This window comes from Streptomyces sp. NPDC006339 (assembly GCF_040612775.1).
Classification (GTDB): domain Bacteria; phylum Actinomycetota; class Actinomycetes; order Streptomycetales; family Streptomycetaceae; genus Streptomyces.
In genome coordinates, this window is the sequence record NZ_JBEXQW010000013.1 from 56,397 (window position 1) to 168,601 (window position 112,205).

Genomic DNA, 112,205 nt, shown 5'->3' on the forward strand with positions numbered 1-112,205 from the left:
CGAGCACGAGGTGACGTACAGCCGGTTGCTGTCCGCCGCCCGGCGGGTCGCCGGAGGGCTGCGCGCGAGCGGGGTCGCACCGGGCACGTGCGTGCCGCTGGTCGCCGACCGCAGCGATGACTTCCAGGTGATGTTCTGGGGGCTGATCGGTGCCGGTCTGGTCCCGGTGCCGCTCGCGGCGGACGTCCGCCGGGTGCTGCCGGTGTGGGAGCACCTGGGCCGGCCACCGGTCTTCGTGGACGCGGCCGGCGAGGAGCAGGTGCGCCGCCTGCCGGCCGGGGTGACCGTCCTGCGGCTGGACGCGGTGCGCGACGGCGAGGAGCTGTACGGGCCCGACCCGTGCGAGCCCGACGGGCCGGCGTTCGTGCAGTTCTCCTCCGGCAGCACCGGTGTGCCCAAGGGCGTGGAACTCACCCATGCCGCCGTGACCGCCAACCTGCGGCAGATCGTGGCCGCCTCCGGTCTGGGCGCCGACGACGTGGTGGTCAGTTGGATGCCGTACTTCCACGACATGGGCCTGATCGGTACGCATCTCGCACCACTCGCCGCCCGGGCCAGGCAGGTCAAGATCGGGCCTTTGACGTTCGCCCGGCGGCCCGGGGTCTGGTTCGAGGCGGCCACCGCGCACCGGGCCACGCACCTGTCGGCCGCCAACTTCGCCCTCGCGCTGGTCAACCGGCGGCTGTCGGAGGAGGACATGGCCGGCTTCGACCTCTCCCGCGTCCGGCGGGTCGTCGTGGGTGCCGAGCCGATCTCCGCGTCGGTCTGGCGTGACTTCTCCCGTCGCGCGGGTCTCGCGGGACTGGCACCGCATGCTCTGCAACCGGTGTACGGCCTGGCCGAGGCCACGCTCGCCGTGACCTTCCCGCCCCCGGGGGAGGTGGCGGCTCCGGTGGCCGTGGACCGCGCGGCGCTCGGCCGCGGGCTCGCGGTGGACACCCCGGCCCCGGCCGGTTCCCCCGTCGAGCTCATGGACGTGGGGCATCCCGTCCCCGGCTGTGACGTCCGGATCGTCGACGACACCGGGCGCGCGCTCGGCGACCGGCGCGTCGGACACCTACAGGTGCGCGGTCCGCAGCTCGCCCGTGGCTACCACCGGCTGCCCGAGGCCACCGCCGACGCCTTCACCGCCGACGGGTGGCTGCGCACCGGGGACATGGGATTCCTGCGCGACGGGCGGCTGTGCGTGACCGGCCGGCGCAAGGACGTGCTGTTCCTGAACGGGCTGAAGCACCACGCCGCCGACCTCGAGGACGTCGCCGCCGCCACGCCCGGGCTGCCGCCCGGTACCACCGCCGTGGTGGGATCCACCGACCCGGACACCGGCGGCGAGCGGGTCGTGGTGTTCGTCGCCTGGGCCCGCCCGCCGCGCTCGGCCGACGAGGTGCTGCGCCGGGTCGCCGACCGGGTGGGTGAGGCGCTGTTCCACGACGACGTACGGGTCGTCGCCCTGCCACCCGGCCGATTCCCCCGGACCACCAGCGGGAAGGTGCGCCGCCACGTGCTGCGGGAACGGTTCGAGGCGGGCCGTTTCCCCCACGTCGTCGTGCGCCGCGGCGCCGCGGCGGCGACCGCTCCCGCCGGGCCGCGGGCGGCGGCCGGCACGGCTCCTGCACGTTCACGGGCAGCCGTCGAGCGGACGGTCCGCGACGTGTGGGGCGAGGTACTGGGGCTCGACGGCACACGGATCGACGCGCATGAGTCCTTCCGGGCGCTGGGCGGCACCTCGCTGAAGGCGATGGAGGTCCTGGCCGCGCTGGAGGACGCCTTCGGCGTCCCGCTGGAGACGGCGGCACTGCGGGCCGGGACGGACGCGGTGGCCGGGGTCGTGGACCATCTCCTGGCGCGGGCGGGGGACCACGCACCCGCCGGACACCGCGATGCGCCGCAGGGACCACCGGCCGGAGACCGCCATACGCACAACGAAGCGACCACCGCAGACCGCGATACGCCGCGCCACGCGAACCCCTCCGACGACCCGGGGCGGCCGGCACGCGAGGCCCTTGCCGTCATCGGTCTCGCCTGCCGTTTTCCCGGTGCCGACACGCCCGAGGCGTACTGGCGGCTGCTCGCGGAGGGGAAGGACCTCGTCACCCGCGTGCCGCCGCACCGCTGGGACGGCGAGACCGTGCCCGCCGCCGGCTGGGGCGCGTTCCTCAGCGACCCCGACGCCTTCGACGCGGCCCGTTTCGGGATCCGGGAGGAGGAGGCCCGTACCCTCGACCCGCAGGCCCGGCTGCTGCTGGAGCTGGCGCACGAGGCCCTGGAGCGGGCCGGCTACGCCGGTCCACGCCGCCGCCCCCGGCGCATCGGCGTGTTCGTGGCGGCCGGGGACAGCGGCTACCGGGAGTTGCTGGAGCGGGCGGCCCGGGACCGTGCCACGGACCTGGCGCCCTCGGCGCTGACCGGGAACCTGCCCAACCTCCTCGCCGCCCGGATCGCGCAGAGCTTCGACCTGGACGGCCCCGCCCTGGTCGTGGACACCGCCTGCTCGTCCGCCTTGGTCGCCGTACACCTGGCCCGCCGCAGTCTCGCGGCGGGCGAGTGCGACATCGCCCTGGTCGGCGGCGTCAACCTGCACCTCACTCCTGCCGCGCACCGCATGCTGCACGCCGCGCAGGCGCTGTCGCCGACCGGCCGCAGCCGGGCCTTCGCCGCCGACGCCGACGGCTTCGTGCCCGGCGAGGGCGGCGCGGTCCTCGTCCTGCGGCGGGAGGAGGACGCCCGGCGGGCCGACGACGACGTGCTCGCCCTGGTGCGCGGCACCGCCGTCAACAACGACGGCACCTCGCTGAGCCTGATGGCGCCCAATCCCGCCCGTCAGCGCGAGGTCATCACCGCCGCCCATCACGCGGCGGGCATCGACCCGGCCGAGGTGACCTACGTCGAGGCGCACGGCACCGGCACCGCCCTCGGTGACCCGGTGGAGCTGAAGTCCCTCGCCCACGCCTTTCCTCCGGTTCCCGGCGCGATCCCCCGGCTGCTGGGCTCGTCCAAGACCAACATCGGCCATCTGCTGAACGCCGCCGCGCTGCCCGGCCTGGTCAAGGTCGTGCTGGCGCTGCGGCACGGCCAGGTGCCGCCCTCGCTGCACGCCGACCCGGTCTCCCCGCTGGTCGCCCGCCACGGCTTCCAGGTGCCCGACCGGCTGCTGCCCTGGCCGGCGCCGCCCTCCGGGGGCCCGCTGGTCGCGGGTGTCAACGCCTTCGGCTTCGGCGGCACCAACGCGCACGCCGTGCTGGAGCAGGCCACCGGACACCGCCCGCACGCCCCCCGGCCGGACGACCCCGCAGAGGGCCCCCACCTGCTGGCCCTGTCCGCGGCCACCCCGTCGGCTCTGCACGCCTCGGTCCGCGGTCTCGCGGACCACCTGGACGCTCACCCCGGGACCTCCGCGGCCGACGTGTGCCTGACGGCCGCGACCTCCCGGGACGACGGCCGGCACCGGCTCGCCTTCGTCTGCGACGACGGTGCCGACCTCCGCGCGCGGCTGACGGCCCTGGCCGGCGACCGGGCGGCGGCCGTCCCGCCCCCGGCCACGGACGCGTTCACCGGCACCGTCCGCACCCGCCCCCGCCTCGCCTTCCTCTTCCCCGGCCAGGGTGCCCAGCGCCCGGGCATGGCGGCACGGCTGTACGCCACCGCTCCGGCGTTTCGCGCCACCCTCGACGAGGCGGCCGCCGCGCTCGGCCCGCTGCGGGGCCGTTCCCTCATCCACTGGTGCACCGATCCCGCCGCCGATGCCGCCGACCTGGCCCGCACCGAGATCACCCAGCCCGTCCTCGTTGCCTTCGGGGTGGCGCTGGCCCGGCAGTTCGCCGCCTGGGGCGTGACGCCGGACGCGGTCGCCGGCCACAGTGTCGGGGAGCTGACCGCGGCGTGTGCCGCGGGTCTGCTGCCGCTGGCCGACACGGTCCGCTTCGCCGCCGCCCGCGGGCGGGCGATAGCCGAGCTGACCGAGCCGGGTGCCATGGCCTCGGTGCGCGGCGCGGACGATGTCGTGGAGGCGCTGGTCGCCGGATCGGGCGGCACCCTGTCCGTCGCGGCCCGCAACGCGCCCGGCCGGATGGTGCTGTCCGGCACCGTGCCGGCGGTGGAGGAGGCCCTGGCGGAGCTGGCCGCGCGGGGCGTCACCGCGCGCAGGCTGCGGGTCACGCGTGCCTTCCACTCTCCGCTGATGGAGCCGGCCGCCCCGGCGGTGTACGAGGCCGCGCGCGCCCTGTCGCCCGGCACCGGCCGGATCCCGTTGCTGAGCACCCTGACCGCAGGCTGGGACGCCGTGCCCGACGCCGCCCACTGGCGCGAACACCTCCTGCGGCCGGTCCAGTTCGTCTCCGTGGCACGGCGGCTGGCCGAAGACGGATTCGACACCTTCGTCGAGGTCGGCCCGGGCACCGACCTGCCGGGCGCGCTGCGCGCGGCCACCGCCGCCACCGCCGCCGGGTCCGGCTCCCCCGTGACCGTGCTCTCCGCCCTGCCCGCCGCGCACCCGGACGCGGACCACGGACGCGGCGCACACCCGGACGAGGATCACGGACGCGGCGCCGCGCACCCGGACGCGGAACATGGGCGCGGCGCACACCCGGATAGGGATCACGGACGCGGCGCGCTGCTGCGCACCGTCGCCCGGCTGTGGACCCTCGGAGTCGCCGTCGACCACGCCGCCCTCGCACCGACGGGGCGCCGCGTGCCCCTGCCCACGTATCCCTTCCGGCGGCGGTCCTACTGGCCCGGCCCCGACGCCACCCGGCTGCTGCACCGGATCACCTGGACGCCGGCTCCTCCGGCCGGCCCCGCGACAACGGCCCCCGTCACCCTGGTCACCGGGCCCGACGCGGACGCGGTGCGGGAACTGTCCGCGCGGCTGGCCAGGCGCGGTGTTCCGGTGGCGCAGCCGCAGGGGAAGTCCGTCCACACCGTCGTCCACCTCGCGAGTACCACGCGGTGCGGGGACGACGCCGACGCGGCGGCCGCCTTCCGGGACACGGTGCGGCAGTTCGACCGGGTCGGCGCGCGGCGCCTGCTGGTGCTCACCGAGGACGCCCATGGCACCGGCGTCACCGGTGAGGCCCGGCCACGGCCCGGCCAGGCTCTGATCACCGGGCTGGCCCTCGCCTTCCCGTACGAGACCGCGGGCGCCCACCTGGTCTGTGCCGACCTGTCCTCAAGCGACCCGCGCGAGCAGCGACTCGACGCAGTGCTGGCCGAGCTGACCTCCTCTCCGGGCGGTACGGACGTGGCCGCCTGGCGCGGCGGGACCCGACTGCTCCGGAGCGTGGCACCTCTGCCCGGCACCGCCGTGCCGGACGGCGCCGACCCGCTGCCCGCGGACGGCGTCTACCTGATCACCGGCGGCGCGGGCGGTCTCGGCGCGGCGCTCGCCCGCGACCTCGCCGGGCGTGGCCGCCCGACGCTGGTGCTCACCGGTCGCTCCCCGCAGCCGCCCGCCGGGCTGCTCGCCCAGCTCGGCGAACTGGGCGCCGACGCGCGGTACCGGCAGGCCGACGTGACGGACGAGCAGCACCTCGACGCCCTCCTCTCGACGGGTCCCGCGCCGGATGTCGTCCTGCACGCCGCCGGGGTGGCCGTGCCGGGCTCGCTGCGCGGCACCGGTCCGCAGGACACGCGCCCGGCCCTCGCCGCCAAGACCCACGGCACCCGGCTGCTGGCGCGTGCCCTGGACCGCCACGGCCACCGTCCCGCCCTGTGCGTGGCCTTCTCCTCGGTGGCTTCGGTCCTTCCCGGCGCCGCGGGCGCTCTCGGCGACTACGCGGCGGCCAACTCCTTCCTCGACGCCTTCGCCGCGGCGGAACGCGCCGCCGGCCGCCGCTGGTTGTCGCTGAACCTCGGCGCCGTCGCCGGTACCGGGCTCGCCGCCGGGCTGGGACACCGTACGTTCCCGCGAGCCGGCGGCTCACCCCTGACTCCGGCCGAGGCCCTGCGCGCCGTGCGAGCGGCCTGCGCCGTCGACGCGGCGCAGGTGGTCGTCGCCGACCTGACCGCCACGGACGCCTCGGCGAAGGCCGCCGTACGGACGGAGCACGCCGTACGGACGGAGCACGCCGTACGGACGGAGCACGCCGTACGGACGGAGCACGCCGTACGGACGGAGCACGCCGTACGGACGGAGGCCGCCGTACGGACGGAGGAGGCCGTACGCGCCCACGGGCCGGTTCCCACGGACGCCGCCGTACGAACCGGTGGCCCCGCCGCAAGCAATGATCGCGGAGGCACCGGTCACCCCGGGCGGACCGGTGACCCGGAACAGACCGACGAGGCCGCACGCACCGACGACCCTCTACGGAGCGGCGATCCCGTACGCAACGACGATCCCGTACGCGGCGACGCCTCCCTCCGGGTGACCGCTCCGGCGGAAGCCGCGGAACGGCCCGCCGGCCCCGCGGCCGCGCCCGGCGGCATGTCCGAGATCCAGGTCCTGCTGCGATCGCTCCTGGCCGAGGCCCTCGGCCTGCCGCCGGAGGCCGTCGGCCAGGACGAGCCCTTCCTCTCGCTCGGCCTCGACTCGCTCACGGCGGTCGACCTGGTCCGGCGGCTGGAACGCGCACTGGGCCGGGAGTTGCCGGCCACGCTCTTCTTCGAGCACCGCACCGTGCGCGAACTCGCCGCCCACCTCGGCATTCCGCCCGCCGACGAGGGCACGCCGTCGCCAGTGGCACCGCCCGAGGGCACGCGTCCCGGCCCGGTCGCCGTCACCGAGGGGGAACCCTTCGCGCTCACCCCCGTCCAACTGGCCCTGCACACCAGCAGCGTGCTGTATCCGCGGACTCCAGCCCGCGGGTGGGTACGACAGACCGTCCGGGGGCCGCTCGACGCGGGGCTCCTGCGCCTCGCCCTCGCCACGCTGGTCGAACGGCACGGCATGCTGCGGATGCGGATCGGCCACGACGGCGGGATGCCGCACCAGATCGTGGCGCCGGGGGTGGACCCCGGCGTGTGGTTCGAGACCCGGTCGTGCTCCGGGGGCGGGGCGGCGCTCGAAGCGCTGGAGACCGAACTGGCCAATCGGCCGCTGGACCTCACGACGGAACCCCCCGTGCGAGCCCTGCTGGTGACCGAGGCCCCCGGGCTGGCGCATCTGGTCCTCGCCGTGCACCACGTCGCCGCCGACGGCTACAGCCTGAACGTCCTCGGTACGGAACTGTGGACGCTCTACACCTCCTTGGCCCTCGGCCGGGGCACCGCCGAGCTGCCCGCCGCCGCGGACTTCGCCGCCTACGTCGCCGACGCCCGGCGGCCCGCCGCCCGTACCGAGGACATCGCGTACTGGACGACCCGGCTGACGGGCCTCACTCCCCTGCCCCTGCCCTACGACGGCCTGCCCGACGACGACGGCCCCGGCCCCCTCCTCGCCGTACACCGCACCCTGGACGAGGGCCTGGTCACCGCCCTGCGCGAACGGGCCGCCCGATGGAACGTCTCGCTCTTCCATCTCCTGCTCGCCGTCCACGTGCGCTGCCTGGCGCGGTGGAGCGGGCGCCGCGACGTCACCGTCAACGTCGCCCGTGCGGGCCGCGACGCCCGGCTGACGGGACTGGACCGGCTGGTCGGCCCGCTCGCCGACACCCTGCCCCTGCGGGTGGAGACGGAGCCGGACGAGCCACTGCCACGGCTGGCCGAACGGGTGCGCCTGGCCTGGCTGGAGTGCGAGCGGCACGCCACGGTGAGCAGTCTCGACCTCGCCCGGCTGCTGCCGGGCGACACCACAGGGCCGCGTACGGCGAGCCCGGCGAGCTTCAGCTTCGCCCGCTTCCCGGCCTCGCTGGACGCGGACTGTCCCGTCGAGGTACGGCCGACGGCCGCGGGCACCGGCTCGGCCGCCACCCGGCTGAGCCTGCTGGCCTGGGAGGACGGGCCGCGCCTGGGACTGTCCTGGAACGTCCCCGAGTGTCTCTTCACCGCCGCGACGACCGCCCGGCACGCCGACGACTTCGAAGGCGAACTGCGCACCCTCGCCGAAGAACCCGTCGTCCCTCGACCTCGGAACGACCTGCCCGTATCCCTACCCGGAGCCGTTCCCGGCTCCGTTCCCCGCTCCGTTCCGGTTCCCGTGCCCCTTCCCGTGCCCGCTCCCGTTCCCCGGTCGACCGTCGTGGGCCGTCTGACGGACCGGTTCCGCACCGACGCCGGTGCCGTCGCCGTCGACGACGGCCGACTGACCCTCACCTACGGGGACCTGGATCTGGCCACCCGCGACCTCGCCCGCCGTCTGCGGCAACAGGGCGTGCGGCGGGGAGACCTGGTGGGAGTGCTCACCGCGCCGGGTGCCGGCACGGTGACCGCCGTCGTCGGCATCCTGCGGGCGGGAGCCGGATGGGTGCCGCTGGACGCCGAACACCCCACGGCGAGACTGGCGGAACAGACGGCCCGCTGCGGCGTCCGCGTCCTCGTGCACGACGACGCCGGCCGGCCGGTCGTGCGGTCGCTCACCGGTGTGACAGCCGTGCCCGTCGCCGCCGTGACCGTCGCCGCCGGATCCGTCACCGGTCCGACGGGGGACTTCTCCGACGTCGACGAGACGGCCGCGGACGCGGAGGCCACGGCGTACGTCATCTTCACCTCCGGCTCCACCGGCCGACCCAAGGCCGTACCCATCACCTTCCGCGCCATGGAGAACTACCTCGACTGGGCGGTGGCCGCCTTCGCCTACGGGCCCGGCGACCGGCTCGCGAACACCTCCTCGCCCTGCTTCGACGCCTCCGTGCGCCAGTTGCTCGCCCCGCTGCTCGCAGGCGCCACGGTGGTGACCACCGATCGTGACCTCGTGCGTGACCCCGACCTGCTGCTGCGGCACGTGGAGCGGGCACGGATCACCGTGTGGAGCTCGGTCCCCTCCCTGTGGGAGCGACTGCTGGCCGTGGCGGAGGACCGTCTGCGACGCGGTGAGCGCCTGCCGGACCTGTCCGCGCTGCGCCTGGTGCACGTCGGCGGTGAGGTGCTGTGGGCCGACCGGGTGCGGCGCTGGTTCGACCTGTTCGGCCCCCAGCAGCGGATCGTCAACCTCTACGGACCGACCGAGACCACCATCAACGCCACCTATCACGTCGTCGACGCACGTCCCGCCGACGATGTCACGGCGCTGCCGATCGGCAATGCCGTCGCCGGGACCGACCTGCTCGTCATCGGGGCCGACGATGAGCCCGTCGGTGCCGGCGGCACCGGTGAGCTGCTGATCGGCGGCGTCGGTCTGTCCGCCGGCTACCTGGGCGAACCCGAGCTGACACGGGCCGCGTTCGTGCTGCGGGACGGACGCCGCTGGTATCGCAGCGGCGACCGGGTGCACGTACTGCCCGACGGCGCCCTGCGGTTCGCCGGCCGGATCGACGACCAGGTGAAGATACGCGGCCACCGTGTCGAACCCGGCGAGGTGGAGACGGCACTGCGCGCCCATCCCGACATCGCGCAGGCGGCCGTGGTGGCCGAAACCGGCCGCCTGTTCGCCTTCGTCACCCGTACGGCAGCGGGTGGGACGGGGGCCGCCGACGCGGTGGCGCTGCGGCGGTACCTGGCGGAGCTCCTGCCCCCGTACATGGTGCCCGCCCGGATCGCCTTCCTGGACGCCCTGCCCCTGACCGGCACCGGCAAGGTCGACCGGCGGACGCTGCGCGCGCGGGCCCAGGCGGCGACGGACACCGGGCCGGCCACGGGTGACCGGCGGACGCTGCGCACACGCGCCGAGGCGCCGACGGACACCGGGCCGGCCGCGGGCGCGCTGCCCGCGGCGAGCGCCACGGAGGAGCGTCTCAGCCGGATCTGGTGCGAGGTGCTCGGCGTCGACCGGGTCGGTCGCCACGACGACTTCTTCGAGCTGGGCGGTGACTCACTGCTGGCCCTTCAGGTCTTCGACCGCCTCGCCCGGCACGGTGGCGGCCCGCTGCCCCGGCCCACCGCCGTTTACCGGCACCGCACCCTGGCCGCCCTCGCCGAGGCCGTGGACGCCGAGGCGGCCAGGGCAGGCGGCCCGTACGGCGTCTCCGACGGGGCCGGGCGGTCTGCCGACGGCGACGGCCCGGCGAGCGCGGGGTTCCCGGCCTCCTACCCGGTCACGCCCGGCCAGCGCGGCTTCCTGCTCGCCGAAGCGCTCTCCCCCGGCAGCGGCACGTCCTGGCTGGCCCGGCTGCGCCTGACCGGTGCGCTCGACCGGGACCTCTTCCAGCGGGCCGTCGACGTCCTGGTGGAACGGCATCCGATGCTGCGTACGGTCTTCCCCGCGGGGGCGAGGCCGCCGGTGCAACAGGAGCTCCAGGCGGCGCTGCGGCTGCCGGTCGCCTTCGAGACCGTGACCGGACCGAAGCGCCTGGCGCAGCGGGTCGAGGACGAACGCCGCCGCCGCTTCGAACCATGGGCGTGGCCGCTTCTGCGCCTGCGTGTGCTCACCCTCTCCCCGGACGAGCACGTCCTGCTCGTGCACGCCCACCATCTGATCGGCGACGGCTACAGCGCCGCCCTGCTCCTGGACGAACTGACCACGGTCCACGACGCTCTGGCCCGCGGTGCGGCTCCCGGACTGCCCGAGCTGCGCGGCACCTTCCGCGCGTACGCCGAGCGCCTGGCCGGACCGGCCGTGTCGCCCGCGTCGGTCCCGGGGCCGGACGGAGACGACGCCCGGCGACGCAGAACCGAGCTGTGCCGGCCTTACGCCAAGCCGGTCCTGCGAGCCCCTGCCCCGGCCCACGCCGGGCAGGAGGGAGAACCGGGTGGCGCCCCGTCCCCCGCGTTCGTCTCCCACGGCTTCGTCCTGGACACCGCCGTCGTGAGCGCGCTGCGCGAGATCGCCGCCGAGGCCGGCGCCACTCTGTACGCGCCGCTGCTCACCGCCTATCACCAGGCGCTGGCCTCCCTCACCGGCCAGGAGGACCTCGTGATCGGCCTCGCCGTGTCCGGCCGGGACCACCCTCTGCCCGACATCCACCGCGTCTTCGGCCCGTTCGCCACCGCCGTCGCCGTCCGCCCCTTCGGCCCCGGGACCGATGTGCCGCCCGCGGACGACTTCGGTCGGCGCCTGCGCCGGGTCGTCGAGGAGACGGTCCATGCCCGCACGCACGAGGAGATCGTCCCCCGGGACGCCGGAGGGCTGCCGCTGACCTCGCAGTTCTTCCTCACCTTCCTCGACTTCGGTGCGCTGGGGCCACGGGACGGCGAGGTCCTGTCCGTGCGCTGGGACGACGAGGACAGCGACTTCACGCCACCGGTCGCCGGTACCGACGTCTTCCTGGCGGCGCGGCCGGACGGCGACCGACTGCGCGTCACCGTCCGCGGTGCGGCGGCGGCCTTCGACGGGCCCGCGCTCGCCTCGTTCGCCGAGGGACTGCGTGACCTCCTCGTCGTCCGATCGGAGCGGCACCGGCGACGGGCGACCACGCGCCGTACCGGCGGGGCGGACCTCGACGCCGCACTCGTCGGCTACCTGCCGCCGCCGGCCGAGCTGGCCCGGCTCGCGGGACTGCCGGACACGGGACTGCCGGACGCGGGACTGTCGGACGTGGGGCTGCCGGACGCCCGAGCATCACGCGAGGACATCCGGCGCCTGCTGTTCCCGGACGGCGCTCCCCGGCTCCTTGAGACGACCGTCACCCCACTGGGCCGGTCCGGTTTCGTGGCCCTCCCGCTGTTCGCCGACGAACTCGCCGGCGACCGTGAGCTGGCCGCGCACACGGCCCGGGCCGTGGAGACGGCCTCCGCGCTGGGCGCCCGATGCGTCTCCCTGGCCGGCATGATCCCCTCGCTCACCGGCTACGGATTCGACGTGCTGCGCGCGTCCCGCGCTCCGGCGGCCCTCACCACCGGGCACGCGGCCACGGTCGTCTCCGTGGTGCGCACCGTGCACGCCGCCCTGGCCGCCACCGGCCGGGACCTGGCCGACACGGAGCTTGCCGTGGTCGGGCTCGGCTCCATCGGGGCCTCCTCGTTGGAGCTGCTGCTGACGCTGGCCGAGCGCCCGCCCGCCCGGCTCGTCCTGTGCGACGTTCCCGGCAGCGGTCCGCGTCTGCGCGGGCTGGCGCGGACGCTGCGGGATCGCGGCCTGGCCGGGGAGGTCTCCGTACACACCTCGGATGCCGGCCTGCCCGACGCCGTCTACGGCGCCGACGTGATCGTCGCGGCTGTCAGCGGACACAGCGCCCTCATCGACATCGACCGGCTGAAGCCCGGCGCCGTCGTCGTGGACGACAGTTTCCCGCACTGCTTCGACACCGGCAGCGCCCTCGCCCGGATGCGTGAGCGCGCGGACGTCCTCGTCGTGGGCGGTGGGCTCCTGACGGTCGGCGCCACACAGCGCACTCTGGCACACGGGCTGCCCGCCGCCGTCGCGACCGCCGAGGCCACGGCGCGGCACGTCCTCCCCAGCACGCTGGCGTCCTGTCGGGCGGAGTCGCTGCTGCACGCCGCCGACGCGAAAGTGCCTCTCGTACGGGGCCTGGTGGACGCTCCCACGGCCTTGGCCTACTGGCATGCCATGGAACGGACCGGCGTCACGGCCGGTCCGCTTCACCTCCTCGGACACGTCTTGGACCCAGTGCCGGAAGGCGTACGGCCGTCAAGCGGCGCGGTCCCGCCGGGGCCGTGAGGCGGGGCCACGCCCAGGTCTACGGGGCGGGGCCCTCGCCCCACCCCTCGCCGGCGCGCCCCGGGGACGGCGGCGCGCCGGCGAGAGCGCTCGGACGGTGTTGCCGCGAACCTCCGCGAGGAGGCGGCCGGTGCCGTGGCGCGCGTGGGCGGCGGGTGGGCGGCTTCTGTGCGGAGGCGCGGCCCGGGCCGAACCGGGCAGCGTCGAGCCCGCCGACCCGATCCGTGCGGCCTGAAGACCTCAGGGACGCTGGACTCCACACCAGGCATCGACGTCGCACTGCCCGTCGGCGTTGTTCCCCGCGGCCACGACTGTGCCATCGGCACGCAGACCGAGCGTGTGCGTCGAACCGGCCGCCACGGCGACGATGTCGCGCCAGGCGCCGACATCGCACTGCCCGTGTCCGTTGTCTCCCGCTGCGAGGACTCGGCCGGACGCGGTGACACCGACCGTGTGGTGGCTTCCCGCGTCGAGCGCCACCACGTCTCTCCACTCGTCGACGTCGCACGCGCCGGATGCCCGCTCTCCGGTCGCCACCACTCGCCCGTCGGCTCTGAGGCCGACGGTATGGAGACACCCAGCCGAAACGGCGGCCAGGTCACGCCACCCTTCGACGGCACACTGCCCTCGCCTGTTGTTCCCCGCGGCCAGGGCGGTGCCGTCCGACCGGACGCCGACCGAGTGCCAGTCACCGCACGAGAGGGCGACCACCTCGCGCCAGGACCGCACGTCGCACTGTCCTTCCGCACCTCGGCCGACCGCCAGCACACGGCCGTTCGCGAGCAGCCCGAGCGTGCGGCGCCAGCCCGCGGCGATGGCTGTGACGCCCCGCCATCCGGCGACATCACCTTGCCCGTCGGCGTTCCACCCCGTCGCCAGCACGGTGCCGTCCGACCGGAGCGCCACCGTGTGGGACCTGCCCGTGTTCCTCGCGGTGTGGACGTTGCCGGCTGCCACCGCGACGACGTCGTCCCACCGCTCGACACGGCATTCGCCGGCTGAGGTGTGGCCCGCGGCGAGGACGGTTCCATCCCCGCGCCGTCCGACCGAGTGACGCCTTCCGGCCGCCAGCGCCGAGAGGTCGGCGACCATTTCGCCTCCCTGTGATCGGCACGCGTTCGCGACAGGGGCACTTTACTTCCGGCGGGAATCCGAGCGGGGGCCGCTGCCGTCACCGGCGGATGACGGCCCAACCGTGTGGGCCTTCACTCCCTCAGCGTCGGCCGCGCGTCTCAGTGGCCGTCCCTGAGGTGGAAGTCGGCCCAGTCGAATCCCGGTGCGACCACGCAGACGCACAGGGCGGGCTCGGGGCCGGCGCCCCGGGCCGTCTGCCACCGGCCGGCCGGGACGACCGCCCAGAGCGACTCCGGGTCGGCCCCGCCGCCCAGCGTGACGTTCTGGGCGGCGGCCCCGTCGGCTTCGGGGGCGTGGCTGAGACGGAGGGTGCCGCCGCCCTGCCAGAGCCACAGCTCGTCGCTGTCCACCCGGTGCCAGGCGCTGACTTCCCCCGGGAAGAGCAGGTAGTGAATCGCCGTGGCCGCGTGACGCGGCCCGCGGGCCGTCTGGATCCGCTCGGATGCGGCCCACAGGCGCCGGTACCAGCCGCCTTCGGGATGGGGCGACAAGCCTCGGACCGCAGCCGGATCAGGGCGGGTCAATCGGTGGACAGAGCCTCGAGGAGGTCGCCGACCTGGGGGTCGGGCAGCGCGCGGGCGACGTCGGCCTGGGCGACCATGCCGACCAGACGGTGACCGTCGATCACCGGCAGCCGCCGCACCTTGTGCGAGGTCATGGTGCGCAGGATCTCGCCGGCGTCGTCGTCCGCACCGATGGTGACCGCCTCGCCCTGGGCCAGTTCACCGGCCTTCACCTGGGCAGGGTCCTTGCCCGCGCCGAGCACCTTCACGACGATGTCCCGGTCGGTGAGCATGCCCTTCAGCTTGTCGTCGGTGCCGCAGATCGGCAGGGCACCCACGCCCATCTGCGTCATCTTCTTCGCGGCCTCCAGGACCGTCTCCTCGGCACCGATGCACTCCGCGCCCTCGGTCATGATCTCGCGTGCGGTCGTCATCACACTTCCTTCCTGCCGTATGCGTGTCCGTGTCCGTGTCCGCCGCACCGGCTCGATGCACCAGGCGGCAGAGTTCACGTCTGCCCTGCCCGCGGAGCGCATAACGCCCTCCCGTCTTCCTCACCCCGGTGCAGCACTCCCGCCCGGGCTACGAGTCGCCGAGGAACCGTGCCCGGGTGCCCGGCCGGTCTGGGATCCATACAAGTGGATCGCGGGGGTAAGCGCGGGGCGTGAACGAGCAGAAGTCGCCGCGGGCGAAGGCCGAGGATCTCCTGGCAGGGCTCAGCGTGGACGATCGGCGGCCGGAAGAGCCTGTGCTGCTGGACTCCTCCGGCGCTCCGATCCGTACCTGGCAGGAGAACTACCCGTACGACCACAAGATCCGTCGTGCCGAGTACGAGCGGACCAAGCGGATCCTGCAGATCGAGCTGCTGAAGCTGCAGCGCTGGGTTAAGGAGACCGGGGCGCGGCTGGTGGTGATCTGCGAGGGGCGGGACGCGGCGGGCAAGGGCGGCACGATCCAGCGGTTCACGGAACGGCTCAACCCTCGCGGGGCGCGGATCGTGGCCCTGGACAAGCCGACCGAGCGGGAGGCGGGGCAGTGGTACTTCCAGCGGTACGTCGCCCACCTGCCGGCCGCCGGCGAGATCGTGTTCTTCGACCGCTCCTGGTACAACCGGGCCGGCGTCGAGAAGGTCATGGGGTTCTGCACCCCTGAGCAGTACGAGCTGTTCCTGCGACAGTGCCCCGCCTTCGAGGCCATGCTCGTGGAGGACGGGATCCTGCTGGTCAAGTTCTGGTTCTCGGTCTCCCGCTCCGAACAGCGCACCCGCTTCGCGATCCGCCAGGTCGATCCGGTCCGGCAGTGGAAACTCTCCCCCACCGATCTCGCCTCACTGGATCTGTGGGACGCCTACACCGCGGCGAAGGTCGAGATGTTCCGCGCGACCGACACCGACCACGCACCGTGGACCGTCGTCAAGAGCAACGACAAACGACGCGGCCGCCTCGAAGCCATGCGCAGCCTGCTGTGGCGCATCGACTACGACCGCAAGGACGAGACGGCGGTAGGCCGCCCCGACGACCTCATCGTCGGCGCCGCCGACACGCTCCTGGAGGCCGGCGAGGAACCCACCGACCTCTCCCCCACTCCCCTGGCCGGCCCTTCCCTCGGCCCCGGCCTTCACCCCGATCCCGAGAGCCCCGCTCCCTGACGCCTGTCTCGGCCGGATGGAGCAACGGGAAGGCGGCCGCCGGTGAGGCGGCGGATGCTGGGGCGAACCGCATTCACGGGCGCGTGTTCGCCCCGCGTCACATCGAGAAGGAGCCCCTGTGCCGGCACGCTCTGGAATCCGTACGCGCTCACGCTCGCGGGCGCTCGCGCGGCTGTCCGTCACCGCTCTCGCCGCGGCCGCCGCGCTCGGCGGGCTCGTGCAGCCCGTGCAGGCGTCCGGTACGCCCCCGCCCTCCGACAAGGCCCTGCGCAAGCTGCTGGACGATCTCGTCCGGACGCCCGGCGGGCCGCCCGGGGTGATCGCCCTGATGCAGGTGGGTGACCGCACAGCGGTCCACCGGGCCGGTGTGGCCGATACGACGACGGGCCGGCCGCCGCGGGCGACCGATCACATGCGGATCGCGAGCGTCGCGAAGGCGTTCAGCGGGGCGGTCGCCCTGCGTCTGGTGGACCGGCACCGGCTGAGCCTCGACGACACGATCGGCCGGGTCCTTCCCGGACTGCCCAGCGCGTGGCACGAGGTGACGCTGCGCCAGCTTCTGAGTCACACGAGCGGGTTGCCCGACTTCTCGCGGGCCCCGGAGTTCGTCGAGATCGTGGTCGCGGACCCGAGGCATCGTTTCGACTCGCGCAGGCTGCTCGACTTCGTCGCCGACGAGGGGCTGGAGTTCCCGCCGGGGTCCCGTTACGCGTACTCGAATTCCGACAACATCGCCGTCGCGCTGATGGCGGAGGCGGTGACCGGACTGCCGTACGAGCGGCTCCTGGAGCAGCTCGTGTACCGGCCCCTCGACCTGCGGGAGACCACCCTGCCGCAGGGCTTTCGGATGCCGAGGCCGTACCTGCACGGCTACGACGTCACACCGCCCGCGCCGCCCGAGGACGTCAGCGAGGCCCTCAGCGCATCGGGCGTCTGGGCCTCCGGCGGCATCGTGTCCACGCCGAAGGACCTGAACGCGTTCATGCGGGCGTGGGCGGGCGACCATGGCTACCTGTCCGAGGAGACCCGGCGCCAGCAGCGGCGGTTCATCCCCGGCGCGGCCTCCGAGCCCGCCGGGCCGGGGACGAACGCGGGCGGACTGGCCGTCTTCCGCTACACGACGCGTTGCGGCACGGTCTACGGGCACACCGGCAACTTCCCCGGCTACACCCAACTCGCCGCCGCCACGGCGGACGGCCGACGCTCCCTCACCTTCTCGATCAACACCCAGATCAACAAGTCCCTGAAGCCGGACCTGCTGGCGAAGGTGCGCGCCGTGCAGGAGGACTTCGTCTGCGCCCTGCTGCGGCGCTGACGGGCAGGGCGCACGACGGTCATCCGGATGGAGTATGCCCGCGATGATCTCGAAGAGGTCACAAGGATCCGCGAGCGCTGAGTGACGGTCCGCTGCTCCTCGAAGAGATCGGTCGCCGTGGTGCTCACGAAGGTTGCGGACTCCGGGCCGTGCCGTGGGCCAGGTCGGCCAGGCGTTCCGCGTCTGAGGTGCCGGGTTCGGCCGACCAGAGCACGAGTTGCTGTTCTGGTGCGCCGGCGTAGCGGAAGGTGTCCCAGTCGAGGGTGAGTTCGCCTGCGAGGGAGTGGGTGATGCGTTTGCTGCCGAAGTCCTGGTGCGCGACGCGGTGTTCGGCCCACCAGACCCGGAATTGCTGATCGGCCACGGCCAGCTCGCCCACAAGAGCTGTGAGGGCTGGATCGGTCGGATTCGTTCCGGCTTCCATCCGCAGGACTTCGACACATGTGCGGGCCACGTCTTCCCATTCCGGATAGATTTCGCGCATCACCGGGTCGGTGAAGACCATGCGGACGTAGTTGCGCTCGGACTCGGGCACAGCCGCGAAGTCGCACAGCAGCTCCGCTGCCAGTGGGTTCCACGCGAGGATGTCGAGGCGTGGACCGAAAACGATGGCGGGTGTACTGGTGAGCTGGCCGAGCAGCCGGGTCAGGTGCGGGTGCACTTTGGGGCGAGGGGGCCGACGCGGCGTCTTGCGGTGGCCGGCCCGCGCGGCCTGGTCGACCAGTCCTTCCACGTACGTCCGCTGGTCGCCGTCCAGCCGCAGCTCCCGCGCCAGGGACTCGAGCACCGGTGGCGAGGGTGCCAGTCGGCCCTGCTCGATGCGTACGTAGTAGTCGGTACTGATCGCGGCGAGCTCAGCCACTTCCTCACGGCGCAGCCCCCGCACACGGCGCTGGGTGTGCGTGCGCTCGGGAAGCCCGACCTGCGCCGGTGTGAGCTCACCACGGCGATGCCTGAGGAATGCACCGAGCTCACGAAGGTGCGCGGAATCAGCCATTCCTCCAGCATGGCACCGGGGGAAAAGCTCTGCCTGGGAGAGATCCTTCCCAGGAAGGATCTCGTCCTTCCTGGGCACCGCCGTCGGCTGGACAGTGGATACAGGCCCGCAGATCGCCGGCCGCCAGTGATCCCTCAGGAGCAGAAAATGAGGACCGACGTCCGATTCCCGACCAACGGCCTGCAGCTCGCCGGCCACCTCTACCTTCCCGAGAACGGCGACGGCCCGCTCGCCGCCATCGTCATCGGCCACCAGACGACCGGGGTCAAGGAGCAGTCACCGGCGGTGTACGCCTCGCGCCTGGTCGAGGAAGGGTTCGCCGTCCTGACCTTCGACGCCGCCTTCCAGGGCGAGTCCGAGGGCATGCCCCGCGGCCTGGAGGACCCCTTCCAGCGCGCCGAGGACTTCCGCGCGGCGGTCTCCTACCTCACCACGCGACCCGAGATCGATCCGGACCGCATCGGCGTGATGGGCGTGTGCGGCTCGGGCGCCTACGCGCCCTACGCCGCCCAGACGGACCACCGCATGAAGGCCGTGGCAGGCGTCTCCGGAACCGACGTTCCCAGTTTCTTCCGCGGCGCCGACCCCGAGGGCTGGCAGCAGATGGTGGCGAACTCCGGGAACCTGCGCAGCGCCGAGGCCGCCGGCGAGCCCGCGGCGACGTTTGCCGTGCTGCCGGAGAAGGCCGATGCCGAGACGCCCGCCCCGGTCGCCGAGTTCATCGACTACTACAAGACGCCCCGCGGCAGGCACCCGCGCTCCACGGGAGACGTGGTCGTGCGCAGCGCGGATCTCCTCGACCAGTTCGATTCCTTCGCCGACGTCGCCAAGATCGCGCCTCGCCCGCTGCTCATGATCGCCGGCACCGAGGCGGTGACCCGCGGGTTCTCGGAGAAGGCCGTCACCGACAGCCCCGGCAACGCCGAGCTGTTCCTCGTCGACGGCGCCACCCACGTCGATCTGTACGACCGCGACCCGTACGTGACGCCTGCCGTCGCCAAGCTGGTCGAGTTCTTCGGCAAGCACCTCGCCTGAGCCGGCGAGCGTGAGCCGCCCTTCAGCGCCTCAGGGCCGACGGAGCCCGGCGCCCGGCGCCCGGCTGATATTTGTCGGATGACAAGATACTGAGGCAGTGTGGGGGTCGATCACTCGCGGGTCGCGTCGACGAGGCGGGCCCCGTGAGGGGCGTCGCTGGGAGGCGTCCGCTGTGCTGCCTCGGGGCCGCGCTGCCAGTCGGTGATCCGGTGCTCGGTTCGGACCGCGCACATTCACAGAAAGCAGGCACCATGACCGTTCGAGAAGAGAACCTGGACATAGAGGTCGAGGTGTGGGACGCCGTCACGGCCATTCTGACCGTCGGCGGTGAGATGGACGTCGAGACGGCCACGTTCGTGCACCACCACATCGCCAATCAGTTCCTGCACGGGCGCCGTCATCTCGTGCTGGATCTCTCGGCTCTGACCTTCATGGATTCCTCGGGTCTCAACGTGGTGATCAAGGGAGCCCGAGAAGCCCGGGAGAGGGGCGGGGACCTGCACCTGGTGGCGCCGATGCCCGCTGTGCGCCGCCTCCTCGAGATCACGGGGCTCACGGTGACGACCCCGCTCCACGCGGACCTCGACGAAGCGCTCGCCGCCGTACGGAAGATGGATTCCGCCGTGGCGGCTCAGGTTCGGCCGCCCGTGAGCCAGGAGAGCACGCGGGAATAGCCCCGCAGCGGCCGCCTGGAGGTTCCGCCCGGGATCACACCCGCGTGCGGAACTCTCCATATCCGCGTCCACATCCGCGTCCACGTCCGGGGCCCGCGGCGCACGAAGCGTTCCCTGCGCCGCCTCCCCCGTTCACGAGACCTTGATGCCGATGAGGCAGGTGTCGTCGTCGGTGTCCGACTTGCTGTGCAGCAGCAGCCTGTCGAGCCGGCGTTCCAGTGAGGGGGCCGGGTCCTTGGCCGCGGTGAGGAGCTGGGACAGGGAGTCCTGGACCGCTGTGTCCCGGCGTTCCACGAGGCCGTCGGTGTACATCAGGAGGGTGTCACCCAGTTCGAGCTGCACCTCGCCCTCCTCGAACTCCGCCTCGGGAAGGGCGCCCAGGAGGAGCCCTTTGAGCAGCGGGAGGGTGCCGGCTTCCGCGCCGCGGACCAGGACCGGGGGCAGGTGGCCCGCCCGGGCCCAGCGCAGGACGCGGGTGTCGGGGTCGTACACGCCGCACACGGCGGTCGCGGTGACCTGTTCGCTGAGGTGGTGCGCCACGATGTTGAGCCAGGACAGCAACTGGCCGGGGCCGGCGCCGGTGACGGCGAGGCCGCGCATGGCGTTGCGCAGGACGACCATGCCGGTCGCCGCCTCTATGCCGTGGCCGGCGACGTCGCCGACGCACAGCAGGACGCGCTTGGACGGCAGGACGACGGTGTCGTACCAGTCGCCGCCGACGAGGGACTCCGCCTCGGCGGGGCGGTAGCGCACGGCGACGTCCAGGCCCGGGGCGTCGAGAGGGGCGCGGGTCGGGGGCATGATGGCGTGCTGGAGCTGGAGCGCCAGCCGGTTGCGTTCCGCCGACTCCTGCTCGGTCTGGGCGAGCTGGTCGCGGGTGGCGGCGAGGGCGACCTCGGTCCAGTGCTGGGAGGAGATGTCCTGGTAGGCGCCGCGCACGGCGAGGAGCCGGTCGTCGGCGTCGAGGACCGGCTCGGCGATGACCCGGATGTGACGGGTGACCCCGTCGGGCCGCTGCAGGCGGAAGGCCGTCGAGGTGGCGCGGCGGTGGTGCAGCACCGCCCGGAGGAAGCGGCCGATGGCCACGGCGTCGTCGGCGTGCGCGTACTCGGCCAGGTCCTGGAGGGACACGGGGCTGTCGGTGATCGCCCGCCCGTAGAGGGCGAAGAGCTGCCCGTTCCAGGTGATGTCGCCGGTGACGAAGTTCTCTTCGAAGCCGCCGATGCGCCCCAGGCGCTGGGCGTGCTGGAGGAGGCTGGCCAGCCGTGCCGTCTCGTCCTCGATGCGCCAGATGAGCAGGACGCTGTCGGCGTGCCGGCTGATGCTGAGGTCGGCGACGGTGGCCAGCGGCACCTGGTCCACCAGGGCGGTGAGCGTCATGCGCTGGGCGCGGAAGGGCTCTCCGGTGGCGTAGACGCGTTCGATCTTCTCGAAGAGTTCGCTGTCCCCGGCGGCCGTCGGGTACGCCTCCAGGAGCAGAGCGCCGTGGACGGCGCTTCGGGGGCGCCCGGCGGGGTCGAGGAAACGGCTGTTGGCGTGACGGATGCGGAAGTCCGCGAGCCGGCCCTCGCCGTCGAGCTGCGGTGTGAGGACCAGGGCGGGGTCGTACAGGCCGTCGGCGAGGTCGATGAGTTCCGATACGTCGGCCGAATCGCGGGGGCCCGTCAGGAGCCCGGCGTAGGGCAGGTTCTCGAGCGTGTGCGCGCTCAGTTCGGCGAGAGCTTCGATCTGCCGGGTGATCGCCGGGGGGTGCGGTGTGAGCGCCTCGGGCCAGCAGATCTCCAGGACTCCGTGGATACGGCCTCCGGTCCCGGCGGGCACGGCTACGCGGCCGCCGCCCAGGGACTGGGCGCGGCCGATCGTGGGCAGGCCCATCGCGGAGAGGGCCTCGATCCGGACGATGCGCCGCTCGTCGAGGGCCTGCCGGGCGACGGTCGCGACGCCCGGCGGGACGTACCGCCAGCGGTTCGCCTCGTCGTCGCCGAATCCGGCGTGGCCGCACAGGGTGAGGGAGGCGTCCAGGCCCGCCGCCCAGATGGCGACGGCGGTCGCTCCGAGCGGGGCGAGGGCGTGTTCCAGGAGGGATTCGGCGACGGCCTGGGTGTCGCTCGCGGCGAGCGCGGCGCTCTCGGCGGTGCGCAGGCGCACGGCGACGGAGGGTGCCGGCTCGCTCTCCTGTCCGGTCGCGTGCCGGACGAAGTCCTCCGCCACGGAGGCGACCTGGTCGCGAGCGGCCTGGTTGACGATGTCGGCGGCCAGTTCGAGCGAGGACACACCGGCCTGCCGTGCCAGTTCGGTCAACTGGCGCGCGGCGTGCGCCGGGCCGCACCCGAGCCGCTCGATCATCACTCCCTTGGCGAGCTCGATCAGGGCGCGGCCCTCGGCGGCGGCGTGGGCCGCGCGTACTTCCGCGCGCAGTCGTTCCACGGTGGCCGCGAGGCGGCCGACCGTGGACTCGCGCTGCCCGGCCGGCGATGCCTCGGCCTGCGTGGCCACGGCCGTCGTGGCGGCGTCGGGCCGGGCCGCCGTGCGGTCCGCTCCGGGGGCGGGTTCGACGTCGCCGGGGCCCTGCTTCGTCCGCCAGGCCGGCTCTTGGCCCTTGGACGTCTCCAGGTCGGTCATGCCCTCACCCGCGCGTCCTGCTGCGGGTCCAGCCAGCGACGGACACAGGCGATGAGGTCATTGGCGTCGACGGGCTTGGTGACGTAGTCGCTGGCACCCGAGGCGAGGCTCTTCTCGCGGTCCCCCGGCATGGCCTTGGCCGTGACGGTGATGATGGGCAGGTCGGCGTGTTCGGGCATCCGCCGGATCTCGGCGGTGGCGGTGTAGCCGTCCATCTCCGGCATCATCACGTCCATGAGGATCAGGTCGATCTCCGGGTGGGCGGCCAGTGTCTCGATGCCCTGGCGGCCGTTCTCCGCGTGGAGGACCTGGATGCCGTGCATCTCGAGGATCCCGCTGAGCGCGAACAGGTTGCGCGCGTCGTCGTCGACGACGAGGACGGTCCGGCCGTGCAGGGACGCGTCCACGCTCGGCGAGGTCTGCGGGCCGCTTTCCTCCATGCGGACCAGGGGCACGACGTCGCCCGGCTGTTCGGCGGAGAGGTACAGGGCGATCCGTTCGCGCAGTTCGTCCAGGCTGGAGAGCAGTTCGAGGGGCCGCTTGCGGGCCCGCTCCTGCATGGTCGCCTCGAAGGCCGGGTCGAGACGCCGGTTGTTGTGCGCGAGGACGGGGACGGTGCGCAGCGCGGCGTCGCCGTCCATCGCGTCGAGGAAGTGCATGGCGTCGCTGTCCGGCCGGTCGAGTTCGAGTACGACACAGTGGACGGGTGCGGTCGCCAGGGCGCCGGCGGCCTCCTCGGGTCCGACCGCGGCCACGAGTTCGATGGTGTCGCGGTCGTGGCCGCCGGCGAGCTCGGCGACGGCGCTTTCGGCGACGAGGGAGAGCAGTCCGCGTGGGCGCTCCTCGATCACGAGCAGTCTGCGGGGCTTGCGCGGCTCGATCTCCGTACGGCCGGGCCTGCGGCTGCCGGACGACTCCTCCGCCGCTCCGGAGCCCGCCGTCCCGGAGCCGACGATGCCGGTGTCGGCGGCCGTGGTCCGGTCGGTCTCCCGCTGGAAGCCGGGCCGGGTGCAGGGGAGGTAGAGGGTGAAGGTGCTGCCCTGGCCGGGGGTGCTCTCCGCGGTCAGCGCGCCGCCGAGCAGGTGCGCGATCTCGCGGCTGATGGAGAGGCCGAGGCCCGTACCGCCGTATTTGCGGCTGGTGGTGCCGTCCGCCTGCTGGAAGGCGCCGAAGATGGCCTCCAGGTGCTGTTCGGCGATGCCGATGCCGGTGTCCTTGACGCGGAACGCCAGTACGGGGCCGCCGTCGCGGTGGACGGAGGCCGGCAGGGTCGCTTCGGCGGCTCGTTCGATCCGCAGCTCCACGCTGCCCTCTTCGGTGAACTTGACCGCGTTGGAGATCAGGTTCCGCAGGACCTGGCGCAGCCGGGAGTCGTCGGTGACGAGGTCCGTCGGGACGCCCGGGGCGGTGGTGATCGTGAAGTCGAGGCTCTTCTGGGTCGTCATGGGCCGGAAGGTGGCTTCGACGTAGTCCAGGAGCTGCCGCAGGGCGACGCGCTCGGGGTTGATGTCCATCTTGCCGGCCTCGACCTTGGACAGGTCGAGGATGTCGTTGATCAACTGCAGCAGGTCGGATCCCGCCGAGTGGATGATGCCCGCGTACTCGACCTGCTTGGCGGTGAGGTTGCGGGTCGGGTTCTGGGCGAGCAACTGGGCGAGGATCAGGAGGCTGTTGAGCGGGGTGCGGAGTTCGTGGCTCATGTTGGCGAGGAACTCGGACTTGTACTTCGAGGCCAGCGAGAGCTGCTGGGCGCGGTCCTCGAGTTCCTGGCGGGCCTGCTCGATCTCCAGGTTCTTGCCCTCGATGTCGCTGTTCTGGGCGGCCAGCAGCGCCGCCTTCTCCTCCAGCTCGGCGTTGGAGCGCTGCAGTTCCTGCTTCTGGACCTGCAGTTCCTCGGAGCGTGCCTGGAGTTCGAGGGCGAGCCGCTGGGACTCGTCGAGCAGTTCGTCGGTGCGGGCGTTGGCCACGATGGTGTTGACGTTGACCCCGACCGTCTCCATGAGCTGTTCGAGGAAGTCGCGGTGGATGGGCGTGAAGGCGGTGAAGGAGCCCAGCTCGATGACGCCGAGGACCTGGTCGTCCACCACGATGGGCAGCACGATCAGGCTGCCGGGCTCGATGCGGCCGAGCCCGCAGGAGATGCCGATGTAGTCGGCGGGGACTCCGTCGACGGCGATGGTGCGGCGGCTGCGGGCGGCCTGGCCGACCAGGGACTCCCCCAGCTTGAAGCGGTCATGGCCCGCGATGTCGGTGGGGCGGCCGTAGGAGCCGATGAGTCGCAGTTCCGTGCCGTCGGGAGCCTCTTCGGCCAGGTAGAACGCCCCGTACTGGGCCGACACGAGCGGGGTGAGCCGGTCCATGACGAGGTCGGCGACGACGGCCAGATCACGGTGGCCCTGCATGAGGCCGGAGATCAGGGCGAGGCTGGACTTGAGCCAGTCCTGTTCCTCGTTGGCCCGGGTCGTCTCCCGCAGGGATCCGACCATCGCGTTGATGTTGTCCTTGAGCTCGGCCACCTCCCCGGAGGCGTCGACGGTGATCGAGCGGGTCAGGTCGCCCTCGGCGACCGCGCTCGCGACCTCCGCGATGGCACGGACCTGGCGGGTCAGGTTGCCGGCCAGCTCGTTGACGTTCTCGGTCAGGCGCTTCCAGGTGCCGGAGACGCCCTCGACCTCGGCCTGGCCGCCGAGCCGGCCCTCGCTGCCGACCTCCCGGGCCACGCGCGTGACCTCGGCGGCGAACGAGGAGAGCTGGTCCACCATCGTGTTGATGGTGGTCTTCAGCTCCAGGATCTCGCCCCGGGCGTCGACGTCGATCTTCTTCGAGAGGTCGCCGTTGGCGACGGCGGTGGTGACGAGGGCGATGTTGCGGACCTGACCGGTCAGGTTGTTCGCCATGGAGTTGACGTTGTCGGTGAGGTCCTTCCAGGTGCCGGCCACGTTGGGCACGCGCGCCTGGCCGCCGAGGCGGCCCTCCGTGCCGACCTCTCGGGCCACGCGGGTCACCTCGTCCGCGAACGCGGAGAGGGTGTCCACCATGGTGTTGATCACGGCGGCGAGTGCCGCGACCTCGCCCTTGGCCTCGACCGTGATCTTCCGTGACAGGTCGCCGCGCGCCACCGCCGTGGCGACCTGGGCGATGGAGCGCACCTGCCCGGTCAGGTTGGACGCCATCACGTTGACGTTGTCGGTGAGGTCCTTCCACGTGCCGGAGGCGCCTCGTACGGTGGCCTGGCCGCCGAGATTGCCTTCGGTGCCGACCTCGCGAGCGACCCGGGTAACCTCGTCGGCGAACGCGGAGAGCTGGTCGACCATCGTGTTGATGGTCTCCTTCAGCTCCAGGATCTCGCCCCGCGCGGTCACCGTGATCTTCTGCGACAGGTCTCCCTGCGCCACCGCCGTGGCGACCTGCGCGATGGAGCGGACCTGGGCGGTCAGATTCCCGGCCATGAAGTTCACGGAGTCGGTCAGGTCCCGCCAGGTGCCCGAGACACCCTTCACATCGGCCTGGCCGCCGAGGATGCCCTCGGTGCCGACCTCGCGGGCCATACGGGTCACCTCGTCGGCGAACGACGAGAGCTGGTCGACCATCGTGTTGATGGTCTCCTTCAGCTCCAGGATCTCGCCCCGCGCGGTCACCGTGATCTTCTGCGACAGGTCTCCCTGCGCCACCGCCGTGGTGACCTGCGCGATGTTGCGGACCTGGGCGGTCAGATTCCCGGCCATGAAGTTGACCGAGTCGGTCAGGTCCCGCCAGGTGCCCGAGACGCCCTTCACATCGGCCTGGCCGCCGAGATTGCCCTCGGTACCCACTTCGCGGGCGACGCGGGTGACCTCGTCGGCGAACGCGGAGAGCTGGTCGACCATCGTGTTGATGGTCTTCTTCAGCTCCAGGATCTCGCCGCGGGCGTCCACGTCGATCTTCTGCGACAGGTCTCCCCTGGCGACCGCGGTGGCGACCTGGGCAATGTCGCGGACCTGCGTGGTGAGGTTGCCCGCCATGGCGTTCACCGAGTCGGTCAGATCGGCCCAGGTGCCGGAGACGCCGGGCACCACGGCCTGTCCGCCCAGGGTGCCTTCCGTGCCGACCTCACGGGCGACGCGGGTCACCTCGGAGGTGAAGAGGGCGAGCTGGTCGACCATGCCGTTGAAGACCGTGGCGATCTCGCCGAGCAGGCCGTCCGCGTCGTCCGGCAGGCGGGTGCCGAAGTCACCGTCGCGTACCGCCGTCAGCCCGGCCAGCAACTGCCGCAGCTCCGGCTCGCCCACCTTGCCCGCACCGCGCGCGCGTGTCCGGGGAGCACGCGCGTTGTCGACCGTCGTCTCAACCATGACCATTCCTCGTTGAACGCTGCCAGGAGCCCCGCCGGTGAGCCGGACACCGCCACGGCCTGGACAGGCCGCCCCCCTCGTTCGGCATTTACTTGCCGTACGACAAATACGAGGCAGCCTACCCCGTCGGAGTGAGAGCGGAAAGCCGCGGTCCGGCCACCGCTTCCCGGTCACGGGGATCTGTGTCGCCGTACGCCGCAGGACACCGCCGCACGCCGCAGGGCGTTTCCGCCGCCGGTGCGGCGGGAGAAGGGACAGGACGCCTGCGCGGACTTCATCACAACGGAGGACCCGGCCGTGCAGACAATACGGTGTGTAACCGATCCCAGCGGGCAAACGTGATGAATACGACCAGGTACAGCCGATCCGGAGGTTCACCTATGAAGACGGATGAAACGACCACCATCCGGGAGGAGAACCGGAAGGGGAACCGGGAGCAGAGGCGTGAGGTGACGGCGGCGGCAGCGCGCGAGGAGGTGCGCAGGGCCCTTGACGAGCGTTTTCGTCGCGAGCGGACGACGATGAACGAGGACCTGGTCCTCGCCGACGCGCTTCTGGTCGCCACGGAACTGGTCACCAACGCGGTCCGGCACGGCGGCGGCGTACGCGCCTTCAGACTGTCCCTCGCCGACGAGGGCCTGTGGATCGCGGTCACGGACCGCAATCGGGCCTGGCCCACCGAGGCCGGTGCCGACTCCGGCGCGAGAATCCCGCGTCCCGGCCGGCTCGGCTTGGTCCTCGTCCGGCGCCTCAGCCAGGAGGTCACCATCACGCCCGCGCCCGGGGGCAAGACCATCCACGCACTGGTGCCGCTGAGGTGAGGTGAACGCATTCATCGCCGACTCGCGGGCACACGGGCGGGGACAACTCGCTGGAACGGCAACAGAGATGAGTGTGACGGCATGTCCTTCCCCGACCACCCCACGAGGCCGAACGACTCCGCGCAGACCGGCGCCGCGCACACCGGCTCCGTGCCCACCGGCTCCGCGCACACCGCCCCGGCCACGGGCGGGAAGCCGAGCAGCGGTCTGGCGATCGCCGCGCTCGTCCTCGGCATCCTGGCGGTCCTCCTCTTCTGGACCGTCTTCGGTGGCATCGTGCTCGGCCTCCTCGCCCTGATCCTCGGCATCATCGGCGTACGCAAGGCTCGTCGCGGCGACGGCGGGCGCAACGGGATGTCCCTCACCGGGGCGATTCTCGGTGGACTGGGCCTGCTCGCCTCGGCCGCGATCCTCGCCCTCGGCGCCTCGGTCCTCGGTTCGGACGAGTTCAAGAACTTCGACGACTGTGTCGAGCGCGCCCAGACCCAGGCGGAGCGGGACGCGTGCGCGAAGGACTTCGGCAAGGAGCTGGACGACTGATCGTGTCGAGGTCCGTCGTGGCGCCGCGGTGGTTCGGCCGGCCCGGGTGAGGCCGCCCGGACCGGTCCCGGCGCCCGACGGGCTCGCGGCCGGCTCTTGCCCGAGGCACGTCCGGTCCGCCAGTGTCTGACTCCCGCGATCGGGGGTAGGCGGGGCTGAAGAGGTAGGGACACGGGTGCGGGGCGGGCCGGATGGAACAGACAGCAGGTGGCGAGAGCGGACTCTCGCTGTGCGAGAGTGTCGTATCGGTGACAGCGGCGTTGGAGGACGGCGGCGGCATCGCCGTCGCCCGCGATCTGGCCCGTGATTTCCTCACCGATGTGCAGGCCGTGCACGGGCTGCCGGTGTCAGGGCGCGCCATGAGCGTCGTCCAGCTTGTGGTCAGCGAGCTGGTGACCAACGCCCGCAAGTACGCGCCCGGCCCGTGCCTGCTGAATCTGGAGGTCCAAGGCGGCGCGGTCGAGGTGACCGTGTGGGACAGCAATCCGACGCCGCCGGTGATCCTCGCGCCCGATCCGAACCGGATCGGGCGGCACGGGCTGGAGATCGTCATGGCTGTCTGCCAGAGCTTCGCCATCCACCGCGAGCCGGTGGGCAAGCGCATCAGCACGACGATCACGCTGGCCGACGATCCGGGGGGAGATCCCGTGGGCCACCGGCTCTGACGAGGCCGATCTCTGGTCGAGCGAGGTGGAGAGGCTCTGCCCCGTTTCGCCGTGTCGGTCGCGTCGTGTCGGTAATGCGCTGCGGTGATCGCCCCGAGTTCCTACGATGGCTCGACTGGCCGTGCGTGCCCGGCGACTCATCGGGTACCGCGTTTGAATGAGGGTGCTATCCCGTTTGTGCAGGCGATTGCTGAAAGCGATGGGTTCGTGACTCGTCTCAGCGGCTCCGGGGACGACCAGGCGAGGGGACCGGACGATCCGTTGTCCCTCGCGCTGGAGATCGCCGATGCCGTGGACGGGCTGACGCACCTGTGGTCCACGGCGAGTCAGCGAGCGGCTCTGCGACTGTCGCAGCACCAGTTGCGGGCCCTGCGGATCCTGCGGTCGGAGCCGGGGCTGAATCTCACCGCTCTGGCCGAGGGCATGGACATAGCTCTGCCGACCGCCAGCCGGCTGTGCGACCGGCTGGCGGCCGCGGGACTTCTGGAGCGCGTGCTCTCCCCCCACAGGCGCCGGGAGCTTCAACTGAACCTCACGGCGTACGGCCGTCAGGTGCTGGAGGAGGTCGCCTCGCACAGGTCGCGGGAGCTCGCCGAGGTGGTGGCGGCCATGGAGTCGGCCGAGCGGGAGGCGCTGAGCCGGGGCCTGCGCGCGTTCCTGGCCGCTCAGGACGGCGTGGGGCGGGGCGGGGACCCGAGCGAGGGCCGGGACAAGGGGCGCCCTTGACGGCGGCGCCCTGGACGGCGTCGGGTCAGCCGGACCGGCCGTTCCAGTCGAGGCAGACCACCGCCGCGTCGGACATCAGGTCGCTGCTGCCGTAGTGCTCGATCAGCCCCGAGACGACGGCGCGGGCGGTCTCATGGGGAGGCACGGGCCGGGTGGCGCCGAGGATCTGACGCAGGACGCGCTCGCCGAAGAGGTCGCCGGTGGCGGAGCGGGTGCCGTGCACACCGGTGCTGACCACGATGAGGCGATCGCCCGGCTCGACCTGGAACGTCTGTTCCGCGTAGGGAGTCTCCTCGAACATGCCGAGCGGCAGTTGCGCCTCCAGTTCGATGCGCGCGGTGCGGCCGTCGCGCTGGTGGAAGAGCTGGGGCGAGCCGGCGTCCACGGCGCTCACGGCGCCGGTGGCCAGGTCGAACCGCAACAGGAGCGTGGAGGCGTGGACCTTGCCCCGGTACTGGGCGTAGACGGCCTGGTCGGCGAGCGACGCCTGGTCGGCCAGGCCGATGCCGGCGCGGCGGGCGTTGCGCAGGGCACCGACCGTGAGGCCGGTCAGCAGGGACGCCTCGATGCCCTGGCCCATGCCGTCGGTGACGGTGAGGACGAGATGGTCGGCGCTGGTCGACCAGTCGAAGTTGTCGCCGCCGACGGAGTAGGCGGGTTCGAGGTGCGCTCCGATGACGTACTCCTCGCGGACGCAGCCGCGGCCGGGGAGGAGTTGCCATTGCATCTCGGCGGCGAGGGTGAGCCGCCGGGTACGGCGGGCCTGCAGGTAGAGGTCGGTGTCGCGGTCGGCGGTGAGGATCTCGTGGCCGAGTGCGGTGGCGAAGGAGCCGAGCTTCAGTACGGTGTCGGGGTCGGCGGTGTGGGCGGGCAGCCGGATGGTGAGGACACCGAGGCGGTCACCGCGCACCGTGATGGGCAGGTGCACCACGTGGCCGGCCGGGTCGCGGAGGACTTCGACGACGGGGCTCTGCTGGACGAAGGCGCTGCCCGCCGGGCCGTCGTGGGCCGAGACGGGTGCCGCGGTGTGGGGCAGGTGGCTGACCGGTTGGAGGACGGCCAGGCCGTAGTCGGCGAGGAGGAGGGTCACCTCGTGGGCCCCCGCCTGCTCGGTCAGGATGCTGCGGGCGGTGGCGAGCAGCTCGTGGGGCGCGGCGGCGCGCAGTCGGGCCTCGGCGGACGGAAGAAGGTCAAAGGTTTTCACTACGCACACCCTCTCGCCTTATGGCTTCCACGCTACCGCGCGAGGGCGTGCGCCACGCGGACCGCTCCCAGGGGAGGGTGGGGCCGCCCGGCCGGACCGGTGGTCCCGAGGGGGCGGGCGTGTGGCAGAGGAGGACGCAGACGTCGTCGTCCCGTTCGGAGTCGTGGAGCAGCCGTTCCAGGAGGGCGTCGGCCGCGGCGTCCAGGTCGTGGTCGAGGTCCGTGGTGTCGAACGCGGCCATGACCTGGCTGAGGTGGGCGATGCCCGGGTCGATGCCGCGCGCGCGGCGTTCGACCAGGCCGTCGGTGTAGAGCACCAGGGAGGATCCGGCGGGCAGCGTGGTGGTGTGGTTGTCGTAGGTGAAGGGCACCGGGAGGCCCAGCATGACGCCGGGCTTGGCGTCCAGGACGTGTACGGCGCCGTGGGCGGTCCGGACCACGGCGGGCGGGTGGCCGGCGGACGCCCAGACGACGTCCGGTTCGCCGGGCTGGAAGCGGGCGATCATGGCGGTGGCGTACAGCTCGGGTTGCAGGTGCCCGAGCATGCGGTGCAGCTTGGTGAGGATCTCGGCGGGGCTGCTGTCCTCGACGGCGTAGGCCCGGAGAGCGGTGCGAAGCTGCCCCATGACGACGGCGGCGTGCATCCCGTGGCCGGTGACGTCTCCTATGACGGTGATCAGGCTGCCGTCGGGCAGGTGGAAGGCGTCGTACCAGTCGCCGCCGATGTTCAGGCCCTGGGTGGCCGGCAGGTAGCGGGCGGCCAGGAGCAGGCCGGAGGTGGTGGGCAGCTCGGTGAGCTGGGCACGCTGGAGGGCTTCGGCGGTATCGCGGTACTGCTCGTAGCGGCGGGCGTTGTCCAGGGCGACGGCGACGCGGCGGGCGAGTTCGACGAGCATCACGCAGGTGTCCGCGTCGAAGCGGGGGCCGGGGGCGGTCAGGCTGAGCACGCCGAGCATGCGGCGTGCGACGAGCGGGATGGCCAGGAGGGGCCGGTGCGGGGACAGCGCGGAGGGCGGCAGGTCGTCCGTGCCCGGCAGGCCGCCGGGGTGCGGGGCGGCATGCTGAGGGCGGCCGGTGCGCGCCGCGGCCACCGCGGCCGCCGAATGTCCGCGGGTCCGGCGGGGGTGTCCGGTGTCGGGCTCCTCGTCGCCCTCGTCGAAGATCCAGACGTCGACGTGCTCCGCGTACTCCGGGACGAGCAACTCGCCGAGTCGCCGCAGGACGGCGGTGGGGCTGAGGGAGGTCGTGACGGCGGCGCTGGCGTCACCGAGGAAGGTCAGCAGGCGTCGCGCCCGCTCCGCCTCGTCCCGTGCGATCCGTTCGGCTTCCAGCAGTTCGCGCTGCGCCAGTGCGGCGGCTTCCAGATCGGCGTGCAGGGCCAGCACGCCCTGGTTGGTCTTGTGCAGCTCTTCCCGGTGCAGCCGGAGCAGGCTCTCCTGCTCGTCGAGCAGGCCGAGGACGACCGCGGTGGTCTCGTCGGCGCGCAGCAGTGCCTCCGGCAGCGGGGGGTCGGCGGGGAGGCCGTCCTCTGCCGGGTCGGAGGGCAGGGCGCAGGTGAGGGTGGGCGCGTCGTCGGGGCCGGTCGCGGAGATACCGGTGGGACGCAGCAGGATGTCGATCCGGCCGTCCTGCCCGCTGGTGGTCCGGTGCACGGTGAGCTGGAGCTCCCAGTCGCCGCCCCGGTCGAGGCAGGCCCGCAGACGAGCTGTCAGGGACGTGAGGAACCGGGCCCGTTCGAGCGCCGGTGCCCCGCCGCGTGCGAGGAGCAGGTCGAGTACGGCGCGTGCCTGGGCGGCGTCGGCGGTGGACGCCACCTTCCAGGTGTGCGTGGTCGCGGTCATGGGCTGCCCTCCGATGCGGCGGGGGCCAGGACGGCCACGCTGGTGTCGTCACGCAGGGGACGTGCGGCGCTGCCGGCGTCCCGGAGGACGACCGCGGCCACCACGGCCGGGTCGCGGCTGAGCAGCTCGGGATCCTCCGGTGGCACCCAGCGGCTGGGCAGGCCGTCACTGTGCAGGATGAGGAGGCTGTCCGGCCGCCAGGTCACCTCGCGCACCGGGACGGTGGCGGGGAAGTGCGCTCCGACGATTCCCGGGTGGGAGACGAGGTGCTCCCAGCCAACATCGGCGCGCAGTCGGGCGCCGATGTTGCCGACCCCGGCGTACGACAAGCGGCCGGCGTCCTCGTCGAGCTGTGCCACGCCGACGGCGGCGCCTCGGGTGGAGCGCAGCACGGCGTGCAGGTGCCGCAGGATCTCGGCCGGCGGCCGCTCCGACACGTGGTGCAGCGCTTCCACCGCCGCGGTCGACGCCTCGGCCGCCGGGGACCCGTGTCCGAGGCCGTCCGCGAGCATCAGGGTGACGCGGGAACCGGAGCGCACCGTGGTGTAGGCGTCTCCGGAGTGTTCGGCGTGGGCGAGGGAGGTGTTGATGCCGCCGGTGCGCGCGCCCGGGTGAGGAGAGCCCGGTCTCGCGGGGGACGCGGCGGCGTGGCGCGGGCGTTGCGGGCGGATGCGGGCCACGGCGACCGTGCCCCGGCCGGGCCTGCTGTGCAGGTCGAAGTCGGTGGAGATGCGGAGGCACGTGCCGAGGCCCGCGCCGAGGGAGGCGCGGGCGGTCGTGCTGCCGTCCTTCAGGGCCGCGGCGACGTCGCGGATGCCGGGCCCGTGGTCCACGGAGGTGATCTGGACGCAGGGCACGGCGTCGGGGACGGAGGCGGGCGGGCCGGTGAGATTGATCATGATGCGGCCGCCGCTCGCGTGCTTGACGAGGTTGGTCGCGAGCTCGGTGGCCACCAGGGCGGCGACCGCGGTGGAATGGGGGTCCAGACCTACCCGGGCGGAGGCGGCTTCGGCGGCCACGCGGACGTCACGGACGCGGGTGCTGTCCTGGACGGGGATGTCCCAGACCCTGCTCATGGCGCACCCCTGCGAGGCGTGGGCACGCCGGAGGTCCACTCGGCGATGGTGACGGTGGTGCCCTGGCCGGGGCGGCTGTCGAGGGTGAACTCCGAGACCAGGCGCTTCGCGCCGCTGAGGCCCATGCCGAGACCGTTGCCGGTGGTGTAGCCGTCGGTCATGGCCCGTTCGACGTCGCGGATACCGGGGCCCGCGTCGACGAAGGACAGCCGCAGCCCTCGTCTGTCCTTCCCCTCCAGCGGTGTCATGTCGACGTGTCCACCGCCGCCGTGGACGAGGGTGTTGCGGGCCAGCTCGCTGGCGGCCGTCACCAGCTTCGTCTGCTGGACCAGTCCGAACCCGAGGGCGGTCGCGGCCTGCCGCACTTCCTGGCGCACCCAGGCCAGGTCGGCGTCGGAGCCGATGGGCAGGCGCGTGGCCGAGACGAGGGGGGCATGCATCACGCACCCTCTTCCGGGTGAGTCGGGGCGGCCGTGTACGGCGCGCGGCCCAGCAGGGACAGTGCCCTTTCGACGTCCAGGGCGGTGATCAGGCCGGGCATGGTGAGGCCCAGTTCGACCAGGGTGATGGCCACCGAGGGGCGCATACCGGCCAGCACCGTTCGCGTGGCCAGCAGGCGGGCGCTCGCGGCGATCTCGGCGAGGACGCGGCCGAGGAAGGAGTCGACGATCTCCACTCCGGAGATGTCGATCACGACGCCGCCGACCGGCTCCGGGCTGGTCGCGATGCGGTGGGCGATCTCGTGCTGCAGGTGCTCGGCCGCGCTGTCGTGCAGGTCTCCCTGCAGAGTGACGAGCAGGATGTCTCCCAGGACCAGGACCGGCACCGGCCCTGGCCCCGGCCCCTGCTGGGTGAGGGAACGCCCTGTCACCGTGCGCTCGCTCCCGCGGCCGGTCGTGGCGAGACGACGATGCCCTGCCGGCTCAGCGCGTACGCCAGGGCGTCGGCGAGGCCGGCCCGCGTGGTGATCGTTCCGAGGTCGATGCCGAGCTGGACGATCGTCTGCGCGATGGCGGGCCGGATCCCGGAGACGATGCACTCCGCGCCCATCAGGCGGGCCGCGGCGACGGTCTTCATCAGGTGCTGGGCCACCAGCGAGTCGACGGTGGGGACACCGGTGATATCGAGGATGGCGTAGTGGGCACGCTGCTCCACGATCGCCTCCAGCAGGCTCTCCATCACGACCTGGCTGCGGGCGCTGTCCAGCGTGCCGATCAACGGCACGGCGACGACGCCGTCCCAGAGCCTGATGACCGGCGTGGCCACCTCCAGGAGCTGCTGGCGCTGCCGGGCGATCAGTTCGTCGCCGGCGCTGATGGTGGTCTCCATGACCACCAGACGGAGCGTGCCGATGAGGACGGTCAGCGCGAGCTGACGGGCGTGCGCGTGCTCGTCGGCCGCATCCTCGAACTCGGCCCGCAGGAGCGCGGCGACCGGCTCGCGCAGGCCGGCGACCTCACCGGCGATCTCCGACGGGCTGTACCCGGCCTTGGCCCGCGCGGCGGACATTCTGCCGAGCTGCTCCCTCACGGCGACGAATCCGGGAGCCTGGACGTCCTCCGGCAGCCCGCTGCGGGCCACGTCGGCGAGCGCGTCCACGACGACCTTGCACGCCTCCACCGCCTCGTCACGCGAAACGGTGAACACCGTACGGAACAGAGGAGTATCGGCCCATCTCTGGGCGATCTGCTCCCGTCGGCGCTCCAGAAAGCCGGCGAGCTCCCGCGTCGCCTCGAGGGCCGTGTCCTGCTCCGCCACTTGCATCGTCTCCCTGCTGTGGGCCCGGCGGGCACCGTTCGGCGAGCCATCAGGCAATTGTTGTCGCATGACAACATTAGCGTGGGCCTCGGAGCAGAACAACACGCGATCGTGGTCCCGCGGCGCCGCTCAGTGACCGGAGGGCCGCCCCCTCCAGTCGAGGCACACGATCAGGGCGTCGTCGTCCGCCACGGGCCTGCCGCGGTGCCCGGTGAGCTCCCGCAGGATCGCGCGCGGCACCTCGGCGGCGGGCAGCAGCCGGGTGGACTGGATGGCCCGGGCCAGGGCCACCTCCCCGTACGCCTCTCCCCGGGGAGAGGCGACCGCATGCACGCCGTCGCTGACGAAGACGAGCCGGTCGCCCGGCTCGACCTGGAAGTCCTGCGTGACGTAGTCCGTCTCCTCGAACATGCCGAGGGGAAGCTGGGCCTCGAAGTCGACACGCTCCACCACCCCGTCGCGCAGCCGCAGGAGCTGAGGGGAACCGGCGTCCACGACGCTCGCCCGCCCCGTCGCCAGATCGAAGTCGAACATGAGGACCGACAGATAGCAGCGGCCCTGGTAGTGGGCGTAGACGGCCTGGTCGGCCAGCGCCGCCTGGTCGGCGATGGAGATGCCCGCGCGTCGCGCGTTGCGCAGGGCGTTGATGGCCAGGTTCGTCAGCAGGGCCGCCTCTATCCCCTCCCCCATGCCGTTGGTGACGTAGAGCATCAGGCGGTCGGCGGTGGCCGACCAGTCGAAGTTGTCTCCGAAGATGGCGTACGCCGGTTCCAACTGAGCCCCGAGGTCGTACTCGGGGCGCGAGCAGGAACGGCCGGGCAGCAGTTGCCACTGCATCTCGGCGGCCAGTGTGAGCCGGTCCCTGCGTCTCGCCTGGAGGTAGAGGTCGGTGTCGCGCTCGGCCACCACCACCTCGTGCCCCAGCACACTCGCGATGCCCGCGAGCTCGGTCTCCCACTCGCGGGCGGCTTCACTGCCGGGGAAGGTCACGGACAGCACGCCGAGCCGGTCGCCCCGCACGCTGACCGGCAGGTGCAGCCGGGCGCGACCGTTCGCCATCTCCTCCCGATACGGCTCCTGGGAGCCGAAGGCGCGGCCGGCCGGACTGTTGTGCACCGACACCGGCTCCAGGGTGTGCGGCAGCACCGACACCGGCTGGAGCACGGTCAGGCCGTAGTCGGCCATGAACAGCTCGACGTCCTCGGCGCCGTACTGCTCGACCAGCACGGCACCGACGGCATCGAGCAACTCGTGGGGAGCCGCTGTCCGCAGAGCGCGTTCAGCGGCCACAAATCTGTCCATAAGGGGAATACACCAATCCTTCTCCGCAGAAGTTTGCACCTCGATCACGAGGTCGGCCCCGAACGGGACACGTCGGCTCCACGGGCATCCGAAGCCCGTGCGTGCGCCTAGTACGCTGACAGGCACCCCAGTGCCTGCGAGAGTGTGACCGTGACTGCCTTCCGCCGCCCCGAGCCCGACGAGGTCGCGCGTGTGACCACGACGGCCGTAGAGCTGCTGGAAGTCGTGTGGGGCCGGGCCTCGACCGCGCCCACCTCCGCTTCCCAGCTTCGTGCCCTGCACATCCTGGAGCACCACGACGGCATCAACCTGCGCACCCTCGCCGAGAGCCTCGCGTCCACGCCGCCGTCCACCAGCCGCTTGTGCGACCGCCTCCAGGCCGCCGGCTTCGTGGAGCGCGTGGTGAGCGCGGAGGACCGGCGCGAGGTGCGCCTGCACCTGAGCGGCCACGGCCGCGCCTTCCTCGCCGACCTGCGCGCCCGCCGGGAGAGGGAGCTGCAGACGGTGCTGGAGGGTATGCCCGCCGCCAAGCGCGTCGCGCTGCTGGAAGGACTGGAGGCGTTCTGCTCCACCGCGGCGGCGCAGATACACGGCGACGGCCTGGACGCCGACAGCCGGACAGCCTGAACGACGCCTCGCGGCGCCCGTGCCACCGTCGCCTCGCGGTGAAGGTGACCAGCACACGGAGCGATCTCCGCCCACCGGAGCATTCCTGGTCCTTCCCCGTACGTCCGACCCGGATACTTTGTTGCCTCATGGCCATTGTTGTCAAACGGCAATTATCAGTCGGAGCATCCGTCACGCCGACTCTGACACCTCCTCTCGCACACGGTGCGGTCCTCGGAGAGCTTCTGCCCCGACGGGCGCGGTTAAGGCCCAGCCCGTGCCGCTCACCAGGGACGCTTCCCGTCACTCAGGCGGGTGACCCGCCGACGTGAGGCAGGGGGTGAGGGGGACGGCGGGGGTGAGAGGTACGGCGTGGGGTGAGCGGTACGGCGTGGCCCGGGGCCGCCTGCCTGGGGGTGCCGCGGTGTCGAGGTGGGCGGTCGGCGGCATCGCTCAGGCGCGAGGGCCGGCCGGCCGGCAGCATGAGCGTGCGGGGGTCGCGGCGGGCGGCGAGTGGGCTCCGCCGGCGCCGGGCCCCATGGGGGCCGGCAGCGCCCGGGCGGAGGCCCCCCGAGTAGGGGGCCGGATTTGCTTCGTGACGGACCGGGCGGGCGCGCCGACCGGGCTCAGTTCACCGGCATGCCGATGCCCGGCAGCCACAGCCGGCCGCGGTCGTTGACCGTCAGCTCCCAGGCCACCAGCTCGTCCGGGCAGACCGAACCGCGGCCGCGGACGTCGGCGACCAGGAGCCGGGCCGCCGAACTCGCCGCGGCGGGGTCCTCGTCCGCGAACAGCGCCCGCCACCAGCCGCCCTCGCGCAGCGTCCAGCCCCGCTCCCGCATGGTCTCCTCGAACCCCGGCTCCTCGGCGGTCGTCCGGTGATCCACCATCAGCGACAGCTCCCCGCGGTCCTGGCTGTACCCGACCCGCAGGCGCCGCGGCCAGTCCCGCGAGCACCCGACGACGAAGGACGCCCAGTCGCCGGGCAGTTGCAGCGGCAACTGCTCCATCCACGAGTCCAGGAGCAGGGTGAGGGAGGACTCCAGGTGCTCCCAGGACGCGGCCGTGTGGTGACCGTCCCAGCGGAAGGCCGGCCAGGGGCGCTCCGGCCCTCGGTGCAGCAGCCACAGGTACGGGAGCGTGTCGAAGCCGTGCGGCTGCTCGGGCCGCCACGCGATCGCGGCCGACTCCATGGCGGAGTACTCGCGTCCGTGCAGGTCCGACGCCGTGTGCACCGAGAGCGTGGCGCCCTGTGGGCCGCCCGCCAGGAGCACCACGTGCTGCCCGGTGTGCCAGCGCACGCTGGGGCCGGCGGCCGAACCACCGTACAGGGTGGGCTCGCCGAGCTCGGCCACCACCGCCTCGTACACCGGCCGCAGCGCCTCCCGCCGGGCCGCGCGGCCGAACCCGGGCGGGTACGGGGCGACGAGCTCGGCGGGCGCGTCCACATGGGCGTCGGGGTGGTCGTGCAGGGCGCGTGCGTGCGCGGCGGCGCCGGCGGGACCGGAGAGGGAGGAGGGCGTGCCGATAACCATGGCGCCATCGTGCCAGGCGGCCCCGGCCGACCGGCGCACGCCCTCGCAGAAGAGGAGGGCCCGTGCGCGGGTCCGCCCGGCCGCCCGCGTGCCGACGATCCCGCGAGGGCGCCGACCGGAGGTCAGACGGGGCTCGGGCCGCCTCCGAACGGCCCGCCCGTCCGGTAGTACACGGCGATCTCCTCCCGGTACTGCCGGTCCGCGAGGTGCTTGTCGGAGTGGAACTCCGGCGCGTCCTTGATCTGTTCCTTGGTCAGGCGGACATGGACCGTCTGCTCCTCCAGGTCGACACGGGTCACCGTGCTCGCCGGCAGCAGAACCTCCTTGCCGAAGATCCATACGCCGGTGTCGACGACCAGACAGGCGTCGCCGACCTCTTCGGAGTGCTTGTCGACCTTGCCGATGTGCCCGTCGGTCGCCTCGACCCTCCAGCCGGCCAGGTTCGTGCCCACCGGATAGCCGGACGCCGCCCCGTAAGTCCACGCGTTCTCGGTCATGCGGATGCTCCTTCGTTCCGATCGAGTGGTACGGCGGTGCTTCCCGCCGCCACCTCAGGGAGACCGCCTGCCCCCATGACCGGCCCCCACACTCCCGGAACCACACGGGCGGTTCACGCGAGGCTCGTTCCCGCCCCGCTGGCCCCGGCCCAGCCCCCCGTCTTTCCTGCCTCGGCCTCAGCGTGCTGATCCTCATCCTGATCATCGTGCTCGTGGTCGCCAACACGGGAAGCGACGACGATCCGGACCGCACGCCGACGCGTCCGCCCACGGCGACAGCGGAAAGGGAACGCCCGCAGGACGAGAGCGGGGCCCGCGGGGACGTGCGCATCACGGCGTGCGAGGTCGACTCGACGACCAAGTGGCCCAGCGCGACGCTGCTGATCACGAATCGATCGAGCAAGCCCAGCAACTACATCGTGCAGGTCGAATTCGTCGACGCGTCCGACAAGCGGTTGGACGAGGCAGTGGCGACGTCGAACGTGGTGGCTCCCGGACAGCGGTCGGAGGTCACGGCTCAGGGCCTGTCCCAGGCGACGACAAAGATCACATGCCGGGTCACGGACGTCACCCGGTACGCCTCCTGACGGTCTCGTCCTCGGCGTCGCCGTGGGACGGGAAGACCTCCGATGCGGTGAGGTCCCGGGTCCCGGGTCCTGGGTCCTGGACAGGGCTCACCGCACGGAGGTCTCCAGCATGTTCACGACGTGCCGAGCGTCACGGCACTCGGGATCGATACGGCTAGTACGTGAAGGCCGAGCCGTGCGTCTTGGCGATGCGCTGCGAGGCGTAACCGGTGTGCACCTGCAGGCGGTTGCCGGCGTGGTTCGTCACCTTCAGGGTGGCGCGGACCCGGTCGCACGCGCCGAGTTGGGCGGTGGTGAGGTACAGGACGTTCGTCGCGGTCTGGTGGTGCTTGCGCTCGGTGATGTTCCAGCGCGCCACGGCGCTCTTCAGCGGGACGCCGCAGGTCGAGCCGTCAGCCCTGACGGGCTGTGCCTCGATCCAGGTGGAGGCGTCCGTGTGGTGCGCGGTCGGGTCGGACTCGCCCGCGCACTTGTCGATCCCGTAGTTGGGCGCGATGCCGTCCTTGTCGTTGTTGCAGCTCGTCATGTTGGCGTCCATGACGATGGCGATCCGGTCCGTCCCGCGCGGGGTGTACACGTGATCCAGGAAGCTCTTCGTGGTGCCCGGCGTGAGGGCGGGCGGTTCCACGGCCTCGGCCTGGGTCCACCCGGCCGTGTCGCCGTAGACGGCTCGGGACAGCCCGGCGCCCGCATCGACCTGCATGGCCACCGAGTTCCCCGCGCCGATCCAGGTCGCGTAGCCGAGCACCGAGACGCGGCACCGGTAGCGGTCCGTCGTCGGCGCGACGAAGGTCCACCGCACGGACGGCGCCAGGGCCGTCTCACCGGGCGGCACGAGGTTCGCCGCCCAGTACGCTCCGCCCTCCTTGTCGGCGGGCAGCGCGCGCCCGTCCGCGTACATGCAGCGGATCGCGGTGGTGACACCGATGTTCTTGTGGTCGCCCAGTGCCGCGACGTTGCCGACCGACACGTTGCGGGTCCACAGGTACGACGCCTGCCCCTGCGCGGCGTCGAACTCGAGCTTCGTGCCGGGTACGTCCGCGTAGCGCGACGGATCGGCGTCGTACTCCGCCCCGAAGGCGAAGGAGGGGGACGTCAGGGGGTCCGCGCCGCCCGTGCACACCTTGTCCAGGCGGTGCCAGGGCGAGGTGGGGTCCGAGGCACCGGTGTTGCTGCTGGCTCCGCCGGACCGGATGCTGCCGCGGAGGATGTGGTCGGCGGAGCTGAGGCCCGTCGTGTCGAACTGGTACACCTGCGCGGTGACGGGCAGGTTGTTGACGTACGAGTTGATCCCGGCCGAGCCCTCGCCGAGGCCGTACCGGCCCAGCCAGAAGCAGGTCTGGGTGCTGCCGGCCACGAACTGGAGGCCCTCGAGGCCCGTTCCGGAGTACAGGCAGAGGCGTTCGGCGGGGCACGGTTCCGCCGCGGCGGCCGGTGAGGCCGTCGCCGTGAGGCCGGAGACCAGGAGCCCCACCGCCGACAACAACGTCGCCACTCTTCGGGATATACGCGAAAGGCGCATCAAGACCGCTCTCTTGGGAGGACAGAAGCGGATCATGGTAGTCCGGCGGCCGCTCGGCGCGACAGACCGGTTCGGGACGCGGACATCCGCCTCACCGAGACCACCGACTGCCGCTTCGGCCCCCACCCCACCCTGGCCGACGACTACCGGGGCCGAGGCGTCGGCACGCTCGCCTTCCCGCTGGTGACAGAGCTCGCCTGCTCGGCAGAACGAGAATCATCCCCGGCGCCGGGTCAGGGGCCGGGCCGCCGGGTGAGGAAACCGGGCGCGCGGGCCGCCTCCGCGCCGGGCCGTATACAGGAGCGACCGGCCCGCACAACCCACCTGTGCGGGCCGGTCTCCACCCCGTCGGACCTGCGGAGGGGGAAACCGCAGGACCGTGGTTGAGCGGCCCCATGCGCTCGACACTCATGTGCCCCGGACATGGCCGACCATGCACATGGTTTTACGGATCACCGCCGGACGGCGGCGCCAGGTCCTCCCCACCGCAAGGTCGGGCCGGCCCCGACAACCGCGCCTGCCGGGCCGGGGGCCGGGCGCGACGGGCTCAGTTGGCGTCACCGGTCGTGATGCGCACGCACTCCTGGACCATCTCGCCCAGATCGCATCCGCCGCGGTGGATCTCGCGCTGGCGCTGGGCTCCGCCGCCGTGGGCGAGGAGGTGGGCCAGGGCACGGTGGGCGCTGTCCCGGTCGCCGCTGTCGCGCAGGGCCGCGTCGGTGTGCTCCAGCAGCGCCTCCAGGGCCGCTTCGGCGGGCGTCTCGCGCAGGGTGCGGGCGTCGAGGAGCGGGCCCTGGAGGCCGGAGCGGGCGGCCCGCCAGGACGCCAGCCGCAGCAGTCCGGTCGGGATCCGGGCCGGCGGCTCGCCCTCGCGCCAGGCGCGGGCGGCGGTCTCGACCAGTCCCCGGGCCAGCGTCGCCACCAGCACCGTGGTGTCCGCCTCCAGGCAGACGTCGGCGACGCGGATCTCCACGGTCGGGTAGCTGTGCGAGAGCCGGGCGTCGAAGTAGACCATCCCCGTGTCCCGCAGGACCCCGGTCGCCAGCATGTCGCCGACCCGCTCGTGGTACGCCTCCGCGCTGCCGAACGGCTCGTACGGCCCGGCGGACGGCCACCGGTTCCACACCCGGCTCCGGTAACTGCTGTAACCGCTGTCCTTGCCGTCCCAGAACGGCGAGTTGCCGCTGATCGCGTTCAACAGATACAGCCAGGGCCGGATCCGGTCCAGGACCGCGACACCCTCCTCGTCGGACTTCACCGAGACGTGGACGTGGCAACCGCAGGTGAGCTGTTCCTGGGTGGTGAGCGCGAACTGCTCGGCCATCCACCGGTACCGGCGGCCGAGGTTGCGTGACGGCTCCACCGGCAACGGTGAGGTCGCGAGGGCCGCGACCCTGGCGCCCGCCTTGCTCGCATGGATCGCGGCCTCGCCGCGCAGGCGGACGATCTCCTCCCGCAGTTCACGCATGTCACTCACCGGCCGGGTGGCGAACTCGAGCTGCTCCTGGTGCAGCTCCTTCTCGAACGCACCCTGTGCCTCCCCGTCCCCGCTGACCGCCTCCGCCGCCAGCACCGCCGACGACACCGCCAGCGGCTCGCCCGTCGTGGCGCTGACGAGCAGCAGCTCCTCTTCGACCCCTACAGTGCGCATCAAAGCTCCCGTACGACACGAGACACACCCGACCGGTCCGGACGCGGACCCGGAGTCAGTGTCTCCGCAGGTCATGCATATGCCCCGGTCAGTGCGGGTGACGCCTCCCCGCGCGGGAATCGTCCGCCACGCCGGATCTCCCCCTCCTCCCACAGGCGGAGGAGCCGGCCACCGGCCGCCACGTGGAGCCGCCGGACGCCGACGCGGCCGTGCCGGTCACCGTCCTTCGCCGAGGACGATGACCGGCACGGTCCCTGCGCGGGGGCTCAGCGGTGCCAGCCGCTCCAGCCGCCGCTGGAGGTGCCGGCGCGGTTGTTGTACCACCAGTTGCCGTCCGTGCCGATGACGCTGAGCGTGATCGCCCAGCCGTAGCCCTCGACGTACACCGTGCTCCGCGCCTGGCCGCCCAGGGACGTCCACGAGCTGAGGGTTCCGTTGGTCCGGGACCAACGGGTCCACACGGCGCCGTCCGTGCCGACGCCGAAGACCTGCTCCTCGCCGTTGGGCAGCCCGTACTCGCTGCAGCCGTAGCCGGCGACGATGTTGCCGCCCCAGTTACGGGTCGAGGTGACGCAGGAGGCGAGGGTCCCCGTGGCGCCGCTCTCGGCGGCCACCGCCGTCCCGGTCACGCCCACCGTGGTCAGCAGGGTCAGGCCCGCCACCGCCGTCGCCGCCTTGCGCACCAGACTTCGCTTCATCTGCGGTCCTCCTGGGTTCCGGATCGTTCGGCCGACCGGCCGCCGCGTCGCACCGGGTGGTGCGGCGGGGGCGGAGGCTGGCCGCTCGGCCCGATCCTGGGTGCCGGGTGGGAGCAGGCGGAAGACGCCTCGGGTGTCCCGGACGGAGAGGTGCGCGTCCCGGCAGGTCAGGGCCCTGTCCGGGTCCTGGCCGGGTCCTGTCCGGCGGCGTTGTCCCGTCCCCCGCCCCGCTGTAATCCGGCCCGGTCCGGTCGGGGCCGGTCCCCGTATGAGGCGCTCAGGCGCGGTGCGGTCAGCGGTAGTCGTCCGGGTGTCCCTGCATCCAGGTGTTGATCCGGTCGCGGGTGCCGACCAGCAGGGTCTGGTGCCGCTTCAGGTTCTCGAAGGACCGGTCACCGGCGAGTTCCGCGTCGAGTCGCGCGATCAGCTCGATCGGCCGGGCGAAGTGACCGGCTCCCTTGGGGTCCGCCTTCATCGCCCGGTCGAGCCGGTGCAGCTCGTCGTAGACGCGGCCGAGGAAGTAGGCGCAGTTGCCCGGCGTGCACGCGTCGCCCAGCGTGGCCTGCAGCCCCGCGAACGCGTCGCGGACCCGCTCGGGTGGCGCGACGTCCGGGGCGGTGGGCGGTGGCGTCACACCGGCCGAAGCCTCGGCCGAGGCGGCGTCAGAGGCGGCGTCCGCCGCCGAGGTGGGCACCGTCGCGACGGTGGTGGTGACGGCCTGCGGCCGGTCCGTCGACGGATCCGCACCGCAGGAGACGCACAGCGCGGCCAGAGCAATGACGGCGACGGCGGTGCTCCGCACCGAGGACGTGAACATGGTTTCCCCCCAAGATCGTGAAATCACGGGAGCCTACCGTGGTCTCGTGAGCGCCGGGCCGGTGGGGTCGTGCGCCGTGAGGGAGCCGCCTCCGCGCCTCGACCACGCGGGGCGGCCACGCGGGTGGGCCACGCGGGTCGGCCACGCGGGTCGGCCACGCGACGGCACCCCAGGAGCCGGTGGGGACTGACGCGGGCCGTCATGGGTACGCGAGGGGGCATGCGTACACCACCGAACGACCCCGTTCCCCCCACCCCGACGCCGCCGCCCGGCCCCGGTCCCGGCCCGGCACCAGGGCCTTTGCCGGGCCCGGCTCCCGGCCCCGGCGGACCGGACCCGACTCCGCCGGCTCCACCGGCTCCCCCGGCTCCACCCGCCCCGCCGCAGCCGGACCCGCATCCCCCGCATCCCGGGCCGGAGCCTGGCCCCGAGCCCGGACCGCTTCCCACGCCCGAGCCGGGCCCGGCCGTCACCTGACGACCACCGGCTGGCACCAGAAGGAAGCGGGTGTGGCGGCGGGCATGCGGGCGGCGAGAGTCCGTTCCGCGTGGCTCCCGTACCGTGGCCTCGCATGACCGACGCAGAGATCGAGATCACGGAGCACCTGGTCCGCGGTCTTCTCGAGGACCAGCATCCGGATCTCGCGGACCTGGCCATCCGTGAGGTGGCCGGTGGCTGGGACAACCACATGTGGCGCCTCGGGGACGAGCTGGCCGTGCGCATCCCGCGTACCCCACGCGCCCCCGCTCTCCAGCGCAAGGAGTGCCGATGGCTGCCCGTCCTGGCGCCGCGCCTGCCGCTTCCCGTTCCGCTCCCCGTGCGGGCCGGTGAACCCTCCGTACGCCTGCCCACACCGTGGAACGTCATGACGTGGGTCCCCGGTGAGCCGCTCGACACCGCTTCCATCAGCCGTGGCGAGCACGCGGCCGACACGCTGGCGGGCTTCCTCAAGGCCCTTCATACGGAGGCGCCGCCCGAGGCCCCGGCGAGCTCGGACCGCGGCGCGCATCCCAAGAGGTGCACCGACGGTTTCGACGACCTCCTGCGAGCCGTCGCCGTCGGTGGCCTCACCGCCGACGCCGGGGCGGTCCGGGCCGTCTGGGACGAGGCCGTGACGGCTCCCGAGTGGCAGGGGCCGCCGCTCTGGCTCCACGGGGACCTGCATCCCGCGAACGTCGTCGTCGCGAACGGAACTCTCTCCGGTGTGATCGATTTCGGCGACCTGTTCGCCGGCGATCCCGCATGGGACCTCGCGGCCGCCTGGGTGCTTTTGCCCGCAGGCACGGCCCCCCGCTTCTTCCGGAGGTACGGGCCCACGGACGAGGGGACGATCCGGCGCGCCCGAGGACTGGCCGCTCTGAAGAGCCTCTTCCTCATCCACATGGGCCACAACGGCGACCGCGGCCTTCCTGGCGGCAAACCGACGTGGGGACCGCCGGGCCGCGCGGCGCTCGATCGCGTTCTCGCCTCCGGATAGGACCCCCACCGGTGCGCGGGTGGGGTGTGGGCGGCGGTCCGTGGCCGGGCCGGCGGGTTGCCCGTCCGCTCCCGGACGGGCAACCGGGCGGTGAGGCGCCCCTACTCCTGCTCCTGTATGGCCGCCGCCTGCCGGGCGATGTCCTCCAGGACGACCTTCGGATCGGCGGACGGCGCCACGGCCTTGCCGATGTTCCGCTTGATGGTGTTGCTGACCTGCAGCCAGGACGGATCGTTGACCGGGTAGAGCTGGGCGGTGCGCAAGGCGCTGAGGAACTGCTCGACGCTGGGGTCCGCCGCCGCGTTCTGGGATGCCTGGGTCGCGGTCACCGTCGAAGGCAGCAGGTGGTAACGCTGGGCGAACTCGCCGAGGTTCTTGTCCTCATAGACGAATTCCAGGAAGTCGCCCGCCAGTTCGCGGTTGTCGTCGCGCTTGAAGGCCATCATCCAGTCGGCGACGCCCGCCGCCAGCGGGGCCTCGCCGTCCTTCAGCCTGTCCGCCACCGGCATGCTCAGGGTGCCGACCTTCATGCCCTTGGCCCTGGCCTTGTGGAGGAGCGAGGGATAGCCGTTGACCATGCCGACCTGGCCGCGCAGGAAGGCGTCGAAGGCGTCCTGCCGGTTGAGTTCGGCCGGCGGGATCGGGCCGGTCAGGCCCGGCGAGACCAGGTTGTCCTTGATCCAGCGGAACGTCTGCGTGTTCCGCTCGGAGGCGATGTCGTAGAGACCCCTGCTGTCCGTGTATCCGCCGCCGTTGCTCAGCTCCCAGATCAGGGCTTCGGCGTGGGCCTCCTCCGGGCCGAGCGGCAGCGCGTACGGATAGAGCACGCCCTCCTTCTTCAGCTCTGTGGCCGCGTCCTTCACATCCGACCACGTCTTCGGCGGCTCGGCCCCCGCCTTGTCGAACAGGTCCTGGTTGTAGAAGAGCAGCCGGCTGCTGGCGACGAAAGGAAGCCCGTAGAGGGTGCCGTCGACCGAACCGGCCTCCACCAGCGGCGGCAGGAAATTCGCCTCCGCCCTGATCGACAGCAGTTCACTGGCGGAATACAAGCGGCCTTGGGCGGCGAAGTCGGAGTACGCGCCCATCAGGGCCACGTCCGGGGGATTGTTCTCGTCGACCATGCGGGCCACCTCGCGGTCGACGTCGGCCCAGGGGTAGAGCGTCACCTCGACCTTCTTGCCGGGGTGCGCAGCGGTGAAGGCGGCGGACAGCTTGTCCCAGTACGCCTTGGAGCTGGTCGCCGGGCTGTCGCCGTACTCGGCAGCCACCAGGCGCAGCGTCGTCCCGTCGCTCCCGGACGAGCCGCAGGCGGTGACGAGGGAGCCGAGCAGAGCGAGTGCGGCCACGGAGGCGGTCGCGCCGAAGAGACTTGGTCGCACGGATGTTTCCTCTTGATCTTTATAGGCGGTGCGTCCGGAATTCTCTCCCGGCTCCGACTGTTTTTCGCCCCCTGCACAGAGGTTGTGGCTCTTGCTCCAACCGCGCCGTTTCCGAGTGGTGTTTTCCGATATACCGTCCCCGTCTCCCACGCGCGTAGAACTCCCTCGGGCCGTCCCCTAAATGACCTCTGCGGCGGTATTGGGGTGACTGTTCGCTTTGTTGCGACTTCGGGGACGCCACGCCGGTCGACCGTCGTTTTTCCGCCACGCCACGCCCCGCCACGCCACGCCACGCCACACGGTCCATCGTCCGGCGGTCCTGCCTGGGGGCCTTCGCCGCGCGGCGGCCGGTAGGTTTCGTAGGCTGGCGGCATGCGTATGCGGCCCACTCTGCACTGGACGCCTCCCGAGGATCTGCCGCCGGGCACCACGGATCTCGGGCCGGTCGTCGACGCGCTGCGCAGCGGCGGCGTTCTCGTGCTCAGTGGGGCGGGCATCTCCACCGAGTCGGGGATTCCCGACTACCGGGGCGAGGGCGGCAGCCTGAGCCGGCACACGCCGATGACGTACCAGGACTTCACCGCCAGTGCGCAGGCGAGGCGCCGGTACTGGGCGCGCAGTCACCTCGGCTGGCGGACCTTCGGCCGGGCGCGGCCCAACGCCGGGCACCGGGCCGTGGCCGCGTTCGGGCGGCACGGCCTGCTCACGGGTGTGATCACGCAGAACGTCGACGGCCTGCATCAGGCGGCGGGCAGCGAGGACGTCGTGGAGCTGCACGGGAGTCTCGGCCGGGTCGTCTGCCTGTCCTGCCGCGCCTTGAGTACGCGCCGGGAGCTCGCCGAGCGGCTGGAGGAGGCCAACGCGGGATTCGAGCCGGTGTCGGCCGCGATCAACCCGGACGGGGACGCCGACCTCACCGACGAACAGATCGGGGACTTCCGCGTCCTGCCCTGCACGATCTGCGGGGGCGTCCTCAAACCCGACGTGGTCTTCTTCGGTGAAGCCGTGCCGCCCGAGCGCGTCGCCCACTGCCGGGATCTGATCCAGCGGGCGGCCGCCCTGCTGGTCCTGGGCTCCTCGCTGACCGTGATGTCCGGTCTGCGGTTCGTCCGCCAGGCGGCTCAGGCCGGCAAGCCTGTCTTGATCATCAACCGTGACCCGACCCGCGGTGACGCCCACGCCGTCACCCGCGTCGCCCTCCCCCTCGGCACGGCCCTCACCACCGTCGCCGAACGGCTGGACCTCCCCCTCCCCCACCAGCCGGCGACCTGACGCGGGCATCCGTCGGGCCGCACTGCGCCACGCTCCTCGCATCGGTCGGCGCCGCCGCGGGTGATCCGCGCCACATGTCGTCACAGCGGTCAGTGGCCCGGTGTCCTGTGGCCGGACCGCTTGCAGACGACGGAGGAGAACCCATGATGAACAGCCGGCCGACAAGCACCCCGCGCACCGCTTCGTTCCTGAAGGCGGCGGTCGCGGTGCAGACCCTGAGCCTGTTCTTCCAGGCGGCGACGGCGGGGGCGCTGCTGACGTCGTCCCGCGGGTATCTGCTGCACGACGTCGGCTCGAAGGTCATGTACGGCGCCGCCCTGCTCTACCTGGTCGCCGCGATCCTGGCGTGGCGCCCGGGCGGTGGGCCGGCCCGGCCCGTCCTGTACGCCACCGGCTTCCTCGTCCTCGCCTCGGCCCAGGTCGCCCTCGGCGTCGCCCATGTCGCCTCGCTCCACGTGCCCCTGGGCGTGGTGATGTTCGCCCTCAGCACCCTGGACCTGGCCCGCGTCCTCGCTCCCCGCGCGCCGGCCCGGCGCACCGCCACAGGGGCCTGACCCGGGGCCGTCCCGCGACGACGGGCGCCTTGCCTTCGGCCGGCGGGCGACGGCTCGACGCCGGCCTTCACGCCACGGCCACCACCGGAAAGCCCCCGGCCGGAGCCGGGGGCTTTCTCACGACCTCGATACGGTCGAGCAGTGCGGTGCGCGCCCGAGTACGGGGCCCGCCGCCCCGCCCGATCGCCCCCGTGTCGACGTGACGACGTGACGACGTCGTGTCCTGTGTCAGCCGATGACGCGGTCGGCGTCGACGACGACGCAGCGGGTGTACTCGGAGCCGTCGCCGCCACCGGTGTACGGGGTGGTGGCCTCGGCCTGCTTCGACGCGCCGCCCTCGACCCGCAGGTCCTCGACCTTGGCGAGCGCCAGGTTGGCGGAGCTCGAGCCCTCGGCACCCTTGAACTGCAGGGTGACGTCGTAGAGGTACGCCGACGAGTCGCTGTTCGTGATGGTCACCTTGGCGACCAGGTTCTTGCGGTCGGCGCTGAGCGCGCAGTCGTCGATGCGGACGTCGCGCTGCGCGCGGTCCTTCGACGAGCCGCCGACGCCGCCCGTGGTGACGCCGCCCGAGCTCGAGCTGTTGCTGTCGGAACCGCTGCTGGAGCTGCTGGAATTGCTGGAGCCGTTGCCGCCCCCGCAACTACCACCACTGGAACCGCGGGCGCCGGTCAGGGCGACCAGGGCGATTCCGAAAACGGCGACAGCACGGACATGACGAAGCTTCACGCTTCAACCCCCGTTGAGTGTTTGCAGATACGCGTGTGCAAGAGAAATGCGCCCGCCTTGACGAGCACACGTCACCCTACTGGATCCGGACGACAGCTTCGGCCCACCGGTTGCACCCACCCGACCGCCATCCGACGGCGCCGCGACGACTCCGACCAGCGAAGTCGCACGGGACCGAGCGCACACACTCCCGTCAGTCCACGCCAGCCGCCGCGCGCCGAGGCAGCAGCAGCGGAGTCGCCAGCAGCAGGGCGCCGGCCAGGCCGATGGCCGCACGCGGACCGAGCAGGGCGCCCAGCACGCCCCAGACGGCCGTCAGCAGCGCGGTCGAAGCCTTGGTCGTCACCGCCCAGGCGGTCAGCGTGCGGGCGGCACGGCCCGGGACCGTGCGCTGGAGGCGGTAGGTGGCATGGACCGGGTTGAAGACGCCGCAGCAGAGGATCAGGCCGAACTCGACGCCGATGACCAGCAGCAGCCCTGCGCCGCCCGGCCTCGGCAGGGCCAGACCGACGGGCCAGATCACGCGCAGCGCCCCGGCCGCGACGAGGACCCGGTGCTGTCCGAACCGGGCGACGAGCGGGCCCGCCAGCCGCGCGCCGAGCAACCCGCCGATCGACGGTGCGGCGAAGGCGAGGCCGTACTGCCAGGGCGAGAACCCGAGCGGCCCGAGCATCAGGACCGCCGGCAGCGGCGAGGTGGCCATCACCAGACCGTTGAACAGGGCCGTGTGGAAGAACAGCGCCCGCAGTGTCGCGTCGGCGAGGATGTACCGCCAGCCGTCGAGCAGGTCCCCGGCCCGCATCCGCTGCTGCTCCTCCCGGCGCTCGGGGCGCGGCTCCTGCTCCGGCTGCGGCTCCAGCTCTGGCTCCGGCTTCGTGCCGGCGCCCATCGCCCGGATGCCGAGCGCCGACAGCAGGTAGCTGACGGCATCGGCCACCACCGTCGCCACCGGCCCGAGGAGCCCGATCAGCGCGCCGCCCAGGGGTGGCCCGATGATCGTGGTCGTCCAGGCGGTGGCCTCGAACCGGGCGTTGGCCAGGAGGAGGTCCTCGGCCGGCAGCATCGTCTTCAGGCACGCGCCGGACGCGGCCCGAAAGGTGATGTCGGCCGCCGCGACGACGACCGAGACGAGCAGGAGCTGAAGGAAGGTGAGTACCCCGAGCGCGTACGCGGCGGGGACCGTCAGCAGCGCCCCGAACCGCACCAGATCCGTCGCGATCAACACCGGCCGCTTCGCGCGGCGCTCCATCCACGGACCGAGCGGTATCGCCGCCACCGCGCCCACCGCGACTCCCCCGGCGGCGAGCGCGGCGACCTCGGCCGGACCCGCATGCAGCACCTGCACGGCGATCAGCGGGAAGGCGCCGAAGGCGAGCCACGTCCCCAGCGCGCTGGCCCCGTACGCTCCCCACAGCCACCCGAACCGCCGCCCCAGGCGACGCCCGATTCCCCAGCCCGCTCCCACCCTCGCCCCTCGCCGCTCGCCGCTCGTTACTCGCTGCACGTTCGCGTCGCGGTCTCACATCGCTACAACCGCATCGTGATCGGTGGCATCAAAGCGACAGAGATATCCCGAGATCAAACAACCGAGGAGCACTCTTCACACAACCATTGGTTGTGCGCCTAGGGTGGGGGGCATCGTCCGGACGTTCGTCGTCGCCGCCGACGTGGGTCGGTTCCAGGAGGCGGCCGCCGAGCTGGCGGTCACGCAGCAGGCCGTCTCCAAGCGCATCGCCGCCTTGGACCTGGCCACCTTCATGGGCCGGGACACCCGCCTCGTCTGGCCCGCCGATCCCGGTCTGCGCCGCATCCCGGTGGTCGACCCGACACCCGTCTACCCGCACTCGCTCCTCTGGCACCGCGCCAGCCCACACCCCGCCCTGGCCACCCTGCGGGCCCACCTCGCCGCCACGGCGGCCGGTCACGGCGCCGCCGGCACCTGGACGCCGGGCTGGGCGAACCCTCGCTAAGCACTGCCGAGCACCGGCGGAGTGCAGCCGCGTGCGCCGCTGGGCGCGGCCGCCGGTCGGGCGGGTCAGCCGCCTATGGAGAGGCCCTGCAGGAGGTGGGGGTCGCCGTGCGTGGCGTACGGACCGCCCTGGACGGTGGAGTCCTCACCGTGGGTGACGTAGGGGCCGCCCTGGGGCGCGTACGGGTCGCTGTACGACGTGTACGGGCCCCCGTGGATCAGGTCCGCGCCGGCGGCGTGAGCGGCGCCCGCCGTCACCATGGCGACGGTGACCGCCGCTACGCCCGTGGCCGCGATCCTCTTCAGAGTCGTCGTAGTCGTCATGCCGAAATCCCTCTCCTCCAGAGACAACCGGTCGCGTACGAGTGTGGTCGGCAGCCGTCGCGCACCGGAAAGGGTTCCGGTGCGTGGGCGTGTCGCGGACGGGGCCGCGGTCGCGGTCGCGAGGACGGGCCGCGGTCGCAGGCGCTCAGTGCGCGCCGATCTCCTCCCGGGACGTGACGTCCTGGTCCGTCAGGATGAGGAACTCCCGTTCGTGCTCGGTCAGCACCTTCAGGAATCCCGGCTCCGCGACCATGACGAAGCCCCGCAGCTCCGTGCCGCCACGCAGCTCGATCCGTTCCAGCGGAACCCAGGGCGTCGTGATCGTCGCCGCTCCGAGCAGCATCGCCACGCCGACCAGTGCCATGAGATGCCGGCTGATCCACAGCGCACCCCGCTTCAGGCGTCCGCCGGCCCGAAGACCGTAACCGATCCCGAAGACCAGGCCGCCGGCCGCCAGTACGAGCAGCAGCAGCCACCAGCTATGGAAGGTCCCGATGTAGGCGACGACGGCGACGACCGCGATGAGCAGGAGCAGCGCGCCCGTCAGATCGGGCCCGTGGCGGCGCTGACCCTCGGTCAGCACGCGGTTCCTGGCTTGCCGGGCCGTGCGGAGTCCCACGGTGAGGCGGAGGGCGGCGACGGGCACGAGGAGGGTGAGGAGCACGATCGAGGCGAGGGAGTCGGCCATCACGGTGCCGATGACGAGGCCGATGGTGTCGTCCAGGTCGAGGGTGTGGAGGACCGCGAAGGCGGTGTGCCAGTCGTAGCCGGAGACGGCGAAGAGCCGGAAGACGACGAAGGCAAAGGCGGCGAAGGTCACGGTGAGCCCGGTCCCGTGTCCGTCCGTTCCTGCCTCATGCGTGGTCATGTGCGCCTGAAAACCCTTCCTGCGCGGGTGCGGTAGCGGTACCCGGCCGGCCGTCGAGGAGCGAGCGTCCACCGGACGGGGTCTGCGGTAGCGGATCCGGTGTGGTTCACCACCGTGCCATGGTGCGTGAGGAGACACGGCGGCGCACGTACCACCGGGGCGTGGCGATCGCCGAGACCGGGGCCGGGCGCTCTCCAATACACCCCCTCGGATCCGCACCGCGCTGGGCGCCCTCCGCACGAGGCGCACGGGGCGGGCGTCCAGAGGCATGGCCGCTACAGGTCGAACTCCACGTGCTGGATGTCGGTGAAACGGACCTCTTCCAGGGAGCCGGCGCGGCGGCCGCCGTCCTGGAAGTAGACCTCGCGGAGGGCGTCGGCGGCGATCTGGCGCAATTGTTGTTCGCCGGCTCCGGCGTTCTGGGCTTCGAAGAGGCGGGCGGCGTAGCGCGGGGGCAGGGCGACGGTCAGGTGGCGGATGCGGGATTCGTCCGTCGAGCCGATCGGGGCCTCGTAGCCGAGGCGGGCCCGGGTGTCGATGACGATGCCGTCGGTGGTCGCGGCCTTCTCGCGGGCCCTGGCCCGGACCTGGGGCTGCCACCGCTTCTTGACCTCGTGGTCAAGGCGGGCGGCGAGCTCCGGGCGCGGCTTCTTGATCTGGTCCTTCACGTACCGTTCGACGGTTCGCTGCGAGACGCGCAGCATCTGGGCGACGGCCCTGGTTCCCTTGAGCTGCTTGACGAGGTAGCGCATCTGCGCGCCCGCGCTCTTGGGGGCCGGGCGCGTGAACGCCTTCTGCACCGCCTTGTCGAGGCCGTCCCCGAACAGGCTCATCGTCCGCTCCTATTCTCCGGTGTCGGCATCGGTGACGGTCCCGTCCTTGATGTACCGGGCGAGGTTGAGCTCGGGTGCGTCGAACTGCTCCCTGACCCCCTCGCCCCACAGAACGGACTGGGTGCCTTCCCACTTCACCAGGCCGGGGTTCACGCCGAGCTTGAAACCGCCGGGCAGCGGCTTGCCGTCGCGGTAGGGCAGGAAGTCGAGCGGCGTGGTGCCGTCGACGGCGTAGACGACGCAGTCGGAGAGGACGGCGACCGGGTACTGCCCGGTGAACGCCGCATGCTTGACGATCTTACGGTGGAGGTTGATCCGGGCGCGGGAGATGACCGCCGCGCGGATGTCGGGCCGCCACGTCGGACGGGCCAGCGCTCGCCACGGCTCCCCCGGGCGCCAGCCCTCGCCGCGCGGGCGCTCGCGGAGCTTGCCGATGCCGCCCTTGACGGTGGCCTTGATGGCCGAGACGACGATGGCGAGCTCCGGGTCGCGGTCCCTGTAGCCGTCCATCGCGGCGAGGAAGTCCTCCGGGGAGGTGTCGGCGTGGACGCCGAGGTCGGCCATCGTGGCGAGGTAGGCGTCCCGGAGGCGGTTGTACCAGCCGTCGAGATAGCGGCCGTTGTCGTACCGGACGTACGCCTCGATCGGCCTGACCTCGTAGCCGAGCTCGACCGCGTAGGCGACGGTCGGCGTCGCGTACCAGGCCGGTCCCTGCGGCCGCTCCCCCTTCGGCGTGAACGGGCTCGGCAGCAGCCGGCCGTCGAGTTCCGCCCACTCCTTGCCGACCTTCACCCGCGACAGCTCGACGTGCGAGAGGTCCACCAGCCACGACCCGGGGAGCTTCGGGTCGAACGCGGGCTGTCGGACGTGCGTCGGCGCGCCGAGGCCGACGACGAGGCCGTTCGCGCCGGCGGCGAAGGCCATGTTCACGTCGATGCCGATCAGGTTCCTGCGCAGGCACTCGTCGTCGGTGAGGGGCCGGGCCCAGTCGTACGCCTCCTCGAAAATCTTCTCCGCGGGTCCACGGACGTGGAACCGGGGCAGGTCCTTGAGGAGCGGGTGTCCGTCGGGCGCCTCGCACGGCGCCGGGTCGACCGGCTCCTTGCCCAGGGAGCCGGGGTTGTGCTCGGAGTGCCGCTTGCCGTCGGCGTCGGGCGCGGAGGCGCGGGTCGGCGGGTGCAGCGCGGTCATGAGTTCCAGGCCGGTCACGGCGGCGGAGCCGCGCGGCGTCATCACCCGGGACGCGAACACGCCGAGGACCCGGGCGAGTTCGGCCGGCGGCAGGGAGGCGGCGGCGTCCCAGTGCCGGGCGTCGAGTGCGTTCCAGGACGGGATGCACATCTGGACGCAGGCCCGCTCGGAGCCGGTGGCGGGACGGTAGATCCGCGCCCACGGCCCGAAGCCCCGCTTCGTCAGCCGCCATTCGGCGCGGGTGAGCTGCTTGACGACCTTGTGGTTCTCCGGGATCCGGCCGGCGTTGCGCTCCTCGTCGGTGAGGGTGACGGGCAGGCCGAAGCGCTCCAGCGCGGCCTCGGTGAGCACCAAGAGAGGGTCGGCGTCCTTGCCCGGGCCGGCCAGCCTCGGCTGCCCCAGTTTGGCCTCGGTAAGCGTCCACTCCACCAGGGACGGGAGCGACTTGGCGGGGACGTCCAGGACCAGGCCGCCGGTGCAGTACGCCAGCACCTGGCCCGAGGCGTCGACGTCGACGACCGCGAGCGGGCCGTTGGCGAACCGGGGATCGACGTCACCGGCCGCCCGGGGAGCGGCCGGGGCCGCCTTGCGCGCGGCGGGGCGGCCCGGCGGCGCGGTGGTGGCGGCGCGGGTCGGGGCGGGGCGGGTCTGGGTGGGGCGGTGGGAGGTCTGGGGGGTGTGGTTGGTGTCGGGTGTGGTGCTCGTGGTGCTCGTGGTGCTCGTCGTGCGGGCCGGGTGCGGCTCGGGGGATGCGGCAGGGGCCGGGACGGCTTCGGCGGCTTCGGCGGCGGGCGCCGGCGAGGCTGCCGGTGATGCTGCGCCCATCGGCGCGGGGACCGTGTGCGCGACCGGGGCGGCGTCGGCGGGGAATCGCTCGGCCCAGCCGTCGAGGAGACGCTGGTACGCCTGGCGGCGCGGCGGGCGCGGCTCGGCGCGCCCGGCTTCCCAGTTCTTCACCGTCTGCGTCGTCGTCTGCAGCACCTGCGCGAGCCGTGACTGCGTGATCCCGGCCGCTTCGCGCAACCGGGTCCGCTCGGCGGGCTCGGGCAGCGCGGGCTCTCCTTCGAGCAGCGCGTCCACGGCAGCGAAGAGCTCGTCCTCCGTCGGCATAGGTCACCTCCATCCCGGACCCTAACACCCCTTACCCCTGGATTCCGGGTAGATTTATCTTCCGATTTATCCACCCTCCGTGGGCTCCGCCGACAGGGTGTCCTTGGCCACCAGGACGTCGTCGAACCAGCAGAGCCGGTACAGGTCGACCTGGCCGAACAGGTCCCGGCCCGAACGGTAGAAGTCGCAGTGCGTGGTCGGTGGGCGGGGCGCGGAGCGGACGTGGTCAGGGGGGTACGGGAAGGGGCGGGCGGGAAGCAGGTGGGCGAGCTCAGTGCGGGGCCGGCCGGTCTCCAGCCGGTCGTACCGGGAGGGCGGCAGCACACCGGTCGTCAACTGCCAGGCCAGGTGGACGGCGGCCGGTACGAAGAACGCGGCCGCCACGACCGGTGCCGCGAACGCGACGAGGGAGCGGCGGCGCGCGGCGCGGCGTACCTTGGCGAGCCGTTCGGCGGACTCCGGGGTGGTGCCGGGTTCGCCGTCTTCGTCCCGCGCCCGCGCGGCGAGGCGCGTCGGGGCCTGGTGCGGGAGGACGGCGGTCACCCGGAAGCCGCCCTCGTGCGGGCCGGTCGACAAGGAGCCGCCGAGCACGTACACCCGCTCGCGCAGACCCGTCAGTCCCCGGCGACCGGAGTCGGCGGCCGGCCCGGTTTCGCCCGCCGGGCGGGGCTGTTCGCGGGACCTGCCGACGGCCGGTGGCGCGGTGTTCTCGACCGTCACGCGGGTGCGGTCGGGCTCGTGGACGATGCCCACCCGGACGGCGCTTCCGGGAGCGTGCTTCACGGCGTTGGTCAGGGCCTCCTGCACCACCCGGTACATGCCGCGCTCCACCAGCGGGGACAGGTCGGGGACCGCGCCCCGCCGTTCCCAGCGCACCGGCACCCCGGACGCGACCGCCCGGCCGAGAAGGTCCTCGACCGTGTCCTTCACGGACAGGCCGCCCGTACGCCTGCCCGGGGCCGGGTCCGAAGGGTCCGGGTCCGGGTCCGGATCCGGGGTCGGGGTCGGGGTCGGGGTCGGGCCCGATGGGGCCGGCTCGCGGGGCTCGTGCAGGACCGCCACGGTCTCCCGTAGTTGCTCCACCGCGTCCGCGATGGTCCCGCGCAGTTCGGCGAGGTCGGCGCGGTCGCGGTCGGTGAGATCCGGCGAGAGCTCCAGGGCTCCGGCGCGCAGGGCGACCAGGCTCAGGACGTGGCCGAGGGAGTCGTGCATGTCGGCCGCGATGTCGGCGCGTTCGGTGAGCCGGGCCCGCTCCGCGACGAGGTGCTGCCGCTCCTCCAGGCTCCGGGCCAGTTGCCATCCCTCCCGTACGAGATCGCGCCGGCCGCGCCAGTGCCGTCCGGCCAGCCAGGGCACCAGGAGGGCGGCGGGGAGCACGGTCAGCGCGTAGAACCACCACACGGGCTGTACCCGCAGCACGGCACAGGCCGCCAGGTCGACGGCGAGGCACGTGCCGAGCACCAGCAGCGGTCCCCGGGCCGCGGCGACCCGGGCGCCCAGCAGGCAGCTCAGCGCGGCCAGCGACAGGACATGGGCGTTGCCCGGGGTCGTCGCATCGGCCAGGCCCACCGCGCACAGGCCGTTGACGAGGAGCACCGCCGCCCCGGGCCGACGGCGGGACAACGGCACGGCCACCGCCAGGACGGCCAGCGGCAGCAGCAGGTCCACGACCGGGGAGGCCGCGGTCGCCTCCCCGAACCCGTACGCGGTGATCGCGGCGAGCACCGCCCACAGGGCCACGTCCACCAGCACGTGCCGGGCCGGGGGTATGCGCGGGTTCGGGCGTGGGCGCGGGTGCGAATGCCACATGGTGGGTCAGCGTCCTTTGATCGGTGTCGTCGGCGCGGGGTCGATTCTGCGCGACGTGCCCGGACGCCCGGCGCCGAGGTGCGGGTCGGCGAGGTGCGCGTCGGCGAGGTGCGCGTCCACGACCACCGGCCGGAGGCCGCCGGGGCGGGCCGCGCCGCTGGCGGACGGGTAGGGCTACTGGCCGTCGGGCCGCGTCGCTGGCCGTCGGGTTGGGCCGAGCCACCCGCGGCCCCGAACCCGACTCGCCCCGCCCGACCTGCCGGAGCGTCAGGCGTCCCTGCGGCGCAGCACGTACAGCCCGGTCGCGTGTGCCGCCGCGGCCCACGCCGCCACGATCAGGACCGCCGTCACCGACGTGTACGGGGCGGCGTCGCCGGCCTGCATGAAGTGGTCGCCCGCGCCGTGCGGCAGACGGTCGTTGACGGCCGCGAGCGTCTCGCCGCCGAGCCCGAGGAGGACGCTCGGTAGCCCCCACAGCAGGGTGAAGAGGATCGACAGCGCACCGGCCGGGTGCCGGGTGGCGAAGGCCACGCCGACGGTGAGCACGGCGACCAGCGCCTGGTAGACGCCGACGGCGAGGATCTGCCCGAGGACCGTGCCCACCTGGAACGAGGCCCGGCCGCCGAAGGCCCCCCAGGCCACGGCCGTACCGATCACGGCGAAGACACTGCCGCCGAGGAACGCCACCACGGCCGTCACGAGCGCCTTCGCCGCCTGGACCCGATGCCGTCGCGGCACCCACAGCAGTGCCGCCCGTACGGTCCCGGTCGTGTACTCGGAGGTCACCGCCACCGTGGCCATGACGACCACGGCGAACTGGGAGACGACGGCGGAGGCGGCCGCGGCGTTGCCGACGGGCTGGACCGGAAGGTCGTTGATGCGGGAGATCGACCCGTAGTAGTAGGCGAACACGCCCGTGATGGCGAGCCCCGCCAGAAGGCAGAGGGAGGCGGCTCGGACCGACCACAGTTTGGTCCACTCGGAGGCGACCGCCCCGCCGAAACCGCCGGCGAAACCGCCGGTGCCGCCCCGGCCCGGAGTGTCCGGGCCGGGGATGCCCCGGCCCGGCTCCGGGGCGGCCGTCCGCCCGCTCTGTGCCGTGCTTGTGCTCGTGCTCACTGCCGTCCCCCTTCGGTGGTGGTGCCGCCGGTCGCGTACTCGACGCTGCGCGCGGTCAGGTCCATGTACGCCTGCTCCAGCGACACCCGGAGGTCGCTGAGGCCGTGCAGCCGTACGCCGCGGTGATGGGCCAGGTCGCCCACCTCGGCCGCCGTTCGGCCCTGGACGGTGAGTTCGCCGTCCTCGGAGGTCTCGACGCTCACGCCGTCGAGTTCCATGAGGCCGCGGACGAGCGCCGCCCGCTGCTCCGGGTCGGGCACCGAGACACGGGCCGACGCGGGCGACGCGGCGGCGAGGAACTCCGTCATGCTGGTGTCGCTCAGGAGTCGTCCGCGCCCGATGACGATCAGGTGGTCGGCGGTCAGTTGCATCTCGCTCATCAGGTGGCTGGACAGGAAGACCGTGCGGCCTTCCGCGGCCTGGTCGCGCACGAGCCTGCGGATCCAGCGCACGCCGTCCGGGTCGAGGCCGTTGACGGGCTCGTCGAGGATCAGCACGGGCGGATCGCCGAGCAGGGCGCCGGCGACGCCGAGCCGTCCGCTCATGCCCAGCGAGTACGTGCCGGCCGGCCGGCGGGCCGCCTTGGTCAGGCCCACCGTCTCCAGCACCTCGTCGACACGGCGTACCGGAATGCCGTTGGCCCGGGCCTGCGCGACCAGGTGGGACCGGCCGGAGCGGGCGGGGTGGACGGCCCGGGCGTCGAGCATGGCGCCGACCGCGCACAGCGGCCGGCGCAGGTCGGCGTAGGGGCGGCCGGCGACGAGGGCCCGACCACGGGTGGGGTGGTCGAGGCCCAGGATCATGCGCATGGTGGTGGACTTCCCGGCTCCGTTGGGGCCGAGGAAGCCGGTCACGCGACCGGTCTGGATGTCGAAGGTCAGATCGTCCACGGCGAGCGTGTCGCCGTAGCGTTTCGTCAGTCCTCGGAGGCTGATCACGGGTTTTCCTCGCTGTCGTTCGCGAAGCTCGGCGCACGGGACGCGGAGCACGGCGTACGGGACGGAACACGGCGGGGCCGCCGGGCCTGTGCCGGGCCTTTCCCATGCCCTTTCCGTGCCTTTTCCGTACGACAGCGACGCTAGGAGCGGGCGGGGCCGGCGCCCATGGGTCGAAGGGCAGCGGCATCCTTCCTTTCGTCGGGGGTGCCGCCCGCCCTCGGGCGGATCCGCGGGGCTGACGGCCCGTACGGCGGTGAGCCGGACGTAGGCTCGTCGCGTGGAAGGTGGGAAGCCTGTGGAGCGTGGGGAACGTAGGCAAGGCGTGGAAGGCGTGGACCGCGTGGAAGGCGTGGACCGCGCGGCGGACAGGGCACCGGGCAGTCGGCCGGTCCGGGTCCTGGTCGCCGACGACGAGGCGATGGTACGGGCCGGAGTGCGCGCCATCCTGGCCCGCGACCCGCAGGTCGACGTGGTCGGCGAGGCGGGCGACGGGCACGAGGCCCTCGCGCTGGCCCGCCGTCACCGGCCGGACGTGGTCCTGTTGGACATCCAGATGCCGGGCCTCGACGGGCTGACGGCGGTGGGGCGGTTCCGGCGGGAGCTGACGGCGGTAGGGGTGATCATGCTGACGACCTTCGGGCAGGACGAGTACATCACCCGCGCCCTCGAAGAAGGCGCGGACGGTTTCCTGCTGAAGGCGGACGACCCGAGGGAACTTCTCAACGGTGTACGGGCGGTGGGCGCGGGTGGCGCCTATCTGTCGCCCCGGGTCGCCGGCCGGGTCATCGCCGGAATGCGCGCCCACCGGTCCGCCCATCCCCACCGTCCGCTGGACCGGCTGACGGAGCGGGAACGCGACGTGCTGGCGGCGCTCGGCGCCGGGCTGTCCAACGCGGAGATCGCGGCCCGGCTGCATCTCGTCGAGGGCACGGTGAAGGCGCATGTCAGCGCCGTGCTCACCAAGCTGGGCGCCCGCAACCGCGTGGAGGCGGCCATCGCGGCGCACGAGGCGGGCCTGATGCCGCCGGGCGCGGGCTGACGACGTCAACGGCCGCCGCCACCGTCGGTGAGTTCGGCGTCGACGACGGCGGCGGCCGGGTGGGCGGCGGTCGGGCGCCGGCGGTGCGGTTCCGCTAGCTCCACGCCTCAGGGTTCGCGGCGATCGCGGCCTTCGCCGCTCCCAGGAACATCTCGGTCTGCCGCTGGACCGGGCCGGGCCCCAACGCGTCCGGGTCCCGCCTTCCCATGACCGCGGCGACACGCTCGGCGGCCTCCGCGGAGCTCCTCATACGCCCTTCTTCGAGGGCATCCGCGAACTCCTCGGGTACTTCCCGGACGTCGTGGACGAGCACCATGGCGACGCGCTCTCCCTCGTGCCCCAGTGTCTGGACCCGCCATCCGAGCTGTCGTGCCGCACGCCGCAGGGCGGCCCTGATGAGCGGTACGCCTCCCAGGACGTCGGCGTCCGCGGGGTGCAGGTTGGCCTGCAGCGCCCCGCCGTACCCTCCCGCTCCCTCCGGGCACGTCGCCTGGAGGACCGGCTTCAGCGCCTCGGACAGGGCCACGCATCGGGGGTCCTTGGACGGCGACGGAGCCTTGGTGGACGGAGCCTTGGCTACCGGAGCCTTGGCCGGCGGCGCAGCGGTCACGACCGTGGTCACCGCGGTCTCGGCGGGTTCCGGGTGGTGGGGGCGGGTGCGCGCGGACGCCGGCCCGTCGGGAGTGGCGAGGGCCTGGTGCAGAACGGCCAGGGCCTTCTCCATGCCCTGCCGGTCGAGCCTGGACGGGAGCAGCCCGGCTTCACTGCAGGCGATCACATGGGCCAGGGCCTTCTGGTAGGCCATGGACTGGGCGGTGGCGAAAGCCCGTGCCAGACGGGTGCGGTGCGTACGACCGGACATCGTGATCCTCAACGGGTCTGCGCTCGACGACACATCCCACCGCACCATGCGCCCGGCAGACCCTGTGGACACGAAGGGTCGGTTCAAGGCCGAAGTACATCCACTGTGGTCCTGGCGGCGGCCGGGTTCACCCGAGGCGGTGGCCCTTGGGGGTGGTGTGCGCCCACAGACGCGGGACCCAGTATGCCATCCGGCCGGTCGGCGCGGGCCGGTTCCAGGTCGATTGTCAGTGGGGGGTGAGACGGTGGATTCATCGAGAAGGAACACGAGGGGGAGCTGTCATGTCCGGGAATCAGAACTACATCAATCACGTCGCTCTCGTGCTGGACGCCAGCTCGTCCATGTCGCACCTGAGCCGCAAGGTCGTCGAGGTCGCCGATCAGCAGATCGCGTATCTCGCGCGCCGCTCGCGGGAGTTGGACCAGGAGACGCGGGTCACGGTGTACGTCTTCGCCGACAAGGTGGAGTGCGTCATCTACGACAAGGACGTGCTGCGGATGCCGTCTCTGAAGAAGCTGTACCGGGTCGGCGGGATGACCGCGCTGCTCGCGGCCGCGCTGAAGTCGCAGCGTGAGCTCGCACAGACGGCTCAGCTCTACGGGGACCACAGCTTCCTGACCTTCGTCCTGACCGACGGTCAGGAGAACGCGAGTCACCGCTGCCCGGACGCCCCCGCGCGGGAGCCGCGTCAACTCGTCGAGGCCGTGGCCCGGATGATCGAGACGCAGCAGGACAACTGGACGCTCGCCGTCCTCGTGCCGGACCAGATGGGCAAGCGCGAGGCCATGAACTGCGGTTTCCCGAAGGACAACATCGCCATCTGGGATGCCACGAGCACCGAGGGTCTGGAGGAGGCCGGGCAGGTCATCCAGGAGGCCACCGAGAAGTTCATGGTGGGTCGCAGCAAGGGCATCCGCGGGTCGCGGGCGGTGTTCTCGGCGGGTGCCGACGCGGTCAACGAGGACACCATCAAGGCGGCCGGGCTCACGCCGGTGGACCGGGCGGCCTACGAGTTGATACCGGTGTCCCGTGAGACGGCGATCCGGGAATGGGTTGTCGAGTCCGGGCACACGTACCGGACCGGTGGGGCGTTCTACCAGCTCAGCAAGCCGGAGAAGGTACAGGCGAAGAAGCAGATCGCGGTGCTGGAGAAGAAGACGGACCGGGTCTACACGGGGCCCGAGGCCAGGGCCCTGCTCGGACTGCCGGACGTGGAGGTGCGCGTCAAGCCGGACCACAACGACGACTTCACCATCTTCGTCCAGAGCACCAGCGTGAACCGGAAGCTGGTGCCGCAGACGAGGCTCCTGCTGATGAACTGACCCGCCCGGAGCGTGCGGCGAGAGGGGAGGAGGGGGCGGTCGGCCGACCCCTCCCCCACTGCCGCCTCGGGGGTTACAGGCCCGGGCCGTTGTACGCCCCGCGATGTGGCTTCGTCGTCGTGGACACGGGGTTCGCCCAGTAGTCGCGGCCGCCGTTTCCGCTGATCACGGAGCCGTTGTTCAGGGCGGGTGAGGTGGCGCGCAGCTTGTAGCCGTCGGCGGAGTGGATCGTGTCGCCGCCGGTGCCGGGGTTCACGAAGTGAGGGTCACCGGTGATGCCGTTGGCGGTCGGTCGCGGTACGCCCTGGAAGACGTTCCACAGCCACTGGATGCCGGGGCCGGTGGGCAGTCGGGAGTCGCCGGTGCCGACCCAGATGTTGTTCTCGACGACGCTCTCGTCGGGGAGGGTGATGTCGAGCTTTCTGTCGGTGCAGTAGAAGACGTTGTTGTACAGGTGGAGCGCGGACCGGCCGGCGCTGACGCTGCTCATGCGGCAGTCGTTCTCGGAGATGTTGAAGCGGATGATCTGCTTGGCGCCGCCGATGGTGCCGCAGCCGTCGCAGTCGAGGAAGAAGCCTCCGATGTTGTCGCGGCTGAAGTTGTACTGGATGGTGCAGGTGCCGGTGTTGCCCCAGTCGCAGTCGAATGCCTGGCTGTCGGCCACGGACATCCGGGTGATGCCGTACACGGCGTTCTTCTGGATGGTCGGGTTGTGGTCGCCGAGCACCCAGATGCCGGCGAAGTTGCCGCCGGAGAACGGATAGACGCCGTTCCCCACGCCGGAGGCGTTGTTGTACTGGATCATCGGCGCGTCGGCGTAGCTGGCGATGATGCCGTCGCCGCCGACGTCCTTGATGACGTTGTGTTCGATCAGCACGCCGGAGCCCTTGACCGCCATGGCGCCGACGCGGATCTTCAGTCCTCCGCCGCCGGTGTTGCTGATGTGGTTGTGGTGGACGTGGACGTCGTGGAGCGTCGAGTTGGTGCCGCTCGCCCCGGTGACGATGCCGGCGGACTGGACGAAGTCCTCTGTGGTCGGGCTGTTCTTGTTCGTCTGGCCGGCGACCCGGTCGACGACGAGACGGCCGATGTCGAACCCTCGGTGCGCTCGACCGTCGGTGGCGGAGATCCGAAGGCCCGTACGGCGGGCGAGGGAGGAGGCCGGATTGGTCAGTTTGAGGTTGCTGATCCGCCAGTGGTCCTGGTTGGTGAGGGACACGGCGTCGGCGGCGCCGTTGCCGTCGATCACGGGGAGCGCGCCGGTGCCGTAGGCGGTGAGGGTGATGGGGGCGGAGGCGGTGCCGCTGCCCTTGGGGGCGAGGGAGCCGGTACAGGTCGTGCCGGAGGCGAAGGCGAGGGTGTCACCGGGTGCGTACGTCCTGGCGTTGGCCTGGCTGATGCTGTTGAAGGGCACCGCCTGGCTGCCGTCCCCCGCGGTGGGTCTGGAGCAGTCCACGTACGTGGTGCCGGCGACGGCCGAGGCGGACGCGTCCGCGACGGCGGCGGGGCTCGTGAGAGCGAGGGCGGCGCTGCCGGTGAGGGCGAGAGCGGCGGCGGCCCATGCGCGCCCCGTCCGTCGCCGTTGTCTGCGTACTCCACACGTCATGGCGTCACACCCTTCTGGCGGTCCGGTGTCGCCAGAAGCTAGAGGTGGCCGATGAGCGAGTCAACGCATCTCTGTCGATTGATCGAATTTCGATCAGAAGGAGCGGCGGGTGAAGGAGGCTGCGGAAGCCCCGGGTGGTTCACCTTCCGAAGAGGAAGGACCGGGCGGGCACGAAGATCTCGTGGCCGGTACGGAAACGGACCCGCACCCCCGACTCGCTCCACGTGGTGGACTCGACGCCCTCGGCCCCCAGCACGGGGTCGACCTCCACCCAGTGGCCGTAGGAGGCACCGGGGCTGCGGCCGATCACCATGCGGTACGCGTGCCGCCCGGACAGGGTGTGCTCGTGCACGAGACTCAGGAAGTGCGGCGACTCGTCCGCGTAGACGATCGAGGACGGAGCGGTGTTCCGGTACGTCACCTCCTTCCGCGGCCACCACAGGGCGGTCACGGCGAGCACGGTCGCCAGGACCCCGGCCACGGCGCCCAGCACGAAGACCCCGATTCCCGCTCTGCGGCGGGCCGGCCGAGCAGCCCGGTCGAGCCCGTCGGACGGGTCAGGCCGGTCGGGCCCGTCGAGCCGTTCGGGGGCGGACGTGTCGATGACGCTTCTCCAAAGTCGCTGTTCGTGTTGCGAGCCTGGTGCTCTCGCGGGCCCGATGCTCTTGCGCCCCTGACAGACGGTCAGGCTAGTTCTTCACGCCTTGCTTCCATTCCTCGGCGAGGAGGCCGAGTATCACCTCGTCCAGGAACTCGCCCATCACCCAGGCCGAGGAGCGCAGGACGCCCTCGCGGACGAAGCCGTTGCGCTCGGCGGAGCGCAGCATCGCGGTGTTGTCGGCCAGCGTCTCGATCTGGAGCCGCTGGAGGCCGCGCACGATGAATCCGTAGTGGCACAGCACGGCGACGACGTCGGTGCCATAGCCCTTGCCGCGCGAGGACGGCAGCAGGCCCAACCCGATGTGCGCGGACCGGCTGTGGTTGTCGATCCCCCAGAGCGTCGCCGTGCCGACCAGCGTGCCGCCCGCCAGCTCGATCGCGGAGAACTGGACGAGCCCCTGCGCCTGGTCGTCCACGACCAGGCGCGGGTCCTTCGACCCCGGCGTGATCGGCCGCCACGGACCGCCCTCGGCCCGCGAGGCGTTCACCACGTCGTCGTAGAGCTCGGCGCGCAGGACCGGGATGTCGTCATCGTGCCGGGCCCTCAGCCCGATCTTCTCGCCCTTCAGCATGAAGGCTTCCTATCCGAACGGGCAGACCCACGGCAAACCAATATGCGAGCGCCGTCGCACGGCGTACGTGACCGCGCGGCCGACTCGGGGCGATCCCGTGGGGTGATCCGGTAGGGCGGGCGCCGGGGGCACCCGCACACGGCTCGGCTAGTCTCGGGCGCCACTGACGTCCACTCAGCGATGCGGACACGGCGCACCGGCACCGCATCCCACCCTCGGAGACACCACGGCATGAGCACGCCACCCTCGCCCCTCGGAACGGAGCGGAACGCGGCCACCGATGCGGCCCTGCGGATCGGTGCCCTCGTACCACTGACGCGGCCCGGCTGGGTCGAGGCGGGCCGGCACCTGCTCGCCGGGCTCGAACTGGCCGTACGGGACGTCAACAGGGCCGGTGGGATTGCCGGCAGCCCCCTCGAACTCGTGGTCCGGGACACCGCGGCCGACCCACAGCGGGCCGCGGCGGCCGTGGACGAGCTGGCCCGACTGCGTGTGGCCGCCGTGGCGGGTGAGTACCACAGCGTCGTCGCTCGCACTGCGGCCGGCCGGGCCGACGCGCTGGGCCTGCCGTTCCTCTGTTCCTCGGCGGTTCTCGACGCGCTCACCGACCGTCCCACGGAGTGGGTCGCCCGCCTTCCTCCGCCGCAGTCCCGTGGCTGGCGGGCGTACGCCGACTTCCTGCTCGGTGCGGGCCACCGGCGGATCGCCGTGGCGGCCGATGCCAGTGTCTACTGGGCGTCAGGCACCCGTATCCTGCGGGACCATGTCGCCGCGCGCGGCGGCACCGTCACCGTTCACGACATGGGGGCACTGACGCCCGCGGCCTTGTGCGACGCGCTCGCCGACGACGGTGCGACCGTCCTCCTCCTGCTGGTCGGGCATCCGGAGCCGGCCGTGCCGATCGTCAGGGCGGTTCGTCGCGACCGGCGCCTGGCCGGGATGACACTCGGAGCGCCGGCCGGGCAACCGGAGTTCGCCGAGTGGGCGGCGCTGCTGGGCGACGACGGTGCCGCGATCCCGTTCCTGCGCTATCTGCCCGAGCGCCTCGGCCCGCTCGGTGCGCGCGTCGCGGAGACCCTGCGCGAACAACTCGCCGGGGAACCCTCCTTCGTCGCCTTCGAGGGCTACGACACCATCACGGTCCTCGCCGATGTGCTGCGCTCCCACGGCACGGACAGGGCGCGTACGGCGGCCGCCTGGCCGCACGTGGCCGTGGAGGGCACCCGCGGGCTGATCCGGTTCTCCCGCGTGCCGGGCATCGGCGTGTGGCAGTGGGCCGGAGCGCCGATCCAGGTGGTCGACCGGGATCCGAAGCAGCCCGGGCGTTTCCGGGTGCTCCACACGTCCTGACCGACCACGGGACGCGGCACCCCTCCTCCCGGAGGCCCGTGCGGACCGAGGGCTCGACGAGGAGGACGGAGCGGGGGCGGGCCCGTACGACCTGCGGGGCGGGCGGGCGGAGGGAACGTACGACGGACGGGGGGCCGGCGCGGACGTCACCCGCGTGCGCAGAGGTACGCGCAGAGCCCCGCCGCCCCGGCCAGCATCGCCCGGTCCCGCGCCGACACCCGGCCGTGCCAGTCGCGCAGCGCGGCCTCCAGCGGCTCCAGCCACCGGCCTCGTCGTACCCGCGGTAGCCGGTCCGCTTGTCGCGGCGGGGGCGGACCAGTCCGGCCCGCTCGCCTCTCCGGAGGGTCGCGGACCGGATTGCGCCGTCGTCAGGGATGTCCCGCCGAGGTAAGGGGGCGCCTGCCGTCACCGGACAGAACTCTGGGCGCGGACCGCATCGGTCCGCGCCCAGGGCTGTCGCCTACGGGTCACGTGCCCGTTACGAGTGGCGATGTCGGCCGCCGGCCACCAAGCGGTAGAGGGCCAGCAGGATGAGCGATCCGACGATGGCGGCGATCCATGTCGAGAGTTCGAAGAACCCGTCGATGGAGTCGACGCCGAAGATGACCTTGCCGAGCCAGCCGCCCAGCAGTCCGCCCGCGACGCCGATCAGGATCGTGATGATGATGCCGCCCGGGTCCTTGCCCGGCATCAGAAGCTTCGCGATGATTCCGGCGATCAGGCCCACCAGAATCCAGCCGAGTATGCCCACGGTGCACCCCTTCTCAACGGACACGATTCCTGCTCATCCGTATGCGCCGCAGATCACGTCCCAAACCCCTCTCGTCCCGAATCGTGGCAAATCGGGTGGGACCGTGACGACGGAGGGCAGGGACCGGCTGTCGATTCCCCGCCGACGGTGATCGGTAGCGGGGCCCCGGCGGCCTTCAGGAGGCGGGTCACGGCGCGCGAGGGATTCACCAGGCGGAGACGGCGCCCGCTGCGGGGCCACCAGCGCAGGACGGCGAGAAGGCCGGAGTCGCAGAAGGTGACGCGGTAGGTGTCGAGGACGAGGCCGGTGTATCCCTCCGCGGCCGCCGAGACCAGCAGGGCGCCGAGCGGGGCGGCGCTGAAGCGGTCGATCTCTCCGCTGACGTGGACGACCAGCGTCGTGCCGAGCGTGGTGCAGGCGTCGACCGTTATGACGCCGGGCGCGGGGTCCGCGCCCGAGTCGTGCGGGGAGGGTGCGGCCAGGGGGGCGAGGGCCATGGGCAGTATCGGAGATGTGCTCGAGGTACTCACGCCTCCATCAACGCCTCACGCGCGGTCTCGGGACACGCGGCACGCGGCCACATCACCCCATCTGACCAGCGCGTATCCCCGGCAAGGGGGAAATTCGCGGTTCAGCCGTGCCGGTACCGGCCGTGGTGGCGCCGGTGTCGGTGGCGGCGGCGGTGACGCCAGCGGGCGAGCAGTTCGGCCGGCGTACGGGGCGGGGGCGCCGGCTCGTTCTGCCACTGCTCCCGCCCGGTGAGGGGGGTGAGCGGCATCAGGTACTGCCGGCCCTCGATCACCGCGGCGCACAGCGGTTCGGCGTCGGGCAGGTCGGCGAGGCGGACGGTGAACGGTCGCGGCGCACCGGTCGGGTCGGCGATCTCGCCGCGCAGCTCCGTGGTGGCATGGGGTGCCGTGCGCGCCAGGGCCAGCACTTTGCCGTCGACGAGCAGCTCCGCCCGACGCGACCGCGACTCCCACACGACGGTGATCGAGTGCCCACCCTGGTCCAGATGGAACCGGCACTGACGAGCCCCCATCACGGCAGCCTCCCCGTCCGAGCGGCCTCGCTGTCCGAACCCGCCTCGCAATCCGGGCAGCCTCGAAATCCGAGCGGCGTATCCAGCCTAGCCACTCGCCCGGCTTCGGCACACGGCCGGCGGGGGGTGGTGCGCCACCGGGAAAGACCGCTCCCCCGCGCACGCGCCGCCGCGGCCGGCCGGTTACGGCGTCTCCGAAAGGGACCGTTGCCGGTGCTCCTTCGGAGAGAGGCCGTAGACGGCCCGGAAGGCGCGGGTGAAGTCGGAGGCGCGCGGCATGCCCCAGCGGGCGGCCACCGCGTGGATCGGAGTGCTGCGCAGTGCCGGGTCCGCGAGGTCGCGGTATGCCTTCTCCAGGCGCAGGGTGCGGATCGAGGCGGCCACCGTCTCGCCGCCGGACTGCTGGGTGAAGACGCGGTGCAGATGGCTGAGCGAGATGTGGTGCGCCGCGGCGATGACTCCGGGCGTCAGCTCGGGGTCGTGCAGGTTCTGCCGGATGAACGACCTGATGTGCTGGGCCAGGGCCTGTTGGCGGGATTCGGCCGGCAGCGCGGCTTCCTCGTCCAGGAGCTGGGCGAGCCAGGCCGCCATCAGGTCCCGTACGACCAGGCCGATGCGGGGAGCGTCGGAGGGCTGGAGGAACGCGGCCTGCCGGTCGAGGCTGACGAGGAAGTCCGCGAGCAGCGCGCCCGTGCCCTCGCGGGTCGGGACGGCGCGCCCGAGCAGGTGGCGTACCCGGTGGGGTGACAGGGGCAGCATCGCCTTGGGCAGGTCGACGGCCACTCCCCCGACGGCACGGACGGCCCCCTCGCGCCCGGCGAGCGCGCGCCCGGTGGACTCGACCTCGTACGAGCGGACGTCGTAGGGCTGGGAGCTGTCGATGACGCTGAGGCAGCTCGGGCCGACCATGGCCGTCGGGCCGGCGCCCGGGCTCACGGCGAGTCCCCCGTCGAGCATGAGCGTGAGGTGGTAGAGCTCGGGGTCGTCCCGGCGCACCATCGGCGCGTCCCGCCGGAAGCGGGTGGGCGGGATGGACGTCTTCCACACGGTCACGGGCCCCAGTTCCATGTGGCGCAGCTCCGCCCGGTAGTCGGCGGCGTAGGGAGTGATCGCGTCGCAGTGGCGTGTCCTGCCCACCAGCTCCCGCCAGCAGTCGAACCTGTCCTCCGCGGGCACGTCCTCGCTGCGGAACACCGTCCCGATCATCGTCTTCACTCTCCGTTCCCCTGGCCGGGTGCCGTCCATGGGGCCGACAGGCCCCGGCCCCCGTCTTCTTGACGAAGCGGGAGCGCTTTTCGTGACGCCCGACGTCCTGAGCCTTGTTCGTCCTGAGTCTCGTTCGTCCTGAATCTCGTCCGGGCCGAGTCGTCGACGGGTGGCTTCTGCCGCGCCGTCACCAGCCCGCCGCGCCACCCGGCAGGACGGCGTCGGTCACCATGCGGCGTGGAAAAGGTCGGCGAGCGCGAAGAGCCCCAGCGCAGCCCCTCCGGCGAGGAGCGGGAGCGCGAGCAGGACGAGCACCGCCGCACCGGCGCAGAGTTGGGCGGCGTTGCGCCGCCGCAACTGGGAGATCGCCGGATTCCGCGGATCGTAGACGATCTCCTCTTCGTCGCGGCCTCCGTTCGACCCCCGGTAGGCGCGCGGCACCCCTTCGGCGTCGTCGAACAGGTACACGTACAGGGCGTCGGGGTCGCCCGCGTCGACGGCGCCCGAGTTCTTCCGGCGCCCGTCCACCGTGATGCCGCGTACGGCGAGGATCCAGCCCTCCCGGGCCGGCTTCCAGCCGAGGGATGTGAGCGAGACACCCGCGCCGCCCGCCAGCGGGACGAGCACCCACGCGAAGGCTCCGGCCCACGAAGCGGTGACCACGAGCGCCGCCAGCACCAGGCAGAAGGCGACGGCCGCCACCACGTCCGGCCGGATGCGCCTCGGCCGCACCGGGGCGGGGCGCCGCTCCACGGTCACCAGGCGGGCGCCGCTCGGCCGCGGCTGGTCAGCGTCGCGCACCGGCAGAGCACCGCGTACGGCGTCGGCGAAGAGCCTCGTGGCGGCCGCGCTGTAGGCGTGCAGGGTGTACGTGACGGGGCCGCCGCCGGTCCCCTCCTCGCCACCGTCTCCGCCCTCGCCCTGGCCCTCGCCCTGGTCCTGGTCCTGTTCCCTGCCTTCGGTCAGGACGACGACGAGGGTGCGCCCACCGCGGCCGCGGACCTCCACGCGCGCGACGGCGGCCACCGGTATCCGCCGTACGGCGGCCCTCGTCTCCCACAGCAGCTCCGCCGACCGGAGCCGCACACGTCGTCCGAGAAATCCGCGAAGGACGAGCGGCGACGAAGTTGTTGAGGTCATGGCGAGACTCTACGAGGTGAGGCGCCCGTCGCTCCCGCCCCGTGGAGGGACGTCCGAAGTCGGAGCCCGGGTGTCCGGAGGCATAAACCCGGACGAGATGGGCAGCGGCGCTGTGGCAGCCGGTGGCGCGAGGGCCGAGCCGCCGGTACGTGGTGCGCGCGAGCCGGCCCGGGAGGCGATTGTGAGTTTTCCGCTGCCTGACTCCGTCGACGAGCTGAAGCACCTGATCGGCCAGGAGGTCTCCGCCCTGCGCGGCGCCGTACGGCGCACCGCGGAACGGCCCCCGTCCCCCGTGCCGGGCGAGGAGATCACGACGCCCGTGCAGTTGCTCGCCCCCGCTTCCGCCGGGGGCACGCACGAGGCGGCGCCGCGTTGTCTGTGCAGCACGCACGACCGGGACGCGGCGGGCACGTGCGCGGCGCTCAGCGCGATTCCCGCGTCCGCCGCGCTCCTCGAACCGATCCAGGACGCCGAGACCGGGACCGTACGGGACTTCCGTATCGTCGCCGGCAACCGGACCCGGTCGGCCGACTGGCTGGAGGCCCCGGACCAGCAGGTCGGGCAGCGTTTCCTTGAAGCGCGGCCGGGAGCGGCGAACAGCGGGCTGCTCACGGCGCTCGTCGACGTCGCCGGCGGCGCCGGGCCGATGGAGGGCCGTGTCGTCGACTACACCGAGCAGCGTCTGGGCCGGTTGCACCGCGCTCCCCTGCTGTACACGGCGGCGCTCTGCGGCGAGCAGTTGCTCGTCACCTGGCGGCCGGTGCAGAGCCAGACCGAGCTGCTGACCATCGACGCCCAGTACCTGGCCTCGCTCGGATGGGGCAACTGGGACCTGCTGTCGGGGAAGGTGACCTGGTCCGAGGGGCTCAGCCGGATCTTCCACGCCGACATCCGGATGCCCTGGACGCTGGAGCAGCTCTGCGACGCGCTGCTCCCGGACGATCTGACGGCCTTCGCCGAGTTCCTGACCTCCGTGCTGGCGGGCGAGGAGCCGGCCTGGACCCGGATCCGGTTCCTGGTGCTCGGTGAGGTCAGGACGCTCGACCTGCTGGGCCGGCCGGTCGCCGGCACCGACGGCAGGCCCTGGGCCGTCAATCTGGTGGCCCGCGATCTGACCCCGCAGATCCGCAGCCGCCGCAGGCTGGCGGAGACGGAGCGCGAGTCCGACCGGCTGCGGCGTCAGGCCCAGGCCGAACGCCGGATCGCCGACGTCATGCGCGAAGCGCTGCTGCCCACGCACTCGGAGGCCCTCGCCGCCGTCGGGCTCGCGGTCGCCGCCTCCTACCGGCCCGCCGAACCGGACGCCGCGGTGGGCGGCGACTGGTACAAGTGCCGGCTGCTGCCCGACGGCCGCGTCCTGGTCGCCATCGGCGACGCCTCCGGACACGGCCTGGACGCGGTGGCCCGGATGTCGCAACAGCGCCACGCCCTGGCCGGTCTCGCCCAGACCGGGGCCTCGGCCGGCGAGATCACGACCTGGCTGAACGAACTGGTCTGCAGCGAACCCCTCGGCCAGACCGCCACCGTCATCGCCGGGCACATCGACGAGAACCGGGCCTTCCACTGGGCCGACGCCGGCCACCCGGCGCCCCTCCTGCTCCGGGACGGTCACGCGGCCCCGCTCGGCACGCCGCAACGGGGTCCGCTGCTCGGCGCCCTCCCGGGCTACGACTACGAGACCAGGACGACCGAGCTGCGCGAGGGCGACCTCCTGCTCCTGTACACCGACGGGATCGTCGAGCGTCGCGGAGAGGACGTCACCAAGGGCATCGAGCGCCTCGCCGACCTCATGTCGCGTTCCTCGGGCACCGGGCCGCAGGACCTCATCGACACCGTGCTCGCCTCGCCCGACCAGACCGGTCACGAGGACGACGCGTGCATGCTCGCCATCCGCCTCATCTGACGCAGGGCCGCGTCTGAGAACCGGGAGGACTGCCGGGCCCGTCCGGAGGGGAAGGGAACGCGCGACGGAACGAAGACACGGGCGCGCCCGGACGGTTCCGCCACCGCGTACCCCCTCCAGGAAAGTATGATCAAGCGATGTCTGACATGACTGAGACCACGCCGGGCTGGCTGACCACGGACGAGCTGGACATGGCCAGGGCCCGGATGCCGATCCTGTACGTCGAGGCCGTGCCCGTACGCGTGGACGACAGCGGCGAGGTCACCAGCATCGGACTGCTCCTGCGCATCGGCGCGGACGGAACGATCAACCGGACCCTGGTGTCCGGTCGCGTGATGCACCACGAGCGGGTCCGGGACGCGCTGCTGCGGCACCTGGAGAAGGACCTGGGGCCGGTGGCCCTTCCGCGGATCCCGGCGTCCCTCCAGCCCTTCACGGTCGCCGAGTACTTCCCCACGGCGGGCATCACCCCCTTCCACGACCCGCGCCAGCACGCCGTGTCCCTCGCCTACATCGTGCCGGTCACGGGCGACTGCCGTCCTCGGCAGGACGCCCTGGACCTGGTCTGGTTCAGCCCGCGGGAAGCGGCCTCCCCGGCCGTGCAGAGCGAGATGCCCGGCGGCCACGCGGTCCTCCTCAAGCAGGCGCTCGCGCATGTGGGGCACACGCCGTGAGTCCGGTCCGGCCGCCGGGGTGATCAGCCCCGCTCGGCGGGCGCGGACGGCGGCGCGGGGGCCGGGCGGGCGGCCGCGGTACGGACGCGGCGGGTCCGCCCGTGCTCGGCGAGCAGGCTGAGCGCCGACGACGACACCGGGAAGCGGCCGCTCACGGCCGTGCGCTGGCACCAGTCGGAGGCGGTGGCCAGCGCTTCAGGAGTCCAGCCTTCCCCGAGCGTGATCGCTCGGAGCAGCGTCCACTCGCCCAGACGGCGGAGGACGAAGTCCCGCCCGGCGACGGCGCCGGTCAGGGCGGTGCACCAGGTCACGAAGCCCGGGGCGGTCAGCAGTGCGGCCGCTCGGCGGTCGACGTGGCGAATCACCGCGCTCTGCGCCATGACCGGGTCCTCGTCCCGCAGGACGTGGGCCACCAGGTCCGCCTCGTCCGGCCCGCCCGTAGGGCCGGCCGCCGCGTCCGCCCCGGTGACGGCCTCCAGGGCGGCGAGGTAGGCGGCGTACCGCCGATGCTCGGGCGGTTCGGACGGCGCGGGGGGCTCGGGCTCCGTGTCCGGTCTCACTTGCTGTGGACGATCTGGATCAGGTTGCCGCATGTGTCGTCCAGGACCGCGGTGGTGACCGGGCCCATCTCCAGCGGCTCCTGGGTGAAGAACACCCCGAGCCCGCGCAGCCGCTCGTACTCCGCCCGCACGTCCTCCACGGCGAAGGAGGCGGCCGGGATGCCGTCGTGGACGAGCGCCGTCTTGTACGGCTGGACGGCCGGGTGCCCGGACGGCTCCAGGAGCAGTTCGGTCCCCTCCGGCTCCTCCGGGGACACCACGGTCAGCCACCGGGCCTCCTCTCCCAGGGGGACGTCGTGCTTCTTCACGAAGCCCAGGACGTCGGTGTAGAAGCGCAGGGCCTTCTCCTGGTCGTCGACGAAGACGCTGGTGAGGTGGATCTTCATGAGGGGTTCTCCGCGTGGTCGGTGCTGTCGGTGTTGCCGGTGCTGTCGGTATGGCTGGCGCTGTCGGTGCTGACGGCGTTGTCGGTGCTGCCCGACCTCTGAGGGTCCAGCCACCGGGTCAGGGCGCGCTGCAGGGGTTCGATGTCGAGGTCATGGAACTTGTAGCGGCCCTCGCGCCGCGACACGACGAGACCCGCCGCTTCCAGTACGGCCAGATGCTGGCTGATCGCCTGGCGCGACAGCCCCAGGCCGTGCTTCGTCACCAGCCGTGTGCATATCTCGAACAGACTCTGGCCGTTCCGCTCCGCCAGCTCGTCGAGGATCCGCCGCCGGGTGGGATCGGCCAGCGCCTTGAAGACATCCTCCGCCATGCCCCCACCATAGGCAAGTGAACACTTGCCTATCAAGTCACCCGGTTCGGTCGCCGTCCGCCGGTGTCACATCCGGCGGCGCTGCGCGGTCCACCCTGCGGAAGCCGGAATCCAGTGAAGGGATCGTCCGCATGAAGGCCGTCATCGTGTGCGTCTCGGTGTCGCACGGCAACACCCGTCTCGTCGCCGACGCCATGGCCCCGGCGCTGGGCGCCGAGGTCGTCACCCCCGAGGAGGCCGACCCGGTGGAGCTGGCCGGGGCCGACCTGGTGGGGTTCGGGTCGGGCATCTTCTCCGGCAGGTTCCATCCGCGGCTGACCGAATTCGTCCGGGCGCTGCCCGCCGGGCGGGGCAAGGCGTTCTTGTTCGCCACCAGCGGGCTCCCCGAGCTGCGGCCGAAGCCCTTCACCCGGCCGCTGGTCCGGCTCCTCGAAGCGAAGGGCTTCGAGGTGGAAGGCGGCTTCACCTGCCGGGCGTTCGACACCTGGGCACCCTTCCGGCTCCTCGGCGGCATCAACAAGCAGCGGCCGGACACCGGTGATCTGGCCGCCGCGCGCGCCTTCGCCGAGCGGCTGCGGGACGGAGTGCGGACGGCGCCGTGACGGGCCCCGTCAGATGTGGAGTTCGGGCGGGAAGCCGGTCCAGCGGAGGTCGGCGGGGAGATGGGCGGTGTCGTTGAAGAAGAGGACGGAGGCAGGGCGGCCCGGCGCGTAACGGATGACGGTCAGCGCGGCGTTGGCGTGGTTGATGCCCATCCAGCGCCACGCCGGGGCGTCGAGGGCCGCCCGTACGAGCCAGGCGATCAGGAAGTTGTGCGTGACGACGAGCTCGTGGCGCGGCTCGGCGCCGTCGACGGGGCCCGTGAACCGTGCGACGGCCTCCCGCGCGAGCCCGGGGCCCTGTTCCCGTTCCTCGGCGGGGAACCGGGCCAGGTGCCCGAGCATGGCGTCGGCCGACTCCGGCGGCAGCTCGTGGCGGTGCGGTACGTAGGGGATGTAGTCGCCCGCCGGTTCCGCCGCGACCGGAGCCACACCGCCGAGCTGTTCACCGATCAGCTTCGCCGTCTGTTCCGCCCGTGCGAGGGGGCCGTGGTGGATCGCCGCGAGCGGAGCGCCGCGGAGGCGTTCACCGAGCAGGACGGCCTGGCGGCGGCCCTTGTCGGACAGCCCGCTCTCGTCCGGCGTGGCCTCTCCGTGACGCGTGAGGTAGAGGTAGCGGGCCGCTGTTGCCGTCATCGGTGGTTCCTCCGGCGGGGTTCTCCCCGGGTTCGGGGTCGGGCTCGGGCTCGGGTGCGGGCGTGTGCTCATGTCCGCGATCACGTACGTCGAGCTCGTTCACGCGGCTCGTTCATGCGGCTCGCTCGTGGAGCTCGTTCGTCGAGCTCGTTCGTCGAGCTCGTTCGTGATCTTGCGGGGGTGATGTCTGGACGGACGCCGGCGGACGTGGTCCGGTTCCGTCCCGACATCACCGCGCGCAACCCTGTCGGCCTGCCTCCCCTCTCAGCCCGTGTGCACCGCCAGCGCCGTCCGGACCGCGGACTCGAGGGCGCCTTCGATCCAGGCGGGTTTGACGGAGGTGTGGTCCCCGGCGAAATGCAGCGGACCTTCCGACGTGGGGACGTCCGGGAACAGCTCGGTGTGCTGGCCGGGGAGGAGCACGGACGCCTCGCCGTACGCGTAGGGGTCGCGCATCCACGACTGTGTCTTGCACTTGCCGGTGAAGAACACCTCGCAGCGCCGCCCGAAGACGGCCTGCACGCCGGCGAGAGCGCGGAGATACCGCTCCTCGTCTCCGTACGCGTCCCACTTCAGGGCGTCGTCGGACCAACTGTACGAGGCGAGCATCACGCCTCCGTCGCTCCCCTCCATGGGGTGGGCGTGCTCGAAGAACATGAAGCGGTTGGCGTTGTCGCTCGCGGAGCCGCCGCCCCGGACGTGGGCGGCGGCGGGCTCACGGCCGGGGGCGGCGGGGCGGAAGGCGGTGAAGCAGTGCTTGAGATCGTCGGAGACGCTCACACCGAGGTCCTTCACGGACCGGTGCGCGCCGAGGTGCCTCCCGTCCCTGACGCGGCCCGCCTTGTACGCGGCGTAGAGGCCGTCCTCGATGGAGTCCAGGGCGACCCGCCACTGCTCCTCGGTGAACTCCCACCAGCGCTGGGAGAACTCCAGCAGCACCTTGGTCGCGGCGTCGTAGTGGAGCTCCGTGACGGCACGGCGCTTGCCGTAGCTCAGCGGAGGGTCGAAGGCCACATGGCGCAGTCCGGAGAAGGGCACGGTGATGATCGCCTCGTCGCCCTCGAAGACCTCCGTGACGCCGCCCCTGCCGGTCTGGCAGTCCTCGGACACGGCGTGCACCCGCACCCGGCCACCGCCGCGCTCGATGCGTACGGCGCGGCGATCGAGCCGCACCTTGCCCTTCACGGGCGCGTACATCGCGTCCACCAGTCCCGCGGTGCCGCCCTTGAGCTCCCAGAACGTGGTCCCGGGGTCGATCAGGGCGCTGGACAGGAAGCTGTGGAGGAAGGAGAGATGGAGCCGTGAGGTCAGGTTCTGGAGGGTGCCGACGAGGTCGATCGTCCTGGTGTCGAGGCCGGCGACCTCGGTGAGGTAGCGATACATCGACCAGTGCCCGTACCGCCTGAGGACCTCGGCCCACCCGTCGACGAGGGCCTTCCCCTCCTTGCCCCGGACGAGTCGGCGGGCGGGTTCGAGGGCTTCCGCGAGGATCACCGAGGCGGGCTTCGTGCGATGCGGGCCGGGCACGCCGAAGGTGTCGTTGACGACTTCGGGGCGCTGCTCGTAGTCGGCCTTGCGCATGTGCACACCGTTGACGTGGATCCAGGTGCGGTTGGCCTTCTTCGTCGGGTTGTCGACCTCGACGTCGACGAGGAGGAACTCCTGGCGCGGGAGGTCGTACTTCCGGATCAGCGCCATGAGGAGCGGGTGGCTGCCGGGCAGGCGCATGGCGCCGGCCTCGGCGTACTGCCGGGGGTCGGCGAAGGGCTGCCGGCCGTTCTCGTGTCCGCCCTTGCGGAAGGTCTTGACGCGGCCGCCGACCCGGTTGCCGTTGGCTTCGATCACGAGGACGTCGTGGCCCGCGCGGTTGAGCAGGTCGGCGGCGAGCAGGCCGGCCGGACCCGCTCCGACGATCAGGACCCGCTTCGTCGCCCTCCCCCGGCCCGGCGGCAGGCCGTTCTCGACGACCTGCAGATAGCGCGGGACGAGGGGCGTGTCGTTCTCGTCGTGGACGACGATGGCACGGGCGACGGTGGTGTACGCGGAGGGGTCGGTTCCGGGCGGCGGCGCCGTGGTGGGAACGGCCGCCGGGGCCGTGCCCGGGGCCAACGCGGTCGCGGGCGCGGCCGAGGCGGCGGTGAGCCCGGCGGCGAGCGCCGTGGCACCGCTCGCGGTGACCACCGACCGCCGTGAGGGCCGGGCGGGGAGCACCGCAGCCGAGGGTCGCGGGGCGGGCGGGGCGTCCGATGCGAGGGGCCCTTCCTCGCTCGGTGCGGCGACCGCGTCGGTGGTGCCGGGGACGTTGGAGACGCTGGAAATGCTCACTCCCAGGGGTGTTCGGATCGTGTGGAGCCGTCCCGCACATGCTGGGGGCGCGGGCGAGCGCGCGACCACCGCGTTCACACGGACGAGCAGCCAAACCACTCCATCGGGCAGAGCCGTTGTCACAGGTCAGCGCCGATGGGGGCGGACTCACGCCGGTGCCGCGTCGCGGTTACGGTGGCCCCATGGAGATCTGGGATCCGGGCGGCGTGCGCGCCCGCGTGAGCGAGATGGCCGCGCGGGACCCTCGGCGGGAGCGGTTCGGTGCGGACACCCACCGGTACGAGCTGCGGGCCGCACTGCCGGAGGCTGAGGTCACGGCGTTCGAGGAGACCCACGGGATCCCATTGCCCCTCGCGTACCGGTCCTTCGTCACGCGGGTGGGCGACGGTCCCGCCGGGCCCGCTCACGGGTTGATGCCGCTGACCAGGCCGCGCCCGGAGGCGGACGAGGACTGGGCCGTGGACGACGAATGGCGGGAGGACCGCCTTCCCGGGCGGCTCGCCGCGCCGTTCCCGCTCACCGAGCCCCGGCCGGGCCGGCTCGGGGCGCCGACCGGTGAACTGACCGCCGGCACGCTGATGCTGGCGGAAGAAGGCTGCGGCATCTTCATGAGGCTGGTCCTCAACGGGCCGCGCGCGGGCGAGATCTGGCGGCTCGATCCGGACTGGGGAGGATTCACGCCGGCCTTCGCAGACTTCCGCGCCTGGTACGGCGACTGGCTGCGGCGCCTCTGAGCCCCGCCGGGGGCCGCCGGGAGGGCCGGGTCAGGAGGCCGTGGGAGGGCCTCGGAGAGGCGTTGTCAGTGGGCCTCGTTACTGTGCGGACAACTGATCTCGTGCAGAAGGGGAGGGGCCCGTGCGGCGCTGGGAGTATGTCGGGGGCGGCTCGGCGAAGTTCTGGGAAGCCGGTGTCGACGGCACGTCGGTGACGGTCTGTTTCGGGCGGGTCGGTACGTCCGGGCAGACACGGGTCAAGGAGTTCCCGACGTCCGACGCCGCGGAGTCGTACCTGCTCAAGACCATAGGCGAGAAGGAGCGCAAGGGGTACGCGCTCGTCGGCGAGACCGCGCGCGTCGCTCCCCCGGTCGCCGTCGCCGCGCCCGCGGCCGTGCCCGCGAAGCGGTCCGACGAGCCGCACGGGCGGCCGGACGAGGACGCGTTCGTGCTGCCGGCGGCGTGGAAGCGGAACCTCCGGCCGCGGCGCGGAGGGACGCCGGTGACGGTGCGTCCGGTCGGCGCGGGCGGGGTGGATCCGGTCGCGCGACTGGCGGAGTGGCGGCGGCAGTTCACCAAGGCCGTCGACCGGTCGCTGGACTCGACGAAGAGCGACGCCGCTCTGGTCGCCGCGGCCCGCGCCTACGAGGAGGGCCGGCCCGACCCGGTCGGCGCGGCGGCCGTCGCCGTGCTGCTGCCGGACGCCGACCTCGGGCAGGTCGCGGACGCCTGGGTGGCCGCCTTCGGGCTGCCGTTCGCCGCGCGTGCCGCCGTGGAGGCGCAGGAGTGCCGACGGCGCTGGATCCAGCGGCCCGGCGGCCGGAATGCGGTCGACGGCATCCAGGTGATGCCGGAGCACTCCGGCGCGTGGCAGCGGCCCACCACCTTCGACGCCCTCGACCGGGTCCGCGCGCTGCTGGCCGTGGCGGACGAGGAGACGTACGCGGCGGCCGTCGCGGCCCTCGCCGGCCACCGCACGAGCCCCCGCCGCAAGGCCGCCGTCTCCTATCTGGTCCCGGGTGAGCGGCACTGGGTGGACGAGTGCTGTGCCGATCGGTCCGTCCGGGAGCATCAGGACGCACCGGTACGGGAGCTGCTGCTGTGCTCGCTGGGCACGGCCTCCCAGGTCGCGCTGTACGACGGGCGGGCCGACCTCGGTTGGCGCGGCTGGAGCGCGGCGGTCGTCGCGACCGTGGCCGACGGCGTGGGCACCGCGATGACGCCGCTGCTCGCGGGCGAGCTGAACAAGGCGTACATCGACACGGACGACACCAGGGCGATGGCCGCGGCGCTCGCGGAACTCCCCTGTGACGACGCCTTCGAGGTCCTCCTGGAGCGCCTGGACGACAAGCACGTACGGGCGGAGGTGGCGGCCGCGGCCAGGCGTTTCCCGGTGCGGGCGCTGCGGCTGCTCGCGCGGGCGTGCGGCGCCGGGGCGGACGGTGCCGCGGGCGGCGCGGCGGGGCGGGCCGGGATGGCGCGACGGATGCTGGTGGCGCATGTGGCCGCCCACCGGGAGCTGGCCGTCGCGCTGCTGCCCGAGCTCGACCGGGAGATCGCCGAGGTGATGGAGCCGCTGACGCGGGAGCGGGACGCGGTGGAGGAGGCGCCCCCGGAGGCTCTGCCCGCGCTGCTCGTCAGCCCGCCGTGGACGGTGCGGCGCGCCCCGGTGAAGGCGCGGGTGGTCGAGGGGCTCGTCCCGCCGGCCGTGTCCCGCGTCGCGTGGCTGCCCGGGGAGCGCGACGCGTGGGCGGCCACCGAGTCGTGGGTCACCGGCTGGCAGCCGTACGAGCCCATGGAGAAGATCGTCGACCAGTTGCGCAAGGGCCGGTTGCAGGACTGGCACACGCTGGGGGTGTTCACCTACGGACCCGCCGAGGTGGTGCGGCCGCTGCTCGCCGACTGGGAGGGCCTGGACTACTCGTTCAACGGGGCGAGCGTCATCCAGCCGATGATCGCCGCACATGAGACGGCGGCGCTCCCGCCCGCCGTGCGCATGGCGACGCGCCAGCCCACGCACATGGCGTCGGCCCTGCTGCCGTTCCTCGACACGGAGGTGGCGCGGCTGATGGCGGACTGGCTGCACCGGCTCAAGACGGCCGGGCGCACCGCCCGGGCCTGGTTCGTCCGGCACGGGGCCGAGGCGGCCGGGCTGCTGGTGCCCGACGCGGTGGGCGCGCCCGGAGCGGCCAGGACGGCGGCCGAGGGCGCTCTGCGGGTGATCGCCTCGGCGCACGGCGCGGACAGCGTGCGCGGGGCGGCCAAGGAGTACGGGGAGGAGGCGGCCGAGGCCGTGGAGGCGCTGCTCTCCACCGATCCCCTGGTGACCGCGCTGCCCGCCCGGATGCCCAAGCCCGTGGCCTGGGCCGAGCCGCGGGTGCTGCCGCGATTGCGGCTCCGGGCCGGCGGGGCCGCGCTCCCGGCGTCGGCCGTCGCCCATGTGCTGACCATGCTGGCCGTGTCCAGGCCCGGCGCGCCCTACCCGGGGGTGGCACAGGTGCGGGAGCTGTGCACGCCGGAGTCGCTGGCGGAGTTCGCCTGGGCGTTGTTCGAGGAGTGGCGGATCGTCGGCATGCCTCCGAAGGAGGCGTGGGCGCTGCACGCGCTCGGCTGGTTCGGCGATGACGACACGGTCCGGTCGCTCACCCCGGTGATCCGCGCGTGGCCCGGTGAGGGGGCGCACCACCGGGCTGTCGACGGGCTCGACGTGCTCGCCGCCATCGGCACCGACACGGCGCTGACGCATCTGCACGGGATCTCCCAGCGGGTGAAGTTCAAGGCGCTGAAGCAGCGTGCCCAGGAGAAGATCGCCGAGGTGGCCGCCGAGCTCGGTCTGACGGGCGAGCAGCTCGCGGACCGGCTGGTGCCGGACCTGGGGCTGGACGCGGACGGCAGCACGGTCGTCGACTACGGCACCCGCCGGTTCACGGTCGGCTTCGACGAGCAGCTCAGGCCGTTCGTACGGGACGCGGCCGGCAGCCGGCTGAAGGACCTGCCCAAGCCCGGGGCGCGGGACGAGACGGAGCTGGCGACGGCGGAACGCAAGCGGTTCCTGGCGCTGAAGAAGGACGTCCGGACCATCGCGGCCGACCAGGTCCGGCGCCTGGAGTCGGCCATGGTGGAGGGCCGCTCCTGGACGGGCGCCGAGTTCCGACGGCTGTTCGTGGAGCACCCGCTGGTGTGGCACCTGGCGCGCCGGCTGGTGTGGCGGGCGGAGCACGAAGGCCGGGTGACCGCCTTTCGGATCGCCGAGGACCGCACGTACGCGGACGTCGAGGACGAGACGGTCACGGTCGCGGACGAGGCCACGGTCAGGCTGCCGCATCCGCTGCACCTCGCGGACGCACTGGACGGGTGGGCGGAGCTGTTGGCGGACTACGAGATCGTGCAGCCGTTCCCCCAGTTGGGCCGGCCGGTGTTCCCGATGCCGACCGAGGAGGAGACCGCCGGTGCGCGTCTGACGCGCTTCGAGGGCGTCACCGTGCCCGTCGGGCGGCTCCTGGGCCTGCAGAAGCGCGGCTGGGAGCGCGGCGAGCCGCAGGACGCGGGCGTCGAGCGCTGGTTCTCCCGCCGCCTGGGGCCGGAGCGCTATCTGGTGATCGAGCTGGACCCGGGCATCGCCGTCGGGATGATCGACGAGTTCCCCGAGCAGAAACTCGACACGATCTGGCTCGACAAGCAGCCGGGCGATCACTGGGCGAGCCGGTCGTACCCGCTGCGGTTCACCGACCTCGACCCGGTGATCGTCTCCGAACTCCTCGCCGACCTCACGGAGCTGACCTCGTGACCACCCTGCCGGAGCAGCGAAGGAACGAGCCGGATCAGCCGGGCACGCAGGTGCAGCGGCCGCCCGCCGAGGTCCGGTACGCGGAGGAGCTGGCGGCCCTGCGCGCCGCCGACACCGATCCACGGCCGCCGGGCTGGGCGCTGAGCCTGCGCGCCGCCCGCCGGTTCGTCGTGGGCGACGAGGAGACCGGCGTCGGCCGGAAGTTCGTCGGGGACACCGCGCTCGTGGAACGGGCGCTGGTGACCCTGGCGACCAACCGGGGCCTGATGCTGGTCGGGGAGCCGGGCACCGCCAAGTCGCTGCTGTCCGAGCTGATCGCGGCGGCCGTCTCCGGCGACTCCACCCTGGTCGTGCAGGGCGGGGCGGCCACCACCGAGGACCACATCAAGTACTCCTGGAACTACGCGTTGCTGGTGTCCGAGGGGCCCTCGGAGCGGGCGCTCGTGCCGGCTCCGATGCTGAAGGGGATGGCCGAGGGGCGGCTCGTCCGCTTCGAGGAGATCACCCGCTGCCCGCTGGAGGTGCAGGACTCCCTGCTGTCGCTGCTGTCCGAGCGGGTGGTGGCGGTGCCCGAACTGGAGGGCCCCGGCGGGATGGTCTTCGCCCGCCAGGGCTTCAACGTGATCGCCACCGCCAACACCCGGGACCGGGGCGTCAACGAGATGAGCGCCGCGCTCAAGCGGCGCTTCAACTTCGAGACGGTCTTCCCCATCGCCGACCTCGACACGGAGATCGCCCTGGTCGAAGCGGAGGCGACCGCGCTGCTGCGCCGTTCGGGGGTGGCCGTGGCGCCCGACCGCGAGGTGCTCGAAGTGCTCGTCACCACCTTCCGCGAGCTGCGTTCCGGGGTGGGCCGCGACGGCGCCGGCGCCGATCGGCTCTCCGCGGTCATGAGCACCGCCGAGGCCGTCTCCGTCGCCCACGCGGTCGGGGTGCGGGGCTGGTTCCTGCGCGGTGAGCCGGGCGACGCGGCCGATGTCGTCACCTGCCTCGCGGGGACGGCGGCCAAGGACAGCCCCGAGGACCTGGCCCGGCTGCGCCGGTATCTGGAGCAGCGGGTCGCGGGGCGGCGCGGCGCCCAGTGGAAGGCGCTGCACGCGGCCCGGCACCTGTTGGCGGGCTGATGGCCGTCACGTATCTGGGGGTGCGTCACCACTCCCCCGCCTGCGCGCGGCTCGTGGCCCGCACCGTCGCACGGCTTCGGCCCGCGCACGTGCTGGTCGAGGGCCCCGCGGACCTCAACGGGCGGCTGGGTGAGCTGCTGCTCGGCCACGAGCTGCCGGTGGCCGTGTTCAGCCACTTCCGTGACGGCGAGCGGGCGGCGACCTCGTGGACGCCGCTGTGCGACTACTCGCCCGAGTGGGTCGCGCTCACGGCGGGGCGTGCGGCGGGGGCGGAGGTCCGGTTCATCGACCTGCCCGCCTGGCATCCCGCGTTCGAGGGGCGCGCCAACCGGTACGCGGACGCCGAGGCGCGCTACGCGGAGGCGACCGCGCGGCTGTGCCGCCGCTTCTCGGTGGATTCGGTGGACGCCCTGTGGGACCGGATGGTCGAGGCCGACCCGGAGGCACCGGATTTGACGGAGCGTCTGGAGACGTATTTCGACGTGGTACGCGGCGACACGGAGGCCGACGCGGCCGACCGGGTCCGCGAGGAGTACATGGCCGCGTGGGTCCGCGCGGCCCGCGCGGACGCCGGGGACCGCCCGGTGCTGGTGGTCACGGGCGGCTTCCACCGCCCGGCCGTCCGCCGCCTGGCCGAGGAGCCCGCTCCCGGGCCGGGGACGGGCACCGGCGGCGGGGCGGGCTGGCCCGAGGTGCCGGAGGCGCCCGAGGGCGCGACGGTCGGCAGCTTCCTCGTGCCCTACTCGTTCCGGCAGCTCGACGCGTTCGCCGGCTACGAGTCCGGGATGCCCTCACCGGCGTATCACCAGTGGCTGTGGGAGCGGGGCCCGGACGCGGCGGGCGAGGAGCTCGTACGGACGGTGGCCGACCGGCTGCGGGCGCGCGGCCACCCCGTGTCGACGGCGTCCCTGATCGCCGCCCGCTCCTCGGCACTCGCCCTGGCGGCCCTGCGCGGGCATCCCGGTCCTTCCCGGCTCGACCTCCTCGACGGGCTGGCGGGCGCGTTGATCACCGAGGCCCTCGACGAACCGCTGCCGTGGACGCGGCGCGGCCCGCTGCGGCCCGGCACGCATCCGGTGGTGGTCGAGATGGTGGCGGCGTGTGGCGGCGACCGGGTCGGCAGGCTGCATCCGGACACGCCCGTCCCGCCGCTCGTCCGCGAGGTGACGGCGCGGCTCGCGGCCCTTGGACTGGACGGCGACGGCCCGGTGACGCTGCGTCTGACCGACCCGTCCGGCCGGGAGCGCAGCCGTGTCCTGCACCGGCTGCGCGTGCTCGGCGTGCCGGGCCACGAGCGGGTCTCCGGCCCGGCGGACGGCACCGACCCGGTCTTCGAGGAGCGCTGGGAGCCGCGCGCGGCGCCGGGCCGCGAGGCGGCGCTGATCGAGGCCGGCGGCTTCGGCGCGCGTCTCGACGAGGCGGCCGTGGTGGCGCTCGGCGACCGGATGGAGGCGGCGGGCGCGGACTGCGGAAGGCTGGCGGAGGCGCTGTTCGACGCGGTGGTGTGCGGGGCGACCGAGCTGACCGGCCCGCTGACCGCCCGGCTGCGCGCGGGCCTCGCCCAGGCCGCCGCGCCCGGCCCCCTGGGCGCCGCGCTCGCCACGGCCCTCGGCCTGTGGCGGCACGACCGGGTGTACGGGGTCGCCGGCGACGTGCTCCTCGGCGCGGCGGTCGACACCGCCGTCACCCGCGTGCTGTGGCTGATCGAGGGCGCGGGCGGCGGCCCGGCCGGTGCGGGCCCGGACCGCGAACGGCTGCGGGCCCTCGTCGCGGTCCGCGACGCGCTCCTGCACGCCGGTTCCCTCCTCACCGTCCCCCGGGAGGCGGCGGTCGACGTCTTCCGTCGTGTCGGCCGCGACACCGGCGCCCCGGCCGACCTGCGCGGCGCCGCGTTCGGCCTGTGCCGCGTCCTGGGCGGACGGGACGGCGCGGGACGTGAGACTGGGGGCGACGGCGCGGCGGGGGCGGCGGCGGGTGCTGCGGAGGAGGGTGCGACGGCGGCCGAACTGGCCGCGGCCGTACGGGCCATGGGCGGACCCCGCGTCCTCGGCGACTGGCTCGCGGGGCTGTTCGCGGTCGCCCGCGAGGAGCTCGGCGCCGGTGAACCGGCGGCCGGCGAGCGGGACGCGGGGTCCCTGATCGCGGTGCTCGACGAGTTGGTGGGGGTCATGACCGAGACCGACTTCCTCGTCGCCCTGCCGTCCCTGCGGGACGCCTTCGCGTATTTTCCGCCCGCCGAGCGGGAGCGGATCGCCGCCCACCTGATCGAACGGCGCGGACTGCGCGGCTCGCCCCGCGCCCTGCTCCGCACCACCGCCGACCCCCTGCTCATCGCGCGAGCCCGGGAACTGGAGGACCACGTGTCACGCACGCTCGACCGACTCGGCCTGGGAGCCGCCCGATGACGGCGCACGGCACTCCCGGAACGACGCCCTCCGGAGGGACCGGGGCCGGGACGGGGTCGGGGACCGGGGCCGGGACGGGGTCGGGGACCGGGTCCGGGACTGTACCGCCGGAGACCGGGCCCGCCGGGACCACCGGCCGGCCCGGCGAGGCCGCCGACCGAGCGGGGACCCCCGCGGGCGCTGCGCCCGAGGCCGGGCTGGAGCGGTGGCGGCTGATTCTCGGCGCGCCCGCCGAGCGGTGGACGGGATCGCTGGGCGGGCAGGCGGCCGCACGGGACGCGGCGCTCGACTGGCTCTACGGCCGGGACGCCGACCAGGCCCGGCGCGGAGTGCGCGGAAGCGGTCGCGGAAGCGGTCGTGAAGGCGGCGACGGCGCTTCGGTGGTCACGCCCGTGGACTGGCTCGACGACATCCACCGGCTGTTCCCGCGCGAGACCGTGGAGCGCCTGGAGCGGGACGCCGTCGAGCGGTACGAGATCCACGAGATCGTCACCGACCCGGCCGTCCTCGAACGGGTGGAGCCGGATCAGACCCTTCTGAAGGCGGTGCTGCGCACCAAGCACCTGATGAATCCGGAGGTGCTGCGCCTGGCCCGGCGGATCGTGGAGGCCGTCGTGCGGCGGCTGTTGGAGCGGCTGGCCCCCGAGGTCCGCCGTTCGTTCCACGGGACCCGTTCGCGGCGCCCGAGCAGCCTGCCGCTCGCCCGGGACTTCGACTTCCGCGGCACGGTCCGCGCCAACCTCGCCCACTACCGCCCGGACGAACGGCGGCTGCTCATCGAGCGCCCCCGCTTCCATTCCCGTACCCGCCGGCATCTGGAGCGGTGGCAGTTGATCCTGCTCGTGGACCAGTCCGGTTCCATGGTGGACTCGGTCATCCACTCGGCGGTCACCGCCGCGAGCCTGTGGGGGCTGCCCGGGCTGAAGACCCATCTGGTCGCCTTCGACACCTCGGTGGTCGATCTGACCAGCGACGTCACCGATCCGGTCGAGCTGCTGATGCGGGTGCAGCTCGGCGGCGGTACGGACATCGCCAAGGCGGTGGCGTACGGGACGGAGCTCGTCGACAATCCGCGGCGGGCGATCGTCGCGCTGGTCAGCGACTTCTACGAGGGCGGCGACGCGTACCGGTTGGTGCGCGGGGTCCGGGCGCTGGTCGAGCAGGGCACCACCGTCCTCGGCCTCGCCGCGCTCGACGAGGAGGCCCGGCCCGCCTACGACCGCGAGCTCGCGCAGCGCCTCGCGGACGTGGGCGCCCACGTCGGGGCCATGACGCCCGGCCAGTTGGCGGAATTCGTCGCGGAGAGGCTGGGCCGATGACCCGTACGGATCTGCTCGCCCTCGACACCGACACGCTCGTCGCGCTCACCAACCGGGGGCTGGTCAAGCGGGCCTTGAAGGAACTGGACGCCGGCGCGGGCGCGACGGTCACCGCCGATCCGGACGGCTCGCTGGCCGGGGTGTTCCCGGACGGCACGACCGTGTCGCTGGCGACCGGCGCGGGGCTTGACCAAGGGGCGTGCAGTTGCGGCGCGGCCGGTGTCTGCCGGCATGTGCTCGGGCTCGTCCTCGCCCACCAGCGCACCGCGCCCGCCGCGGAGGCGAACGCGGAGGCGGACGCAGACGCGCCCGAGGATACGGGCGAGGGTGACGGTGCGGGCGAGGGGCGGGCCCGGAAGGAGACGGCACAGGCCGACCAGCCGGGGTGGCAACCCTGGTCGCCCGGGAGCACGGACGACGCCGCTCTGACGGCGGCCGTGGGCGCCCGCGCGATGGCCGCGGCCCGTCGCGTGCGGGCCCGCGGCTACACCGCCCGGCTGTGCCACCCCTCGCCGGAGGAGCCGGCCGCCGTGGCGGAACTGCCCACGTGCACGGTCCGCTTCCCGGTACGGGACGGGGTGGCGCACGCCGTCACAGACGCCTCCGACGCGCTGCGCGGGGAGGCGATCGCGCTGGCGGTGTGGGCGTTCCGGGCCGCGCTCGACCTCGACGGCCAGGACCCGCCGCGGCAGGTGGACATCGGTGGTGGCGCCGTCGGCACGGCGGGCGGCGCCGCCCTCGACCGGGCCGTCTCGCTGACGGCCGAGCTGCTCCTCGACGGCGCGGCGCACACCGGCCCCGTGTACGCGGGAGCGCTGCGGCGGGTGCGCGACGAGCTGACCGCCGCCGCGCTGCACTGGCCCGCGGGCGTGCTCGCGGACGTGGCCGCGCAGGTGGACCAGTACGCCGAGCGCGGCGCCGGATTCCGAGCCGAGGAACTGGCCGCGCTGCTCGCCGAGCTGGATGCCCGGCGGCGTGCCGGGGGCGACGGGGTCGCCGAGGCGCAGGTCCTGGGGACCGGGGAGCGCGGCGACACCCCGCTGCGCCGGATCCGGCTCACCGCGCTGGGCTGTCGTGTCTCCGGCTCGCCGGCCGACCGGACGGCGGAGGTGTTCCTCGCGCACGGCGGTGCGGGCATCGCCCTCGTGCTCCGGCGCCGTTGGGCGCTCGCGGAAGGGCAGGATCCAACCGGCCACGACCTGGCGGCGCGGCGGCTCCTGGGCAGCACCCTGGGCGCCGTGGCGGCCGGGAACCTGGTCAGCGAGCGGGCCTCGCGCACGCCGGGGCGCACGGTGACGGTCGGCGGCAGCAGGCTGGCCGCGACGAGCGTCACCCCGGTCGGCGGTTCCTGGGCCGAACTTCCCGAGCCGCTGCTCGTACGGGACTTCGCCGCGCACGCCCGCGCGCTGCGGGAGCTGCCTCCGCGTTTCGTGCGGCCCCGCATCGAGGCCGACGCGCTGCGGGTGGTCGCGGTGCACGAGGTCGAGGACCTCGGCTACGACCCGGGGCGGCAGGTCCTTCGGGCCACGGTGCGGGACGCGCACGGGGTGGCGGCGACCGTCGCCGCGCCGTACAACCCGTACTCCCCCGACGGGCTCGACGCGCTGGCCTCGGCACTGCGCGGTGAGCGAGGCGGCCCGCGTTTCCTCAGCTCCTTCGTACGCGCCTCGGGCGCCAGCCTGGTCCTCGACCCGATCGGTGTCCTGACCGGCGAGGGCGTCCTGGTGCCGGACCTCGCGCCGCCGCCCGCCACCGTCTCGTCGCCGGCCCCGGTGACACACCCGACGCCGCGCGATCCGCTGACGGCCGCGTTGGAGGCCGGCCTCACCGCCCTGTCGGCGGTCCCCGTCCACGGCCTCCGCCATCTCCCCCCGGGCACCCGCGCCGCCCTCGCCGACGCGGCCACCACCCTCGCCCGAACCGGCCTGACGACGGCCGCCGCACTGCTCCGCCGTGTACCGACGACCCTCGACGAGCACGAGCACGAGGACGCCTCAGCGGCGGTGCGGCCCTGGCTGGACGCCGAACTCCATCTGCTGACCGCCCTGGAGTTCCATGCCCGTACGGCGTGACCGCCGGGCCCGCCCGGTCTGTCGCGTCCCACGCAGACGGTCGCCCTGCGGGCGCAGGGCGTTCGGCAGGCAGCGGCCTAGCGGGCGGCGAGGAAGGCGAAGAGGGCTGCCGCGCCGCCCAGGGCGGCCAGTTGGACGGTGCCGGCCGTCCAGCGGCGCAGGAGGAGGAGACCGCCGCCGGTGACGATCGCGCCGGCGGACAGGAGCCAGGCGGATCGGCGGGCCAGGTGCGGGGCCTCGGGTGGGTTGGCGGGGTCGTGGGCGTCGGCCCAGCCGGTGATGCCGTAGCCGTACAGGAGCCAGGCGACGACCAGCAGGTCGATCAGCAGCAGTGCCACGGCGACCGCGATCCGCGACCCCGTCGTCGGTCCGTTCCCGCGCTTGTGGTCAGGCATGCGCCCAATCTGGCCGCTCGGCCGTGGAGGTGGCATGAGCACGCGTACTCAGATCGGTCGCACGGGGCCTTCGCCGATCGCCGCGAGGAGTTGGATCGGCCATTCCGGGTCGGCCTGGCCGAGGGCGAGGCCGACCCACCGCGCGGACTCCGGCAGGCGCCACACCCGCACGCTGCCGGCGACCCCGGAGAGGAAGCCGAGCGGTTCCCGCGCCGCCACCCCGGGATCGGGATCCTGCTCGGGGTCGGGCGGCCAGAGGTCGACCGTCTCCGGAGCGCCCCAGCGTTCCGTGAGGACGGCGGTCAGGGCGGCGAAGTCCGCGTCCAGTTCGGCTTCGGCGGCATCCACGATCTCCGTACTGCGGTCCTCCCAGAAGTCCTGGCTCTCCCGCAGCACGGCCAGGTGGAACCCGGGACCGCCCCACTGGCCGGACGCCCCGGGCCTGCTCTCCTCCGGAGGGAAGGGGAGGACGCTCAGGCGGTCGAGGACCGAAAGCTGTTCACCCAGGTTGGGCTCGGACCGGTACGGGTGAGGGTGCGGGTGCGGCATGGCCGGAGCGTAGGTGCCGAATGCGGCGGGCGGCAAAGGGTGGCTGGTTCCGGACGGCACGGACGGTGGTGGTTCCGCGGGAATCCGCTGGTGGAATAGCGTCGCCGATGTCGTTGACCCTGGAGATGTCAGCCCTGTCCACGGAGGTGGGTCATGTCCCTTGAAGGTGTGTACGAGCCGAGCCCGGCGAAGTGGGTGCGCGATCAGGTCGAGCTGTACGAGTCGTCAGGCGGCACCAAGGGCACGACGATCCGGGGGCTGCCGGTGGTGCTCGTGACGAGTGTCGGTGCGAAGAGCGGCAAGATCCGCAAGACGCCGCTGATGCGGGTGGAGCACGAGGGTGTGTACGCGCTCGTCGCCTCCAACGGCGGCGCGGTCAAGCATCCGGTCTGGTACCACAATCTCGTGGCCTCGCCGCTGATCAGGCTTCAGGACGGCCCGAAGGTCCAGGACATGAAGGCCCGGATCGCCACGGGCGAGGAGCGCCGGGTGTGGTGGGAGCGGGCGGTCGCGGCCTTCCCCGACTACGCGGACTACCAGCGCAGGACCGAGCGGGAGATCCCTCTCTTCGTCGTGGAGCCGGTCGACTAGTACGGAGCCGGGCACCATAGCAGCACGGTGGCCGTCCGGGGCGAAGAACGGACACTCTCCACACCCACGCGCATGCGTACGGTAGTCGTAGGGCCAGGGAGGGAACACCTTGGTCTTCGGTCTGAGTCGTCGTCGGAAGTCGGTCCCCGTCAGCGGTACGTGCCCGTACGCACCCATGCCACCGGTCCCGCAGCCCCTGTCCGAGCCCCAACCGCAGCCCCGCTTCCAGCCCCCGCCCCAGGGGGGCGTCGTGGACCGGGGGCAGGCGGAGGAGTTCGTGCGGCAGTTCCATCACGAGCAGCCGCACGCGGGGGACGTGGAGCGGAGGGTCCGCGAGGTGCTGGCGGAGATCGAGCGGACCGGGACCTACGAACACTCCCCCGCCGAGCTGGCCTTCGGCGCGCGCGTCGCCTGGCGCAACGCGGCGCGCTGCATCGGGAGGCTGTACTGGCGCAGCCTCGTGGTGCGCGACCTGCGGCATGTGACGTCGCCGGACGAGGTCGCCGCGCAGTGCTTCGAGCATCTGCGGCTGGCCGGCAACGGCGGGCGGATCCGGCCCGTGGTCTCGGTGTTCGCACCGGACCGGCCGGGGCGTCCCGGGCCCCGGATCGTCAACGACCAGTTGGTCCGCTACGCCGGCCACCGCACGCCCGACGGGCGCCGGGTCGGCGATCCGCGCGGCGCGACGCTGACCGAGCGCGCCCGGGCGCTGGGCTGGAAACGGGAGGACGAGCCGTTCCAGGTGCTCCCGTTGATGGTGCGGGAGCGCCCGGGGGCGCGGCCGGAGTGGTACGAGCTGCCGGACGACGCCGTGACGGAGGTGCCGTTGCGGCATCCGGACCACGGGTGGTTCGCCGAGCTCGGGCTGCGCTGGTACGCGGTGCCGGCGATCAGCGACATGGTGCTGGAGATCGGCGGGGTGCCGTATCCGGCCGCGCCCTTCAACGGCTGGTACATGGGGACGGAGATCGGCGCCCGCGACCTCGCGGACGCCGACCGCTACGACCTGCTTCCGGTGGTCGCGGACCGGCTGGGTCTCGACCGGTCGTCGGAGCGCACGCTCTGGCGGGACCGTGCGCTGGTGGAGCTCAACGTGGCGGTGCTGCACTCCTTCCAGGAGGCGGGGGTGACGATGGCCGACCATCACACCGAGTCCGAGCGGTTCCTGCGGCACATCGCCCAGGAGCGCCGTCACGGCCGGGCCACCCCGGCCGACTGGAGCTGGATCGTTCCGCCGGTCTCCGGCTCCGCGACGCCCGTCTTCCACCGTTACTACGATCCGGTGGACCCGTCGCTGCGGCCCGCGTTCCTCCCCGGCGGGCCGTCCTAGGGGTAGCCGGCCAGGTTGGCGACGTTCGTGGCGGAGTTCGAGGGGCCGCCCCGGTCGTTGATCACGTGCCGGATGGTGCCGGTGCCGCCGAGGGAGCGCGCCAGATCCACATGTGGTCGCCGCGCGACCAGCGCGGAGCAGAGGACTCCTCCGGCGGCGAGGGCGGCGCCGAGACGGCCGCGGGGGGAGAGGGGCATGGGTCTCCTTGAGGTGGGGGGTGAGGGGACCGTCCTGCTTTCCGAGCGGCGAACGTAAAGGTCTGAACCAGGCGCGTCAAGGGGTCGCGCATTCAGGTCGTGAAGGCACAACTCGCTTGAGGCGCGGAGTTGTTGCTCTGCGACACGAGGTCGACGTGAAGTCTTGACGGCGGGCATCGGCCGCTGTTGACTCACGGCACCGCGTCGGAACCGGTTCCGACAGCGTTGTCGGAACCGTCCGGGAGGCTTCGCGATGCGTGTCACGATCTCCGATGTCGCACGTGCGGCGGGGGTCAGCAAGACGACGGTGTCACGGGTCCTCAACACCGGGACGGAGGTCGACGCGTCCACGGCCGCCCGTGTTCGGGAAGTGATCGACGTGCTCGGTTACGTGCCGAGTTCGGGGGCCGTCGGCCTGGCGCGCGGCAGCAGCAGGACGATCGGCGTGCTGACGCCCTCCCTCACCTGGCCGTGGGTGGGCGAGGTCCTCCAGGGTGTCGCCGACACCGTGGAGGCCGCCGGTTACGGGCTGCTGCTGTTCACGTGCCACCGCGGCTCCCGTTCGGTGGCGCACTTCGCCACCCAGGTCTCCGCCCGCGCCTTCGACGGACTTCTCGTCGTCCTTCCCGAGGGCATCCTGGACACCGTCACGGCGATGCACCGGCGCGGCATGCCGGTGGTGCTCGTCGACGACCACGGCCACCAGCCCGAGTTCCCCTCGGTGGCCACCACCAACCGGGCGGGCGGCGCCTCCGCCGCGGCCCGCCTGCTCGCCACGGGGCGGCGGCGCCCCCTCGTCGTCACCGGGCCGCGCCGGTTCGGCTGTGTGAGCGAGCGGCTCGCCGGCTTCACGGAGGCGCTGCCCGCCGCGCACGTCGTCGACGGCGAGTTCACCGAGGACACCGGGCTGCGGGCCGTCGAACGCGCCCTCGCCGAGGGCCGCGACATCGACGCGGTCTTCGCGCACAACGACCTCATCGCGTCCGGGGCGCTGCGCGCCCTCAGGGCGGCCGGTCGCCGGGTGCCGGACGATGTCTCGGTGGTGGGCTTCGACGACCTGCCGATGGCGCGGCACACCGAGCCGGCACTGACCACCGTCCGCCAGCCGATGCGGGCGATGGGCGAGGCCGCCGCCCGGATGCTGCTGGCCGGGCTCGGCGGCGACCCGATACCGCACGAGCCCTTCGTGCTGCCCACGGAGCTCGTGGTCCGCGACTCCGCCTAGCTGCGCGGCCGGCCGCGCGGCGCCCGTACCACGTGCGGCACCACACGCCCGGCACGGCCCGGTCGGGCGCCGCACGCGTCCTTCCCCTCCCCTGCCCCGAATCCGAGGAGCCTCCATGCCACGACAACGTCACCGACGGACGGCGGGCGCGGCGGTCGTCGCCGCGACCGCCGTGCTCGCCGGACTGCTCACCGGCGCCCTGCCGAGCGCCGCCGCCGGCCAGGAACCACCGCCCCGGGCCGTGGACCGCTTCGAGGGAGAGGTGCCGTTCGCCGCCCCGCCCGCCGAGGGGCTGTTCACCTGGGGCAGCGACGCCGACGACCATCCCCGTCTGGAGCTGGTGGAGCGGTCCGACGCCCCCGAGGGGGACAAGGTCCTGGAGGGCCGTTTCGACATCAGCGGCTGGGGCGGCTTCACCCATGACTTCGCCTTCGACCGGCCCGCGCAGAACTGGACCGCGTACCGGGGCATCCGCTTCTGGTGGTACGGGCAGAACACGGCGCCGCTCCCGCCCGGTTCGGGGAAACGGATCCACTTCGAGATCAAGGACGGCGGGGCGAACGGCGAGGCGTCCGAGCTGTGGACGACCTCCTTCACCGACGACTGGGAGGGCTGGCACCTCGTCGAGATCCCGTTCTCCGACTTCCGTTACCGGGCCGACTACCAGCCGGTGGGCGGCATCGACCAGGTGCTCGGGCTCGACGCCATGTGGGGGTACGCCCTCACCCTGCCGGCCGGCGCGCCCGGGGCGTTCGCCCTCGACGGCGTGGAGCTGTACGGCACGGCCGAGCCGGCCCTGGACGCGCGGGTGGTGACGCGGTCGGTGGTGCACCCCGTCGACGAGGGCGGCACCGCCCGCGTCGACCTGTCGGTGACCACGACCGGGTCCGCGCCGCTCGGCGCGCCCGTCACCGTGACGTACGCGACGGGCGACGGCGGAGGCGGTGCCGAGGCCGGCGAGGACTACACACCGGTCTCGGGCAGCGTGGTGTTCCCCGCCGGTACGCCCTCCGGTGCGACCCGCTCGATCAGCGTACGGACCCTGGAGGACCGGTCCGCCGAGGCCGCGGAGTCGGTCCCGCTCGTCCTCGCCGTCGAAGGCGCCCGGGCTCCGGCCGAGACGCCGCTCGTGGTCGTGAACGCGCACGGACTGCCCTACCTCGACCGGCGGCTGCCGGTCCGGGCGCGGGTGGCGGACCTGCTCGGGCGGATGTCCCTGGCCGAGAAGGTGGGCCAGATGACGCAGGCCGAGCGCAACGCGCTGCGGTCCCCCGGCGACATCGCCGGTCACGGCCTCGGCTCGCTGCTCTCCGGCGGCGGCTCCGTGCCCACGCCCAACACCGCGGAGGCGTGGGCGCGGATGGTGGACGCCTACCAGGTGCGGACCCGGGCGACCCGCTTCCAGATCCCGCTGGTCTACGGCGTGGACGCGGTCCATGGGCACAACAACGTCGTCGGGGCGACGATCATGCCGCACAACATCGGCATCGGCGCCGGCCGCGACCCGGGGCTCGCGGCCCGGACGGGCGCGGTCACGGCGAAGGAGGTGCGGGCCACGGGTGTCCCCTGGGACTTCGCGCCGTGCCTGTGCGTGACCCGCGACGAGCGCTGGGGGCGCTCCTACGAGGCGTTCGGCGAGGACCCCGCTCTGGTCACCGCCATGGAGACGGTCATCGAGGGGATGCAGGGCGCGCGGGACGGGCGGGATCTGGACCGCGCCGACAAGGTGCTCACCAGTGCCAAGCACTTCGTCGGCGACGGCGGCACGGAGTTCGGGTCGTCGACCACCGGCTCGTACACGATCGACCAGGGCGTCACCCGGGTCACCCGGCAGGAGCTGGAGGCGGTCCATCTCGCTCCGTTCGCCGAGGCGGTCCGGCGCGGTACGGGCACGGTGATGCCCTCGTACTCGTCCCTGGACGTCCTCGGTGACGGGCTCGGCCCGGTGAAGATGCACGCGAACGCCGAGATGATCAATGGTGTGCTCAAGGGCCGGATGGGCTTCGAGGGCTTCGTCATCAGCGACTGGCAGGCCATCGACCAGATCCCCGGCGACTACCCGAGCGACGTGCGCACGTCGGTGAACGCCGGCCTCGACATGATCATGGTGCCGACGAACTACCAGGAGTTCACCCGCACGCTCGCCGCCGAGGTGGAGGCGGGCCGGATCCCCCGGGCGCGGATCGACGACGCGGTGTCCCGGATCCTCACCCAGAAGTTCCGCCTCGGGCTCTTCGAGAAGCCCTACGCGGACACCAGGCACCTGCCGGAGGTCGGTTCGGCCGAGCACCGGGCGGTGGCGCGCGAGGCCGTCGCGAAGTCGCAGGTGCTGCTGAAGAACGAGGGCCGGGTGCTGCCGCTGAAGCCGTCGCAGAAGGTGTACGTGGCCGGTTCCAACGCCGACGACCTCGGCAACCAGGCCGGCGGGTGGACCATAAGCTGGCAGGGCTCCTCCGGCCGTACGACGGCCGGCACCACCGTCCTGGAGGGCATGCGCAGGGCGGCCCCGGAGGCCGGCATCACGTACTCGAAGGACGCGTCCGCGCCCACGGACGGGTACGACGTGGGTGTGGTGGTGGTCGGCGAGACGCCGTACGCCGAGGGGTTCGGCGACGTCGGCAACGGCCACGACCTGGAGCTGACCGCCGCCGACCGGGCCGCGGTGGAGCGGGTCTGTGCCGCGATGCCGTGCGCGGTCCTGGTCGTCTCGGGCCGGCCGCAGCTCATCGGCGGCCTGCTGCCGCGGATCGACGCGCTCGTCGCGTCCTGGCTGCCGGGCACGGAGGGCGACGGCGTCGCCGACGTCCTCTACGGGAAGCGGCCCTTCACCGGTCAACTCCCGGTGACCTGGCCGAAGTCCGAGGCGCAGCTACCGATCAACGTCGGCGACCGGCGGTACGACCCGCAGTTCCCGTACGGCTGGGGGCTCGGCACGCTCGCTCCGCCGCCGGCCGGCGGCGCACCCGCCCTGCGGGGCCTGGGCGTAGCGGCCGAGGCGCTCCAGAAGGCCGGGCGCGGGAACACGCCGGAGGCGCGGCGGCTCGTCACCCGGGCCCGTCTGATCGTCCAGGAACGGATGGGTCAGGACGGCATCACCGAGGCCACGGCCCGGCCCTTCGCCGAGGCGGACCATCTGCTCCTGACCGGCGACCCGGCGGGTGCGGTGCGCAAGCTGGCGGAGGCGTACCGGGCGGCCGGCTGACCGTCGCTCGGACGGGCCCCGCCCGTCACCCGGTCCCCGCGTCTGGAGGCCGCCGTCCCCGGCCTCCAGGCGCGGTTCCGCGGCGCTGCGGTGCCGGAGCGCTACGGCTTGGGCGCGCGGCGCTGCAGAGCGGCGCGGCTCACCCAGTAGGTGATGACCGCCGCCCAGAACAACGGGAAGGCGAAGGCTCCGAAGACCTCGATCCGCCACAGCAGCACGGTCAGGACCGAGTGGAGCGCCAGCACCGCCACCGCGACCGCCATGGCGAGGACCGGCTTGCAGCCGCGTGCCACGAGCAGCAGGGGGCGGCGCAGGTGCGGCGGTACGCGCCGGGTCAGCCACAGCAGCCATCCGCCCCAGCCGCCGAGGAAGACGGCCGTGCTCACCAGGATCGTCACGAGGGCGTCGCCGCCGGCGGCGCCCGCGCGCAGGTGGGCGGAGGCGAAGGAGGCCGCGACGAATCCGGCGAGGGCCACCCAGCGGGAGCCGGCGACGGTGCCCCAGGCCATGGTCTCCAGGTTGTAGCGGGCCTGGCGGTCGTGCAGGTCGAGGGCGGCGGACTGGACGAAGCCCTCGGCGGCCCGGGTCCACGCGCCGGGCCGGAACCAGCGGCGGCGCAGGTGGAGCAGCGAGAGGTTGTTGTGGGCCTCGCTGCTGTCCGGGTCGAGGCGCAGCGCCGTCTCGTACGCCTGCTGCGCCACGGCGTGGTCGCCGAGGCGGTGGGCGGTGAGTCCGACGAGGAAGTGGGCGTCGGCCTCCTCGGGTGCCAGGGAGACGGCCGTGCGGGCGGCGTCGTAGGCGGCGCGTTTGCGTTCGATGCGGACGGAGCGGTCCAGGACGGTGCCGAGGGTGTAGTGGCTTCCCCAGTACTGCGGGGCGAGTTCCACGGCCCGCCGGGCGGACTGCTCGGCCTGCTCGTACTGCCGCAGGGTGAGCAGGATGTGGGTGCGGATCATCCAGGCGTGCACCGAGTCGGGTGCGGAGCGCAGGGCCTGTTCGACGGTGGCCAGGGCCTGCTGTTCGTCGCCGAGGCGGTGCCGGCAGCGGGCGAGGAGCACGAGCGCGGTGGCGTCGTCGGGCTCGCCGGCGAGGTGTCGGGCGAGGAGCGCGGCGGCCTGTTCGTAGCGTCCGAGGTCGTAGAGGGCGTCCGCCCGCCGCAGCGCGTCCTGGGGGTGGGTCGTCACAGCTTGCGCTTCTTCTTCAGGTAGGCGACGAGGTCGTCGTACATGCCGCCGTCGTTGGCGAACAGGGCGACGTTGCGGGCGGCGGCGAACCAGGACTCGCTGGACGGCTTGATCTGCCGGGCGGCGCCGAGGAGGTCCTTGGTGCCGATCATGCGGACGGTGCCGGTGCGGGCGGAGTCGAGGAGGGCGTGTTCGGCGGCGGTCTCGCAGACGTGGGCGAGGTCGGCGCCGGAGAAGTCCTCGGTGGCCTTGACGAGCTTGCCGAGGTCGACCGATTCGATGGGGCGGTCCCGCAGGTGGTAGCGGAGGATGGCCTCCCGGGCGGGGGCGTCGGGCGGCAGGACGAGGAGGGTGCGGTCGAGGCGGCCGGGGCGGCGCAGGGCGAGGTCGACGTCCCAGGGCACGTTGGTGGCGGCGAGCACGAAGACGCCCTCGTTGCGGTCGGCGTCGATGCCGTCGAGTTCGGTGAGGAGCTGGTTGACGACGTTGCGCAGTCCGCTGTGGTGCATGCGGGAGCGCTTGGCGCCGAGGGCGTCGAGTTCGTCGAGGAAGACCACGCAGGGGGCCTGGCGGCGGGCGGCCTCGAAGATGTCGTGGATGTTCTTCTCCGACGTGCCGATGTACATGTCGAGGATGTCGGAGAGCGACACGGACACGAATCCGGCGCCGAGTTCGCCCGCGACGGCCCGTGCGAGGAACGTCTTGCCGCATCCGGGCGGTCCGTAGAGGAGCATGCCGCCGCGCAGGCTCTTGCCGTACAGCCTGCGCAGTTCGGGGTTGCGCATGGGGGCGAGGAAGGCGGCCTCCAGGCGGTCCTTGACCTCCTGCATGCCGCCGACGTCGGCGAGGCGTACGGCGCCGGGCGCGTCGACGTCCCAGGCGTGCGCGTCGCCGGGGTCACCGCTGCCGTCGGAGGTCAGCGGGTGCGCGAGGGCGTCGCCTCGGTCCTGGTCGTGGGCGGGGTCGGCGAAGCGGGGGCCGACGAGGTCCGCGACCTCCTGCTCGGCGGCGTCCCAGTCGAAGGCCGGCGGCTCCTCGGCCGGGTCGGGGCGCGCCGGGTCTTGTGCCGGGTCCTGTACGGGGCCGTGGGGTGCGCCGGTCTTCGGGGGTTCCGGGTCCGCCGGCGGCGGAGTGGGCGCCGGCATCCGCATCGCACGGGCCATCAGGTCCCGTGCGGCCGGGTCGCCCGGTGCGTGCTGCAGCGCGGCCGCGGCCTGGCCGACGGCCTCGTCGTATCTGCCCTCGGCCAGGAGCAGTTCGGCGAAGTGGAGCCGCAGGGGGACGTCTTCGGGGGCGGCGGCGACGGCGGCGCGGAGGCTGCGGAGGAGGGGAGACTCGTCGGGCATGGGGGCCAGCCTAGAAAGCGGCCGCCGGGACCTGTGCACCGGGTGCGGCCGTGATCATTCCGGCGCCCGTACCGCCGCCCGGACTCCGGTCCGGGCCTCAGCGGGTGTCCAGGGGGCTCCGGGGGGCTTCGGGGGCGAGGCCCCGGGAGTGGCGCCCCTTCCGCCGGGCGGCCCCCGGGCGCACACTTGAGTCGTGCCCTGGCGCGTGCCGTTCTCCGGCGCGCTGCGGAAGCGGGCCGGTGAGGCACTGCTGCACCGGGTCGCCGGTCCCACGGCGCACCGGAAGCGCATCCGTATCCACGGAACGCCCGGGCCGCGATGGTTCGGCCCCGGGCGTCCCGTGCGGAGCGTGCACGCGGACGCCTCGATGTACGTGGGAGGGCTCGCGGCCCTGCTGCTCCAGTCCTTGCACCCGGTCGCCATGGCGGCGGTCGCCGGGCACTCGGACTTCCGGGGAGACCCCTGGGGGCGGCTCCAGCGCACCAGCACCTTCCTGGCGACCACGACCTTCGGCACCGCCGAGGACGCCGAGCGCGCGGTGCGGCAGGTGCGGGCGGTGCACGAGAGCGTCCGGGGGCGGACGCCGGAGGGCGTGCCGTACCGGGCGTCCGATCCCCGGCTGCTCGCCTGGGTGCACGCGGCCGAGGCGCACTGCTTCCTGGAGGCCCATCAGCGCTACGGCAGGGCTCCCCTGGACCCGTCCGGTGCGGACGGCTATGTGGCCGACATGGCGCGGGTGGCCCGCCGGCTCGGAGTGGTGGACCCGCCGGAGAGCCGCGCCGGCCTCGCCGCCGAACTGGCCGCGTACCGTCCCGAGCTGCGCGCCACGCCCGCGTCACGGGACGCCGCGCGCTATCTGCTCGGGCACCCGCCGCTGCCGTGGCCGGCGCGGCTCCCGTACGCGTTCCTCTGCGCGGCCGCCGTCGATCTGCTGCCCGACTGGGCGAGGGCCCTGCTGGACCCGCCGTACACCACGCGCCTCCTCCTGCCGGTCGCCCGGCCGGGGGGCCACGCGGTGGTGGCGGCGATCCGGTGGGCGATGCCGCCGCCACCTCGGGGACCGGCCGCGGGGCGAGGCGGGGCGGGACGCGCCGGGGTGGACACCCCGTAACGGGAAGGACCGTCGCGTCCCTCCTTGGCGTACTTCCGTCCGGCCGGCCCGGATCACCGCGACCGGCGGCCGGCCCGGCCCCGGTCCGCGGGTCCGCCGGCCCACCCCCGTACGGCGGGAGGTGCGGGGCGCCGTGTCAGGCGCGGCCCCGTCGGGGCCGTCCTCCGCCCTGGCCACCCTGGCCACCCTGCCCGCCTTGGCCACGCTGACCTCCCTGCCCGCGCTGACCGCCCTGGCCGCCCTGGCCGCCGCGTCGGCCTCCGCGCTTGCGGGGGGACGGCGGTCCGGCCGCCGCGGGGCCGCCGGCGGCCTCCGGGGACGAGAACATCATCGGCACGGCCGGAGGGGCCGCCGTGCCGGGCGCGGGCGGTGCGGCGGGCGCTCCCCCGGCCGCGGCGGCGGCGCGGGCGGCGAGCGATTCGTGGGACGCGCCGGCACCGGCGACGACGGAGGCGTGCGCGATCAGCGGCGCACACGCCTGGCAGATCTCGGCGAGCGTCCAGACCTCGGCGACGGCCGGGTTGTGGATCAGGACCAGCAGCATCCGGCCGGTGCAGGTGGCGCGGGCCGAGTGATGGCGGCAGCCGGTGGCGCCGCAGGCGCAGTCCGCGTTGGGGCGCGGGGTGGCGAGGCGGCCGTGTGCGCGGGCGTGCTCGGCCGCGAAGACGCGCAGCGCCTGGAGGTCCCTGGACCGTGCCGGCATGCGGCAGCCCGCCGTCGTGCAGGTGACCGTGGCGGAGTGGTCGGGATGACCGGTGAGACGAACCGTCCAGGTCCTGCCTGGCACACGTGATCCGGGAAGCATGCTCAACGCGCGCGTGTCCGTTCGAGTGAGAGGGGTGTTGGCCATGGTTTTACCCCGTTGGCGACGAACCTTCACATCCGGGTCCCGGTTCCCGGCGCGTTCGGCCGAACACGGACCCCCGCCGGCGGCCGCGGGGCCGTCGGCGGGGGTCCGGTCGGACGGGCTCAGGGGGTCACGCGCGGCGGCGCGGCTCGCCGGGCCACCACACCGTGGGTCCGATGTCGCGGACCAGCGCGGGCACCAGGAGAGAGCGTACGACGAGGGTGTCGAGGAGGACGCCGAAGGCAACGATGAAGGCGATCTGCACCAGGAAGGCGAGCGGGATCACGCCGAGGGCGGCGAAGGTGGCGGCCAGGACGACTCCGGCGGAGGTGATGACGCCGCCGGTCGCGAGGAGTCCGCGGCGCACGCCCTCGCGGGTGCCGTGCAGCAGGGTCTCCTCCCTGACGCGGGACATCAGGAAGATGTTGTAGTCGACGCCGAGGGCCACCAGGAACACGAATCCGTACAGGGGGACGGCGGGGTCGGTGCCCGTGAAGCCGAGGACGTGGCGGAAGACGAGGGACGAGACACCGAGGGTGGCGGCGAAGTTGAGGGCCACGGTGGCCACCAGGAGCAGCGGAAGCAGCAGGGAACGGAGCAGTCCGACGAGGATGACGAGGATGATCGCGAGCACCACGGGCACGATGAGCAGCCGGTCGCGCTCGGCGGTGCGCCGGGTGTCGTACTGCTGGGCGGTGTAGCCGCCCACCAGCGCGTCCGCTTCGGGTACGGAGTGCAGGGCGGCGCGCAGGCGGGCGACGGTGTCCTTGGCGGCGTCGCTGTCGGCGGCGTCCTCGAGGGTGACGTCGACGCGGACGCGTCCGTCGGCGACGAGGGGTTCGCCGGGGCGTCCGGGCCCGCCGGTGGTGAGGACGGCGGCGGAGTCGACGCCGTCGACGCGTTCCGCCAGCGCCCGTACCTCGGCGGCCGAGCCGGCGTCGGCGATCACGACGGCGGGGTTGCCGGCGCCTCCCGGGAAGTGCTCCCCGAGCTGCCGCTGCGCGGTGACGGACGGCGCGTCCTTGACGAAGATCTCGTCCAGCGGCACCCCGCGCGAGTCGAGGGTCGGGGCGAAGGCGGCGCCGGCGAGGAGCGCGGCGAGCGTCCAGGCCCACACGGCGCGGGGAGAGCGGTCGACGAGTGCCGCGACGCGTCGCCACACGGTGTGCGCGTCCGCGAGCGCGTCGCTGTCACCGTCCTGGACGTCGCCGTCCTGGACGTCGCCGTCGGCGCCGGCGCCCCGGCGGGTGCGAGCGGGCTCGGGGCGGGCGGCCTTGGGACGGGCGGGCCAGTAGGCCGCGGGGCCGAGGAGCACCAGGGCGGCGGGCAGGAAGGTCAGCGCGCCGAGGACGGCGCAGGCGATGCCGATCGCGCCGACCGGGCCGAGGGCGCGGTTGTTGGTGAGGTCGCTGAGGAGGAGGGCGAGCAGGCCGAGCCCGACGGTGGCCGCGCTCGCGGCGACGGGGCCGGCGGTCTGCCGCAGCGCGGCGCGCATCGCGGGGTGGCGGTCGCCGTCCCGCGCGGCCAGCTCCTCCCGGTAGCGGACGGCGAGCAGCAGGGCGTAGTCCGTGGCGGCCCCGATGACCAGGATGGACAGGATGCCCTGCACCTGGCCGTCGACGCGGACGACGCCGTGGTCGGCGAGGACGTAGACGACGGCGCAGGCCAGGCCGAGGGAGAACACCGCGCCGAGGATGATCGTCAGGGGCAGCAGGACGCTGCGGTAGACCAGCAGCAGGATGGCCAGGACGGTCGCCAGCGCGACCCCGAGCAGCAGGCCGTCGATCCCGGCGAAGGCGTCGGACAGGTCGGCCTGGGTGGCGGCGGGGCCGCCGACGAGGGCGTCCGTGCCGGGCACGGACGACGCGGCCGCGCGGACGGCGTCGAGCGTCGGCGCGAGTGCGTCGCCGAGGCCGGGGCGCAGGGGTACGACGCCCCGCAGGGCCTGTCCGTCCTCCGAGGGCAGGGCGGGTGAGGGGCGGCCGGCGACGCCGGGTTCCCCGGCGAGGGAGGCCAGGGAGCGGGTCGCGGCCGCGCGGGCCCCGGCGTCCAGGGGCCCGCCGCCCTCGGAGGTCCAGACGACCAGGGCGGGCAGGGACTCCTCCTGCCGGAACGCCTTCTGGGCTTCCAGGACCTGGGTCGATTCGGCGCTGCGGGGCAGGAAGGCGGCCTGGTCGTTGGTGGCGACCTCGCCGAGCCGCCCGGCGAACGGGCCGAGGCCCGCTCCGACGGCGAGCCAGACGACGAGGAGAAGCAGCGGCAGCAGCCGGCGTGCCCACCGAGGGGGTGCGGACATGGGGGACTCCCGGAGAAGAGACATCTCGACCGTGAACAATCTCAATGATCGAGAGAGATTGAACCATGGCGGTGCCGCGACACCTTTCCTCAGGGGGCGTCCCGGGCCGCGGAGGCGCGACTGGGGCGGGAGAACCGGAGCATGGGAGCCGGCGCGTGGGAAGCGGAGCGTGAGAACCGGAGTGCGGGAAGCGGCGCCGCGCCGGGGTTCAGCGCCTCGGGACGCGCAGTTCGCCGAGTTCGGCGTTCAGGGCGTCGAGGTAGCGCTGGACGACGGCCAGTTCGGCGTCGTCGAACCGGGCCCGGGTGCGTTCCGCGGCCTGGGCCAGCGGCAGGAAGTGGGCGCGCGCGACCGCGCGGGCGTCCTCGGCGTAGTGCACGTGCACGACACGGCGGTCGGCGCTGTCCCGCGTACGCCGGATGTGTCCGGCCTTCTCCAGCCGGTCCAGGCAGGCCGTCACCGCGCCGGAGGTGAGCCCCAGGTGGTCCCGCAGCATCCCCGGCGTCGGCGGTTCCGCGCTGTCCAGTACGAAGGACAGGGCCTGCACGTCGGTCGGGTGCAGGCCCTGGGCCAGGGCGAAGCCGTGGGACAGCCGGTTCACCTCACCGATCGTGCGCCGCAGGGCGACGGCGAACCGCCGCAGGTCCGCCGGAGCGGTTCCGGCGCTGTTCCCGTCGACGTCGTTCTGCTGTCCCCTCGCCACGTGACCAGCGTATACACAGGGGCGGCGCGGCCCGCCTCAGAGGGTGTCCACCGGGTAGCGCACGCCGATCCTCGCGCGTACGGCGTCCAGGGTCCGCATCACGGCCAGGGTTCCGTCCAGGGGGACGAGCGGCGACTCGGTCTCGCCCGCCCGGAGGCAGCGCATGACCTCGGCCGCCTCGTGCTGGAGGCTGTCGCGCCGTCCGGGCACGGTGAACTCCTCCGGTTCGCGGCCGCTGCGGTGGAGCACGAAGCCCTCCGGAGAGAAGAAGCCGCGCGGGACCTCGATCCGTCCCTTGGTGCCGGTGACGGAGGCCGTGAGCGGGGTGTCGGCGACGATCGAGCAGGACAGCAGCGCGGTCGCACCCGCGTCCCAGCCCAGCAGCACGCCCGTGTTGAGGTCGACGCCCTCGGGCGAGAGCAGCGCGTCGGCCGAGATCCGGTCGGGCTCGCCGAGGAGCAGGTGGGCGAAGGACACGGGATACACGCCGAGGTCGAGCAGCGCGCCGCCGCCGACGGCGGGGTCGCGCAGCCGGTGGTCGGGCGCGAAGGGGCCTTCGAGGCCGAAGTCCGCGTGGACGGTGCGGATCTCGCCGATGGCGCCGTCGGCGACGAGGCGGGTCAGTTCGCGGACGACGGGGTTGCAGTACATCCACATCGCCTCCATGAGGAACAGGTGGCGCTCGCGGGCGAGCGCGACGAGTTCCCCGGCCTCGCGGGCGTTCAGGGCGAATGCCTTCTCGCACAGCACGGCCCGGCCGGCCTCCAGGCAGAGTCCGGCCGCCGCGCGGTGCGCGGAGTGCGGCGTCGCCACGTAGACGACGTCGACCTCCGGGTCCGCGGCGAGCTCCGCCCAGTTCCCGTAGGCCCTCGGTATGTCGAAGCGCTCCGCGAAGGTCTTCGCCGACGCGAGGTCGCGGGAGCCGACGGCGACGACCTCGGCGTCCGGCATCTCCTTCAGATCGGCCGCGAAGGAGGCCGCGATGCCTCCCGTGGCCAGAATTCCCCACCGTACGGTCGCGCTCATGCCGTCTCCCACCCTCTCGGTCACGCCCCTCCGGGGCACGCGAGGACACCGGCACGGGACCGTGCCGACCACGGGGGAGCTTAGGGCGCACGGGCGCGGGCGCGCAGGCCGTGCGAACTCCTACTCCTGACCCTCCAGGGGGACTTCAAACGGGAAAGAGGGGAGGATCTCATGGATCGGCGAGGAGCGAGCCCCGCACCAGCAGGGCGTTATCCAGCCGTTATAAACGGTCACTTTGTGGGCTTTTCGTCCGTTTTGCCCGGCGACAAGTGACGGACTTTCCCTCCAAGGGCGATTCCTGCACCTATCGCATCCGGCACCTCTCGCACAACCCCGCCGCACAAAGAAGTTCGCCGAATCGGTAGGTAGCTTCGGCGCCCATGACCACAGCACCCATGAAAACCCGCGGGGCCGGTGTCGACATCGGCCCCGCCGAGCCGACGGACGGCGCCGACCTCTGGCGGATCGCACACGGCTCGGAGGAACTGGACGTCAACTCGCCCTACAGCTACCTGCTGTGGTGCCGCGACTTCGCCGGCACGACCGCGGTCGCCCGCGACGCCTCCGGGCGGCCGGTCGGCTTCGTCACCGGCTACCTGCGGCCCGAGGCACCGGGGACGCTCTTCGTCTGGCAGGTGGCCGTGGACGGTTCGCACCGCGGAACCGGGGTAGCGGGAGCACTGCTCGACGCTCTGACCGCCCAGGTGGCGGCCGAGCACGGGCCGATACGGCTCGAGGCGACGGTCACTCCGGGGAACGTGGCCTCCGACCGGCTGTTCCGCTCGTACGCGCGTCGCCACGGCGCCACGGTGACCCAGGAGGTCCTGTTCCCGTCCGCCGTCTTCCCCGACACGCCCGACGCGGGCGGCAGCCACGAGCCCGAGGTGCTCTACCGGATCGGACCTCCGACGTAGCGCGGCCGCGCGCCGCGCGCCGTACGCCCTGAGCCCTCGCCGAGAACCGAGAACGCAGAACCGAGAACCGGGAGAACCGTGACCACCCTCACCGACACCGCCCCCGCACCGTCCGTCTTCGAGACCGTCGAGTCGGAGGTGCGCAGCTACTGCCGTGCCTGGCCCGTGGTCTTCGAGCAGGCCCGCGGGAGCCGGCTGTACGACGAGCACGGACGCCCCTTCCTCGACTTCTTCGCCGGAGCGGGATCCCTCAACTACGGCCACAACAACCCGGTGCTCAAGCGGGCGCTCCTCGACTACCTGGCCGGTGACGGCGTCACCCACGGGCTCGACATGTCGACGACCGCCAAACGCGACTTCCTGGAGACCTTCCGCGCGAAGGTCCTGGAGCCGCGGGCCCTGCCGTACAAGGTGATGTTCCCCGGCCCCACCGGCACCAACGCCGTCGAGGCGGCGCTGAAGCTGGCCCGCAAGGTCACCGGCCGGGAGACCGTCGTCTCCTTCACCAACGCCTTCCACGGCATGTCGCTCGGCTCGCTCGCCGTCACCGGCAACGCCGCCAAGCGGGCCGGCGCGGGCGTCCCGCTGCACCATGCCGCGCACATGCCCTACGACAACTACCTGGGCGGCCAGGTGCCGGACTTCCTGTGGTTCGAGCGGCTCCTGGAGGACCCGAGCTCCGGCCTCGACCACCCCGCCGCGGTGATCGTCGAGACGGTCCAGGGCGAGGGCGGGGTCAACGTGGCCCGGGCCGAGTGGCTGCGCGGGCTCGCGGACCTGTGCCGGCGCCACGACATGCTGCTGATCGTCGACGACGTGCAGATGGGCTGCGGCCGCACCGGCGACTTCTTCTCCTTCGAGGAGGCGGGCATCACGCCCGACATCGTCACCCTGTCCAAGTCCATCAGCGGCTACGGCCTGCCCATGGCGCTGTGCCTCTTCCGCCCCGAACTGGACCTGTGGCAGCCCGGCGAGCACAACGGCACCTTCCGCGGCAACAACCCGGCCTTCGTCACCGCCACGGCCGCGCTCGACGCGTACTGGAGCGACGGCACCCTGCGCGACCGGACCCTGGCCCGGGCCGACCGCGTCGAGCGCGCCCTCGGCGACCTGTGCGGCGACGACGGCCGCACCGCCGTCGGCTACCGGGGCCGCGGCCTCGTGTGGGGCCTGGAGTTCGCCGACGGCGAGCGGGCCGGTGCCGTGTGCCGGCGGGCCTTCGAGCTGGGACTGCTCCTGGAGACCTCCGGGCCGAACGACGAGGTGGTCAAGCTGCTGCCGCCGCTGACCGCGACGGACGACGAGCTCGACGAGGGCCTCGGGATCCTAGCCCGCTCCGTCCGCCACGCCGCCGACCGCGCCGCCGCCTGACCCGTACGAAGAAAGGCCAGAAACAGTGATCGTCCGTACCTTCGCCGAGATCGAGAACACCGACCGCCACGTCCGCGCCGCCTCGGGCACCTGGGAGAGCAAGCGGATCATCCTGGCCCGCGAGCGGGTCGGCTTCTCCCTGCACGAGACCGTGCTGTACGCCGGGACCGAGACGTCCATGTGGTACGCGAACCACGTCGAGGCCGTCGTCTGCACCGCCGGCGAGGCCGAGCTCACCGACCACGAGACGGGCCGCACGTACACGATCGTGCCCGGGACGATGTACCTGCTCGACGGGCACGAGCGCCACACCCTCAAGGTCAAGCAGGACTTCCGCTGCCTGTGCGTCTTCAACCCGCCGGTGACCGGCCGGGAGGACCACGACGAGAACGGCGTCTACCCGCTCCTCACGGAGCCCGACCCGGCCTGAGCCTGCCCCGCCCCACCCGTACCACCCGCACCACCGCAGTCCGTACGAGAAAGGAAGGCACCGTCCCTCATGACCTCCGCCCCCACCCGTCCCGTCGACCTGTACCCCACCCGCGGCACCGACGAGGTGCTGATCGGCCGCAAGGACCCCGTCGTCTGGTCCGCCCCCGGAACGCCCGGACCCTTCTGGGCCCGTGAGCTGGAGGAGTACGAGCGCGACGGCTTCCTCACGGTGGACGAGCTCGTCACGCCCGACGAGGTCGTGGAGCTGCGGGCCGAGCTGGACCGGCTGGTCGCCGACCCGCAGGTGCGCGCCGACGAGCGGGCGATCGTCGAGCCGAAGTCCCAGGAGATCCGCTCGGTCTTCGAGGTGCACCGGATCAGCGAGGTCTTCGCGCGGCTGGCCGCCGACCCCCGGGTCGTCGGGCGGGCCCGGCAGATCCTCGGCTCGGACGTGTACGTCCATCAGTCGCGGGTCAACGTCAAGCCCGGCTTCGGTGCGAGCGGCTTCTACTGGCACTCCGACTTCGAGACCTGGCACGCCGAGGACGGCCTGCCGAGGATGCGGACCGTCTCGGTGTCGATCGCGCTCACGGCGAACCACACCACCAACGGCAGCCTGATGATCATGCCGGGTTCGCACCGGACCTTCCTCGGCTGCGCGGGCGCCACCCCGAAGGACAACTACAAGAAGTCGCTCCAGATGCAGGACGCCGGCACCCCGTCGGACGAGGCGCTGACCACGTTCGCCGAGGCGTGCGGCATCCGCCAGTTCACCGGTGCGCCGGGCTCGGCGACCTGGTTCGACTGCAACGCGCTGCACGGCTCGGGCGACAACATCACCCCGTATCCGCGCAGCAACGTCTTCCTGGTCTTCAACAGCGTCGAGAACGCGCCGGAGATGCCGTTCGCCGCGCCGGTCCGGCGTCCCTCCTTCATCGCCGCCCGTGACATCACGCCGATCGGCTGACCGGCCCGGCCCGAGAACGCCCCGCCCCGCACGGCTGTCCGTGCGGGGCGGGGCGTGGTTCGTGGTCGAGTTGTTGGCGATGGGCCGTGCGCCGGCGCATACGCGAGGGCCCCGGGGCCGGCTCCGTCGCCGCCCCGGGGGCCCGTCTCGCGCCGCTCCGCGCCCGCCGGTTCGCTCAGGCGTCGGCCGGAGCGTCCGCCAGCATGCCCTCGCGCAGCCGGCCGAGGGCGCGGGCGAGCAGGCGGGAGACGTGCATCTGCGACACGCCGAGCCGGGCGCCGATCTCCGACTGGGTCAGTTCCTCCACGAACCGCAGGTGGAGCAGCAGCCGGTCCCGTTCGTCGAGGCGCTCCACGAGCGGGGCCAGGGTGTGGAAGTCCTCGAAGAGCTCGATCGCCGGGTCCTCCTCGCCGATGAAGTCGGCGAGGGAGGCGTCCGCGTCCTCGTCGTCCCCGCTGCCGAGGGCCGCGTCGAGGGACGTGGAGTGGTAGCCGTTGGCGGCGATCTGCGCCTCGACCACCTCTTCCTCCGACATGTCCATGCGCTCCGCGAGTTCGGCGACGCGCGGTGCCCTGCCGAGCCGCGAGCCGAGGTCCTCGTTGGCCTTCGCCAGCTCCACGCGCGCCTCCTGGAGGCGGCGCGGCACGTGGACGGCCCAGGTCGTGTCGCGGAAGAACCGCTTGATCTCCCCGACGATGTACGGCACGGCGAAGGTCGCGAACTCCACCTCCCGGGACAGGTCGAAGCGGTCGATCGCCTTGATCAGGCCGACGATCCCGACCTGGACGATGTCCTCCATCTCGTCGCCCCGGGCGCGGAACCTGCCCGCCGCGTACCGGACCAGCGACATGTTCATCTCGATCAGGGTGTTGCGGACGTACTGGTGCTCCTTCGTCCCTTCCTCCCGTGCCGCCAGCTCACGGAAGAACACCTTCGACAGGGCGCGCGCGTCCTGGGGCGCGATCTCGTGGGGAGCCTCGAGCACGGGCAGGTCGGTGCACGTACCGTCTTCCGCGGTCGCCGTCGTCGCCTTGACCATCTCGGTCCGCACGGGGACAACCTCCTGTTTCTCGCCGAACGTTCGCCTGTGGCGCTTCGCCTACCCGGACTTGACACCCCCACGCGTCCTTTCTTTCCGGCGTCCTCGCCTCTTCCCGGTGTCCTCGTACGACGCCGCCCGCCCGGCCGGGCCCACGCATCGCTCGGCGATCCGAGGGAAGACGAAAACCGCCGGAAGCTCAATAACCGGGAAGAAAGGGACACCTGATGAAGACTCGGGGCGACGCCCGGCCCAGCCCGTCGACGCCGGCGGTCGCGTACCCCGGCGCCGGGCCGCCCGACGCGACCGCCGTCCGCACCTCCGCGCAGGCGCGACGAGCCGTCCGCCGGGCCCTGGCCTCCTGCCTGCCGCGCCGTCCCTCGCAGGTGGACGACCTGATGCTGGTCGCCTCCGAGCTGGTGACCAACGCGCAGCGGCACGCGGGAGGGGTCACCGCCTTCGCGATAGGTCTCGGCCGCGACAGCGTCACCATCTCGGTCGGCGACGCCAGTCCACGGACGCCGCAGTACACGTTCCATCAGGAACTGCGGCCCGGGGGATTCGGCTGGCCGATCGTGCTGCATCTGTGCCGCCAGGTCCTGCTGGACGTCCGTTCGGACGGCAAGACCGTCCACGCGGTCGTGCCGTTCGACCGCTGAATCTCCGTCGGCACCTCCGTCGGCGTCTCCGCCGGCTCCCGGCCGGAGCCGCGACACCGCCCGGCCCGCGCCGCCGCGGCGGGAGCTCCACGTTCCGGGGGACTCGGGGCGGATTCAGGTAGGTCACATGATCTCCTG

General features: G+C 73.1%; 89 protein-coding genes and 4 pseudogenes (1 of these 93 only partly in view). 38 read left to right on the forward strand and 55 right to left on the reverse strand.

Translation table 11 applies throughout. The features are described 5' to 3' along the window. On the forward strand, positions 1 to 12,583 hold the 3' portion of the coding sequence (locus ABZ135_RS13015) for an amino acid adenylation domain-containing protein (protein ID WP_356694876.1). The gene continues 89 nt to the left of window position 1, outside the view; only the last 12,583 of its 12,672 coding nucleotides appear in the window; the start codon falls outside the window, past its left edge; its stop codon occupies positions 12,581 to 12,583. Between the two features lie 240 nt (positions 12,584 to 12,823). Here the strand turns inward: ABZ135_RS13015 and ABZ135_RS13020 are convergent, their stop codons facing one another. The 3 genes from ABZ135_RS13020 to ABZ135_RS13030 all read right to left on the reverse strand — a co-directional run bounded on the left by ABZ135_RS13020 (position 12,824) and on the right by ABZ135_RS13030 (position 14,654). Beyond that, positions 12,824 to 13,675, reverse strand: coding sequence for a chromosome condensation regulator (locus ABZ135_RS13020; protein WP_356694878.1), 852 nt, complete (start codon positions 13,673 to 13,675; stop codon positions 12,824 to 12,826). A gap of 140 nt (positions 13,676 to 13,815) precedes the next feature. Next, positions 13,816 to 14,208, reverse strand: coding sequence for a cupin domain-containing protein (locus tag ABZ135_RS13025; protein ID WP_356694880.1), 393 nt, complete (start codon positions 14,206 to 14,208; stop codon positions 13,816 to 13,818). A 29-nt stretch (positions 14,209 to 14,237) separates the two neighbouring features. Continuing rightward, entirely contained in the window at positions 14,238 to 14,654 is a 417-nt protein-coding gene (locus tag ABZ135_RS13030) for a CBS domain-containing protein (protein WP_356694882.1), read from the reverse strand. A gap of 230 nt (positions 14,655 to 14,884) precedes the next feature. On the opposite strand from ABZ135_RS13030, the gene ppk2 reads away from it, so the two are divergent. Together ppk2 and ABZ135_RS13040 are read left to right on the forward strand one after the other, a co-directional pair. After that, on the forward strand, positions 14,885 to 15,868 hold the full coding sequence (gene ppk2 / locus ABZ135_RS13035) for a polyphosphate kinase 2 (RefSeq protein ID WP_356694884.1): 984 nt from the start codon (positions 14,885 to 14,887) through the stop codon (positions 15,866 to 15,868). A 118-nt stretch (positions 15,869 to 15,986) separates the two neighbouring features. Then, complete coding sequence (locus ABZ135_RS13040) at positions 15,987 to 17,183, forward strand: serine hydrolase domain-containing protein (protein WP_356694886.1); 1,197 nt, start codon at positions 15,987 to 15,989, stop codon at positions 17,181 to 17,183. Positions 17,184 to 17,307: 124 nt separating this feature from the next. On the opposite strand, the gene ABZ135_RS13045 is transcribed toward ABZ135_RS13040, so the two are convergent. Then, positions 17,308 to 18,180, reverse strand: a complete 873-nt coding sequence (locus ABZ135_RS13045; RefSeq protein WP_356694888.1) for a helix-turn-helix domain-containing protein — start codon at positions 18,178 to 18,180, stop codon at positions 17,308 to 17,310. Between the two features lie 147 nt (positions 18,181 to 18,327). On the opposite strand from ABZ135_RS13045, the gene ABZ135_RS13050 reads away from it, so the two are divergent. Further along, positions 18,328 to 19,215: an alpha/beta hydrolase gene (locus ABZ135_RS13050; protein ID WP_356694890.1), complete on the forward strand. Its 888-nt coding sequence runs from the start codon at positions 18,328 to 18,330 to the stop codon at positions 19,213 to 19,215. Between the two features lie 110 nt (positions 19,216 to 19,325). Here the strand turns inward: ABZ135_RS13050 and ABZ135_RS13055 are convergent, their stop codons facing one another. After that, positions 19,326 to 19,448, reverse strand: coding sequence for a hypothetical protein (locus tag ABZ135_RS13055; protein WP_356694892.1), 123 nt, complete (start codon positions 19,446 to 19,448; stop codon positions 19,326 to 19,328). 18 nt (positions 19,449 to 19,466) lie between these two features. Between ABZ135_RS13055 and ABZ135_RS13060 the strand changes: the two genes are divergently transcribed. Next, positions 19,467 to 19,889, forward strand: a complete 423-nt coding sequence (locus ABZ135_RS13060; protein ID WP_356694894.1) for an STAS domain-containing protein — start codon at positions 19,467 to 19,469, stop codon at positions 19,887 to 19,889. A gap of 132 nt (positions 19,890 to 20,021) precedes the next feature. Here ABZ135_RS13060 and ABZ135_RS13065 read toward each other — a convergent pair whose 3' ends face one another. Both ABZ135_RS13065 and ABZ135_RS13070 read right to left on the reverse strand, forming a co-directional pair. Then, positions 20,022 to 22,511, reverse strand: a complete 2,490-nt coding sequence (locus ABZ135_RS13065; protein WP_356694896.1) for a SpoIIE family protein phosphatase — start codon at positions 22,509 to 22,511, stop codon at positions 20,022 to 20,024. Then, a complete protein-coding gene (locus ABZ135_RS13070) occupies positions 22,508 to 26,842 on the reverse strand; it encodes a HAMP domain-containing protein (protein WP_356694898.1) in 4,335 nt (1,444 codons plus the stop codon). Before ABZ135_RS13070 ends, ABZ135_RS13065 begins: the two co-directional genes overlap by 4 nt. A 380-nt stretch (positions 26,843 to 27,222) precedes the next feature. Here ABZ135_RS13070 and ABZ135_RS13075 point away from each other — a divergent pair, with 380 nt between their 5' ends. The 4 genes from ABZ135_RS13075 to ABZ135_RS13090 all read left to right on the forward strand — a co-directional run bounded on the left by ABZ135_RS13075 (position 27,223) and on the right by ABZ135_RS13090 (position 29,594). Next, positions 27,223 to 27,663, forward strand: a complete 441-nt coding sequence (locus tag ABZ135_RS13075; RefSeq protein WP_356694900.1) for an ATP-binding protein — start codon at positions 27,223 to 27,225, stop codon at positions 27,661 to 27,663. 81 nt (positions 27,664 to 27,744) lie between these two features. Beyond that, entirely contained in the window at positions 27,745 to 28,203 is a 459-nt protein-coding gene (locus tag ABZ135_RS13080; RefSeq protein ID WP_356694902.1) for a DUF4190 domain-containing protein, read from the forward strand. A gap of 191 nt (positions 28,204 to 28,394) precedes the next feature. Then, positions 28,395 to 28,868 (forward strand): ATP-binding protein, encoded by a 474-nt coding sequence (locus tag ABZ135_RS13085; RefSeq protein ID WP_356694904.1) that lies wholly within the window; start codon positions 28,395 to 28,397, stop codon positions 28,866 to 28,868. A gap of 207 nt (positions 28,869 to 29,075) precedes the next feature. Then, positions 29,076 to 29,594 carry a MarR family transcriptional regulator gene (locus tag ABZ135_RS13090; RefSeq protein WP_356694906.1) on the forward strand — a complete coding sequence of 173 codons (519 nt, stop codon included), beginning with the start codon at positions 29,076 to 29,078 and terminating at the stop codon, positions 29,592 to 29,594. A gap of 25 nt (positions 29,595 to 29,619) precedes the next feature. Here the strand turns inward: ABZ135_RS13090 and ABZ135_RS13095 are convergent, their stop codons facing one another. The 7 genes from ABZ135_RS13095 to ABZ135_RS13125 all read right to left on the reverse strand — a co-directional run bounded on the left by ABZ135_RS13095 (position 29,620) and on the right by ABZ135_RS13125 (position 36,774). Then, positions 29,620 to 30,807 carry a PP2C family protein-serine/threonine phosphatase gene (locus ABZ135_RS13095; protein WP_356694908.1) on the reverse strand — a complete coding sequence of 396 codons (1,188 nt, stop codon included), beginning with the start codon at positions 30,805 to 30,807 and terminating at the stop codon, positions 29,620 to 29,622. Next, positions 30,785 to 32,638: a GAF domain-containing SpoIIE family protein phosphatase gene (locus tag ABZ135_RS13100; RefSeq protein ID WP_356694910.1), complete on the reverse strand. Its 1,854-nt coding sequence runs from the start codon at positions 32,636 to 32,638 to the stop codon at positions 30,785 to 30,787. The genes ABZ135_RS13095 and ABZ135_RS13100 overlap by 23 nt, the downstream gene beginning before the upstream one ends. Beyond that, positions 32,635 to 33,714 (reverse strand): SpoIIE family protein phosphatase, encoded by a 1,080-nt coding sequence (locus ABZ135_RS13105; RefSeq protein ID WP_356694912.1) that lies wholly within the window; start codon positions 33,712 to 33,714, stop codon positions 32,635 to 32,637. The genes ABZ135_RS13100 and ABZ135_RS13105 overlap by 4 nt, the downstream gene beginning before the upstream one ends. Next, positions 33,711 to 34,154, reverse strand: a complete 444-nt coding sequence (locus ABZ135_RS13110; protein ID WP_356694914.1) for an anti-sigma regulatory factor — start codon at positions 34,152 to 34,154, stop codon at positions 33,711 to 33,713. Before ABZ135_RS13110 ends, ABZ135_RS13105 begins: the two co-directional genes overlap by 4 nt. Further along, the gene (locus ABZ135_RS13115; RefSeq protein ID WP_356694916.1) at positions 34,154 to 34,585 is read right to left on the reverse strand and encodes an STAS domain-containing protein; all 432 of its coding nucleotides are present in this window, start codon (positions 34,583 to 34,585) and stop codon (positions 34,154 to 34,156) included. Before ABZ135_RS13115 ends, ABZ135_RS13110 begins: the two co-directional genes overlap by 1 nt. Beyond that, positions 34,582 to 35,478, reverse strand: coding sequence for an STAS domain-containing protein (locus ABZ135_RS13120; RefSeq protein ID WP_356694918.1), 897 nt, complete (start codon positions 35,476 to 35,478; stop codon positions 34,582 to 34,584). Before ABZ135_RS13120 ends, ABZ135_RS13115 begins: the two co-directional genes overlap by 4 nt. A gap of 123 nt (positions 35,479 to 35,601) precedes the next feature. Further along, positions 35,602 to 36,774 (reverse strand): PP2C family protein-serine/threonine phosphatase, encoded by a 1,173-nt coding sequence (locus ABZ135_RS13125; RefSeq protein ID WP_356694920.1) that lies wholly within the window; start codon positions 36,772 to 36,774, stop codon positions 35,602 to 35,604. Positions 36,775 to 36,966: 192 nt separating this feature from the next. Between ABZ135_RS13125 and ABZ135_RS13130 the strand changes: the two genes are divergently transcribed. After that, the gene (locus ABZ135_RS13130; RefSeq protein ID WP_356695040.1) at positions 36,967 to 37,401 is read left to right on the forward strand and encodes a MarR family transcriptional regulator; all 435 of its coding nucleotides are present in this window, start codon (positions 36,967 to 36,969) and stop codon (positions 37,399 to 37,401) included. 605 nt (positions 37,402 to 38,006) lie between these two features. Here the strand turns inward: ABZ135_RS13130 and ABZ135_RS13135 are convergent. Both ABZ135_RS13135 and ABZ135_RS13140 read right to left on the reverse strand, forming a co-directional pair. Continuing rightward, the gene (locus ABZ135_RS13135) at positions 38,007 to 38,915 is read right to left on the reverse strand and encodes a hypothetical protein (protein ID WP_356694922.1); all 909 of its coding nucleotides are present in this window, start codon (positions 38,913 to 38,915) and stop codon (positions 38,007 to 38,009) included. A 122-nt stretch (positions 38,916 to 39,037) separates the two neighbouring features. Further along, positions 39,038 to 39,412 (reverse strand): PRC-barrel domain-containing protein, encoded by a 375-nt coding sequence (locus ABZ135_RS13140; RefSeq protein WP_356694924.1) that lies wholly within the window; start codon positions 39,410 to 39,412, stop codon positions 39,038 to 39,040. A 182-nt stretch (positions 39,413 to 39,594) separates the two neighbouring features. On the opposite strand from ABZ135_RS13140, the gene ABZ135_RS13145 reads away from it, so the two are divergent. Further along, positions 39,595 to 39,999 (forward strand): FxLYD domain-containing protein, encoded by a 405-nt coding sequence (locus ABZ135_RS13145; RefSeq protein WP_356694926.1) that lies wholly within the window; start codon positions 39,595 to 39,597, stop codon positions 39,997 to 39,999. Positions 40,000 to 40,153: 154 nt separating this feature from the next. On the opposite strand, the gene ABZ135_RS13150 is transcribed toward ABZ135_RS13145, so the two are convergent. The 4 genes from ABZ135_RS13150 to ABZ135_RS13165 form a co-directional block, all read right to left on the reverse strand. Further along, the gene (locus ABZ135_RS13150) at positions 40,154 to 41,494 is read right to left on the reverse strand and encodes a peptidase inhibitor family I36 protein (RefSeq protein ID WP_356694928.1); all 1,341 of its coding nucleotides are present in this window, start codon (positions 41,492 to 41,494) and stop codon (positions 40,154 to 40,156) included. 574 nt (positions 41,495 to 42,068) lie between these two features. Further along, positions 42,069 to 43,172, reverse strand: a complete 1,104-nt coding sequence (locus tag ABZ135_RS13155; protein WP_356694930.1) for a glutamate--cysteine ligase — start codon at positions 43,170 to 43,172, stop codon at positions 42,069 to 42,071. A 266-nt stretch (positions 43,173 to 43,438) separates the two neighbouring features. Beyond that, positions 43,439 to 43,870 (reverse strand): hypothetical protein, encoded by a 432-nt coding sequence (locus ABZ135_RS13160; RefSeq protein ID WP_356694932.1) that lies wholly within the window; start codon positions 43,868 to 43,870, stop codon positions 43,439 to 43,441. A 292-nt stretch (positions 43,871 to 44,162) separates the two neighbouring features. Then, complete coding sequence (locus tag ABZ135_RS13165; RefSeq protein ID WP_356694934.1) at positions 44,163 to 44,687, reverse strand: hypothetical protein; 525 nt, start codon at positions 44,685 to 44,687, stop codon at positions 44,163 to 44,165. 571 nt (positions 44,688 to 45,258) lie between these two features. Between ABZ135_RS13165 and ABZ135_RS13170 the strand changes: the two genes are divergently transcribed. After that, a complete protein-coding gene (locus tag ABZ135_RS13170) occupies positions 45,259 to 46,164 on the forward strand; it encodes an aminoglycoside phosphotransferase family protein (RefSeq protein ID WP_356694936.1) in 906 nt (301 codons plus the stop codon). Positions 46,165 to 46,265: 101 nt separating this feature from the next. On the opposite strand, the gene ABZ135_RS13175 is transcribed toward ABZ135_RS13170, so the two are convergent. Continuing rightward, the gene (locus tag ABZ135_RS13175; protein WP_356694938.1) at positions 46,266 to 47,543 is read right to left on the reverse strand and encodes an extracellular solute-binding protein; all 1,278 of its coding nucleotides are present in this window, start codon (positions 47,541 to 47,543) and stop codon (positions 46,266 to 46,268) included. Positions 47,544 to 47,915: 372 nt separating this feature from the next. On the opposite strand from ABZ135_RS13175, the gene ABZ135_RS13180 reads away from it, so the two are divergent. After that, positions 47,916 to 48,815: an NAD-dependent protein deacetylase gene (locus tag ABZ135_RS13180; RefSeq protein WP_356694940.1), complete on the forward strand. Its 900-nt coding sequence runs from the start codon at positions 47,916 to 47,918 to the stop codon at positions 48,813 to 48,815. A 146-nt stretch (positions 48,816 to 48,961) separates the two neighbouring features. Next, a complete protein-coding gene (locus ABZ135_RS13185; RefSeq protein WP_356695042.1) occupies positions 48,962 to 49,369 on the forward strand; it encodes a hypothetical protein in 408 nt (135 codons plus the stop codon). Between the two features lie 228 nt (positions 49,370 to 49,597). Here the strand turns inward: ABZ135_RS13185 and ABZ135_RS13190 are convergent, their stop codons facing one another. Next, positions 49,598 to 50,098, reverse strand: coding sequence for a hypothetical protein (locus tag ABZ135_RS13190; protein ID WP_356694942.1), 501 nt, complete (start codon positions 50,096 to 50,098; stop codon positions 49,598 to 49,600). Between the two features lie 193 nt (positions 50,099 to 50,291). After that, positions 50,292 to 51,563 carry an MFS transporter gene (locus tag ABZ135_RS13195; protein ID WP_356694944.1) on the reverse strand — a complete coding sequence of 424 codons (1,272 nt, stop codon included), beginning with the start codon at positions 51,561 to 51,563 and terminating at the stop codon, positions 50,292 to 50,294. Between the two features lie 163 nt (positions 51,564 to 51,726). Between ABZ135_RS13195 and ABZ135_RS13200 the strand changes: the two are divergent. Both ABZ135_RS13200 and ABZ135_RS13205 read left to right on the forward strand, forming a co-directional pair. Then, positions 51,727 to 51,828, forward strand: a pseudogene (locus tag ABZ135_RS13200) (LysR family transcriptional regulator); the annotation flags it as partial. A gap of 15 nt (positions 51,829 to 51,843) precedes the next feature. After that, a pseudogene (locus tag ABZ135_RS13205) lies at positions 51,844 to 52,068 on the forward strand (LysR family transcriptional regulator); the annotation flags it as partial. 65 nt (positions 52,069 to 52,133) lie between these two features. Here the strand turns inward: ABZ135_RS13205 and ABZ135_RS13210 are convergent. The 7 genes from ABZ135_RS13210 to ABZ135_RS13240 form a co-directional block, all read right to left on the reverse strand. Then, positions 52,134 to 52,391 (reverse strand): hypothetical protein, encoded by a 258-nt coding sequence (locus tag ABZ135_RS13210; protein ID WP_356694946.1) that lies wholly within the window; start codon positions 52,389 to 52,391, stop codon positions 52,134 to 52,136. Between the two features lie 145 nt (positions 52,392 to 52,536). Next, positions 52,537 to 53,259 carry a hypothetical protein gene (locus ABZ135_RS13215; RefSeq protein WP_356694948.1) on the reverse strand — a complete coding sequence of 241 codons (723 nt, stop codon included), beginning with the start codon at positions 53,257 to 53,259 and terminating at the stop codon, positions 52,537 to 52,539. Positions 53,260 to 53,534: 275 nt separating this feature from the next. Beyond that, a complete protein-coding gene (locus ABZ135_RS13220; RefSeq protein WP_356694950.1) occupies positions 53,535 to 54,092 on the reverse strand; it encodes an XRE family transcriptional regulator in 558 nt (185 codons plus the stop codon). A 9-nt stretch (positions 54,093 to 54,101) separates the two neighbouring features. Beyond that, on the reverse strand, positions 54,102 to 56,393 hold the full coding sequence (locus ABZ135_RS13225) for a helix-turn-helix domain-containing protein (protein ID WP_356694952.1): 2,292 nt from the start codon (positions 56,391 to 56,393) through the stop codon (positions 54,102 to 54,104). Positions 56,394 to 56,459: 66 nt separating this feature from the next. Next, a complete protein-coding gene (locus tag ABZ135_RS13230) occupies positions 56,460 to 58,202 on the reverse strand; it encodes a histidine kinase (protein ID WP_356694954.1) in 1,743 nt (580 codons plus the stop codon). A gap of 267 nt (positions 58,203 to 58,469) precedes the next feature. After that, entirely contained in the window at positions 58,470 to 59,321 is an 852-nt protein-coding gene (locus ABZ135_RS13235; protein ID WP_356694956.1) for an ABC transporter permease, read from the reverse strand. Continuing rightward, positions 59,318 to 60,259: an ATP-binding cassette domain-containing protein gene (locus ABZ135_RS13240; protein ID WP_356694958.1), complete on the reverse strand. Its 942-nt coding sequence runs from the start codon at positions 60,257 to 60,259 to the stop codon at positions 59,318 to 59,320. The genes ABZ135_RS13235 and ABZ135_RS13240 overlap by 4 nt, the downstream gene beginning before the upstream one ends. Positions 60,260 to 60,599: 340 nt before the next feature. Between ABZ135_RS13240 and ABZ135_RS13245 the strand changes: the two genes are divergently transcribed. Further along, complete coding sequence (locus tag ABZ135_RS13245) at positions 60,600 to 61,298, forward strand: response regulator transcription factor (protein ID WP_356695044.1); 699 nt, start codon at positions 60,600 to 60,602, stop codon at positions 61,296 to 61,298. A 94-nt stretch (positions 61,299 to 61,392) separates the two neighbouring features. Here ABZ135_RS13245 and ABZ135_RS13250 read toward each other — a convergent pair whose 3' ends face one another. Beyond that, the gene (locus ABZ135_RS13250) at positions 61,393 to 62,160 is read right to left on the reverse strand and encodes a hypothetical protein (protein ID WP_356694960.1); all 768 of its coding nucleotides are present in this window, start codon (positions 62,158 to 62,160) and stop codon (positions 61,393 to 61,395) included. Between the two features lie 281 nt (positions 62,161 to 62,441). On the opposite strand from ABZ135_RS13250, the gene ABZ135_RS13255 reads away from it, so the two are divergent. Beyond that, positions 62,442 to 63,482 (forward strand): vWA domain-containing protein, encoded by a 1,041-nt coding sequence (locus tag ABZ135_RS13255; RefSeq protein ID WP_356694962.1) that lies wholly within the window; start codon positions 62,442 to 62,444, stop codon positions 63,480 to 63,482. 73 nt (positions 63,483 to 63,555) lie between these two features. Here the strand turns inward: ABZ135_RS13255 and ABZ135_RS13260 are convergent, their stop codons facing one another. The 3 genes from ABZ135_RS13260 to ABZ135_RS13270 form a co-directional block, all read right to left on the reverse strand. Next, on the reverse strand, positions 63,556 to 65,088 hold the full coding sequence (locus tag ABZ135_RS13260; RefSeq protein ID WP_356694964.1) for a right-handed parallel beta-helix repeat-containing protein: 1,533 nt from the start codon (positions 65,086 to 65,088) through the stop codon (positions 63,556 to 63,558). Positions 65,089 to 65,227: 139 nt separating this feature from the next. Continuing rightward, positions 65,228 to 65,581: a hypothetical protein gene (locus ABZ135_RS13265; RefSeq protein WP_356694966.1), complete on the reverse strand. Its 354-nt coding sequence runs from the start codon at positions 65,579 to 65,581 to the stop codon at positions 65,228 to 65,230. A 196-nt stretch (positions 65,582 to 65,777) separates the two neighbouring features. Continuing rightward, the gene (locus ABZ135_RS13270; protein ID WP_356694968.1) at positions 65,778 to 66,320 is read right to left on the reverse strand and encodes a GNAT family protein; all 543 of its coding nucleotides are present in this window, start codon (positions 66,318 to 66,320) and stop codon (positions 65,778 to 65,780) included. A gap of 231 nt (positions 66,321 to 66,551) precedes the next feature. Between ABZ135_RS13270 and ABZ135_RS13275 the strand changes: the two genes are divergently transcribed. Beyond that, positions 66,552 to 67,670, forward strand: coding sequence for an ABC transporter substrate-binding protein (locus tag ABZ135_RS13275; protein WP_356694970.1), 1,119 nt, complete (start codon positions 66,552 to 66,554; stop codon positions 67,668 to 67,670). A 146-nt stretch (positions 67,671 to 67,816) separates the two neighbouring features. Here ABZ135_RS13275 and ABZ135_RS13280 read toward each other — a convergent pair. From ABZ135_RS13280 to ABZ135_RS13305, 6 genes and pseudogenes are all read right to left on the reverse strand, one after another. Continuing rightward, a pseudogene (locus tag ABZ135_RS13280) lies at positions 67,817 to 68,028 on the reverse strand (MerR family transcriptional regulator); the annotation flags it as partial. Positions 68,029 to 68,148: 120 nt separating this feature from the next. Continuing rightward, the gene (locus ABZ135_RS13285; protein ID WP_356694972.1) at positions 68,149 to 68,421 is read right to left on the reverse strand and encodes a GlsB/YeaQ/YmgE family stress response membrane protein; all 273 of its coding nucleotides are present in this window, start codon (positions 68,419 to 68,421) and stop codon (positions 68,149 to 68,151) included. Between the two features lie 53 nt (positions 68,422 to 68,474). Continuing rightward, entirely contained in the window at positions 68,475 to 68,918 is a 444-nt protein-coding gene (locus ABZ135_RS13290) for an STAS domain-containing protein (RefSeq protein WP_356694974.1), read from the reverse strand. A 134-nt stretch (positions 68,919 to 69,052) separates the two neighbouring features. Then, complete coding sequence (locus ABZ135_RS13295) at positions 69,053 to 69,463, reverse strand: hypothetical protein (protein WP_356694976.1); 411 nt, start codon at positions 69,461 to 69,463, stop codon at positions 69,053 to 69,055. Between the two features lie 183 nt (positions 69,464 to 69,646). After that, positions 69,647 to 70,669: a helix-turn-helix domain-containing protein gene (locus tag ABZ135_RS13300; protein ID WP_356695045.1), complete on the reverse strand. Its 1,023-nt coding sequence runs from the start codon at positions 70,667 to 70,669 to the stop codon at positions 69,647 to 69,649. Positions 70,670 to 70,894: 225 nt separating this feature from the next. Continuing rightward, positions 70,895 to 71,809, reverse strand: coding sequence for a hypothetical protein (locus ABZ135_RS13305; protein WP_356694978.1), 915 nt, complete (start codon positions 71,807 to 71,809; stop codon positions 70,895 to 70,897). Between the two features lie 181 nt (positions 71,810 to 71,990). Between ABZ135_RS13305 and ABZ135_RS13310 the strand changes: the two genes are divergently transcribed. After that, entirely contained in the window at positions 71,991 to 73,712 is a 1,722-nt protein-coding gene (locus ABZ135_RS13310) for a PP2C family protein-serine/threonine phosphatase (protein WP_356694980.1), read from the forward strand. A 137-nt stretch (positions 73,713 to 73,849) separates the two neighbouring features. Then, entirely contained in the window at positions 73,850 to 74,386 is a 537-nt protein-coding gene (locus ABZ135_RS13315; protein WP_356694982.1) for an NUDIX hydrolase family protein, read from the forward strand. A gap of 23 nt (positions 74,387 to 74,409) precedes the next feature. Here the strand turns inward: ABZ135_RS13315 and ABZ135_RS13320 are convergent, their stop codons facing one another. The 3 genes and pseudogenes from ABZ135_RS13320 to ABZ135_RS13330 form a co-directional block, all read right to left on the reverse strand. Continuing rightward, positions 74,410 to 74,946, reverse strand: coding sequence for a hypothetical protein (locus ABZ135_RS13320; RefSeq protein ID WP_356694984.1), 537 nt, complete (start codon positions 74,944 to 74,946; stop codon positions 74,410 to 74,412). After that, on the reverse strand, positions 74,943 to 75,332 hold the full coding sequence (locus ABZ135_RS13325; RefSeq protein WP_356694986.1) for a VOC family protein: 390 nt from the start codon (positions 75,330 to 75,332) through the stop codon (positions 74,943 to 74,945). The genes ABZ135_RS13320 and ABZ135_RS13325 overlap by 4 nt, the downstream gene beginning before the upstream one ends. Positions 75,333 to 75,430: 98 nt before the next feature. Continuing rightward, a pseudogene (locus ABZ135_RS13330) lies at positions 75,431 to 75,703 on the reverse strand (metalloregulator ArsR/SmtB family transcription factor); the annotation flags it as partial. 131 nt (positions 75,704 to 75,834) lie between these two features. Between ABZ135_RS13330 and ABZ135_RS13335 the strand changes: the two are divergent. Next, a complete protein-coding gene (locus ABZ135_RS13335; protein WP_356694988.1) occupies positions 75,835 to 76,305 on the forward strand; it encodes a flavodoxin family protein in 471 nt (156 codons plus the stop codon). Positions 76,306 to 76,314: 9 nt separating this feature from the next. Here the strand turns inward: ABZ135_RS13335 and ABZ135_RS13340 are convergent, their stop codons facing one another. Both ABZ135_RS13340 and ABZ135_RS13345 read right to left on the reverse strand, forming a co-directional pair. Beyond that, entirely contained in the window at positions 76,315 to 76,938 is a 624-nt protein-coding gene (locus ABZ135_RS13340; protein ID WP_356694990.1) for a histidine phosphatase family protein, read from the reverse strand. A 264-nt stretch (positions 76,939 to 77,202) separates the two neighbouring features. Continuing rightward, a complete protein-coding gene (locus ABZ135_RS13345) occupies positions 77,203 to 79,119 on the reverse strand; it encodes an FAD-dependent oxidoreductase (RefSeq protein WP_356695047.1) in 1,917 nt (638 codons plus the stop codon). A gap of 326 nt (positions 79,120 to 79,445) precedes the next feature. On the opposite strand from ABZ135_RS13345, the gene ABZ135_RS13350 reads away from it, so the two are divergent. From ABZ135_RS13350 to ABZ135_RS13375, 6 genes are all read left to right on the forward strand, one after another. Further along, a complete protein-coding gene (locus ABZ135_RS13350; protein ID WP_356694992.1) occupies positions 79,446 to 79,997 on the forward strand; it encodes an SMI1/KNR4 family protein in 552 nt (183 codons plus the stop codon). A gap of 121 nt (positions 79,998 to 80,118) precedes the next feature. Then, positions 80,119 to 83,763, forward strand: a complete 3,645-nt coding sequence (locus ABZ135_RS13355) for a DUF4132 domain-containing protein (protein WP_356694994.1) — start codon at positions 80,119 to 80,121, stop codon at positions 83,761 to 83,763. Positions 83,764 to 83,768: 5 nt separating this feature from the next. Then, positions 83,769 to 84,887, forward strand: a complete 1,119-nt coding sequence (locus ABZ135_RS13360; RefSeq protein ID WP_356695049.1) for an AAA family ATPase — start codon at positions 83,769 to 83,771, stop codon at positions 84,885 to 84,887. After that, positions 84,887 to 87,292: a DUF5682 family protein gene (locus tag ABZ135_RS13365; RefSeq protein ID WP_356694996.1), complete on the forward strand. Its 2,406-nt coding sequence runs from the start codon at positions 84,887 to 84,889 to the stop codon at positions 87,290 to 87,292. Before ABZ135_RS13360 ends, ABZ135_RS13365 begins: the two co-directional genes overlap by 1 nt. Next, the gene (locus ABZ135_RS13370) at positions 87,289 to 88,611 is read left to right on the forward strand and encodes a VWA domain-containing protein (protein WP_356694998.1); all 1,323 of its coding nucleotides are present in this window, start codon (positions 87,289 to 87,291) and stop codon (positions 88,609 to 88,611) included. The genes ABZ135_RS13365 and ABZ135_RS13370 overlap by 4 nt, the downstream gene beginning before the upstream one ends. Next, positions 88,608 to 90,683 (forward strand): hypothetical protein, encoded by a 2,076-nt coding sequence (locus ABZ135_RS13375; protein ID WP_356695000.1) that lies wholly within the window; start codon positions 88,608 to 88,610, stop codon positions 90,681 to 90,683. The genes ABZ135_RS13370 and ABZ135_RS13375 overlap by 4 nt, the downstream gene beginning before the upstream one ends. A 77-nt stretch (positions 90,684 to 90,760) precedes the next feature. Here ABZ135_RS13375 and ABZ135_RS13380 read toward each other — a convergent pair whose 3' ends face one another. Beyond that, the gene (locus ABZ135_RS13380; protein ID WP_356695002.1) at positions 90,761 to 91,078 is read right to left on the reverse strand and encodes a hypothetical protein; all 318 of its coding nucleotides are present in this window, start codon (positions 91,076 to 91,078) and stop codon (positions 90,761 to 90,763) included. 48 nt (positions 91,079 to 91,126) lie between these two features. Beyond that, entirely contained in the window at positions 91,127 to 91,627 is a 501-nt protein-coding gene (locus tag ABZ135_RS13385) for a hypothetical protein (RefSeq protein ID WP_356695004.1), read from the reverse strand. A 153-nt stretch (positions 91,628 to 91,780) separates the two neighbouring features. On the opposite strand from ABZ135_RS13385, the gene ABZ135_RS13390 reads away from it, so the two are divergent. Together ABZ135_RS13390 and ABZ135_RS13395 are read left to right on the forward strand one after the other, a co-directional pair. Beyond that, a complete protein-coding gene (locus ABZ135_RS13390; protein ID WP_356695006.1) occupies positions 91,781 to 92,218 on the forward strand; it encodes a nitroreductase family deazaflavin-dependent oxidoreductase in 438 nt (145 codons plus the stop codon). Between the two features lie 175 nt (positions 92,219 to 92,393). After that, positions 92,394 to 93,548 (forward strand): nitric oxide synthase oxygenase, encoded by a 1,155-nt coding sequence (locus tag ABZ135_RS13395; protein ID WP_356695008.1) that lies wholly within the window; start codon positions 92,394 to 92,396, stop codon positions 93,546 to 93,548. Here the strand turns inward: ABZ135_RS13395 and ABZ135_RS13400 are convergent. After that, the gene (locus ABZ135_RS13400) at positions 93,545 to 93,745 is read right to left on the reverse strand and encodes a hypothetical protein (protein ID WP_356695010.1); all 201 of its coding nucleotides are present in this window, start codon (positions 93,743 to 93,745) and stop codon (positions 93,545 to 93,547) included. The two genes, ABZ135_RS13395 and ABZ135_RS13400, sit on opposite strands and share 4 nt — an antisense overlap. 253 nt (positions 93,746 to 93,998) lie before the next feature. Here ABZ135_RS13400 and ABZ135_RS13405 point away from each other — a divergent pair, with 253 nt between their 5' ends. After that, the gene (locus tag ABZ135_RS13405) at positions 93,999 to 94,970 is read left to right on the forward strand and encodes a LacI family DNA-binding transcriptional regulator (protein ID WP_356695012.1); all 972 of its coding nucleotides are present in this window, start codon (positions 93,999 to 94,001) and stop codon (positions 94,968 to 94,970) included. 115 nt (positions 94,971 to 95,085) lie between these two features. Continuing rightward, positions 95,086 to 98,172 (forward strand): glycoside hydrolase family 3 N-terminal domain-containing protein, encoded by a 3,087-nt coding sequence (locus ABZ135_RS13410; RefSeq protein WP_356695014.1) that lies wholly within the window; start codon positions 95,086 to 95,088, stop codon positions 98,170 to 98,172. A 101-nt stretch (positions 98,173 to 98,273) separates the two neighbouring features. Here ABZ135_RS13410 and ABZ135_RS13415 read toward each other — a convergent pair whose 3' ends face one another. Beyond that, positions 98,274 to 99,356 carry a tetratricopeptide repeat protein gene (locus ABZ135_RS13415; protein WP_356695016.1) on the reverse strand — a complete coding sequence of 361 codons (1,083 nt, stop codon included), beginning with the start codon at positions 99,354 to 99,356 and terminating at the stop codon, positions 98,274 to 98,276. Continuing rightward, positions 99,353 to 100,702, reverse strand: a complete 1,350-nt coding sequence (locus tag ABZ135_RS13420; RefSeq protein WP_356695018.1) for a tetratricopeptide repeat protein — start codon at positions 100,700 to 100,702, stop codon at positions 99,353 to 99,355. Before ABZ135_RS13420 ends, ABZ135_RS13415 begins: the two co-directional genes overlap by 4 nt. Before the next feature lie 193 nt (positions 100,703 to 100,895). Here ABZ135_RS13420 and ABZ135_RS13425 point away from each other — a divergent pair, with 193 nt between their 5' ends. Beyond that, a complete protein-coding gene (locus ABZ135_RS13425) occupies positions 100,896 to 101,813 on the forward strand; it encodes an oxygenase MpaB family protein (RefSeq protein WP_356695020.1) in 918 nt (305 codons plus the stop codon). A gap of 136 nt (positions 101,814 to 101,949) precedes the next feature. On the opposite strand, the gene ABZ135_RS13430 is transcribed toward ABZ135_RS13425, so the two are convergent. From ABZ135_RS13430 to ABZ135_RS13445, 4 genes are all read right to left on the reverse strand, one after another. Next, a complete protein-coding gene (locus tag ABZ135_RS13430; RefSeq protein ID WP_356695022.1) occupies positions 101,950 to 102,516 on the reverse strand; it encodes a hypothetical protein in 567 nt (188 codons plus the stop codon). Between the two features lie 274 nt (positions 102,517 to 102,790). Beyond that, a complete protein-coding gene (locus tag ABZ135_RS13435; RefSeq protein ID WP_356695024.1) occupies positions 102,791 to 104,956 on the reverse strand; it encodes an MMPL family transporter in 2,166 nt (721 codons plus the stop codon). Positions 104,957 to 105,164: 208 nt separating this feature from the next. Then, a complete protein-coding gene (locus tag ABZ135_RS13440) occupies positions 105,165 to 105,659 on the reverse strand; it encodes a MarR family winged helix-turn-helix transcriptional regulator (protein ID WP_356695026.1) in 495 nt (164 codons plus the stop codon). 36 nt (positions 105,660 to 105,695) lie between these two features. Beyond that, on the reverse strand, positions 105,696 to 106,685 hold the full coding sequence (locus ABZ135_RS13445; RefSeq protein WP_356695028.1) for a Gfo/Idh/MocA family oxidoreductase: 990 nt from the start codon (positions 106,683 to 106,685) through the stop codon (positions 105,696 to 105,698). Positions 106,686 to 107,080: 395 nt separating this feature from the next. Here ABZ135_RS13445 and ectA point away from each other — a divergent pair, with 395 nt between their 5' ends. From ectA to thpD, 4 genes are all read left to right on the forward strand, one after another. Then, positions 107,081 to 107,599, forward strand: coding sequence for a diaminobutyrate acetyltransferase (gene ectA / locus ABZ135_RS13450; RefSeq protein WP_356695051.1), 519 nt, complete (start codon positions 107,081 to 107,083; stop codon positions 107,597 to 107,599). Between the two features lie 78 nt (positions 107,600 to 107,677). Further along, on the forward strand, positions 107,678 to 108,970 hold the full coding sequence (gene ectB / locus ABZ135_RS13455; protein ID WP_356695030.1) for a diaminobutyrate--2-oxoglutarate transaminase: 1,293 nt from the start codon (positions 107,678 to 107,680) through the stop codon (positions 108,968 to 108,970). A 25-nt stretch (positions 108,971 to 108,995) separates the two neighbouring features. Next, positions 108,996 to 109,400 carry an ectoine synthase gene (locus ABZ135_RS13460; protein ID WP_356695032.1) on the forward strand — a complete coding sequence of 135 codons (405 nt, stop codon included), beginning with the start codon at positions 108,996 to 108,998 and terminating at the stop codon, positions 109,398 to 109,400. A gap of 69 nt (positions 109,401 to 109,469) precedes the next feature. After that, positions 109,470 to 110,369, forward strand: coding sequence for an ectoine hydroxylase (thpD, locus tag ABZ135_RS13465; RefSeq protein WP_356695034.1), 900 nt, complete (start codon positions 109,470 to 109,472; stop codon positions 110,367 to 110,369). A 175-nt stretch (positions 110,370 to 110,544) separates the two neighbouring features. On the opposite strand, the gene ABZ135_RS13470 is transcribed toward thpD, so the two are convergent. Continuing rightward, positions 110,545 to 111,408, reverse strand: a complete 864-nt coding sequence (locus tag ABZ135_RS13470) for an RNA polymerase sigma factor SigF (protein WP_356695053.1) — start codon at positions 111,406 to 111,408, stop codon at positions 110,545 to 110,547. Positions 111,409 to 111,635: 227 nt separating this feature from the next. Here ABZ135_RS13470 and ABZ135_RS13475 point away from each other — a divergent pair, with 227 nt between their 5' ends. After that, a complete protein-coding gene (locus ABZ135_RS13475; RefSeq protein WP_356695036.1) occupies positions 111,636 to 112,067 on the forward strand; it encodes an ATP-binding protein in 432 nt (143 codons plus the stop codon). Positions 112,068 to 112,205: the final 138 nt, after the last annotated feature.

Bases quoted from the DNA above. Each gene is read 5' to 3' on its own strand.
- ABZ135_RS13020 (WP_356694878.1), bottom strand. From the start codon at position 13,675: ATGGTCGCCGACCTCTCGGCGCTGGCGGCCGGAAGGCGTCACTCGGTC.
- ABZ135_RS13030 (WP_356694882.1), bottom strand. From the start codon at position 14,654: ATGACGACCGCACGCGAGATCATGACCGAGGGCGCGGAGTGCATCGGT.
- ABZ135_RS13045 (WP_356694888.1), bottom strand. From the start codon at position 18,180: ATGGCTGATTCCGCGCACCTTCGTGAGCTCGGTGCATTCCTCAGGCAT.
- ABZ135_RS13050 (WP_356694890.1), top strand. From the start codon at position 18,328: ATGAGGACCGACGTCCGATTCCCGACCAACGGCCTGCAGCTCGCCGGC.
- ABZ135_RS13055 (WP_356694892.1), bottom strand. From the start codon at position 19,448: ATGTGCGCGGTCCGAACCGAGCACCGGATCACCGACTGGCAGCGCGGC.
- ABZ135_RS13060 (WP_356694894.1), top strand. From the start codon at position 19,467: ATGACCGTTCGAGAAGAGAACCTGGACATAGAGGTCGAGGTGTGGGAC.
- ABZ135_RS13065 (WP_356694896.1), bottom strand. From the start codon at position 22,511: ATGACCGACCTGGAGACGTCCAAGGGCCAAGAGCCGGCCTGGCGGACG.
- ABZ135_RS13070 (WP_356694898.1), bottom strand. From the start codon at position 26,842: ATGGTTGAGACGACGGTCGACAACGCGCGTGCTCCCCGGACACGCGCG.
- ABZ135_RS13075 (WP_356694900.1), top strand. From the start codon at position 27,223: ATGAAGACGGATGAAACGACCACCATCCGGGAGGAGAACCGGAAGGGG.
- ABZ135_RS13080 (WP_356694902.1), top strand. From the start codon at position 27,745: ATGTCCTTCCCCGACCACCCCACGAGGCCGAACGACTCCGCGCAGACC.
- ABZ135_RS13085 (WP_356694904.1), top strand. From the start codon at position 28,395: ATGGAACAGACAGCAGGTGGCGAGAGCGGACTCTCGCTGTGCGAGAGT.
- ABZ135_RS13100 (WP_356694910.1), bottom strand. From the start codon at position 32,638: ATGACCGCGACCACGCACACCTGGAAGGTGGCGTCCACCGCCGACGCC.
- ABZ135_RS13105 (WP_356694912.1), bottom strand. From the start codon at position 33,714: ATGAGCAGGGTCTGGGACATCCCCGTCCAGGACAGCACCCGCGTCCGT.
- ABZ135_RS13110 (WP_356694914.1), bottom strand. From the start codon at position 34,154: ATGCATGCCCCCCTCGTCTCGGCCACGCGCCTGCCCATCGGCTCCGAC.
- ABZ135_RS13120 (WP_356694918.1), bottom strand. From the start codon at position 35,478: ATGCAAGTGGCGGAGCAGGACACGGCCCTCGAGGCGACGCGGGAGCTC.
- ABZ135_RS13125 (WP_356694920.1), bottom strand. From the start codon at position 36,774: ATGGACAGATTTGTGGCCGCTGAACGCGCTCTGCGGACAGCGGCTCCC.
- ABZ135_RS13135 (WP_356694922.1), bottom strand. From the start codon at position 38,915: ATGGTTATCGGCACGCCCTCCTCCCTCTCCGGTCCCGCCGGCGCCGCC.
- ABZ135_RS13140 (WP_356694924.1), bottom strand. From the start codon at position 39,412: ATGACCGAGAACGCGTGGACTTACGGGGCGGCGTCCGGCTATCCGGTG.
- ABZ135_RS13155 (WP_356694930.1), bottom strand. From the start codon at position 43,172: ATGCGCACTGTAGGGGTCGAAGAGGAGCTGCTGCTCGTCAGCGCCACG.
- ABZ135_RS13160 (WP_356694932.1), bottom strand. From the start codon at position 43,870: ATGAAGCGAAGTCTGGTGCGCAAGGCGGCGACGGCGGTGGCGGGCCTG.
- ABZ135_RS13165 (WP_356694934.1), bottom strand. From the start codon at position 44,687: ATGTTCACGTCCTCGGTGCGGAGCACCGCCGTCGCCGTCATTGCTCTG.
- ABZ135_RS13170 (WP_356694936.1), top strand. From the start codon at position 45,259: ATGACCGACGCAGAGATCGAGATCACGGAGCACCTGGTCCGCGGTCTT.
- ABZ135_RS13180 (WP_356694940.1), top strand. From the start codon at position 47,916: ATGCGTATGCGGCCCACTCTGCACTGGACGCCTCCCGAGGATCTGCCG.
- ABZ135_RS13185 (WP_356695042.1), top strand. From the start codon at position 48,962: ATGAACAGCCGGCCGACAAGCACCCCGCGCACCGCTTCGTTCCTGAAG.
- ABZ135_RS13210 (WP_356694946.1), bottom strand. From the start codon at position 52,391: ATGACGACTACGACGACTCTGAAGAGGATCGCGGCCACGGGCGTAGCG.
- ABZ135_RS13215 (WP_356694948.1), bottom strand. From the start codon at position 53,259: ATGACCACGCATGAGGCAGGAACGGACGGACACGGGACCGGGCTCACC.
- ABZ135_RS13220 (WP_356694950.1), bottom strand. From the start codon at position 54,092: ATGAGCCTGTTCGGGGACGGCCTCGACAAGGCGGTGCAGAAGGCGTTC.
- ABZ135_RS13225 (WP_356694952.1), bottom strand. From the start codon at position 56,393: ATGCCGACGGAGGACGAGCTCTTCGCTGCCGTGGACGCGCTGCTCGAA.
- ABZ135_RS13230 (WP_356694954.1), bottom strand. From the start codon at position 58,202: ATGTGGCATTCGCACCCGCGCCCACGCCCGAACCCGCGCATACCCCCG.
- ABZ135_RS13250 (WP_356694960.1), bottom strand. From the start codon at position 62,160: ATGTCCGGTCGTACGCACCGCACCCGTCTGGCACGGGCTTTCGCCACC.
- ABZ135_RS13255 (WP_356694962.1), top strand. From the start codon at position 62,442: ATGTCCGGGAATCAGAACTACATCAATCACGTCGCTCTCGTGCTGGAC.
- ABZ135_RS13260 (WP_356694964.1), bottom strand. From the start codon at position 65,088: ATGACGTGTGGAGTACGCAGACAACGGCGACGGACGGGGCGCGCATGG.
- ABZ135_RS13270 (WP_356694968.1), bottom strand. From the start codon at position 66,320: ATGCTGAAGGGCGAGAAGATCGGGCTGAGGGCCCGGCACGATGACGAC.
- ABZ135_RS13275 (WP_356694970.1), top strand. From the start codon at position 66,552: ATGAGCACGCCACCCTCGCCCCTCGGAACGGAGCGGAACGCGGCCACC.
- ABZ135_RS13290 (WP_356694974.1), bottom strand. From the start codon at position 68,918: ATGGCCCTCGCCCCCCTGGCCGCACCCTCCCCGCACGACTCGGGCGCG.
- ABZ135_RS13295 (WP_356694976.1), bottom strand. From the start codon at position 69,463: ATGGGGGCTCGTCAGTGCCGGTTCCATCTGGACCAGGGTGGGCACTCG.
- ABZ135_RS13300 (WP_356695045.1), bottom strand. From the start codon at position 70,669: ATGATCGGGACGGTGTTCCGCAGCGAGGACGTGCCCGCGGAGGACAGG.
- ABZ135_RS13305 (WP_356694978.1), bottom strand. From the start codon at position 71,809: ATGACCTCAACAACTTCGTCGCCGCTCGTCCTTCGCGGATTTCTCGGA.
- ABZ135_RS13315 (WP_356694982.1), top strand. From the start codon at position 73,850: ATGTCTGACATGACTGAGACCACGCCGGGCTGGCTGACCACGGACGAG.
- ABZ135_RS13325 (WP_356694986.1), bottom strand. From the start codon at position 75,332: ATGAAGATCCACCTCACCAGCGTCTTCGTCGACGACCAGGAGAAGGCC.
- ABZ135_RS13335 (WP_356694988.1), top strand. From the start codon at position 75,835: ATGAAGGCCGTCATCGTGTGCGTCTCGGTGTCGCACGGCAACACCCGT.
- ABZ135_RS13340 (WP_356694990.1), bottom strand. From the start codon at position 76,938: ATGACGGCAACAGCGGCCCGCTACCTCTACCTCACGCGTCACGGAGAG.
- ABZ135_RS13350 (WP_356694992.1), top strand. From the start codon at position 79,446: ATGGAGATCTGGGATCCGGGCGGCGTGCGCGCCCGCGTGAGCGAGATG.
- ABZ135_RS13365 (WP_356694996.1), top strand. From the start codon at position 84,887: ATGGCCGTCACGTATCTGGGGGTGCGTCACCACTCCCCCGCCTGCGCG.
- ABZ135_RS13370 (WP_356694998.1), top strand. From the start codon at position 87,289: ATGACGGCGCACGGCACTCCCGGAACGACGCCCTCCGGAGGGACCGGG.
- ABZ135_RS13375 (WP_356695000.1), top strand. From the start codon at position 88,608: ATGACCCGTACGGATCTGCTCGCCCTCGACACCGACACGCTCGTCGCG.
- ABZ135_RS13380 (WP_356695002.1), bottom strand. From the start codon at position 91,078: ATGCCTGACCACAAGCGCGGGAACGGACCGACGACGGGGTCGCGGATC.
- ABZ135_RS13385 (WP_356695004.1), bottom strand. From the start codon at position 91,627: ATGCCGCACCCGCACCCTCACCCGTACCGGTCCGAGCCCAACCTGGGT.
- ABZ135_RS13390 (WP_356695006.1), top strand. From the start codon at position 91,781: ATGTCCCTTGAAGGTGTGTACGAGCCGAGCCCGGCGAAGTGGGTGCGC.
- ABZ135_RS13395 (WP_356695008.1), top strand. From the start codon at position 92,394: ATGCCACCGGTCCCGCAGCCCCTGTCCGAGCCCCAACCGCAGCCCCGC.
- ABZ135_RS13400 (WP_356695010.1), bottom strand. From the start codon at position 93,745: ATGCCCCTCTCCCCCCGCGGCCGTCTCGGCGCCGCCCTCGCCGCCGGA.
- ABZ135_RS13405 (WP_356695012.1), top strand. From the start codon at position 93,999: ATGCGTGTCACGATCTCCGATGTCGCACGTGCGGCGGGGGTCAGCAAG.
- ABZ135_RS13410 (WP_356695014.1), top strand. From the start codon at position 95,086: ATGCCACGACAACGTCACCGACGGACGGCGGGCGCGGCGGTCGTCGCC.
- ABZ135_RS13420 (WP_356695018.1), bottom strand. From the start codon at position 100,702: ATGCCCGACGAGTCTCCCCTCCTCCGCAGCCTCCGCGCCGCCGTCGCC.
- ABZ135_RS13430 (WP_356695022.1), bottom strand. From the start codon at position 102,516: ATGCCGGCACGGTCCAGGGACCTCCAGGCGCTGCGCGTCTTCGCGGCC.
- ABZ135_RS13435 (WP_356695024.1), bottom strand. From the start codon at position 104,956: ATGTCCGCACCCCCTCGGTGGGCACGCCGGCTGCTGCCGCTGCTTCTC.
- ABZ135_RS13445 (WP_356695028.1), bottom strand. From the start codon at position 106,685: ATGAGCGCGACCGTACGGTGGGGAATTCTGGCCACGGGAGGCATCGCG.
- ectA (WP_356695051.1), top strand. From the start codon at position 107,081: ATGAAAACCCGCGGGGCCGGTGTCGACATCGGCCCCGCCGAGCCGACG.
- thpD (WP_356695034.1), top strand. From the start codon at position 109,470: ATGACCTCCGCCCCCACCCGTCCCGTCGACCTGTACCCCACCCGCGGC.
- ABZ135_RS13470 (WP_356695053.1), bottom strand. From the start codon at position 111,408: ATGGTCAAGGCGACGACGGCGACCGCGGAAGACGGTACGTGCACCGAC.
- ABZ135_RS13475 (WP_356695036.1), top strand. From the start codon at position 111,636: ATGAAGACTCGGGGCGACGCCCGGCCCAGCCCGTCGACGCCGGCGGTC.